General features: G+C 71.9%; 107 protein-coding genes (1 of these 107 cut by a window edge). 71 read left to right on the top strand and 36 right to left on the bottom strand.

The features are described from left to right. Positions 1-32 carry the 3' end of a GNAT family N-acetyltransferase gene (locus tag ACWD4O_RS11030; protein WP_451279485.1) on the top strand. Its footprint begins 544 nt before the window's first position, so the window shows 32 of its 576 coding nt (coding positions 545-576); the start codon falls outside the window, past its left edge; its stop codon occupies positions 30-32. Positions 33-35: 3 nt separating this feature from the next. Here the strand turns inward: ACWD4O_RS11030 and ACWD4O_RS11025 are convergent, their stop codons facing one another. Next, positions 36-755 (bottom strand): glycerophosphodiester phosphodiesterase, encoded by a 720-nt coding sequence (locus ACWD4O_RS11025; RefSeq protein WP_451279484.1) that lies wholly within the window; start codon positions 753-755, stop codon positions 36-38. A 262-nt stretch (positions 756-1017) separates the two neighbouring features. Here ACWD4O_RS11025 and ACWD4O_RS11020 point away from each other — a divergent pair, with 262 nt between their 5' ends. From ACWD4O_RS11020 to ACWD4O_RS11005, 4 genes are all read left to right on the top strand, one after another. Further along, the gene (locus tag ACWD4O_RS11020) at positions 1018-2415 is read left to right on the top strand and encodes a DUF6421 family protein (RefSeq protein WP_451279483.1); all 1398 of its coding nucleotides are present in this window, start codon (positions 1018-1020) and stop codon (positions 2413-2415) included. A gap of 56 nt (positions 2416-2471) precedes the next feature. After that, the gene (locus ACWD4O_RS11015) at positions 2472-3218 is read left to right on the top strand and encodes an SDR family oxidoreductase (RefSeq protein WP_351920562.1); all 747 of its coding nucleotides are present in this window, start codon (positions 2472-2474) and stop codon (positions 3216-3218) included. Continuing rightward, positions 3215-4285, top strand: a complete 1071-nt coding sequence (locus ACWD4O_RS11010; protein WP_451279482.1) for a threonine aldolase family protein — start codon at positions 3215-3217, stop codon at positions 4283-4285. Before ACWD4O_RS11015 ends, ACWD4O_RS11010 begins: the two co-directional genes overlap by 4 nt. 92 nt (positions 4286-4377) lie before the next feature. Then, positions 4378-4950, top strand: coding sequence for a transglutaminase-like domain-containing protein (locus ACWD4O_RS11005; protein ID WP_451279481.1), 573 nt, complete (start codon positions 4378-4380; stop codon positions 4948-4950). A 33-nt stretch (positions 4951-4983) separates the two neighbouring features. On the opposite strand, the gene ACWD4O_RS11000 is transcribed toward ACWD4O_RS11005, so the two are convergent. Together ACWD4O_RS11000 and ACWD4O_RS10995 are read right to left on the bottom strand one after the other, a co-directional pair. Further along, a complete protein-coding gene (locus ACWD4O_RS11000; protein WP_451279480.1) occupies positions 4984-5712 on the bottom strand; it encodes a lysophospholipid acyltransferase family protein in 729 nt (242 codons plus the stop codon). Between the two features lie 187 nt (positions 5713-5899). Next, positions 5900-6316, bottom strand: coding sequence for a DUF4395 domain-containing protein (locus tag ACWD4O_RS10995; protein ID WP_451279479.1), 417 nt, complete (start codon positions 6314-6316; stop codon positions 5900-5902). A gap of 75 nt (positions 6317-6391) precedes the next feature. On the opposite strand from ACWD4O_RS10995, the gene ACWD4O_RS10990 reads away from it, so the two are divergent. The 4 genes from ACWD4O_RS10990 to ACWD4O_RS10975 all read left to right on the top strand — a co-directional run bounded on the left by ACWD4O_RS10990 (position 6392) and on the right by ACWD4O_RS10975 (position 9556). After that, positions 6392-6805 carry a thioredoxin family protein gene (locus ACWD4O_RS10990; RefSeq protein WP_451279478.1) on the top strand — a complete coding sequence of 138 codons (414 nt, stop codon included), beginning with the start codon at positions 6392-6394 and terminating at the stop codon, positions 6803-6805. A 208-nt stretch (positions 6806-7013) separates the two neighbouring features. Then, positions 7014-7535 (top strand): flavin reductase family protein, encoded by a 522-nt coding sequence (locus ACWD4O_RS10985; protein ID WP_451279477.1) that lies wholly within the window; start codon positions 7014-7016, stop codon positions 7533-7535. 219 nt (positions 7536-7754) lie between these two features. Beyond that, positions 7755-8543 carry an electron transfer flavoprotein subunit beta/FixA family protein gene (locus tag ACWD4O_RS10980; protein ID WP_351920537.1) on the top strand — a complete coding sequence of 263 codons (789 nt, stop codon included), beginning with the start codon at positions 7755-7757 and terminating at the stop codon, positions 8541-8543. Positions 8544-8593: 50 nt separating this feature from the next. Next, a complete protein-coding gene (locus ACWD4O_RS10975; RefSeq protein ID WP_451279476.1) occupies positions 8594-9556 on the top strand; it encodes an electron transfer flavoprotein subunit alpha/FixB family protein in 963 nt (320 codons plus the stop codon). A 65-nt stretch (positions 9557-9621) separates the two neighbouring features. Here ACWD4O_RS10975 and ACWD4O_RS10970 read toward each other — a convergent pair whose 3' ends face one another. Beyond that, entirely contained in the window at positions 9622-10542 is a 921-nt protein-coding gene (locus tag ACWD4O_RS10970; protein WP_451279475.1) for an endonuclease/exonuclease/phosphatase family protein, read from the bottom strand. Positions 10543-10722: 180 nt separating this feature from the next. Between ACWD4O_RS10970 and ACWD4O_RS10965 the strand changes: the two genes are divergently transcribed. After that, complete coding sequence (locus ACWD4O_RS10965; RefSeq protein ID WP_451279474.1) at positions 10723-12027, top strand: DUF6986 family protein; 1305 nt, start codon at positions 10723-10725, stop codon at positions 12025-12027. Positions 12028-12082: 55 nt separating this feature from the next. Here ACWD4O_RS10965 and ACWD4O_RS10960 read toward each other — a convergent pair whose 3' ends face one another. From ACWD4O_RS10960 to ACWD4O_RS10950, 3 genes are all read right to left on the bottom strand, one after another. After that, positions 12083-12472 (bottom strand): VOC family protein, encoded by a 390-nt coding sequence (locus ACWD4O_RS10960; protein WP_451279473.1) that lies wholly within the window; start codon positions 12470-12472, stop codon positions 12083-12085. Positions 12473-12614: 142 nt separating this feature from the next. Beyond that, positions 12615-13352 carry a hypothetical protein gene (locus ACWD4O_RS10955; protein ID WP_451279472.1) on the bottom strand — a complete coding sequence of 246 codons (738 nt, stop codon included), beginning with the start codon at positions 13350-13352 and terminating at the stop codon, positions 12615-12617. A 7-nt stretch (positions 13353-13359) separates the two neighbouring features. Continuing rightward, positions 13360-14397: a LacI family DNA-binding transcriptional regulator gene (locus tag ACWD4O_RS10950; RefSeq protein ID WP_451279471.1), complete on the bottom strand. Its 1038-nt coding sequence runs from the start codon at positions 14395-14397 to the stop codon at positions 13360-13362. A gap of 235 nt (positions 14398-14632) precedes the next feature. Between ACWD4O_RS10950 and ACWD4O_RS10945 the strand changes: the two genes are divergently transcribed. Further along, positions 14633-15610, top strand: a complete 978-nt coding sequence (locus tag ACWD4O_RS10945; protein ID WP_451279470.1) for an ROK family protein — start codon at positions 14633-14635, stop codon at positions 15608-15610. Positions 15611-15713: 103 nt separating this feature from the next. Here ACWD4O_RS10945 and ACWD4O_RS10940 read toward each other — a convergent pair whose 3' ends face one another. Further along, complete coding sequence (locus tag ACWD4O_RS10940) at positions 15714-16661, bottom strand: ADP-ribosylglycohydrolase family protein (RefSeq protein WP_451279469.1); 948 nt, start codon at positions 16659-16661, stop codon at positions 15714-15716. 192 nt (positions 16662-16853) lie between these two features. Here ACWD4O_RS10940 and ACWD4O_RS10935 point away from each other — a divergent pair, with 192 nt between their 5' ends. After that, on the top strand, positions 16854-17048 hold the full coding sequence (locus ACWD4O_RS10935) for a hypothetical protein (protein WP_451279468.1): 195 nt from the start codon (positions 16854-16856) through the stop codon (positions 17046-17048). Positions 17049-17189: 141 nt separating this feature from the next. Then, positions 17190-18233, top strand: coding sequence for an NUDIX hydrolase (locus ACWD4O_RS10930; protein WP_451279467.1), 1044 nt, complete (start codon positions 17190-17192; stop codon positions 18231-18233). A 225-nt stretch (positions 18234-18458) separates the two neighbouring features. Here the strand turns inward: ACWD4O_RS10930 and ACWD4O_RS10925 are convergent, their stop codons facing one another. Next, the gene (locus ACWD4O_RS10925) at positions 18459-19814 is read right to left on the bottom strand and encodes a M20/M25/M40 family metallo-hydrolase (protein WP_451279466.1); all 1356 of its coding nucleotides are present in this window, start codon (positions 19812-19814) and stop codon (positions 18459-18461) included. Positions 19815-20018: 204 nt separating this feature from the next. Here ACWD4O_RS10925 and ACWD4O_RS10920 point away from each other — a divergent pair, with 204 nt between their 5' ends. Continuing rightward, positions 20019-21296, top strand: a complete 1278-nt coding sequence (locus ACWD4O_RS10920; RefSeq protein WP_451279465.1) for a geranylgeranyl reductase family protein — start codon at positions 20019-20021, stop codon at positions 21294-21296. A gap of 20 nt (positions 21297-21316) precedes the next feature. Here ACWD4O_RS10920 and ACWD4O_RS10915 read toward each other — a convergent pair whose 3' ends face one another. Next, positions 21317-21778, bottom strand: coding sequence for a nitroreductase family deazaflavin-dependent oxidoreductase (locus ACWD4O_RS10915; protein WP_450948998.1), 462 nt, complete (start codon positions 21776-21778; stop codon positions 21317-21319). A gap of 157 nt (positions 21779-21935) precedes the next feature. Here ACWD4O_RS10915 and ACWD4O_RS10910 point away from each other — a divergent pair, with 157 nt between their 5' ends. From ACWD4O_RS10910 to ACWD4O_RS10900, 3 genes are all read left to right on the top strand, one after another. Next, the gene (locus ACWD4O_RS10910; RefSeq protein ID WP_451279464.1) at positions 21936-22640 is read left to right on the top strand and encodes a TetR/AcrR family transcriptional regulator; all 705 of its coding nucleotides are present in this window, start codon (positions 21936-21938) and stop codon (positions 22638-22640) included. A 142-nt stretch (positions 22641-22782) separates the two neighbouring features. Continuing rightward, a complete protein-coding gene (locus ACWD4O_RS10905; protein WP_451279463.1) occupies positions 22783-24027 on the top strand; it encodes a sensor histidine kinase in 1245 nt (414 codons plus the stop codon). Continuing rightward, positions 24024-24689 (top strand): response regulator, encoded by a 666-nt coding sequence (locus ACWD4O_RS10900; protein ID WP_451279462.1) that lies wholly within the window; start codon positions 24024-24026, stop codon positions 24687-24689. Before ACWD4O_RS10905 ends, ACWD4O_RS10900 begins: the two co-directional genes overlap by 4 nt. Here ACWD4O_RS10900 and ACWD4O_RS10895 read toward each other — a convergent pair. Beyond that, a complete protein-coding gene (locus ACWD4O_RS10895) occupies positions 24650-24961 on the bottom strand; it encodes a DUF6332 family protein (protein ID WP_451279461.1) in 312 nt (103 codons plus the stop codon). The two genes, ACWD4O_RS10900 and ACWD4O_RS10895, sit on opposite strands and share 40 nt — an antisense overlap. A 73-nt stretch (positions 24962-25034) precedes the next feature. After that, the gene (locus ACWD4O_RS10890) at positions 25035-26537 is read right to left on the bottom strand and encodes an MFS transporter (protein WP_451279460.1); all 1503 of its coding nucleotides are present in this window, start codon (positions 26535-26537) and stop codon (positions 25035-25037) included. Positions 26538-26624: 87 nt separating this feature from the next. On the opposite strand from ACWD4O_RS10890, the gene ACWD4O_RS10885 reads away from it, so the two are divergent. Continuing rightward, the gene (locus ACWD4O_RS10885) at positions 26625-27035 is read left to right on the top strand and encodes a MarR family winged helix-turn-helix transcriptional regulator (RefSeq protein WP_451279459.1); all 411 of its coding nucleotides are present in this window, start codon (positions 26625-26627) and stop codon (positions 27033-27035) included. 16 nt (positions 27036-27051) lie between these two features. Here ACWD4O_RS10885 and ACWD4O_RS10880 read toward each other — a convergent pair whose 3' ends face one another. Both ACWD4O_RS10880 and ACWD4O_RS10875 read right to left on the bottom strand, forming a co-directional pair. Then, a complete protein-coding gene (locus ACWD4O_RS10880; RefSeq protein ID WP_451279458.1) occupies positions 27052-27795 on the bottom strand; it encodes a maleylpyruvate isomerase family mycothiol-dependent enzyme in 744 nt (247 codons plus the stop codon). Between the two features lie 49 nt (positions 27796-27844). Then, on the bottom strand, positions 27845-29059 hold the full coding sequence (locus tag ACWD4O_RS10875) for an MFS transporter (RefSeq protein ID WP_451279457.1): 1215 nt from the start codon (positions 29057-29059) through the stop codon (positions 27845-27847). A gap of 179 nt (positions 29060-29238) precedes the next feature. On the opposite strand from ACWD4O_RS10875, the gene ACWD4O_RS10870 reads away from it, so the two are divergent. The 7 genes from ACWD4O_RS10870 to ACWD4O_RS10840 all read left to right on the top strand — a co-directional run bounded on the left by ACWD4O_RS10870 (position 29239) and on the right by ACWD4O_RS10840 (position 36825). After that, entirely contained in the window at positions 29239-30138 is a 900-nt protein-coding gene (locus tag ACWD4O_RS10870) for an SCO3242 family prenyltransferase (RefSeq protein WP_451279456.1), read from the top strand. 137 nt (positions 30139-30275) lie between these two features. After that, on the top strand, positions 30276-31145 hold the full coding sequence (locus ACWD4O_RS10865; protein WP_451279455.1) for a sugar phosphate isomerase/epimerase family protein: 870 nt from the start codon (positions 30276-30278) through the stop codon (positions 31143-31145). A 94-nt stretch (positions 31146-31239) separates the two neighbouring features. Next, the gene (locus ACWD4O_RS10860) at positions 31240-31995 is read left to right on the top strand and encodes an EboA domain-containing protein (protein WP_451279454.1); all 756 of its coding nucleotides are present in this window, start codon (positions 31240-31242) and stop codon (positions 31993-31995) included. After that, positions 31995-32849, top strand: a complete 855-nt coding sequence (locus tag ACWD4O_RS10855; protein ID WP_451279657.1) for a TatD family hydrolase — start codon at positions 31995-31997, stop codon at positions 32847-32849. The genes ACWD4O_RS10860 and ACWD4O_RS10855 overlap by 1 nt, the downstream gene beginning before the upstream one ends. A 7-nt stretch (positions 32850-32856) precedes the next feature. Continuing rightward, the gene (gene eboE / locus ACWD4O_RS10850) at positions 32857-34176 is read left to right on the top strand and encodes a metabolite traffic protein EboE (protein WP_451279453.1); all 1320 of its coding nucleotides are present in this window, start codon (positions 32857-32859) and stop codon (positions 34174-34176) included. After that, positions 34173-35549 (top strand): alkaline phosphatase family protein, encoded by a 1377-nt coding sequence (locus ACWD4O_RS10845; protein ID WP_451279452.1) that lies wholly within the window; start codon positions 34173-34175, stop codon positions 35547-35549. The genes eboE and ACWD4O_RS10845 overlap by 4 nt, the downstream gene beginning before the upstream one ends. A gap of 85 nt (positions 35550-35634) precedes the next feature. Further along, positions 35635-36825 (top strand): cytochrome P450, encoded by a 1191-nt coding sequence (locus ACWD4O_RS10840; RefSeq protein WP_451279451.1) that lies wholly within the window; start codon positions 35635-35637, stop codon positions 36823-36825. A gap of 39 nt (positions 36826-36864) precedes the next feature. Here the strand turns inward: ACWD4O_RS10840 and ACWD4O_RS10835 are convergent, their stop codons facing one another. Continuing rightward, complete coding sequence (locus ACWD4O_RS10835) at positions 36865-38043, bottom strand: CdaR family transcriptional regulator (RefSeq protein ID WP_451279450.1); 1179 nt, start codon at positions 38041-38043, stop codon at positions 36865-36867. 295 nt (positions 38044-38338) lie between these two features. On the opposite strand from ACWD4O_RS10835, the gene ACWD4O_RS10830 reads away from it, so the two are divergent. From ACWD4O_RS10830 to ACWD4O_RS10780, 11 genes are all read left to right on the top strand, one after another. Then, positions 38339-39244, top strand: coding sequence for a substrate-binding periplasmic protein (locus ACWD4O_RS10830; protein ID WP_451279449.1), 906 nt, complete (start codon positions 38339-38341; stop codon positions 39242-39244). Between the two features lie 9 nt (positions 39245-39253). Beyond that, a complete protein-coding gene (locus ACWD4O_RS10825) occupies positions 39254-40021 on the top strand; it encodes an amino acid ABC transporter permease (RefSeq protein ID WP_451279448.1) in 768 nt (255 codons plus the stop codon). Beyond that, a complete protein-coding gene (locus tag ACWD4O_RS10820) occupies positions 40018-40812 on the top strand; it encodes an amino acid ABC transporter ATP-binding protein (RefSeq protein ID WP_451279447.1) in 795 nt (264 codons plus the stop codon). Before ACWD4O_RS10825 ends, ACWD4O_RS10820 begins: the two co-directional genes overlap by 4 nt. Next, on the top strand, positions 40809-42092 hold the full coding sequence (locus ACWD4O_RS10815) for an NAD(P)/FAD-dependent oxidoreductase (protein ID WP_451279446.1): 1284 nt from the start codon (positions 40809-40811) through the stop codon (positions 42090-42092). Before ACWD4O_RS10820 ends, ACWD4O_RS10815 begins: the two co-directional genes overlap by 4 nt. A gap of 83 nt (positions 42093-42175) precedes the next feature. Next, a complete protein-coding gene (locus tag ACWD4O_RS10810; protein ID WP_451279445.1) occupies positions 42176-42763 on the top strand; it encodes a hypothetical protein in 588 nt (195 codons plus the stop codon). Between the two features lie 90 nt (positions 42764-42853). Then, positions 42854-43714: a hypothetical protein gene (locus ACWD4O_RS10805; protein WP_451279444.1), complete on the top strand. Its 861-nt coding sequence runs from the start codon at positions 42854-42856 to the stop codon at positions 43712-43714. Between the two features lie 111 nt (positions 43715-43825). Continuing rightward, positions 43826-45760 carry a molecular chaperone HtpG gene (gene htpG / locus ACWD4O_RS10800; protein WP_451279443.1) on the top strand — a complete coding sequence of 645 codons (1935 nt, stop codon included), beginning with the start codon at positions 43826-43828 and terminating at the stop codon, positions 45758-45760. A 161-nt stretch (positions 45761-45921) separates the two neighbouring features. After that, positions 45922-48267, top strand: coding sequence for an MFS transporter (locus ACWD4O_RS10795; RefSeq protein ID WP_451279442.1), 2346 nt, complete (start codon positions 45922-45924; stop codon positions 48265-48267). Positions 48268-48306: 39 nt separating this feature from the next. Continuing rightward, positions 48307-48645, top strand: coding sequence for a DUF2218 domain-containing protein (locus tag ACWD4O_RS10790; protein ID WP_451279441.1), 339 nt, complete (start codon positions 48307-48309; stop codon positions 48643-48645). 10 nt (positions 48646-48655) lie between these two features. Then, positions 48656-49537, top strand: a complete 882-nt coding sequence (locus tag ACWD4O_RS10785) for an SIS domain-containing protein (protein WP_451279440.1) — start codon at positions 48656-48658, stop codon at positions 49535-49537. Between the two features lie 60 nt (positions 49538-49597). Continuing rightward, positions 49598-50440, top strand: a complete 843-nt coding sequence (locus ACWD4O_RS10780; protein ID WP_451279439.1) for a class II fructose-bisphosphate aldolase — start codon at positions 49598-49600, stop codon at positions 50438-50440. Here ACWD4O_RS10780 and ACWD4O_RS10775 read toward each other — a convergent pair. Beyond that, positions 50427-51566 (bottom strand): methyltransferase, encoded by a 1140-nt coding sequence (locus ACWD4O_RS10775; RefSeq protein ID WP_451279656.1) that lies wholly within the window; start codon positions 51564-51566, stop codon positions 50427-50429. The two genes, ACWD4O_RS10780 and ACWD4O_RS10775, sit on opposite strands and share 14 nt — an antisense overlap. Before the next feature lie 231 nt (positions 51567-51797). Between ACWD4O_RS10775 and ACWD4O_RS10770 the strand changes: the two genes are divergently transcribed. Continuing rightward, positions 51798-53042 (top strand): ROK family protein, encoded by a 1245-nt coding sequence (locus ACWD4O_RS10770; RefSeq protein ID WP_451279655.1) that lies wholly within the window; start codon positions 51798-51800, stop codon positions 53040-53042. A gap of 25 nt (positions 53043-53067) precedes the next feature. Here ACWD4O_RS10770 and ACWD4O_RS10765 read toward each other — a convergent pair whose 3' ends face one another. The 3 genes from ACWD4O_RS10765 to ACWD4O_RS10755 all read right to left on the bottom strand — a co-directional run bounded on the left by ACWD4O_RS10765 (position 53068) and on the right by ACWD4O_RS10755 (position 54213). Next, a complete protein-coding gene (locus ACWD4O_RS10765; protein ID WP_451279438.1) occupies positions 53068-53592 on the bottom strand; it encodes a hypothetical protein in 525 nt (174 codons plus the stop codon). A gap of 141 nt (positions 53593-53733) precedes the next feature. After that, positions 53734-53919 (bottom strand): LysR substrate-binding domain-containing protein, encoded by a 186-nt coding sequence (locus ACWD4O_RS10760; RefSeq protein WP_451279437.1) that lies wholly within the window; start codon positions 53917-53919, stop codon positions 53734-53736. A gap of 27 nt (positions 53920-53946) precedes the next feature. Then, positions 53947-54213, bottom strand: a complete 267-nt coding sequence (locus ACWD4O_RS10755; protein WP_451279436.1) for a LysR family transcriptional regulator — start codon at positions 54211-54213, stop codon at positions 53947-53949. Positions 54214-54381: 168 nt separating this feature from the next. Here ACWD4O_RS10755 and ACWD4O_RS10750 point away from each other — a divergent pair, with 168 nt between their 5' ends. From ACWD4O_RS10750 to ACWD4O_RS10740, 3 genes are read left to right on the top strand one after another with little or no spacing between them, the layout of a single operon-like run. Further along, on the top strand, positions 54382-54678 hold the full coding sequence (locus ACWD4O_RS10750; protein WP_451279435.1) for a hypothetical protein: 297 nt from the start codon (positions 54382-54384) through the stop codon (positions 54676-54678). Between the two features lie 33 nt (positions 54679-54711). After that, positions 54712-55596: an NAD(P)-dependent oxidoreductase gene (locus ACWD4O_RS10745; protein ID WP_451279434.1), complete on the top strand. Its 885-nt coding sequence runs from the start codon at positions 54712-54714 to the stop codon at positions 55594-55596. Positions 55597-55615: 19 nt separating this feature from the next. Then, on the top strand, positions 55616-56074 hold the full coding sequence (locus tag ACWD4O_RS10740; RefSeq protein ID WP_451279433.1) for a PPOX class F420-dependent oxidoreductase: 459 nt from the start codon (positions 55616-55618) through the stop codon (positions 56072-56074). Between the two features lie 95 nt (positions 56075-56169). Here ACWD4O_RS10740 and ACWD4O_RS10735 read toward each other — a convergent pair whose 3' ends face one another. Both ACWD4O_RS10735 and ACWD4O_RS10730 read right to left on the bottom strand, forming a co-directional pair. Further along, the gene (locus ACWD4O_RS10735) at positions 56170-56754 is read right to left on the bottom strand and encodes a DUF4865 family protein (protein WP_451279432.1); all 585 of its coding nucleotides are present in this window, start codon (positions 56752-56754) and stop codon (positions 56170-56172) included. 10 nt (positions 56755-56764) lie between these two features. After that, positions 56765-57373 carry a TetR/AcrR family transcriptional regulator gene (locus tag ACWD4O_RS10730; protein WP_451279431.1) on the bottom strand — a complete coding sequence of 203 codons (609 nt, stop codon included), beginning with the start codon at positions 57371-57373 and terminating at the stop codon, positions 56765-56767. Positions 57374-57548: 175 nt separating this feature from the next. Here ACWD4O_RS10730 and ACWD4O_RS10725 point away from each other — a divergent pair, with 175 nt between their 5' ends. Genes ACWD4O_RS10725 through ACWD4O_RS10715 form a run of 3 tightly spaced genes read left to right on the top strand, consistent with a single transcriptional unit; the run spans position 57549 to position 61149 of the window. Beyond that, positions 57549-57839, top strand: coding sequence for an SHOCT domain-containing protein (locus tag ACWD4O_RS10725; RefSeq protein ID WP_451279430.1), 291 nt, complete (start codon positions 57549-57551; stop codon positions 57837-57839). After that, entirely contained in the window at positions 57836-58591 is a 756-nt protein-coding gene (locus tag ACWD4O_RS10720) for an ABC transporter ATP-binding protein (RefSeq protein ID WP_451279429.1), read from the top strand. The genes ACWD4O_RS10725 and ACWD4O_RS10720 overlap by 4 nt, the downstream gene beginning before the upstream one ends. Beyond that, entirely contained in the window at positions 58588-61149 is a 2562-nt protein-coding gene (locus tag ACWD4O_RS10715) for an ABC transporter permease (protein WP_451279428.1), read from the top strand. Before ACWD4O_RS10720 ends, ACWD4O_RS10715 begins: the two co-directional genes overlap by 4 nt. Before the next feature lie 42 nt (positions 61150-61191). Here ACWD4O_RS10715 and ACWD4O_RS10710 read toward each other — a convergent pair whose 3' ends face one another. Further along, entirely contained in the window at positions 61192-61728 is a 537-nt protein-coding gene (locus ACWD4O_RS10710; RefSeq protein ID WP_451279427.1) for an ATP-binding protein, read from the bottom strand. 243 nt (positions 61729-61971) lie between these two features. After that, positions 61972-62295 (bottom strand): hypothetical protein, encoded by a 324-nt coding sequence (locus tag ACWD4O_RS10705; protein WP_351916999.1) that lies wholly within the window; start codon positions 62293-62295, stop codon positions 61972-61974. Positions 62296-62605: 310 nt separating this feature from the next. On the opposite strand from ACWD4O_RS10705, the gene ACWD4O_RS10700 reads away from it, so the two are divergent. Next, positions 62606-63730, top strand: a complete 1125-nt coding sequence (locus ACWD4O_RS10700; protein ID WP_451279426.1) for a PLP-dependent cysteine synthase family protein — start codon at positions 62606-62608, stop codon at positions 63728-63730. 15 nt (positions 63731-63745) lie between these two features. Here the strand turns inward: ACWD4O_RS10700 and ACWD4O_RS10695 are convergent, their stop codons facing one another. Both ACWD4O_RS10695 and ACWD4O_RS10690 read right to left on the bottom strand, forming a co-directional pair. Beyond that, entirely contained in the window at positions 63746-64216 is a 471-nt protein-coding gene (locus ACWD4O_RS10695) for an SRPBCC family protein (protein WP_451279425.1), read from the bottom strand. 52 nt (positions 64217-64268) lie between these two features. Next, on the bottom strand, positions 64269-65099 hold the full coding sequence (locus ACWD4O_RS10690; protein WP_351916993.1) for a DeoR/GlpR family DNA-binding transcription regulator: 831 nt from the start codon (positions 65097-65099) through the stop codon (positions 64269-64271). A 232-nt stretch (positions 65100-65331) separates the two neighbouring features. Between ACWD4O_RS10690 and ACWD4O_RS10685 the strand changes: the two genes are divergently transcribed. Then, positions 65332-67698 carry a hypothetical protein gene (locus ACWD4O_RS10685; protein ID WP_451279424.1) on the top strand — a complete coding sequence of 789 codons (2367 nt, stop codon included), beginning with the start codon at positions 65332-65334 and terminating at the stop codon, positions 67696-67698. A gap of 5 nt (positions 67699-67703) precedes the next feature. On the opposite strand, the gene ACWD4O_RS10680 is transcribed toward ACWD4O_RS10685, so the two are convergent. The 4 genes from ACWD4O_RS10680 to ACWD4O_RS10665 form a co-directional block, all read right to left on the bottom strand. Beyond that, positions 67704-70151 carry a right-handed parallel beta-helix repeat-containing protein gene (locus ACWD4O_RS10680; protein ID WP_451279423.1) on the bottom strand — a complete coding sequence of 816 codons (2448 nt, stop codon included), beginning with the start codon at positions 70149-70151 and terminating at the stop codon, positions 67704-67706. A gap of 107 nt (positions 70152-70258) precedes the next feature. Beyond that, the gene (locus ACWD4O_RS10675) at positions 70259-70864 is read right to left on the bottom strand and encodes an Rv1733c family protein (RefSeq protein WP_451279422.1); all 606 of its coding nucleotides are present in this window, start codon (positions 70862-70864) and stop codon (positions 70259-70261) included. 178 nt (positions 70865-71042) lie between these two features. Then, a complete protein-coding gene (locus ACWD4O_RS10670) occupies positions 71043-71867 on the bottom strand; it encodes an MOSC domain-containing protein (RefSeq protein WP_451279421.1) in 825 nt (274 codons plus the stop codon). Between the two features lie 42 nt (positions 71868-71909). Further along, positions 71910-72344, bottom strand: a complete 435-nt coding sequence (locus ACWD4O_RS10665) for a DUF6643 family protein (RefSeq protein WP_351916984.1) — start codon at positions 72342-72344, stop codon at positions 71910-71912. Positions 72345-72645: 301 nt separating this feature from the next. Between ACWD4O_RS10665 and ACWD4O_RS10660 the strand changes: the two genes are divergently transcribed. Next, the gene (locus ACWD4O_RS10660; protein WP_451279654.1) at positions 72646-73965 is read left to right on the top strand and encodes a TerD family protein; all 1320 of its coding nucleotides are present in this window, start codon (positions 72646-72648) and stop codon (positions 73963-73965) included. Positions 73966-73983: 18 nt separating this feature from the next. Here ACWD4O_RS10660 and ACWD4O_RS10655 read toward each other — a convergent pair whose 3' ends face one another. Beyond that, positions 73984-75159, bottom strand: a complete 1176-nt coding sequence (locus ACWD4O_RS10655; protein ID WP_451279420.1) for a glycosyltransferase — start codon at positions 75157-75159, stop codon at positions 73984-73986. 57 nt (positions 75160-75216) lie between these two features. Here ACWD4O_RS10655 and ACWD4O_RS10650 point away from each other — a divergent pair, with 57 nt between their 5' ends. Both ACWD4O_RS10650 and ACWD4O_RS10645 read left to right on the top strand, forming a co-directional pair. Next, a complete protein-coding gene (locus ACWD4O_RS10650; protein WP_451279419.1) occupies positions 75217-76005 on the top strand; it encodes a glutamate racemase in 789 nt (262 codons plus the stop codon). Positions 76006-76094: 89 nt separating this feature from the next. Then, complete coding sequence (locus tag ACWD4O_RS10645; RefSeq protein ID WP_451279418.1) at positions 76095-76670, top strand: hypothetical protein; 576 nt, start codon at positions 76095-76097, stop codon at positions 76668-76670. Positions 76671-76683: 13 nt separating this feature from the next. Here ACWD4O_RS10645 and ACWD4O_RS10640 read toward each other — a convergent pair whose 3' ends face one another. Further along, positions 76684-77709, bottom strand: coding sequence for an O-antigen ligase family protein (locus tag ACWD4O_RS10640; RefSeq protein WP_451279417.1), 1026 nt, complete (start codon positions 77707-77709; stop codon positions 76684-76686). Between the two features lie 313 nt (positions 77710-78022). Between ACWD4O_RS10640 and lnt the strand changes: the two genes are divergently transcribed. The 10 genes from lnt (at position 78023) to ACWD4O_RS10590 (ending at position 89171) form a co-directional block, all read left to right on the top strand. Beyond that, positions 78023-79633: an apolipoprotein N-acyltransferase gene (gene lnt, locus ACWD4O_RS10635; protein ID WP_451279415.1), complete on the top strand. Its 1611-nt coding sequence runs from the start codon at positions 78023-78025 to the stop codon at positions 79631-79633. Between the two features lie 27 nt (positions 79634-79660). After that, on the top strand, positions 79661-80140 hold the full coding sequence (locus ACWD4O_RS10630) for an NUDIX hydrolase (protein WP_451279413.1): 480 nt from the start codon (positions 79661-79663) through the stop codon (positions 80138-80140). Between the two features lie 54 nt (positions 80141-80194). Beyond that, a complete protein-coding gene (locus tag ACWD4O_RS10625) occupies positions 80195-81010 on the top strand; it encodes a 3-hydroxybutyrate dehydrogenase (RefSeq protein WP_451279411.1) in 816 nt (271 codons plus the stop codon). 76 nt (positions 81011-81086) lie between these two features. Then, positions 81087-83060: a helix-turn-helix domain-containing protein gene (locus tag ACWD4O_RS10620; RefSeq protein WP_451279409.1), complete on the top strand. Its 1974-nt coding sequence runs from the start codon at positions 81087-81089 to the stop codon at positions 83058-83060. A 308-nt stretch (positions 83061-83368) separates the two neighbouring features. Continuing rightward, positions 83369-84298, top strand: a complete 930-nt coding sequence (locus ACWD4O_RS10615; RefSeq protein WP_451279407.1) for a terpene synthase family protein — start codon at positions 83369-83371, stop codon at positions 84296-84298. Between the two features lie 170 nt (positions 84299-84468). Beyond that, positions 84469-85554: an S-(hydroxymethyl)mycothiol dehydrogenase gene (locus ACWD4O_RS10610; RefSeq protein ID WP_451279405.1), complete on the top strand. Its 1086-nt coding sequence runs from the start codon at positions 84469-84471 to the stop codon at positions 85552-85554. Beyond that, positions 85554-86186, top strand: a complete 633-nt coding sequence (locus ACWD4O_RS10605; protein WP_451279403.1) for an MBL fold metallo-hydrolase — start codon at positions 85554-85556, stop codon at positions 86184-86186. The genes ACWD4O_RS10610 and ACWD4O_RS10605 overlap by 1 nt, the downstream gene beginning before the upstream one ends. Before the next feature lie 226 nt (positions 86187-86412). Then, entirely contained in the window at positions 86413-86775 is a 363-nt protein-coding gene (locus ACWD4O_RS10600) for a bifunctional 3-phenylpropionate/cinnamic acid dioxygenase ferredoxin subunit (protein WP_351916962.1), read from the top strand. Beyond that, positions 86772-87932 (top strand): NAD(P)/FAD-dependent oxidoreductase, encoded by a 1161-nt coding sequence (locus tag ACWD4O_RS10595; RefSeq protein ID WP_451279401.1) that lies wholly within the window; start codon positions 86772-86774, stop codon positions 87930-87932. The genes ACWD4O_RS10600 and ACWD4O_RS10595 overlap by 4 nt, the downstream gene beginning before the upstream one ends. A gap of 108 nt (positions 87933-88040) precedes the next feature. Then, a complete protein-coding gene (locus tag ACWD4O_RS10590; RefSeq protein WP_451279399.1) occupies positions 88041-89171 on the top strand; it encodes an aromatic ring-hydroxylating oxygenase subunit alpha in 1131 nt (376 codons plus the stop codon). Position 89172: 1 nt separating this feature from the next. On the opposite strand, the gene ACWD4O_RS10585 is transcribed toward ACWD4O_RS10590, so the two are convergent. Next, positions 89173-89970: an IclR family transcriptional regulator gene (locus ACWD4O_RS10585; RefSeq protein ID WP_451279397.1), complete on the bottom strand. Its 798-nt coding sequence runs from the start codon at positions 89968-89970 to the stop codon at positions 89173-89175. Between the two features lie 151 nt (positions 89971-90121). On the opposite strand from ACWD4O_RS10585, the gene betA reads away from it, so the two are divergent. Next, entirely contained in the window at positions 90122-91798 is a 1677-nt protein-coding gene (betA, locus tag ACWD4O_RS10580; protein WP_451279395.1) for a choline dehydrogenase, read from the top strand. A 3-nt stretch (positions 91799-91801) separates the two neighbouring features. Further along, positions 91802-92638: a 5,10-methylenetetrahydrofolate reductase gene (locus tag ACWD4O_RS10575; protein ID WP_451279393.1), complete on the top strand. Its 837-nt coding sequence runs from the start codon at positions 91802-91804 to the stop codon at positions 92636-92638. Positions 92639-92756: 118 nt separating this feature from the next. Here the strand turns inward: ACWD4O_RS10575 and purU are convergent, their stop codons facing one another. Next, entirely contained in the window at positions 92757-93629 is an 873-nt protein-coding gene (gene purU, locus ACWD4O_RS10570) for a formyltetrahydrofolate deformylase (RefSeq protein ID WP_451279391.1), read from the bottom strand. Between the two features lie 228 nt (positions 93630-93857). On the opposite strand from purU, the gene ACWD4O_RS10565 reads away from it, so the two are divergent. The 11 genes from ACWD4O_RS10565 to ACWD4O_RS10515 all read left to right on the top strand — a co-directional run bounded on the left by ACWD4O_RS10565 (position 93858) and on the right by ACWD4O_RS10515 (position 109731). Next, positions 93858-95327, top strand: a complete 1470-nt coding sequence (locus ACWD4O_RS10565) for an aldehyde dehydrogenase family protein (protein ID WP_451279389.1) — start codon at positions 93858-93860, stop codon at positions 95325-95327. Between the two features lie 20 nt (positions 95328-95347). Then, entirely contained in the window at positions 95348-96436 is a 1089-nt protein-coding gene (locus ACWD4O_RS10560) for a quaternary amine ABC transporter ATP-binding protein (RefSeq protein ID WP_451279387.1), read from the top strand. After that, a complete protein-coding gene (locus tag ACWD4O_RS10555; protein WP_451279385.1) occupies positions 96436-98436 on the top strand; it encodes an ABC transporter permease in 2001 nt (666 codons plus the stop codon). The genes ACWD4O_RS10560 and ACWD4O_RS10555 overlap by 1 nt, the downstream gene beginning before the upstream one ends. A 13-nt stretch (positions 98437-98449) precedes the next feature. Next, the gene (locus ACWD4O_RS10550; protein WP_451279383.1) at positions 98450-99430 is read left to right on the top strand and encodes an ABC transporter substrate-binding protein; all 981 of its coding nucleotides are present in this window, start codon (positions 98450-98452) and stop codon (positions 99428-99430) included. Between the two features lie 193 nt (positions 99431-99623). Beyond that, complete coding sequence (locus ACWD4O_RS10545) at positions 99624-102062, top strand: GcvT family protein (protein ID WP_451279381.1); 2439 nt, start codon at positions 99624-99626, stop codon at positions 102060-102062. A 12-nt stretch (positions 102063-102074) separates the two neighbouring features. Beyond that, complete coding sequence (locus ACWD4O_RS10540; RefSeq protein ID WP_451279379.1) at positions 102075-102938, top strand: bifunctional methylenetetrahydrofolate dehydrogenase/methenyltetrahydrofolate cyclohydrolase; 864 nt, start codon at positions 102075-102077, stop codon at positions 102936-102938. A 31-nt stretch (positions 102939-102969) separates the two neighbouring features. Further along, positions 102970-104202 carry a sarcosine oxidase subunit beta family protein gene (locus ACWD4O_RS10535; protein WP_451279377.1) on the top strand — a complete coding sequence of 411 codons (1233 nt, stop codon included), beginning with the start codon at positions 102970-102972 and terminating at the stop codon, positions 104200-104202. A 19-nt stretch (positions 104203-104221) separates the two neighbouring features. Further along, positions 104222-107455 carry a sarcosine oxidase subunit alpha family protein gene (locus tag ACWD4O_RS10530; protein ID WP_451279375.1) on the top strand — a complete coding sequence of 1078 codons (3234 nt, stop codon included), beginning with the start codon at positions 104222-104224 and terminating at the stop codon, positions 107453-107455. Next, positions 107448-108050, top strand: coding sequence for a sarcosine oxidase subunit gamma (locus ACWD4O_RS10525; protein WP_451279373.1), 603 nt, complete (start codon positions 107448-107450; stop codon positions 108048-108050). Before ACWD4O_RS10530 ends, ACWD4O_RS10525 begins: the two co-directional genes overlap by 8 nt. Before the next feature lie 216 nt (positions 108051-108266). After that, on the top strand, positions 108267-108683 hold the full coding sequence (locus ACWD4O_RS10520; protein ID WP_451279371.1) for a hypothetical protein: 417 nt from the start codon (positions 108267-108269) through the stop codon (positions 108681-108683). Between the two features lie 118 nt (positions 108684-108801). After that, positions 108802-109731, top strand: a complete 930-nt coding sequence (locus ACWD4O_RS10515) for a M23 family metallopeptidase (protein WP_451279369.1) — start codon at positions 108802-108804, stop codon at positions 109729-109731. A 6-nt stretch (positions 109732-109737) separates the two neighbouring features. Here ACWD4O_RS10515 and ACWD4O_RS10510 read toward each other — a convergent pair whose 3' ends face one another. The 3 genes from ACWD4O_RS10510 to ACWD4O_RS10500 all read right to left on the bottom strand — a co-directional run. Next, a complete protein-coding gene (locus tag ACWD4O_RS10510; protein ID WP_451279367.1) occupies positions 109738-111285 on the bottom strand; it encodes a serine/threonine-protein kinase in 1548 nt (515 codons plus the stop codon). Continuing rightward, complete coding sequence (locus ACWD4O_RS10505) at positions 111282-112082, bottom strand: serine/threonine protein kinase (RefSeq protein ID WP_451279365.1); 801 nt, start codon at positions 112080-112082, stop codon at positions 111282-111284. Before ACWD4O_RS10505 ends, ACWD4O_RS10510 begins: the two co-directional genes overlap by 4 nt. Before the next feature lie 388 nt (positions 112083-112470). After that, a partial coding sequence (locus ACWD4O_RS10500) for an L-serine ammonia-lyase, iron-sulfur-dependent, subunit alpha (protein WP_451279363.1) occupies positions 112471-112843 on the bottom strand: 373 nt, incomplete at its 5' end.

Here is a 112843-nt window from a genome sequence, read left to right as displayed (position 1 = left end):
AGTTCGAGCTGCTGGTCAAGGAGCTCGCCTGACCGCTATGCCGTGAAGCGGCCCGTGCGTCTGATCTCCGGGTAGTCGGTGGTCGCGCCGTCCAGCTCCAGGGCGCGGACGAGCCGCAGCTGGTCCTGTGTGTTGACCACCCAGCCGATGATCCGCAGGTCCCGTTTCCGCGCCTCCTCGACGATCTCCAGGTTGAGCCGCCGCAGGTTGAGGCAGACCGTCGCGGCACCGGCGGCCACGGCTCGGTCCACGATGTCCAGGCCGACGGGGGTCCCCCCGCTCGAGTCCGGTCGAGAGTGGGGGAGGCTGCTGATGAGTGCAGTGCGCACCCCGGGCACCAGTCGGGCGATCTCCGCGACGGCCTCGTCGTGGAACGAGGACACCTCCACCCGGTCCACCAGGTCCCTCGCCTGCATCACCTCGGCGAGCGCCCGGGCCGCCTGAACGTCCTTGATCTCGGCCTGGAGCGGTGCTCGCACGGCGTCCAGCACCTCCTCGAAGACCGGGACGCGCTCCCCGCGGCCGGCGTCGAGGGTCCGCAGCTCCGCGAGCGTCTGCTCGGCGACGGGCCCGGTCCCGTCGGTCGTGCGGTCCACGTCGGGGTCGTGCATGACCACGAGCGCGCCGTCCCGGCTCAGGTGCAGATCGAGTTCGATGACGTCGAGGCCCGCCTGCTCGGCGGCGACGAAGGAGCGCAGGGTGTTCTCGGGCTCGACGCCCATGACTCCACGGTGACCGATGGTGAGGAAGTTCAAGACGCGACCCGCTTCCGTCGACGGTTGTGCCGGCTGGCCACCCAGCCCGGTCGTCGTCCGGCCGGCCGGAGCATGCGTGTGCGCACCAGACTCTTCCTACCCACCCCGCCACGGCGGAAGCAACCGCACCTCCGATGTCCGGCAGGAAAAAGTGCGGTGAAATTGCTGGGCCGCAGGATAATCTCCCGAAGGTCCACTTGCTGGAGGAAACCTCATATGCATACGGTGTCCTGACGCGAGGTTCTCCAGTGGAGGATGGGACATGACGGAAATTCTTGTGCAGGCGGCTACGGGGGAGCGAGTGCCTCCGGCGACCAGGGTGGTGGAGCACCCGGCGTGGCGCGTGCTCAAGGATGCCGTGGAGCGGATCCGGCCCTGGCAGGCGAAGGACGGATCGATCGACTTCACGGCCGAGGACGCACCACAGCGCACGGACGCCGAGCAGGCCGTCCGGCGTGTGATCGAGGCCGTCGAGGAGCTGTCGCCGCTGCTCCCGCACGACGCCGACTACCACCGCGCCCTGGCGCGGGATCTGCGGGTCTGGGCGGACGGCGGTTTCGCCGTGCCGGACTTCCTCGACTCCCTGCTGGCCTTCCAGCCGGCCGCGAACCGCCGCGACGGCCTCCAGCACCTGGTCGTCTTCCCGATGTACACGCAGAACGGCAACCCGGACCGCAACCTCGAGGCGGTCGTGCTGCGCATGGTCTGGCCGGACTGGCTGGCCGAGCTGGAGCGCACCCGCTACGACAACCCGCTGTTCTGCGGCATCACCTTCGAGGACTTCACGGCCGGCTACGACACCAACTCGGCCGTGCTGTTCCCGGAGACGATCGCGGTCCGCCAAGCGCCGGAACGTTTCTCCTGGGGTGGCATCTTCTGCGACCGCGAGGCCGCCCGCTTCCGCCGTGTCACCGACGCCGCCATCGAGGTCCTGGGTCTGGAGCTGCCCGAGGACATCGCCGCCATGGTCCACGACCAGAAGCGCTGCGAGGAGGCCTTCGTCCTGTGGGACATGGTCCACGACCGCACCCACAGCCACGGCGACCTGCCCTTCGACCCCTTCATGATCAAGCAGCGCCAGCCGTTCTGGATGTACGGCCTGGAGGAGCTGCGCTGCGACCTCACCGCCTTCAAGGAGGCCGTGAAACTGGAGTCCGACGGCGTCCCGCAGGCCCGTGACGTGCAGTACGCGGTCCTCTTCGACCGGATGTTCCGCTTCCCGGTCACCGGCGACCGGGTGCGCAACTACGACGGCCTCGGCGGCCAGCTGCTCTTCGCCTACCTGCACAAGCACGATGTAGTCCGCTGGACCGACAACAAGCTGCACATCGACTGGCGGCGCGCCCCGCAGGTCACCAACCAGCTCTGCGCGGACATCGAGCAGCTGTACCGCGACGGCATCGACCGGCCGAAGCTCGTGCACTGGTTCGCGGGCTACGAGCTGGTCTCCGCCTATCTCGCCCCGCACCCGGGCTCCAAGTGGGCCAAGGGCCCCGACGCCCTGGATCTGACCCAGCCGCCCCGCAAGCTGGTGGATGACGTGCTTCCGGACGAGTTTCCGCTGAGCATGTTCTATGAGGCACTGTCCAAGAAGCTGAAGAATGTGATCGCCTCCACCAAGGGCATCACGGCGGACGGCGCCGAGCGGATCGCCGCGTGAGCGACCTGCGCATCGAGGACACTGCTCTGCAGAACACTGCTCAGGAGGCGAAGACCATGGGGAACGGGGCTCTCAGCGGTGCGGTGATCGCGGTGGCCGGCGCGGGCGGACCCGCCGGCCGGGCGGCACTGCTCAGGCTTGCCCAGGAGGGCGCGACCGTCGTCGGCTCGGACAACGACCCGGAGCGGCTGGCCGAGGCCGTCGACCACGCGCGCTACGAGGCCGGCGGCGCCACCGTCACCGGCGACACCGTCGACCTGCTCGACCTGAACTCCACCCGCGAGTGGGCCACCCGCATCGAGAAGGACTTCGGCCGGGTCGACGGCCTGGTCCATCTCGTCGGGGGCTGGCGCGGCAGCGAGACGTTCATCAAGACCAGCCTCGACGACTGGGACTTCCTGGAACTGCTGCTGGTCAAGACCGTGCAGCACACCTCCCTCGCCTTCGGCGAGGCGCTCCAGGCCAGCGCGCGCGGCCGGTACGTCCTGATCAGCGCCGCGGCCGCCGGCAACCCTACCGCCGGCAACGCCGCCTACGCCGCGGCCAAGGCCGCGGCCGAGGCGTGGACGCTGGCCCTGGGCGACTACTTCCGCAAGGCCGGGGGCGCCGAGGGGCCCACCTCGGCGGCCACGATCCTGGTCGTGAAGGCACTGGTGCACGACGCGATGCGCGCCGAGCGGCCCAACGCGAAGTTCGCGGGCTTCACGGACGTCGAGGACCTGGCCGACGCCATCGCCGGTGTCTGGGAGAAGACCGCCCTCGAAGTGAACGGACAGCGTCTGTGGCTCACCGAGAAGCCGTGAACCCACCGAAGACCGACGCGCGTCGCCATCACGACCCCGAGGTCCGCGGTTTCGCCAGCGACAACTACGCCGGCGCCCACCCGGAGGTGCTGGCCGCCCTGGCCCTGGCCAACGGCGGCCACCAGGTCGCCTACGGCGAGGACGACTACACCGAGAACCTCCAGCGGATCGTCCGCAGCCACTTCGGGTCCACCGCGGAGGCCTTCCCGGTCTTCAACGGCACCGGCGCCAACGTCGTCGCGCTCCAGGCCGTCACCGACCGCTGGGGAGCGGTGATCTGCGCCGAGAGCGCCCATATCAACGTGGACGAGGGCGGCGCGCCCGAGCGCATGGGCGGTCTGAAGCTGCTCACCGTCGCGACGCCCGACGGCAAGCTCACCCCCGAGCTGATCGACCGGCAGGCCTGGGGCTGGGAGGACGAGCACCGCGCGATGCCGCAGGTCGTCTCGATCACCCAGAGCACGGAGCTCGGCACCCTCTACACGCCCGACGAGATCCGCGCGATCTGCGACCATGCCCACGCGCACGGCATGAAGGTCCACCTGGACGGCTCCCGGATAGCCAACGCGGCCGCCTCCCTGAACGTCCCGATGCGGACGTTCACCAACGCGGTCGGCGTCGACATCCTCTCCCTGGGCGGCACCAAGAACGGCGCGCTGTTCGGCGAGGCGGTCGTCGTGATCGACCAGGACGCCGTCAGCCACATGAAGCATCTGCGCAAGCTGTCCATGCAGCTCGCCTCCAAGATGCGCTTCGTGTCGGTGCAGTTGGAGGCCCTGCTGGCCAAGGACCTGTGGCTGCGCAACGCCCGCCACGGCAACGAGATGGCCCAGCGGCTGGCCGAGGGCGTGCGGGCCGTGCACGGCGTGGAGATCCTGTATCCCGTGCAGGCCAACGGCGTCTTCGCGAAGCTCCCGCACGACGTGAGCGAGCGGCTGCAGAAGCGGTTCCGGTTCTACTTCTGGGACGAGTCGGCGGGCGTCGTGCGCTGGATGTGCGCGTTCGACACGACCGAGGAGGACGTGGACGCGTTCGTGGCGGCGGTCAAGGAGGAGATGGCGCGCTGAGCGGGAGCACACCCGCTCGCATGTGTGCATAGATATGCGATCGCCTGGAAATTAATTGACGCCCGGGTGATCGCTTTCTATGCTCTGCGTCCATGGAGCTGATCCAGGAGAACCCCGACCTGTCCGCGTACCTGGCCGCTGACGAGGTCATCGACCACCATCACCCGCTCGTGAGGCAGACGGCCGCGCGTCTCGCCAAGGAAGCCACGGACTCGTATGTCTATGCACGCCTGGCGTTCGAGTTCGTCCGCGACACCATTCCCCACTCGCAGGACTCCGGCGACCCGCGCGTCACCTGGCGCGCCTCCGACGTGCTGGAGCAGGGCACGGGCATCTGCTACGCCAAGGCCCATGCGCTGACCGCGCTGCTGCGGGCCGAGGACATCCCGACGGCGCTGTGCTACCAGAAGCTCGACGCGGTGCACGGACTCGTCGCCGTCCGCTTCCACGGCGCCTGGCACCGCCAGGACCCGCGCGGCAACAAGCCCGGTGTGGACGCGCGGTTCTCCCTGGACGGCGAACGGCTCGCCTTCCTGCCCGACCCCGCGGCAGGGGAGCGGGACTACTCGGGCCTGTACGCCACTGCGCACCCGGCCGTCCTCGGCGCGCTCAAAGCCGCTGCGGACCGGCCCCACCTCTGGCAGACGCTCCCCGTCGCACTGTGAGCGCCCCCGTCGCGGGGGTGGCGGGGGCGGGCGTCAGCGCGCCTCGGCCTCGCGCACCTGCTCCGGGGTGGGCGCCGTGCCGCCCAGGTGGGCCGGCATCCACCAGGTGTCGCTCGCGTCCTTGGGACGGACCGGGTAGGCGCGCTGAGCGGCCTCCAGAAGCTCCTGGACCCGCTCGCGCAGCTGCCGGGTGATCGCGCCCGCGTACTTGTCGCGCGAGGCCTCGATGGCCTCGCCGACGCGGATGGTGATCGGGGTGTGGCTGCGCTTGAAGTTGCGCGGGTGCCCCTTCGTCCACAGCCGCTGGGTACCCCACACGGCCATCGGGATCAGCGGGACGCCGGCCTCCTGCGCCATCCGGGCGGCACCCGACTTGAAGGTCTTGAGGCAGAACGACTGCGAGATCGTCGCCTCGGGGAACACCCCGACGATCTCGCCGGAGCGCAGCGACTCCAGCGCGTGCGCGTAAGCCGCGTCGCCCTGGTTGCGGTCCACCGGGATGTGCTTCATGCCGCGCATCAGCGGGCCGGAGATCTTGTGGCGGAAGACCGCGTCCTTCGCCATGAAGCGAACGAGACGTTTCTGCGGGAGCGCGGCCAGACCGTCGAAGATGAAGTCGAGGTAGCTGATGTGATTGCTCACCAGCACGGCTCCGCCAGAGCGCGGGATGTTCTCCGACCCCTTGCAGTCGATCTTGAGGTCCCAGACCTTGAACAGCAGCTGGGCGAGGCCGACGGCGGGGCGGTAGACAATCTCTGCCATGGGCGGGGCGGACCCTTCCTTCTCCTTGCCGGGGAAGCCTCCGACGGCAAAGTTACGCAGCCGTAGGTTTACGGCATCTCGCAGATGGTGCCCCAAGAACGGCCGGGGAGCCAGTCCTGGCACCCGGGAACGGCGAGATCCTCGTCACTTCGGCCCCCTTGATCCACCTCAGGCTTTTAAGCCGCCTTTACTCCGTGCGTACCGAAACCCGGCGTACCAGCAGGTACATCTCGCACCCGAGGCAGTACCCGAAAGCGGCATTGAGGAAGGCGGCCGCGAGCGCCGCCCCGGTCGCCGCGAGACCCAGCCAGTCGGGCCCCAGCGTGAGTCCGACGAGACCGATCCCCGCGAACAGCAGTCCCACCGACTGCGCGAACCGCGGCGGTCGAGGCGACTCGAACTCCGTCGGCGGTCCGATCCGCGGCCGGACGACCCTGCGGAACACCCAGCCGTACGGCGAACGCCCCACCCCGCCCGCCGCGCCGAGCGCGAACGCCAGCGTCTGCCAGGCCAGCAGCCAGACGCTGCCCGTGATCAGCGCGACCGCGAGCACTACGGTCGTCACGGCGGCCCCGAAGCGCGGGCCCCTCACATCGATGTCCATGAATCAAGCATTCCGCAACGGAAACGATTCCTGGGCCCGGGAATCTTTGCAGTCATGTGAACGCTGGAGGGGCTGATGACCGGACTGGTGGTGTGCGTGGCGGTGCTCGCGGCGGCGAGCGCCTACGGAGTGCTGCAGCGGCGGCGGAGCGGGAGGGTGCGGGTGCGCGGGCGGGACGAGAGCACACGACTCGGAGCGGACCGGCTCGGCGGCGAACTCGGCGAGCGGGCCACGCTCGTGCAGTTCTCCAGCGCCTTCTGCGCCCCCTGCCGGGCGACCCGCCGGGTCCTCGGCGAGGTGGCCGACGTGGTTCCCGGAGTCACCCACATCGAGATCGACGCCGAGGCGCACCTGGACCTCGTCCGCGAACTCGACATCCTCAAGACCCCGACCGTCCTGGTCCTGGACGCCGACGGCCGCGTCGTGCGGCGCGCCACCGGTCAGCCCCGCAAGGCCGACGTCATCGCGGCCCTGGGGGAGGCGGTGTGACCCGTCCGCAGGGGGCGGTGAGCCATCTCCCAGATGCCGGAACGTACTTGACTGCGCCCGCCACCTATCGTCAGCCTGACCGTATGCCTGAGGAACTCCTTCTCCATGGACGGGTCCACGTCGACCTGGTCCGTACCGCGAGCGCGCGCTGTCCGGTCCGTTGAGCATCCACGGCCCGGCACGCCACCTCCGGCAGAAGGACAGTCTCATGACGGCCACGCCCGACCTCGGCGCCGCTCAGCTCGCCTCGCCCGATCTCCTGCGCTCCGTCTTCCGGCGGCACGCGGCGGGAGTCGCGGTGATCACCGCTTCCGGCGCGAGCGGCCCGGTGGGCTTCACCGCCACCTCGCTCAGCTCCGTCTCCGCCGAACCCCCGATGCTCTCCTTCGGCATCGGCACCGGCGCCTCCAGTTGGCCGGCCGTGTCCCGGGCCGAGCATGTCGGCGTCCACATACTCGGCGAGCATCAGCAGGCGCTGGCCGCCACCTTCGCCAGGAGCGGCGCCGACCGCTTCGGCGCGCCGACCCGCTGGCGCGAGGGCCCGGCGGGCGTTCCCGTCCTGGACGACGTGCTCGCGTGGCTGGTGTGCCGGGTCGTCGCGCGGGTGCCCGCGGGGGACCACCGCATCGTGCTGGCCGAAGTGGTCCAGGGCGATCCGGCCGGTGATCAGGCGGGCGCAGGCCGTCCGTTGTTGTACCACCAGGGGCGGTTCACCGCTCTGCGGGATTGATCACTGGCCCGCCCTCCTGCAAAGCCGTCGAGTTCCGATTACGCTGCGTTGCAAAGGTCACAGTTCAAAGCGCTTGCTTAGCGGGCGCGAACTGGGTCTACTGGCGAGTAATATTTCGGTCGGAGCGCGGGCCGCCCCAACCGGGATCGGCCGCTTGTGGCACCTATGCTGCCTGGAAGAAGGCAGCCGAAGAACTGACGATGCAGTAGGAGAGCCGGCGTGAGCTTGAGGATCGTTGTCACTGTGAAGTTTGTGCCCGACGCCACTGGCGACCGGCACTTCGCCGATGACCTGACCGTCGACCGGGACGACGTGGACGGTCTGCTCTCCGAGCTCGACGAGTACGCGGTCGAGCAGGCGCTGCAGATCTCCGAGAACTCCGACGACGACGTGGAGATCACCGTCCTGACGGTGGGCCCCGAGGACGCCAAGGACGCGCTCCGCAAGGCCCTGTCCATGGGCGCCGACAAGGCGATCCACGTCGAGGACGACGACCTGCACGGCACCGACGCCATCGGCACCTCCCTGGTGCTCGCCAAGGCCATCGAGAAGGCCGGCTACGACCTGGTCATCTCCGGCATGGCCTCCACCGACGGCACCGCCGGCATCGTCCCGGCCCTGCTCGCCGAGCGCCTGGGCGTCCCGCAGGTCACCCTGCTCTCCGAGGTCTCGGTCGAGGACGGCACCGTCAAGGGCCGCCGCGACGGCGACGCCGCGAGCGAGCAACTGGAGGCCTCCCTGCCGGCCGTCGTGTCGGTCACCGACCAGTCGGGCGAGGCGCGTTACCCGTCCTTCAAGGGCATCATGGCGGCCAAGAAGAAGCCGGTTCAGGCCTGGGACCTCTCCGACCTGGACCTGGAGGCCGACGAGGTCGGCCTCGAGGGCGCGTGGACCGCGGTCGACACCGCGACCGAGCGTCCCGCCCGCACCGCGGGCACGATCGTCAAGGACGAGGGCGAGGGCGGCAAGCAGCTCGCTGAGTTCCTCGCGGGCCAGAAGTTCATCTAAAGGCCCCTCGCAGACCGCCCCTCAACTTCGTTTCGCAGGAGAGCAATCCCATGGCTGAAGTCCTCGTCTACGTCGACCACGTGGACGGTGCCGTCCGCAAGCCCACCCTGGAGCTGCTGACGCTGGCCCGCCGCATCGGCGAGCCGGTCGCCGTCGCCCTCGGCTCGGGCGCCGAGAACACCGCCGCCGCGCTGGCCGAGCACGGCGCCGTCAAGGTGCTGACGCACGACGCGTCCGAATACGCCGACTACCTCGTCGTACCGAAGGTGGACGCGCTGCAGGCCGCCGTCGCCGCCGTCTCCCCGGCCGCCGTCCTGGTCCCGTCCTCCGCGGAGGGCAAGGAGATCGCCGCTCGCCTCGCGCTGCGCATCGGCTCCGGCATCATCACCGACGCGACCGACATCGAGGCCGGCGACGAAGGCCCGGTGGCCACCCAGTCGGTGTTCGCCGCCTCCTTCACCACCAAGTCCCGCGTCTCCAAGGGCACCCCGGTCATCACCGTCAAGCCCAACAGCGCCGCCGTCGAGGCCGCTCCGGCCGCGGGCGCCGTCGAGGCCCTGGCCGTCACCTTCTCGGCCCAGGCCACCGGCACCAAGGTCGCCGGCCGCACCCCGCGCGAGTCGACCGGCCGTCCGGAGCTGACCGAGGCCGCGATCGTCGTCTCAGGCGGCCGCGGCGTCAACGGCGCGGAGAACTTCGCGATCATCGAGGCCCTCGCCGACTCCCTCGGCGCGGCCGTCGGCGCCTCGCGTGCCGCGGTGGACGCCGGCTGGTACCCGCACACCAACCAGGTCGGCCAGACCGGCAAGTCGGTGTCCCCGCAGCTGTACATCGCCAACGGCATCTCCGGCGCCATCCAGCACCGCGCCGGCATGCAGACCTCGAAGACCATCGTGGCCGTCAACAAGGACGCCGAGGCCCCGATCTTCGACCTCGTCGACTACGGCGTCGTCGGCGACCTCTTCGACGTCGTCCCGCAGCTCACCGAGGAGATCAACACCCGCAAGGGCTGATCGTCCGACAGTCGCACGACTGAGCGAAGGCCCCCGTGACCCTGCAGGGTCACGGGGGCCTTCGCTCATCCCAGGGTCACGGAGGCCTGCACCGGCAGATGGTCGCTCGGATACCGGCCGTTCACGGTGAAAGGGTCGGTCCACTCCCGGTGGACCGTGACGCCCGGCGTCGCCAGGATCCAGTCGATGCGGTCCCCGCCCGGTATGAGCTCCCGGTACCCGTGGTACGTCCCGTACACCCCGCCACGCGCGCGTGCCGTGTCCCAGGTGTCCACCAGACCGGAGGCCAGCAGGGTGTCGTAGACCGGACTGGCATGGGCGATGGCGTTGAAGTCGCCGGTCACCAGCAGCGGCAGGGAGCGGTCGAACCCGGCGAGCCGGGCGGCGATCAGGTCGGCGGAGCGCATACGCGCGTTCTGGCTGCCGTTGTCGAGATGGGTGTTGAGGATGCAGAACTCCCGCCGCGCCCGCAGATCACGGAAGCGGACCCAGGTGACCATGCGGGGGTAGTTCCCGCCCCAGGTGTTGGAGCCGCGTATCTCGGGCGTGTCGGAGAGCCAGAAGTGCGCGTGCTCGACCGGGGCCAGCCGGCGGGTGTCGTAGAAGACGGCCACCGCCTCCGGGTCCTCCACGCTGCGGCCCTTGGCGATCCAGTCGTAGTGCGGCCCGAGGTCGGTCTCGATGTCGCGTAACTGGCCCGCCAGACCCTCCTGGGTGCCGATGACGTGCGGAGCCGCCCGGCGCAGCAGTTCGCGCATCACCGGACGGCGGATCGGCCAGGTGTTGGGATCCCTGGCGCCCGGGTAACGCAGGTTGAAGGTCATGACCTCCAGCGGCGCGTCGGACGCGGGCGCGAGCGTTGCGCGCACCCGGCTCTCCTGCTGCGGGGCCGAAGCCCCTGCCGTGCCGAGCAGAGGTACGGCCGCCAACGCGGCCACCACGCTCTTCAGCCCGGCCCGCCGGGACGGCCCTGTGGTGCCTGTCATGAATCCCCTCCCCTTGTGGAAAAGGATGCAGGGGAGAACGGTTGTGCGGAAGGGGGAATCGGTGTGGCGGTGAGCGCAGGGATCATGCCGTGGACAGGGTGTTGACCCGCCGGAAGAGGCATGGATAACTTCACTCTACGGATTATTGATTCCGTGCAGCGGAAAACTGGAGGGTGTGGAATGGGCCAGGGCCAGCAGGAGACGGTCACGACGAGCCTCGCGGGCGCCGTCAGCGAGGAGATCAGCGCCTCCCTCGCCCCCGTCGACGCCGAACTCGACCGCCGCTACCCCGGAGACCCCGGCACCCGCCAGCCCGTCCACACCGTCTACGTCCCCGGTGACGCCTTCGCCGCCGACACCGTCCGCTCCTGGGGCGACAAGGCCCTCGCCGCCCTCGACGAGCACGCCCCCGACGCGGCCTCCTTCGCCGCCTGCCTCGGCCTGGCCGACGAACTCGCCGAGCCCGTGTACGCGCGCGTACGGGCCAAACTGGAGCGCGAGCCCATCGAAGACCTGCGCGTCGACTTCGAGGACGGCTACGGCCCCCGCCCGGACGCGGAGGAGGACGAGACGGCCGCCCGGGCGGCCCGGCTGATCGCCGAGGCGTACGCCAAGGGCACCGCGGCCCCCTACATGGGCATCCGCATGAAGTGCATGGAGGCCGCGGTGCGCGACCGGGGCATCCGCACCCTCGACATCTTCCTCAGCGGCCTGATGGAGAACGGCGGCCTGCCCGACGGCCTGGTCCTCACCCTCCCGAAGGTGACGTACCCGGAGCAGGTCACGGCCATGGTCGCGCTCCTGGAGGCCTTCGAGAAAGCACGCGGACTGGACGCCGGGCGGCTCGGCTTCGAGATCCAGATCGAGACCAGCCAGGCCATCCTCGCCACCGACGGCACCGCGACCGTCGCCCGCATGATCCAGGCGGCCCAGGGCCGGGCCACCGGGCTGCACTACGGCACCTTCGACTACAGCGCCTGCCTCGGCGTGTCCGCCGCCCACCAGGCCAGCGACCACCCCGCCGCCGACCACGCCAAGGCGGTCATGCAGGTCGCGGCGGCCGGCACCGGCGTCCGCGTCTCGGACGGCTCCACGAACGTCCTGCCGGTCGGCCCGACCGAGCAGGTCCACGACGCCTGGCGACTGCACTACGGCCTCACCCGCCGCGCCCTCGCACGCGCCTACTACCAGGGCTGGGACATGCACCCGGGCCACATCCCCACCCGCTACGCCGCCGTCTTCGCCTTCTACCGTGAGGGCTTTGCCCAGGCCGCCGAACGCCTCTCCCGGTATGCCAACCGGGCCGGCGGCGACGTGATGGACGAGCCCGCCACCGCCAAGGCCCTCAGCGGCTACCTGCTGCGCGGCCTGGACTGCGGCGCCCTCGACCTCGCCGAGGTGACCGACGCGACCGGACTCTCCCGGACGGCCCTGGAGGGCTTCGCGGCACCTCGACGAGGCGATCTGACGGCTTCAGGCCACTGACTACCGACCACTGGCTACCGGCCACTGGCTACGGTCGGCGGCCGCCGACGACCGGCTACTGCTCGGGGAACTCGTACGGGCGCGTGATGATCTCCATCCCGTGCCCGGCCGGATCCATGAAGTACAGGCCCCGGCCGCCGTGGTGACGGTTGATCTCACCCGGCTGCCTGCCGTGCGGATCCGCGAAGTACGTGATCCCCGCCCGCCTGATCCGCTCGAAGGCGGCGTCGAACTCCTCGTCGGAGACGAGGAACGCGTAGTGCTGGACGACGATGGACTCCGCCGGGATGGTGGCGAAGTCCAGGGTGACCTTGTTGCTGGTGTCGACCGGAACGAACGGGCCCCATTCGGCCCCGACTTCGAGTCCCAGGATGTGGGCGAGGAACTCGGCGGACTCCCGGTTGTCACGGGAGTGGACGATCATGTGATTGAGCTCGACTGACATGTGTGGAATGCCTCCGTAAGGCAAACTCACGGGCACCTCCATGCCTCACCCGGTCGGTGACCGACACGCGATGCCGTTCGAACACCCTAACGGACGGCAATGGACGGCAACGGACGGCAACGGACGAAGGCGTCGGAGCAAACTAGCCGACGCGCAGATGCTCCAGGCCGGACGCGGTCACCCGCTTCTCCTCCGCGAACAGTCGAGTGCCTCGCTCGCACAGCCGTGCGTCGGCCCGGGCCCGGGCGCAGAACTCCTCCGGGGTCGCCCCGAACAGCCGCCTCAACGCCGGTGATACGGCGAGGAGTTCGGTGATCAGGGCGCGCTGGCCGGGATGGCTGCGCGGGGCGCCGGAGCCGTTGTGCAGCACACCGTGATGATTCACGTACGCGAACGCGTCGAGGAGTGCCTCGCCGTTCTCCAGCTCGACCCGGAAAGCCGGCGCCGGCAGCAGCACCCGGTCGTAGTTCGGCTCGGTCGCATCCACCACGGCGAGCTGCTCCGCGTCCAGCCAGACGACGAACAACTCCGTGGTGACACCGGGCGAGCAGACCGGGGAAGCGGACACATAGCCGAGCCGGCTGATGTGCGCCGACACGCCCACATCGACGCCCGTCACGCGGACCCTCACCATCGGGACGGGTGAGCTGATCCCGGACTCGGCCATCTTGTGCCGCAGTTGGGCGGGGCTGGCGTTGGAGCCGACGGCCACCACCGGGGTCCGGCCGGGGTGCGTCAGCCGGTCCAGCGGCAGCAGTTCGTCCCCGTCGAGCAGCCCGGAGCCGGCCGGCCAGGCGCCGGGATAGCTCAGCGGACGGTCGCGCGGCGCGTCGGCCAGGCCCAGCGCCTCCAGCGTGCGGTGCTCGTCGCGGGCGTCCATGGGCGCCTCAGTCCGCCGGCGGCAGCTCGCCCGAGCCGCGGGTGACGAGCCGGGTCGGCAGTTCGATGTGCTCGGGAACGATCAACGAGCCGTCCAGCTGCCGGAACAGCCGCTCGGCGGCCGTACGGCCGAGGGCGGCGGCGTCCTGGGCGACCACGGTGACCGCCGGCTGGAGCAGATCGGCGAGCTCCAGGTCGTCGAAGGCCACCAGGGCGACCCGGCGGGTCCGCTCGGCGAGCACCCGGATCACGGTGACCGTCACCCGGTTGTTGCCGGAGAAGATCGCCGTGACCGGATCGGGCCCCGACAGCATCTCCTCGGCGGCCCGGCGCACCCGCAGGGGATCGGTGGCACCCAGGGACATCCAGGCGTCCTCCACGGGTATGCCGGCGTCCTCCATCGCCGCGCGGTAGCCGCGCAGCCGCTCCGCGGCGGTGTGGATGCGCGGCATGTCGCCGATGAAGCCGATCCGGCGGTGCCCGTGCGCGACGAGATGGGCCACGCCCTCGCGGGCGCCGCCGAAGTTGTCCGAGACGACGCAGTCGGCTTCGATCCGACCGGCCGGGCGGTCCACGAAGACCGTGGCGACGCCCGCCTTGATCTCGGGCTCCAGGTAGCGGTGGTCGTCGCCGGCCGGGATCACCACGAGACCGTCCACCCGCCGCGCGCACAGCGCCAGCGCCAGTTCCTGCTCACGGTCCGGGTCCTCGGCGCTGGAGCCGTTGATGAGCAGCGCGCCGTGGGCGCGGGCGACCTCCTCCACCGCGCGGCTGAGAGGACCGTAGAACGGGTCGGCGAGGTCCTCCAGGACCAGGCCGATGCTGGCCGTGCGGCCCTTGCGCAGCACCCGGGCGCTGTCGTTGCGGCGAAAGCCCAGCGCGTCGATGGCCTCCTGGACCCGGCGTTCCGTCTCGGGCGTCACCCCCGGCTCGCCGTTCACCACCCGCGACACCGTCTTGAGGCCGACTCCGGCCCGAGCGGCGACGTCCTTCATGGTGGGACGGTTGCCGTAACGGCTCTCGGGTCGGCGCTGCGTCTCGGGCACGATGCGGTGTCCTGTCCTGTCGTCCCCGGGACGCCGTCAGGCGCGCCGTCCACAAAATGTTGCGCACGGGGGTGTGTGGGCCCCAGGGTTTGTATGAGGATGTGGCGTCGAGCATAGAGCCTGGACAACGTTGTCAGATGCGGGAGACACTGTCCACCGCAATCTCCGGCCCGCGTCCCCCAACCGCTGGACCGGCCAGCCCTTTCTTCATGGTGGACCGGGAGTACCCAGACTGATGCACACCGACCTCGTGGCCGCGCTGGACATCGGCGGCACCAAGATCGCCGGAGCGCTGGTGGACGGCGACGGCACGATCCTGGCCCGCGCGCAGCGCCCCACGCCCGCACAGGAGAACGGCGACACCGTGATGCGGGCCGTCGAGGAGGTGTCGGGGGAGCTGACCGGGTCACCGCTGTGGGAGCGCGTGCACGCCGTCGGCATCGGCAGCGCCGGCCCCGTGGACGCCTCCACGGGCACGGTCAGCCCGGTGAACGTGCCCGGCTGGCGGGACTTTCCGCTGGTCGACCGGGTCCGGGCGGTGACCGGGAACCTCCCGGTCGAGCTGATCGGCGACGGCGTGGCGATCACGGCGGCCGAACACTGGCAGGGCGCCGCCCGCGGCCACGACAACGCGCTGTGCATGGTGGTCTCCACCGGCGTCGGCGGCGGCCTGGTCCTCGGCGGCCGACTGCACCCCGGTCCCACCGGCAACGCGGGCCACATCGGCCACATCAGCGTCGAACTCGACGGCGATCCGTGCCCGTGCGGCGGGCGCGGCTGCGTGGAACGCATCGCCAGCGGTCCCAACATCGCCCGCCGGGCCCTGGAGAACGGCTGGCGGCCCGGCCCCGACGGCGACGTCTCCGCGGCCGCGGTCGCCGCCGCCGCCCGCGCGGGCGACCCGGTCGCCGTGGCCTCCTTCGAACGGGCCGCCCAGGCTCTGGCGGCCGGCATCGCGGCCACCGCGACCCTCGTCGAGATCGACATCGCGGTGATCGGCGGGGGCGTGGGCAAGGCGGGCGAGGTCCTCTTCGCCCCCCTGCGCCGGGCCCTCCTCGACTACGCGACCCTCTCCTTCGTCCGGCGCCTGACGGTGACGCCCGCCCAGATGGGCACGGACGCGGGGCTGGTGGGGGCGGCCGCAGCGGCCCTGACGGCAGGCGGCGGGCGCACCGGGCGGACGGAGGCGGGAGCCGCCGCCGCGGGGGTCTGAGGGCCCGCCACGGGTTCCTGAGTTCGTGAGGTTCCGGAGGTTCTGGCGGTTCTGGCGGTTCCTCAGGTTCCTGAGGTTCCTGAGGGAACGTTCCGCCGCAGGGCTACCGAGGATCGAGGGGACGGGTCCCGGCGGCCGCCGCGAGGGCGTCCCAGCCGCTTCCGGCGGGGATGTCCTCGCGGGCCTGGAGCCAGACGGCCGGGAGGCCGGCCGTGCCGGTGCGGGCCGCGACGACGCCTCCCACGATGGCGCAGGTCGTGTCGCGGTCGCCCCACCCGCCCACGGTCTGCCACAGCGCCCCCGGCAGGTCGTCCAGGCGCCCCGCGGCGGACCAGAGGGCGAACGGCACCGTGTCGGCAGCGGAGATCAGCGTCCCCGAGCCCAGCACGGACGCCGCGTGGCGCACCGAGGCGCGCTCCGGGAGACTCGCCGCCACCAGCAGCCCGGAGCGGACGTCGCCGTCCGCCAGATGACCCGCCACCTCCCGCAGGAACGCGGCACGCGGCGGGACGTCCCGACCCTCGCCGGCGGCTGCCAGCGCGGCGGCGACCGCCACGGCCACCGCGCCCGCGACCGCCTCCGGATGGGCGTGCGTGGCGAGCGCGGACAGCCGGGCCTGCTCGCGGGCCGCGACCAGGTCGCGGTGGAACCAGGCCCCCAGCGGAGCGACCCGCATCGCCGCGCCGTTGCCGTAGGAGCCCTGTCCGCCGAACTGTCCCGTCGTCACCGCCCGCCAGTCCTCGCCCTCGGCGACACGCCGCAGCACGCCGTGCATGGAGGGGCCGTACTTGCGGGCCGGGTCGCGGCGGTACTCGGCGGCGAACTCCCGGGCGAGGTCGCCGGGACGGACCTCCCCGTGCGCCCCCAGATGGGCGAACAGCACGAACGCCATCGCCGAATCGTCCGTCCACGGCCATGGCGCGGGACGCGGTTCCCGCGCCGCCAGAAGCTCCTCGGCGGGCTCGTCGGAGCGCAGGAACCAGCTGTCGCCGAACGCGTCGCCCGTCACGAGCCCGTCCAGACTGGCGTGGGCCTGCTGCGGACCGCTCATGGCGAACTCTCCCTCCGAAACCGGGGACCTCCGAAACCGGGGACCTCGGAAACCCGGGACCTCGGAAACCTGGCGCCCCGGAATCTTGAAACCATCGGTGACCACGGCATTCTCGCCGCGAACGGGTCGATCGTGCGAGCGGATTGACGGCCGACGCGTGACCCGGGGCCCGTTCGTGCCGTTGATCCACGCATGAAGAAGCGCAGCATGCTCGCCATCGCCTCCCTGGCCACCGGTTTCGTCGTCGCGGCGATCACCCCCTCGCACGGCCTGGGCGGTGACGACCTCGGCGGACTGAACGTGGGCGACACCCTCAGCACCCTCGACCACACCATCGCCAGCGACAGCCTTGCCGTCGAGGACGACGCCCTGGGGCAGAACGGCTGACGTACCGGGCCCGAGGCCGTGGCGCCGGCACCCCGCCGAGGGGTGCCGGTGCCACGGCGTCTCTGCGCCCTCAACGGGAACTGGTTTCCGTGGCAGGGTGGAGCGGGCAAGCCTCAGGGGGCCAACAGAAGAGGGGGAACTGTGACCGTCGTCTGGATCAACGGCGCGTTCGGTGCGGGGAAGACCACCACCGCACGGGAATTGATCGACCTGATCCCGAACAGCACGCTCTTCGACCCCGAGGTCATCGGCGGAGCGCTCCCGTACCTGCTGCCGGCCAAGCGCCTGGCCGAGGTCGGCGACTTCCAGGATCTGCCGATCTGGCGCCGGCTCGTGATCGACACGGCGGCCGCGCTCCTCGCCGAGCTGGGCGGCACCCTCGTCGTCCCCATGACCCTGCTGCGCCAGGAGTACCGCGACGAGATCTTCGGCGGTCTCGCCGCCCGCCGGATCGCCGTCCGGCATGTCCTCCTGGCTCCGGCGGAAACGATCCTGCGCGAGCGAATAGCCAACCGGGAGATCCCCCCGGACCTCCCCGACGGCGAGATACGGATCCGCCAGTGGTCGTACGACCACATCGAGCCGTACCACGCAGCCCTCGCCTCCTGGCTCACCGCCGACGCCCACCCCGTCGACAACGGGTTCCTCACCCCGCAGGAGACGGCCGCCCGGATCGCCGCGGCCGTCGGCAGCGGGGCCGTCGCCGCATGCGACATCGTGCAGACCCCCGAACCCACCGCGGAGACGGTCGCCGCCGGGGTGCTGCTCTTCGACGAGCAGGACCGGGTGCTGCTCGTCGACCCGACGTACAAGCCCGGCTGGGAGTTCCCGGGCGGCGTGGTGGAGCCCGGCGAGGCGCCCGCGCGCGCGGGGATGCGCGAGGTGGAGGAGGAGACCGGCATCCGGCTCGCGGACGTGCCCCGGCTCCTGGTCGTGGACTGGGAGCGCCCGGTGCCTCCCGCCTACGGCGGACTGCGGCTGCTCTTCGACGGCGGCCGGCTCGACTCCGCGGCCGTGGCGGGACTGCTGCTGCCCGGACCCGAACTGCGCGCCTGGCGCTTCGTCACGGAGGAGGAGGCGGCCGATCTGCTGCCGCCGGTCCGCTACGAGCGACTGCGCCGGGCGCTGCGGGCCCGCGAGCGCGGGGCCGCGCTCTACCTGGAAGCGGGCATCCCGCGCGGGTGAGCGCCGCCATGAGCGCCGCGGCTACGAAGGGAGGAGGCGGCGCACTGTCTCCGCCGGGAAGGGCGTCGACCGGCTCTCCTCCCGGAACCGTCGCTCGAACTCCTCCATCACGACGCCGACCGGGGCATGACGGCCGACGAACGCGGCGACTCCGTCCGGGACGCCCTCGGGACGCAGGCGGTGCGGCGCTCGGTCACGGTCACCGTCCGAGGCGGGCGGCGTGGGTCAGTTCGCCGCGTAGTTGCGCAGGAACAGCGCCTCCGCCACCGACAGCCGCTCCAGCTCCTGCGGGGACACGCTCTCGTCGACCGCGTGGATCTGCGCCTCCGGCTCGCTCAGACCGATGAGGAGGATCTCCGCGCGCGGATAGAGCGCGGCCAGCGTGTTGCACAGCGGGATGGAGCCGCCCTGGCCCGCGTACTGCATCTCCTGGCCGGGGTAGGCGACCGCCATCGCCTCGGCCATCGCCGCGTACGCCGGGCTGGTGGTGTCGGCGCTGAACGGCTGGCCCTGGCCGATCTGTTCGGTCCGCACGCGCGCGCCCCACGGCGTGTGCGCCTCCAGGTGGGCCTGGAGCAGCTTCGTGGCCTCGGCCGCGTCCACGCCCGGCGGCACCCGGAGGCTGATCAGCGCGCGGGCGCTCGCCTGCACCGACGGCGTGGCGCCGACGACCGGCGGGCAGTCGATACCGAGGACGGTCACGGCCGGGCGCGCCCAGATGCGGTCGGCGACCGTGCCCGAGCCGATCAGGCCGACGCCGTCCAGCACCTTCGCGTCCTGGCGGAACTGCGCCTCGTCGTACGTCAGACCCTCCCAGCGGGAGTCGTCGGTGAGGCCGTCGACGGTCGTGGAGCCGTCCTTGGCGCGCAGCGAGTCCAGGACCCGGATCAGCGCGCCCAGCGCGTCGGGCGCGGCCCCGCCGAACTGGCCGGAGTGCAGATTGCCCTCGAGGGTGTCGATCTGCACCCGCAGCATGGTCATGCCACGCAGGGTGGAGGTGACCGTCGGCAGCCCGACCCGGAAGTTGCCCGCGTCGCCGATGACGATCGTGTCGGCCGTGAGCAGCTCGGGGTGTTCCTCCGCGTACCGCTCCAGACCGCCCGTGCCCTGCTCCTCGGAGCCCTCGGCGATCACCTTGACGTTGACCGGGACGCCGCCGTTCGCCTTCAGGGCGCGCAGCGCGAGCAGGTGCATGATGACGCCGCCCTTGCAGTCGGCGCTCCCGCGGCCGTACCAGCGGCCGTCGCGCTCGGTCAGCTCGAAGGGCGGGGTGGTCCAGGAGGCCTCGTCCAGCGGCGGCTGCACGTCGTAGTGGGCGTACAGCAGGACCGTCCTCGCGCCGGCCGGGCCGGGCAGATAGCCGTACACCGACTGGGTGCCGTCGGGCGTGTCGAGCAGGGCCACGTCCTCGAAGCCCTCGGCGCGCAGCGCGTCGGCGACCCAGTTCGCGGCCGCCTCGCTCTCGCTCCTGGGGAACTGGTCGAAGTCCGCCACCGACTTGAACGCCACCAGCTCGGCGAGTTCCGCCCGGGCCCTGGGCATCAGGGAGGCGACGGTCTCGGCGACCGGATTCGACGACATGGGCACGCTCCTTGTGGGTGCGACGTTGTACGGGGTGGAACTGGTCCGTTCGGGGGACCGTGCGAGCGTACGCGCTGCCGGGATGGGGTCGCGCGCACGCCGCCGATCCTCCCACAGCGGACTGTCATCGGACCGTGACGATCTCCGCCGTAGGATGCGGGGGACAGGTGCGGCAAGCGGCTTGATCGGGAGCAGTAGACCATCGTGAGCAGCGAGAACTCTTCGGCGGACGACGTGCAGCAGGTGTGGGATGTCGTCGTGGTGGGCGCGGGACCCGCGGGGGCCTCGGCCGCCTACGCGGCAGCGGTCACAGGGCGGCGCGTGCTGCTGCTCGAGAAGGCGGAGCTGCCCCGCTACAAGACGTGCGGCGGCGGCATCATCGGACCCTCGCGCGACGCGCTGCCGCCCGGCTTCGAACTGCCGTTCCGCGACCGGGTGCACGCCATAACGTTCTCCAACAACGGACGCTTCACCCGCACCCGCCGGTCCCGACAGATGCTGTTCGGGCTGATCAACCGGCCCGAGTTCGACCAGCAGCTCGTCGAGCACGCCCAGAAGGCGGGCGCCGAGCTGCGCACGGGCGTCACCGTGCAGCGGGTCGAGCAGCACGGCTCGGCGGTGCCGGACCGGCGCACGGTCGCGGTCGTCCTCCAGGGCGGCGAGACGGTGCTCGCGCGGGCGGTGGTCGGCTCCGACGGCAGTGCGAGCCGGATAGGGGCGCATGTCGGGGTGAAGCTCGACCAGGTGGATCTCGGCCTGGAGGCGGAGATCCCGGTGCCGGAGACGGTCGCCGAGGACTGGAAGGGGCGCGTCCTCATCGACTGGGGACCGATGCCCGGCAGTTACGGCTGGGTCTTCCCCAAGGGAGACACGCTGACCGTCGGCGTGATCTCCGCGCGCGGCGAAGGCGCGGCCACCAAGCGGTACCTGGAGGACTTCATCGGGCGGCTCGGCCTCGCCGGGTTCGAACCGAGCATCTCCTCCGGCCATCTGACCCGCTGCCGCGCCGACGACTCACCGCTCTCGCGCGGACGGGTCCTGGTCTGCGGGGACGCGGCGGGCCTGCTGGAGCCGTGGACCCGCGAGGGCATCTCCTTCGCGCTGCGCTCGGGCCGGCTCGCGGGTGAATGGGCGGTCCGGATCGCCGAGGCGCACGACGCGGTGGACACCCGCCGCCAGGCGCTGAACTACGCCTTCGCGATCAAGGCGGGCCTCGGGGTGGAGATGAGCGTCGGCAAGCGGCTGCTCGCCGTCTTCGAGCGCCGGCCCGGGCTCTTCCACGCGGCCCTCACCGGTTTCCGCCCGGCCTGGCGGGCCTTCACCGACATCACGCGCGGCCGGACGACCCTGGGCGAGCTCGTGCGCACCCATCCGATGGCCCAGCGGGCGCTCACCGCGATGGACCGACGGCAGGCCGCCCAAGAGCCGGCGCAGGCGCCCGCGCCGGCAGCTGCGGCGGAGGCCGAGGAGAGCGGCTCCTGACCGAAGGGGCGTGCCCGTGATCACCGTCGGTCGGTGACGGTGATCCGGAACACCGGGTGGTCAGGGGCGATACGGCGCATCTCGGCGTCGGGGGAGTCGGGGCCGACCCCGTTGAAGAAGACGCCGACTTCGGCCTTCCAGCGCTTGAGGTAGGCGCGCAGCAACGGCGTCTTGTCGTCGTCCGCGACCTCGGTCGCCGTGAACTCCTCCACATGCTTGCCGAGGTGGAGTTCGCCGCCGCCCGCCGCGCGCATGTTGTGCGTCCACTGGACGTGACCGCGCGGCGCGATCAGGTACTGCTGCCCGTCCACGGTCAGCAGGTTCACGGGGGTGGTGCGCCACTCGCCGCTCTTGCGGCCACGCACCGCCAGGACCCGGGACCCCCACACGCTGAGCCCGCGTCGGGTCAGCCAGGCCACGGCACGGTTGAAGACGTTGACGGTGAACCAGCCGGGCTTCTGTACGTGGGCGTGGGTGGACATGGGTACTGCCTCCTGCTTCCTGGACGAAAGTGTGAGCACTGCTCTCGCTCGAGTCGAGTGTGCCCGAGGGGGTATTCGAAAGCAAGAGCGGTGCTCTCTATTTAGTTCGACGCTCTCGATTGTGTGCACTGCTCCCGTTCCGTGGGACACTGACCCCATGAGCAGCACTGTTCGTGGGGCACGCGCCCGAGCCAGGATCGAAGTCACCACCGCCATCAAGGAGGAGGCCCGCAGACAGCTCGCCTCCGAGGGCGCCGCCAAACTCTCGCTGCGGGCCGTGGCCCGTGAGCTCGGCATGGTCTCCTCCGCGCTGTACCGGTACTTCCCGAGCCGTGACGACCTGCTCACCGCACTCATCATCGACGCCTACGACTCGCTCGGCGAGAGCGCGGAGGCCGCGCACACGGCCGCCGCCGGTGCCGCTCCCGTCGACCGCTGGGTCGCGGTCGGCGAGGCGGTGCGCGGCTGGGCACTGGCGCATCCGCACGAGTACGCGCTGATCTACGGCTCGCCGGTGCCCGGTTACAGCGCCCCCGCGACGACCGTTCCGGCCGCCGCCCGTGTCGGCCTCCTGCTCATCGGCATCGTGCGCGACGCACACCGGGCGCACGCGCTGGAAGTGCCGCTCCTGACGGACGAACTGGTCCCCGAAGCGGTGCGGATGGCGGCGGATCTCGCGCCCGACCTCCCACCGGGTGCGGTCGCCCCGCTCATCGCTGCCTGGGCCCAGCTGTACGGACTGGTCGGGTTCGAGGTGTTCGGACAGTTCCACCGGGTCGTGGAGGACCGCGAGCCGTTCTTCCGGTACGCGGTCACTCGGCTCGCCCACGGGGTGGGTCTGCGCCAGAGCCCGCCCGACTAGGGAGACCCCCTGGTCGGGGGCCGCCGCGCGGTGGTGGAGGCGATGGACGCGCGCGAGTGCGGCGCGTACTTCCGGGGGAGTACCGCCGAGCACCTCGTCCGGCGGACGTCCGGCGTGGGCGGTGGCGTCTAGCGTGGCGGACATGGACGAAGAGCAGGTGCGCGGGCGCGGTGGCCCGGGGCAGTGGTGGCGGCACGGGCCGCCGCCGCGGCTGCGCCGCTGGGAGCGGGCGGAGCCGGACACGGCGCGGTGGCCCTGGGCTTCCACCGTGCTGATCACCGTGTTCGTGCTCGTCGGCTCGACCCTCGCGACCCACGCGCAGGAGGGCGAGCGGGCCTCGCTCGACGCCTTCGCGCGCGTGCTGCTGGTCGTCGCCTCCGGTCTGCTGCTCTGGCGGCGACGGCAACCGGTGGCCGTGGTGTTCGGCACCGCGGCCGCCGCCGCGATCTACCTCGGAGCCGGCTACGCCTACGGGCCGGTCTTCCTGACCGTGGCGGTCGCCTGCTTCGCCGCCGTCGTCGCCGGGCACCGCCGGGCCGCCTGGACGGCCCTGGGGATGCTGTGGGCCGTGCATCTGCTGGTCGCGCACTGGCTGTACCGGTGGCTGCCGCCCGCGGGGGACGACCCCGCGCCGTTCGGGCAGGAGATCGTCGTCGCCGGATGGGTCCTGGCGATCGTGGCGATCGCGGAGCTGGCCCGGAGCCGGCACGAGCAGTGGGCCCGTGAGCGGGCCGAACGCGCCCAGGCCGCCCGGCGGCGGGCCGACGAGGAGCGGCTGCGCATCGCCCGCGAACTGCACGACGTCCTCGCCCACAGCCTCTCGGTCATCAATGTGCAGGCGGGCGTCGGCCTGGCGCTGCTCGACGCCGACCCGGAGCAGGCGCGCACCGCGCTCACCACCATCAAGTCCGCCAGCAAGGAAGCGCTCGGCGAGGTGCGCCAGGTGCTCGACACCCTGCGCACGCCGGGTGACGTGCCGCGCGCTCCGGCGCCCGGCCTGGACCGGCTGCCCGAGCTGGTGGAGCAGGCGGCGCGCGCGGGTCTCACGGTAGAGGTGACCGGCTCGCCGCCCGGGTTGGCGCCCCACACGGACCTCGCCGCCTTCCGCATCGTCCAGGAGGCCCTCACCAACGTCGTACGCCACTCGGGCTCGCGCCACGCGCGCGTGCGGCTCGAAGGGCGCGGCGCGGCGCTACGGCTGCGTATCGACGACGACGGACCGGCGACCGGCGCCGAAGCGGGCGGCAGCGGCAACGGTCTCGCCGGAATGCGGGAGCGGGCCGCGGCCCTGGGTGGCACGATCGAGGCGGGACCGCGGCCCGAAGGCGGCTTCCGGGTGCTCGCCGTACTCCCGGTGAAGGACAGGGCCAAGGAGGACGACCGGTGATCCGTGTACTGCTCGCCGACGACCAGTCGTTGGTCCGCGCGGGGTTCAGGGCGCTGCTCGACGCGCAGCCGGACATCGAGGTGGCCGGGGAGGCCGCCGACGGGCAGGAAGCAGTGCTCGCGGTGCGTGAACTGCGGCCGGACGTCGTCCTGATGGACATCCGGATGCCCCTCCTCGACGGCCTCGCCGCCACCCGCCGGATCACCGAGGACGAGGCGCTCTCGCAGGTCAGGGTGGTCATGCTCACCACCTTCGAACTCGACGAGTACGTCTTCGAGGCGATCCGCTCGGGTGCTTCCGGCTTTCTGGTCAAGGACACCGAGCCGGACGAACTCCTGCGCGCCGTACGGGCGGTGGTCGCCGGTGACGCGCTCCTCTCGCCGGGAGTGACGCGTCGGCTCATCGCCGAGTTCGCGGCCCGCTCCAAGCAGCCCGCGACGGACGACGCGTTGGGTCGGCTCACGGAGCGGGAGCGGGAGGTGATGGCGCTGGTCGGGATCGGCCTGTCCAACCAGGAGATCGCCCGCCGACTGGTGGTCAGCCCGCTCACCGCCAAGACCCACGTCAGCCGCACGATGGTCAAGCTGGGCGTGCGGGACCGGGCCCAACTGGTCGTGCTGGCCTATGAGTCGGGGCTGGTCCGGCCGGGCTGGCTGGGCTGAGCCTCCGAACGGAGGCGGGTGTCGGCACGGAAGCGGAGCAGTACGGAGACCACCCGGGCCAGGAACACCACCGGAGCGAGCGCGAGCCCCGAGCGCAGCGACAACTTCTCGGCCGTGTCCGGCAGTTCGAACAGCAGCGCCGGTCCGGCGAGCGCCCCGAACAGCACCGCCGCCGCGAACACCGCGCTGAACAACGCGTATCCGATCTCGACGGTGATCGCGTCCCGGTCGGCCTGTGTGCGCCGTCCCCCGTAACCGTTGTGGCTGCTCATACGGCAAGTCTCACAGGCGTGCGCCCGGCGGGGCAATCGCCCCCGCCGGACGCACACTTCCCGCGGACACTGCCTAGTCGCGGACCCCGACAGGCTCCACGTGCGCCTCCGTGTTCTCCTGCGCCGCGGGGGACTTGGCGACGAGGACCGAGCCCTGGGCGCGTCGGGTGCGCAGGCCGGGGAGGGTGATGAGCAGGCCCGCGGCGGCGATGAACGTCACCACCGTCAGCCCGGGGCGGTAGCTGTCGAGGACGGCCTGCGGGGTGGGGTCGGCGGGGGCGCCCGCGGTCACCACCGCGGTGACCACGGCCAGGAAGATCGCGCCGCCCACCTGCACCGAGGTGTTGAGCAGGCCCGAGACCATGCCCTGCTCGTGGTCCGCCACGCCGTTGGTGGCCTGGATGTTGAGCGAGGGGAAGACCAGCGCGCAGGCCGCGCCGATCAGCAGCATCGACGGCAGGATGACGGCGGCGTAGACCGGGTCGAGGTCGACGCGCAGGAACAGCGCGTATCCGGCGACCATGAACGCGAAGCCCGCCGCGATCAGGCGCGGGGTGCCGAACCGGTCCACGATCGAGCCCACCTTGGTCGAGGACACCGCCACCAGCGCGCCGGCCGGGAGGAAGGCGAGTGCGGTGTGCAGCGCCGACCAGCCGAGCAGCGTCTGCATGTACAGGGTGGCCAGGAACTGGAAGCCGACGTACGAGCCGAAGAAGGCCATGGCGCCGAGCTGGGCGCGGATCTGGCTGCCGGAGCGCAGCACGCCGAGCCGGATCAGCGGGCCCGCGGAGCGGCGCTCGACGAGGACGAAGACGGTGAGCAGGACGACGACCGCCAGGAAGGAGAGCAGGGTGCGGGCGGAGGTCCAGCCCGCCTCCGGGGCCTCCACCACCGTGAAGACCAGCAGCAGCATCGACGCGGTGCCGAGGACGGCGCCGGGGACGTCGTAGCCGTTGTGGTCCTTCTCCCGTTCGCTGCGCGGCAGCAGCTTCAGGCCCGCTGCCAGTGCGATCAGGGCGATCGGCGCGGGCAGCAGCATGGTGAGACGCCAACTGGCCTCCGTGAGCAGGCCGGAGAGGACCAGGCCCATCGAGAAGCCGGTCGCGGCGCAGGTGGTGTAGATGGCCAGCGCGCGGTTGCGCAGCGGGCCCTCCGGGAACGTCGTCGTGATGATGGACAGGCCGGCCGGGGCCGTGAAGGCCGCGCTGAGGCCCTTGATGAACCGGCTCGCGATCAGCAGCGGACCCGAGTCGACGAGACCGCCGAGCAGGGACGCGAGGGCGAAGACGCCGAGGGCGATCAGGAAGACCTGGCGGCGGCCCAGCAGGTCGGCCGCACGACCGCCCAGGAGGAGCAGGCCGCCGTAGCCCAGGATGTAGCCGCTGACCACCCATTGCAGGGTCGAGGTGGAAAGGCCGAGGTCGGAGCCTATGGACGGCAGGGCGACGCCGACCATGGACACGTCCAGTGCGTCCAGGAACATCGCGGCGCACAGCACCAGCAGGGTGCCCCACAGCCGGGACGTCCAGCGGCCCTCCGTGGGAGGGGACGCGGGGGAGGGGAGCGGAGAGGTCATGTCGCAGAACAGTACATGCACGCGCATCGAATGCAAGTGCATTTAATTCTGATGCAACAATTTCCCTGCTCTGCTACGGTGCGCCCCATGGCGGCGAAGACGGGCGGGACAGAGGCCGAGGGCGAGCAGGCGCTCGTCGAGCAGTGGCGGGACATGCTGGCGCTGCACGCGCGCACCCAGTGCGAACTCGACCGCGCACTGCATCAACACGGCTTGTGCGGCAGTGACTTCGAGGTGCTCGACGTCCTCGCCGAATCGGGTGCGCCGAACGGCTCGTGCAGTTACCGCGTCCAGGAGATCGCCGAGCGCGTCCACCTCAGCCAGAGCGCGCTGTCCCGGCTCATCGCCCGTCTGGAGAAGGACGGTCTCGTCGAGCGCGGCCTCTGCACGGAGGACCGCCGGGGCGTGCGGGTGGCGCTGACGCGGAAAGGGCGCGCGCTGCACGGCGACGTACGGCCGGTGCAGCGCGCGGTGTTGACCCGGATGCTGACGGACTGACCCCGGGGGCGGTCGGTCAGACGGAGGACGTCTCCCGCCACAGCGTCGCCAGCGAGGCGTCCCCGGTCACGGTGGGAAGCGGCAGCCGGTTCCACAACGAGAGGTAGAGCTGCGCCGCCGGTCCGGACACCTCACAGTCGGCGTCCCCTTCGCCGGTCCGCTCCGTCACGGGCGGTTCCGGCGACAGACGTACGGTCCAGACGGCGTCGGCGGTGTCCGTCGCCCGTACCCTCAGGACCCGGTGCTCCTCGGTGCGCACCCTGCTCCTGTCGCGCGCGTGGAAGCCGCGCAGCAGCTCGTCGACGCCGTCCGCCGCGAAGTCGACGGAGAGGTCCCGGGCGATCTCCTGGGGCCCTCGGCCACGGGCCGACTCGGCGTCCACACGGTGCACGGCCGTCTCGTGCGCCTGTCGCCTGGCCCAGAACGCGAGCGGCGACGGCGCGGGCAGGAAATGCCAGCACCGTAGGTCGGCCGAGGCGGCGGACAGGGTGTCGACGAGCCGGCCGTGTCCCTCGCGGAACCAGTCGAGGAGCGGATCGCCGTCAAGGTCCGGCGGCTCGGCCGGGGGGTGGAACGAAAGGTCTCCCTCGGCCACGAACGACGTCGCCCAGCGGTGCACCGCGCCCGTGTGCCGCAGCAGGTCTCCGACCTGCCAGCCCGGGCAGGTCGGCACCTTCGCGTCGGGGCCCGCCACCGCCGCTGCGGCGGCCAGTGCGCGGCCTTCCCGGTCCAGGACGCTGATGAACTCGGCAGTCTCCATAGGGGGAGTCTGCCGGATGGAGTGCGGTCGAGGGGAGCGGTGAGGCGACTCAGTCGGCCGTCGCCCGACGCGTCGTGAGGCCGATCAGCGCGGCGGCCGCGGCCAGGACCGCCACGCTGGTGAGGGCGGCGGGCAGGGAGAGCCAGTCGGCCATGAAGCCGATGGCGGGCGGGCCCAGGAGCATGCCCCCGTAGCCGAGCGTCGAGGCGATGGCGACTCCGCTCGGGCCGGCCAGCGCCCCGGCGCGTTCGACGGCGACCGGGAAGAGGTTGGCCAGGCCCAGTCCGGCGACGGAGTAGCCGACCAGCGCTGCCCAGAGGGTGGGGGCGAGGGAGCCGAGCAGCATCCCGGCCGCGGCGACCGCGCCGCCGGCCACCACCGTGCGGGTGCGGCCGAGCCGTTCGAGGAGAGTGGTGCCGGTGAGCCGGCCGACCGTCATGGCGAGGGCGAAGCAGGAGTACCCGGCCGCGGCGATCCCGGCGGAGGCGCCCAGGTCCTGCTCAAGATGCAGGGCGCCCCAGTCGGCGAGGGCTCCCTCGCCGTAGGCGGTGCACAGGGCGATGAGACCGAAGACGACGACGAGCCGGCGGGTGCGGGTGGTGGGGGCACGCCTGGTCGGGCGGTGCGGGTCCCCCTTCGCGGGCGACGGATCCTCGTCCTCGGGCCGGGTGCCGACGCCGCGTTCGGGCGGCCGGGCCGGCTCGTGCCGGAGCAGCGTGGGTCCCGTGAGCGCGGTGACCAGCAGGCCGATGATCCCGAGGCCCAGCAGATGCCGGGTCGGGGACAGGGAACCCGCGACCAGCCCGCCCAGACCGGCGCCGACCATGCCGCCCAGGCTGAAGGCCGCGTGGAAGGTGGGCATGATCGGCCTGCGCAGCGCCGCGACCAGATCGACGGCGGCGCTGTTGAACGCCACGTTGATGGAGCCGTAGGCCGCCCCGAACAGCAGGAGGACGGCCCCGAGCGCGGCGACGGAGTGGGTGAGCGGGGGGAGGGTGACCGTGAGGGAGAGCAGGACCGCGCAGACCACGGTGACCGGATGGCTGCCGTAGCGGCGGCAGAGGCGTCCCGTGAACATCATCGTGATCACCGCGCCCGCGGAGACGCCGAGGAGTGCGAGTCCGAGTGTGCTGGGGGAGGCGCCGGTCTGCTGCTTGATGGCCGGGATGCGCACGACCCATCCGGCGAAGATGAAGCCGTCGAGGGCGAAGAACGTGGTCAGAGCGATACGTAGGCGGGTCAGGTCCTTGCCGTCGCCCGGCACGGCGTTGTGCGTTCGGGTTTTGTTTATTTGCGGCACAAAGTCAGGCTAGGCGGCCGGCGTCGGCTGAACAAGGGGGCCTGAGGTGTGTGGATGTTCGATATGACGCACGCACGGTTTCTTCACAGAAATGATCGGGGGGAGGTATATGAGAGTTAAAATGTTAGAAGTAGGGTCTGATCATGCATGGCTCGAACGACTTCCGTTCTCCCCCACGCCTTGCCGATCTGGCGCAGCTGATCCGCATGCCCGCAGCCCTGAGCGTGCCCGGTGACGTCCTCGCCGGCGCCGTCGCGAGCGCCGGGACGCCCCGGCCCCGCATCGTCGCCACGATGGCTTCCTCCGTCGCCCTCTACTGGGCCGGAATGGCGCTCAACGACTATGCGGACGCCACCGTCGACGCGGTGGAGCGTCCCCAACGACCCATACCCTCCGGGCGAGTTGCCCGCCGCACCGCGCTCGCCACCGCGTGCGGGCTCACCGCGGCGGGCCTCGGCCTCGCCGCTCTGGGCGGAGGGCGGCGCGCGCTCGGCGTGGCGCTTCCGCTGACCGGGCTGGTCTGGGCGTACGACCTGCGTCTGAAGTCCACTTCGGCCGGGCCCGCCGCCATGGCGGGAGCGCGGGCGCTGAACGTGCTGGCCGGAGCGGACCCGGGCCGTCGGGCCGCCGCGCTGCCGGCGGCGCTGCTGGTCGGCGCGCACACCTACACCGTCACGGCGCTGAGCCGTCACGAGGTGTCGGGAGCACCGCGCGCCGTGCCCGTCGCCACGCTGGCCGGCAGTGCCGCAACGGCCTTGGCCGCCGCGGCACTTCCCACCTGGAGACGGCGCGATCCGGCCGCACGGATCGGGGCCGCCGCCGGTGCGCTCGGCTACCTCGCCACCTACGGGACGGCGCAGGCGCGGGCGGCGCGAGAGCCCTCCGCGGAGAACGTCCGCGGGGCCGTCGGCACCGGGATCCTGTCGCTGATGCCCCTTCAGGCGTCGCTCACCGCCGGCGGCGGGGGCGCGGCCCTGGCCGGAATCCTGGCCGTGGCCCACCCACTGGCACGCCGCCTCGCCCGGAAGGTGTCGCCCACATGAGCACGGGCTCGGGCGGTGCGAACGCCGGTGAGGTGAGCCCCGGTGAGGTAAGTCCCGGTGAGGCGAGCCTCGTTGGGGTGGGTCCCGGTGAGGTGGGCCTTGTCGGCGTGGGTCCCGGTGGGGCGAGTCTCGTTGGGGTGGGTCCGGGTGAGGTGGGCCCCGGTCCCGCCGGTGGGCTTCGGTTCGGGTTCGGGACCAACGGGTTCACCAACCACCGGCTCGACGATGTGCTGACCGTGCTCGCCGACCTCGGGTACGACTCGGTCGGGCTCACCCTCGACCACGGTCACCTCGACCCCTTCGCCCCGGACCTGCCGCGCCGAGTCACCGCTCTCGCGAAGAGGTTGGAGCAACTGGGGCTGGCAGTCGTGATCGAGACCGGTGCGCCCTACCTGCTGGACCCGTGGCACAAGCACCTCCCCACGCTGATGTCGGCCCCCGGAGCCGATCGGCGCGTCGACCTGCTGGCCCTCGCCGTGCGCATCGCGGCCGACCTGGGCTCCCCGGCCGTCCACCTGTGCAGCGGCCCGGCCCCGGAGGGCGTCTCGGCGGACGAGGCCTGGAAACGGCTCACCGCGGGCTGCGAAGAGGTCCTGGACATCGCCCGCGCACACGGCGTGGCCCTCGGCTTCGAGCCCGAGCCGTACATGTTCGTCGACACCGTGGAACGCGTCCTGGAACTGCGCGGACGGCTCGGCGACCCCGAAGGGTTCGGCGTCACGCTCGACATCGGCCACGCCCACTGCGTCGACGACCTCCCGCTGCTCGACTGCGTCGCACTGGCGGCCCCGCACCTGGTGAACGTGCAGATCGAGGACATGCGGCGAGGCGTGCACCAGCACCTCGAACTCGGCACGGGCGAGATCGACTTCCCGCCCGTCCTGGCCGCCCTCAAGGCTTCCGGCTACCGAGGGCCGGTCTCGGTGGAGATCCAGGGCGCGGCCCTGGACGCCCCCGAAGTCGCCCGCCGTTCCCTGGAGTTCCTCAAGGCGGCCGAGCCGTTCTGACGCAGCGGTGATCCGTCGCTGCGTCCAGCACCACCACCCCCCCCACCCCCGTACGGCTGTTGTCGTACGCGCAGCCGAACAGGAGGTATGCGCGGTGGATCCACACATCGCCGGAGCCCTCGACCGACAGCTCACCGCCGACGCGCAACGCTGGCTGACCGAGGCCGTCACCCGCGTCGGCCGGGACCCGGCCGCGCTGCGCAGCGTCTTCCCGGCCGTCGGCAGACGCTGCGGACGCGGACCGCTCGTCGATGCCTGGACGGTGGCCGACGCCGCCCGCGCCAGGCTGCTCGCCACCCTGCCCCTGCGCGGAGCGCCGCTCGCCGAGGAGATCGCCGCTCTCCACCGGTACGGGGACGCCGCCGAGCAACGCGCGGTGCTGCGGGCGCTGCCCCTCCTGGCGGAGGCGGACGCCTCGTTCGCCGACCGAGGCCTGCCCCTCGTCCGCGAGGCGCTCCGCGGCAACGACACGGACCTGATCGAGGCTGCCCTCGGCCCGTACGCCGCACGCCACCTTGACCAGGACGGCTATCGGCACGCCGTGCTGAAGTGCGTCTTCTGCGACATCCCCCTCGACCGGGTCGCGGGTCTCACGGAACGGGCGGACCGCGAACTCGCCCGGATGCTCGCCGACTTCGCCCATGAACGGGTCGCCGCCGGGCGGGACGTCCCCCTCGACGTCTGGCCGATCCTGCGCGCCCACCCCGGCACGCTGGAGGCGGCCGGGCTGCCCGCGGAAGCCCACTCACCCGTCGCCGACCGCCGCGCCGCCGCCGTCCGCGCCCTCACCGCCTACGCCGCCACCGCCACTGCCACAGCCACCGCTGCCGCGCCCGCAGGAGCCGCATGATGCGTATCTTCGACCCCCACATCCACATGACCTCCCGCACCACGGACGACTACGAGGCCATGTACGCGGCCGGCGTACGGGCGGTCGTGGAGCCCTCGTTCTGGCTCGGCCAGCCACGCACCTCGGTGGACAGCTTCACCGACTACTTCGACGCGCTGCTCGGCTGGGAGCCGTTCCGCGCCGCGCAGTTCGGCATACAGCACCGCTGCACCGTCGCCCTCAACCCCAAGGAGGCCAACGACCCCCGCTGCACAGGGGTGTTGGACGTCCTGCCGCGCTATCTGGCCAAGGACAGGGTGGTGGCGGTAGGTGAGATCGGCTATGACTCCATGACCCCCGAGGAGGACGAGGCGCTGGCCCGGCAGCTCGAACTCGCCGTCGAGCACGACCTGCCGGTCCTCGTCCACACCCCGCACCGCGACAAGGCCGTCGGCACCCGACGCACCCTCGATGTGGTCCGCGAGTCCGGCATCCCGCCCGAGCGCGTCCTCGTCGACCACCTCAACGAACTCACCGTGGCCATGGTCGCCGACAGCGGCTGCTGGACGGGCTTCTCGATCTACCCCGACACCAAGATGAGCGAGGACCGCATGGTGCGCATCCTCCAGGAGCACGGGACCGGGCGGATGCTCGTCAACTCCGCCGCCGACTGGGGGCGCAGCGACCCGCTCAAGACCCGGAAGACCGCCGACGCGATGCTCGCCGCCGACTTCGACGACGACACCGTCGATGAGGTCATGTGGCGCAACCCCGTGGCCTTCTACGGCCAGAGCGGCCGACTCGATCTCGAGGAGGTCAAGCCCGACGACACGGGCCTGTTCGAGGGGAACTCCATCAAACGCGGCGGAGAGTGAGCCCGCGGTGCGCTTCCGACACCCCGACGGCCAGACCGTCCATCTCGCCTACTGCAGCAACGTCCATCAGGCCGAGGACCTCGACGGAGTGGTGGACCAGCTCGCCGCGTACGCCGAGCCCGTACGGGAGGCCCTCGGCGTCGACCTGCTCGGCATCGGCCTCTGGCTGGCCCATGACGTCGTGGCCGAGCTGACCGCCCGGCCCGACGCCGTACGCCGACTGCGCGCCGAACTGGCCGCCCGCGGGCTGGAGACCGTCACCCTCAACGCCTTCCCCTACGGCGGTTTCCACCGCGAGGTCGTCAAGAAGGACGTCTACCGCCCCGACTGGACCGACCCCGCCCGCCTGCGCTACACCGTCGACTGCGCCCGGGTGCTCGCGGCACTGCTCCCCGAGGACGCCCGGCGTGGCAGCGTCTCGACCCTGCCCCTGGCCTGGCGCACCCCGTGGCCGACGGCCGCCCGTGACACGGCCCGCCGTGCCCTGGACGAACTGGCGGGAGAGCTCGCCGAGTTGGAGCGGGAGACCGGCCGCACGATCCGGGTCGGCTTCGAGCCCGAACCCGGATGCGTGGTGGAGAACACCGTCCAGGCGGCCCGGGAACTCGGCGGGCTGGACCCGGAGCGGCTCGGCGTCTGCCTGGACACCTGCCATCTCGCCGTCCAGTTCGAGGAACCGGCCCAGGCGCTGCGCCGCCTCGCCGACGCCGGGCTGCCGGTCGTGAAGGTCCAGGCGTCCAGCGCGCTCCAGGCCGACGACCCCGCGGACCCCGAGGCGCGGGCGGCGCTGGCCCGGTTCGCCGAACCCCGCTTCCTGCACCAGACCCGCACCGCCCCGCAGGGCGTCGTCACCGGCGTCGACGACCTGCCGGAAGCCCTCGCCGGAGGCCTGGACCCCTCCTCTGCCTGGCGGGTGCACTTCCACGCCCCGCTGCATGCCGAGCCCGAACCGCCGTTGCGCACCACGGCACCCGAACTGACCACCGCGCTAAGGGAGTTGTTGGGCGGTCCGGATGCGGTGTGCGATCACATCGAGGTCGAGACCTACACCTGGTCGGTCCTGCCCGAACAGGTGCGGCCGCACGACCGGGAGGGGCTCGTCGCGGGCCTGGCCGCCGAACTGGCCTGGACCCGCGACCGGTTCGAGGAACTCGGCCTGACCCGAGCGCCCACCGCACGCGCAGCGCCCACCACACGCACCGCACCCACCCTGCCCACTGCACGCACCGCACCCACCGCATCCCCCACGCGCACTGCACTCACCGCACCTCCCGCACGCACCACACCCCCGAGCACCGAACCTCCGCGAAAGGAGCCTGTCTCGTGACGAGACTGGTCGTCCTCGACATCGTCGGCCTCACCCCCCGCATGCTGCGCCACATGCCCGCCGTCTCGGCCGTCGCCGCACAGGGCTTCCAGGCCCGGCTCAACCCCGTGCTGCCCGCCGTCACCTGCTCGGTGCAGTCCACCCTCCTCACCGGCGTGCCGCCCACCGAGCACGGCATCGTCGGCAACGGCTGGTACTTCCGTGACCTGGGGGAAGTCCTGCTGTGGCGGCAGCACAACGCGCTGGTCGGCGGGGAGAAGCTGTGGGACACGGCGCGCCGGACCGACCCCGACTACAAGGTCGCCAACGTCTGCTGGTGGTACGCCATGGGAGCCGACGTCGACCTCACCGTCACCCCGCGCCCGGTCTACTACTCCGACGGCCGCAAGGAACCCGACTGCTACACCTGGCCGCCCGCCCTGCACGACGAACTCACGGACAGGCTCGGCCCGTTCCCGCTGTTCACCTACTGGGGCCCCAACGCGGGGATGCCCTCCAGCCAGTGGATCCTGGCCGCCGCCCGCCAGATCTTCGACGAGCACAGCCCCGACCTGACCCTGGTCTACGTACCGCACCTGGACTACGAACCTCAGCGTTCCGGCCCGGACTCGGCACAGTCCGCCCGTGAGGCGAAGCGGCTCGACGACGCCCTGCGCCCGCTGCTCGACCACTTCCGCAGCGAGGACGCCACGGTCGTGATCCTCAGCGAGTACGGCATCGCGCCCGCCTCCCGGCCGGTCGACGTCAACCGTGCGCTGCGCCGGGCCGGGCTGCTCGAAGTCCACACCCAGGACGGCATGGAGTATCTCGACCCCTGGACGTCCCGCGCCTTCGCCGTCGCCGACCACCAGGTCGCCCATGTGTACGTACGGGACCCGGCGGACCTCGAGCGGGTCGCGAAGATCGTGGCCGAACTGGACGGCGTGGACGAGGTGTTGGACGCCAAGGGCAAGGCCGCCCACGGCCTGGACCACGAACGCTCGGGGGAACTGGTCGCCGTCGCGGAGTCGGACGCCTGGTTCACCTACTACTACTGGCTCGACGACGACCGCGCCCCGGACTTCGCCCGCCAGGTCGAGATCCACCGCAAGCCCGGCTACGACCCGGCCGAACTCCTCTACGACCCCACCGTGCCCGGTGTGAAGGCCCGCGCCATCGGCCAGGTCGCCCGCAAGAAGGCCGGTCTGCGCTACCGCATCAGAACGGTCCCCCTGGATCCCTCCGGGGTGCGCGGCAGCCACGGCCGACTGCCGCAGGATCCGCATGACAGCCCCGTCCTGCTGTGCTCGCGGCCCGACCTGGCGCGGGGCGAGATCGACGCCACGGAGGTCAAGGACCTCCTCCTCGCCCTGGCCGGCCTCAGCTCCCCGTGACCGCCGGAGCCCCCTGACCACCGGAGTCCCTGAGCACCGGAGCCCACTGACCGCCGGTCCCCCTCACCACCGGAGCCCCCCCACCATGAACTCGACGGACACCCCGCCGCCCCTGCCCCAGCACCGCCCCCTCCTCGATCCCGCCGCCGAGTACGGGCGTTGGGTCAGGGAACGGCCGCTGACCCGGATCAGCCTCTGGGGCGACCTCCACCCCTGGCTGGTCACCCGCAATGAGGACGCCCGGGCCGTCCTCAGCGACGCGCGCTTCAGCTCGGAGAACATCCGGCCGGGGTTCCCCGGGCTGCAGCCGACCCCGCCGCCGCGCACCCCCGGCCAGCTGTTCGCCATGGACCCGCCGGACCACACCCGGCTGCGCCGCATGCTCATCCCCGAGTTCACCTTCCGCAGGGTCGAGCAACTGCGCCCGGCCATCCGGAAGATCACCGACGAACTCCTCGACGGCCTCGTCAAACAGCAGCAACCCGCCGACCTCGTCGAGCACTTCACCCTGCCGCTGCCCCTCCTCGTCATCTGTGAACTGCTCGGAGTGCCGTACGCGGACCGGGACTTCATCCACCGGCAGGCCGCCGCCTTCGCCACCGTCTCGGCCGGACCGGAGGCGATGCGGGCCGGCTGGGGGGCGCTCTTCGGCTACCTCCAGGAACTGCTGGCCGCCAAGGCGGGCGAGCCGGGCGACGACCTGATGAGCAAGCTCGCCACGGAACGCGTCGCCACCGGTGAGGCCACCCCGGCGGAAGCGGCCGGCATGCTCGTCCAACTGCTCATCGCCGGGCACGAGACGACCGCGAGCATGCTCTCCCTGGGCGTGGTCGCGCTGCTGCGGCACCCGGACCAACTGGCCGCGCTGCGCGCCGACGACGGCCTTGTGCCGGGCGCGGTGGAGGAGCTGCTGCGGTATCTGACCGTCGTCCACATCGGGATGCGCCGGATCGCCACCGAGGACGTCGAGGTCGGCGGCGTCACCGTCCGGGCCGGTGAAGGCGTGGTCGTCGCGCTCCAGGCGGCCAACCGGGATCCCGCGGTCTTCGCGGACCCGGACACGCTCGACATCACCCGGGACGCCGGACAGCACCTCGCTTTCGGCCACGGTCTGCACCACTGCCTCGGCCAGTCGCTGGCCCGGGCCGAGCTCCAGATCGCGCTGCCGACGCTGTTCCGACGGCTGCCCGAGCTACGGGCGACCGGCCCGGCCGAGGAGTTCGCGTTCGAGGGGCGCGCGGTGCACGGAGTGCGGGAGCTGCCGGTGGCCTGGTGAGGGACCGGCGGTGGGTGCGCCGCGCGCCACGAGCGCGGCTCACCCACCGCCCGACCGGTCGGCCAGACAGGCGAGGTAGAGCGCCATGGTGGCCCGGTGGTCGCGCAGCGGGCGGCCGGTGATCTGCTCGATCTTGTGCATCCGGTAGACGACCGTGTTGCGGTGGATGTGCAGGGCGGCGGAGGCCCGTACGAGGTTGAAGCCGCTCTCGCACCAGGCGGTGATCGTGTCGCGCAGCGCCGGCCAGTCCGGCTGGGCGCGCAGGTCCGCGGTGGTGCGGTCGAGCAGTCGGGTGCGGGCGGACTGGCTCACCGTGGCCAGGACCTGATGCACCCTCAGGTCGGCGATGAGATGGACGGGGGAGCCGTCCGAGGGGCGGCCGCCCAGCCGGAGGGCGTCGCACGCGTCCTGGTAGGAGTCGTGCAGACCGCCCACGGAGGTGGCCGGCTCGCCGATGCCCGCGCGGGCCGAGAGACCGTCCTGCGCGGCGATGACGTCGACCACCCGCCGGCAGTCGGCCGCCAGGGACCCGGTCGGACGTCGGGCGGGCAGCCGGTGCAGGACGCCGATCCAGCCGGGGGCCGTGCCGGCCACGATGTCCTGGGGGTCGGCGAACACCTCGCGGACGGTGCGCAGCAGTTCCGAGCGGATCAGCGCCATGTCCTGGGTGGGCGCGCCCCGGCCCCGGGCCGCCGTGTCGGGCACGGTCACCTCGAAGGCCACCGCGACCCTCGGCAACCGTAGGTCGAAGCCGAGTTCGGCGGCCCGGAACACCAGGAAGTCGCCCTCGACGACCTGGGGATCGTAGGCGGCGATGTCGGCGAGGAGTTTCTCGGCCGCCCGCTCCGCGAGCAGCCGGGAGCGCAGCATCACGGACTCCCTGAGCAGGATCTCCGTCTGGCGCTTCACCAGCAGTCCGAACCGGCGCACCTGGGCGGGGGTGCCGGTGATCCCGACGGTCCCCACCGCCCGGCCGCCGCTGACCAGCGGCAGGGTCATCCCCGGGCGCACCCCGCGCAGCCGCTGGGCCTGCGAGGCGCTGTGGGTGGCCGGTTCCTGCGTGCGGACGACGTCGACCGAGGCCTCGTGGAAGGTGCCGACCCGGCTGCTGTCGCCGCTGCCGATGACCATGCCCTCCGCATCGGTGATCAGCACGTTGAAGCCGATGACGGCCGAGGTGTCCCCGGCGATCTCCTGTGCGAGTGACGGGCTCAGCATCGGCGCTCCTCCCGACGCGACCGGGGCCGTGACGGCGGCCTGGCAGGGGCTGTGGTGGGGGCTGTGGTGGGGCTGTGGCTGGACGCACCGTACAGGGGAGCGAGCGATATCAGCCATAACTTCGTACGAAGTGAACGGTGACTCGTGGCAGACGGATCTCTAGCGTATGGCCCCATCACTTCCCCGCCGGGGGTCACATCGCGGTGAACGGCGGGTCCCTTCAGCGCCCTACGGAAGGCCCAGGCCGATGACCCGTATGCGTTCCCTGCGTTCCCCGCGTTCCCTCGTATCCGTATTGTCCGCACTCCTCCTGTTCTCCTCGGTCGCCGCCTGCGGCTCCGACGACGGCGACGACGCTCCGAAGAACGTCTCCGCGAAGACCGCCGCCCTGGGCACGCTCACGCCCGGCGTCATCAAGGTGGCCGTGCAGCCGTACGCCCCGTACACCACCGTCGAGGGCGGCAAGATCGTCGGACTGGACGGCGACATCCTCACCTATGTGGCCAAGAAGCTGGGCCTGACGGTGAAACCGCAGGTCACCGACTTCGCCGGGATGCTCGCCGGAGTGCAGTCCCGCCGGGTGGACATCACCGTCGGCGGTGTCGCCTGGTCCGCCGACCGGCAGAAACAGGGGCTGTTCACCGACCCGCCCTACTACTCGCCGCCGGCGATGGCCGTCCGCAGCGGTAAGACCTACAAGACCGTGGACGACCTCCGGGGCCTCGACCTCGGCACCGTCGAGGGCTATGTCTGGGTCAAGTCCATCCAGTCCGTCCCCGGGGCCGAGCTGCACGCCTACCCCGACGCCACCGGCGTCTTCGACGACCTCGGCGCGGGCCGGATCGACGTCGGCTTCCTCGACCCGCTGATCATCATCGCGGCGCAGAAGCAGCGCCCCGAGCTGAAGATCAGCACCGAGTATCTGACCCCGCCGACCGCCCTCGAGGTCAAGGCGAAGCCCGCTTACGCCTACTTCCAGCCGTACCAGACCGGCTTCTACCTCCCCAAGCAGGCCACGAAGCTGGAGCAGGCGATCTCCGCGCAGATCGACGCCATGTACACCGACGGCGAGATGGCCAGGCTCGTCGCGAAGTACGGCGGCGACCCCGAGCAGTTCCTCAAGCCGGGCCCCGACGTCGCCACCGCGCGCCGCGGAGTGGACCGGCCCGGCAGCTGGACGCCGCCGTCCATCGGACAGTGAGGGGATGACATGTCCGGCCTCTTCCAAGTCCCCTGGTCCGACTACCGGCCCGAGCTGGTCGACGCACTGGGCCGCACCGTCTCCTACACGGTGGTCAGCTTCGTCGGAGCGGTCCTTCTCGGTCTGGTCGTGGCCCTGCTCCGGCTGAGCAGGACATGGCCCGCGCGGGCCGTCGCCGCCGTCTACACCGAGATCTTCAAGAACGTCCCGCTGCTGGCCATCATCTTCCTGACCTATTTCGGCCTCGCCTCGGCCGGGATCCGGCTGGACGTGTTCACGGCAGGCTGCCTCAGCCTCGTCGTCTTCTACGCCGCCTATCTGTCTGAGATCTTCCGCTCCGCCATCAGCGGGGTGCACGCCGGACAGACCGAGGCGGGGGAGGCGCTCGGCATGGCCCGGGTGGGCATCTTCGTCCATGTCGTCCTGCCCCAGGCCGTCCGGCAGGCGCTGCCCGGCACCAACACCATGCTGGTCGACCTGCTCAAGTCCACCTCGCTGCTCGTCACCGTCTCCGCCGCGGAGCTGATGTCGGAGGGCCGGCTCATCACGTCGACGACGTTCCGGGCGCTGGAGGTCTACCTGGTCATCTCCGCCCTCTACTTCGCCCTGTGCTACCCGCTCTCCCAGCTCCTGTTGCTGCTGGAGCGGAAGGTCCGGGCGGGCGTCCCGCTGTCCCCGTGGCGACGCCGGCGCGTACGGACGGCGAGGGAACTCCTCGCCGCCGACGTCGGCGCGGACCTCGAACGGGCGGCGCACCGGAAGGAGGCAGGGGTATGACCGAGCCCGTCACCACCACCCCGACCGTCACCCCCGCACCCTCTGACGCCGTCGTGCGCATCGAGGGGCTCAGCAAGTCCTTCGACGGCCGCCCGGTGCTCGACCAGGTGAACCTGGAGGTCGGCCGCGGGCGCATCGTGAGCGTCATAGGGCAGAGCGGCGGCGGCAAGACCACCCTGATGCGCTGCGTCAACCTGCTGGAGCGGCCGGACCGGGGCACGGTCGAGGTCGCCGGCGAAGTCGTGCACCAGGGCGGTCGGACGCTCTGCCGCGACCTGCCCCGGCTGCGCCGTACCGTCGGCATGGTCTTCCAGCGGTTCCATCTCTTCCCGCACCTCACCGCCGTGGAGAACGTCTTCCTGGCGCAGCGCAAGGCGGGCGTCCCGGAACGCGAGGCGCTGGAACGGGCCGTCACGCTGCTGCGCCGGGTCGGCGTCGCCCACCGCGGCCTCGCCCGGCCCGAGCAGCTCTCCGGCGGGGAACAGCAGCGGGTCGCCATCGCCCGCGCGCTCGCGCTCAGACCGGAGGTGCTGCTCTTCGACGAACCCACCTCCTCCCTCGACCCGGAGGCGACCCGGGAGGTCCTGGCCGTGATGCGGGAACTGGCCGCGGACGGCATGACGATGCTGCTGGTCACCCATGAACTGTCCTTCGCCCGCGAGGTGTCCGACCACGTCGTCTTCGTCGACGGCGGCCGGATCGTCGAGGAGGGCCGACCGCAGGACGTCCTCGACCGCCCCGCCGAGGCCCGCACCCGGGAGTTCCTCGCCTCGTACGGGCCCGCGTCATGACCGCCGCACTGGACGGCGGCAGCCCGGTCGTGGTGGTCGGCGGCGGGGTCGTGGGCCTGTGCACCGCCTACTACCTGGCCCGCGCGGGCCTCGCCGTGGAGGTCGTCGAACGCGGCGGCCTGGGCTCCGGGGCCTCCCGCGGCAACGCCGGCTGGGTCTGCCTCAGCCACTCGACGCCGGTCCCCGCGCCCGGCGTCGTACGGTACGCGCTGCGCTCACTGGGCCGTCCGGACTCGCCCCTCTACCTACGGCCCCTGCCCGACCCGGCGTTCGTACGGTGGTTGTGGCGGTTCTGGCGCAGCAGTACCCCGGCCGCCTTCCGGCGCGGCTACGCGGCGATCGCCGAGCTGAACCGCACCACGTTCGACCTCTTCGACGGCCTGCGCGAGGCCGGCGTCGAGACGACCCTGACCCGTCCGGGCATGGTGCACGCGTTCCTGTCACCGGCCGAGGCCCGCCACCATCTCGCCGTGCAGCGGGAGATGGCCGACGGCCGCTACCCGCTGCCCGACGAGGTCGTCACCGGCGACGAGGCCCGGCTGCTGGACGACGCCCTGTCGGGAGGGGTGCGCGCGTCGTACCTCGTCGAGGGGGAGGGCGTGGTGGACCCGGAGGCGTTCGCCCGCGGCCTCGGCGGGACTCTCGCCGCCTCGGGGGTGAAGGTCCACGAACACGTCGAGGCCCTGGGGTTCCGCGTCTTGGGCGGGCGGGTGACCGCGCTGCGCACCGCCCAGGGCGAGATTCCCTGCGCGGCCGTCGTCGTCGCGGCCGGCATGCGCTCCGCCCGGCTGCTCGGCACGCTGGGCATCCGGCTGCCGTTGCAGGCGGGCAAGGGCTACAGCTTCTCGGTGGAGCTGGACCCCGCGCCCCGGCACACCCTGTACTTCGGCGAACGCAGGGCCGTCGCCTCGCCGATCGGCGGCACCACCCGGATCGGCGGGACGATGGAGTTGAGCGGCAACAACAACCGCCTCGACTGGCGTCGGGTCGTCGCCGTGGCCCTCGCGAGCCGGCACTACCTGGGCCGCTGGTTCGACGACCCGGACGATCTGGTCGGTCTGATCCGTGACCCCTGGGTCGGCGGCCGGCCCTTCCTCCCCGACGGGCTCCCGGTCGTCGACCGGCTTCCGGGCCACGTCAACGCGTTCGCGGCCACCGGACACGGCATGCTCGGGGTCACGCTCGGCCCCGCCACCGGCCACGAGCTCACCGAGTACGTCCTGACCGGCCGCCGCCCCGCATCCCTCGCCCCCTTCCGCTTCGACCGACTCCGCAGCTGAGCGGGCGGGGCACTCACACCCGTCACCGCGCAAACGGTGTGACCATGATGTGCGGTCCGGCGGGGGAACATGGGGGAATGCGCATGAGTGGAGATCGGCTGCGGGCCCTGGCCGGGGCGGCGTTGGCGGTGGGCGTCGCGGTGGCCTGCGGCGGACCGGCGGGCGGCGGCGGGACGGCCGCCCCCACCGCGACCGGCGTCACGTCGGGCACACCGGCGGCGGCCCCTCGCTTCGACGAGGAGATCGAGCTGTCCGACGGTCGGCGTGTGGGCATGGCGTACGTCGCCGGACGCGGGCTCGTCGAGCGGCACCGGGACGCGGACTCGACGGCGTGGAGCGCGCCGAACGTCGTGTACGCGACGGCGACGGACCGGTGCCAGAGCCTCACCCTCGAGGAGTTCGACGGCACCGTCGCCGTCATCGCGGACTGGGGCGTCTACTGCTACGACGGCGAACCGCCGACGGAGTCGATCGCGGCGGTCGGCACGACCGACCTCGCCCGCTGGGACACGAACCTCACCAGGAGCTTCGACGGCTGGACGAAGGTCACCGCCGAGGGCGGCGGCGACTCGCGACGCCTGCTCTTCACCAGGGGCTCCACCGAGTCGCTGACCCGGCTCGGCTGGACCCGAACCGGAGGCTTCGCGGAGGTGGAGGAGATTCCGCGCTGATTTCCGCGCATCTCCGACATACGCCGATCGGACCACTAGGCTCCGCGTCGCATCGTCGGATCAGCCGCGACTCGGGGGAGCCGAAATTCCATGAATGCCTGGAACCAGCAGGGCGGTCGGCCGCCGCACGACCCGTACCACCCCTACGGTCCCTACAGCCCGCATCCGGCTCCGCCGCCCATGCCGCCGCCCGTGCCGCACACGGGACCGGTCCGCAGTCTGTGGCGCATCGTCAACCCCGTCGCGGTCGGGCGCAAGGTGTTCCGGCCGTCACGGCCCGGCCGGGTCGACGATCCCGTGGTCGCCCGAATGCAGCGGATCCGCACCCTCGTCGGACTGGGCGCGGTGGTGTGGGTGATGGTCTCCTACAGACTCGTCGACTCCGTGGGGGACTTCGCCGACGACCGCGCCGACCAGTCCTGGATCAACGTCCTCGTGCTCTCGGTGACCTTCCCGGTGGTCGTCGGCGTGCTGATCGGCGTGGCCCGGCCTCCCGCCAGGCAGGAGTTGCTGCGGCGGGCGGCCAAGCCGTTCGGCTCGATCGTGGCGATCATCGCCGGCGTCGCGGTGTTCCCGGCGTCCGTGCTCACCGGCTTCGCCGAGGGGCGGTTCGCCACGAACCCCGTGATGTCGACGGTCACCGTCGTCGGCACGCTGTTCACGCTCTGCTGGGTCCTGCCGTTCGTCGTCTACGGAGTCGGCATGTCCCTGGCGCACGTCTTCCGCACGGCGGACATCCACGAGACGGTCCCGCCGTTGCTCGCACTGGTGCTCGTCTGGGAGATGGCGCTGATCGACCTGCTCACCGGGGCGTACGAGGGCGTGCCGGGCCCGCTGCGGATCGCGCTGACGCTCGGCGCGCCCCTCTCGGTCAGCGCGGTGGCCCTGTGGGAACTGCGTCGGCTGCGCGTCGGATACGGCCTGACCGTGCGCGGCGCGCTGCTGCGCTGACGCCCGCCGACGCCGCGGGCTCGAACAGCGAGCGGTGCGGGCTGACTTGGTGTCTTACAGTGGCTGTCGCCAGTCCAGGAGACTCCGGAACCTGTGAGGGATACGCGCATCATGTCGACCGAAACGTTTGAGTTCCAGGTAGAGGCCCGTCAGCTGTTGCAGCTGATGATCCATTCGGTCTACTCGAACAAGGACGTCTTTCTCCGCGAGCTCGTCTCCAACGCGTCCGACGCGCTGGACAAGTTGCGCCTCGCCGCGCTGCGGGACGACGCACCCGACGCGGACGTGTCCGACCTGCACATCGAGATCGAGACCGACCTCGAGGCCCGCACCCTGATCGTGCGGGACAACGGCATCGGGATGTCGTACGACGAGGTCGGCCGGCTCATCGGCACGATCGCCAACTCGGGCACGGCGAAGTTCGCGCAGGAGCTGCGCGAGGCCCAGGAGGAGGGTGGGGCCGAGGGGCTCATCGGGCAGTTCGGCGTCGGCTTCTACTCCGGCTTCATGGTCGCCGACGAGATGACCCTGGTGACCCGGCGGGCCGGCGAGAGCAAGGGCACCCGATGGTCGTCGCGCGGGGAGGGCACGTACACCCTGGAGACCGTCGAGGACGCGCCCCAGGGGACTTCCGTCACGCTGCACCTCAAGCCGGCGGACGACGAGGACAAGCTGCAGGACTACACCTCGCCGTGGACGATCAAGGAGATCGTCAAGCGGTACTCGGACTTCATCACCTGGCCGATCAGGACCGTCCCGAAGAAGGCCGGGAAGAAGGCCGACGCGGACGGCTCCGACGACGCCGACGACACGCCCGCGCCCGAGCCCGAGACGCTGAACTCGATGAAGGCGCTGTGGGCGCGCTCGCGCGACGAGGTGTCCGACGACGAGTACCACGAGCTGTACAAGCACATCAGCCACGACTGGCGCGAACCGCTGGAGACCGTCCGGCTCCAGGCGGAGGGCACCTTCGAGTACCAGGCGCTGCTGTTCGTGCCCTCGCACGCCCCGCACGACCTGTACAACCAGGGCTACAAGCGCGGTGTCCAGCTGTATGTGAAGCGCGTCTTCATCATGGACGACTGCGAGGCGCTGCTGCCGTCGTACCTCCGCTTCGTCAAGGGCGTGGTCGACGCGGCGGATCTCTCGCTGAACGTCTCCCGGGAGATCCTCCAGCAGGACCGGCACATCCGGATGATGCAGCGCCGGCTCACCAAGAAGGTCGTCTCGACGGTCAAGGACATGATGACCGCGGCCCCCGACCGCTACGCCACGTTCTGGCGGGAGTTCGGCGCGGTCCTGAAGGAAGGGCTGCTCAGCGACTCCGACAACCGCGACGCCCTCCTCGCGGTCTCCTCGTTCGCGACCACGCACAGCGAGGACGAGCCGACGACGCTGAAGAGCTATGTCGAGCGGCTGAAGGACGGACAGGACGCCGTCTACTACCTCACCGGAGAGTCCCGGCAGGCGATCGAGAACTCCCCGCACATGGAGGCGTTCCGCGCCAAGGGCGTCGAGGTCCTGCTGCTCACCGACCCGGTCGACGAGGTGTGGGTCGACGCGGTGGGCGAGTTCGAGGGCAGGCCGCTGCGGTCCGTCGCCAAGGGCGAGGTCGACCTCGGCGGGGAGGACGGCGAGAAGACCGAGGGCGAGCGGGAGAAGCAGGGCGAGGAGTACGCCGCTCTGCTCGGCTGGATGAAGGAGAACCTGGGCGAGGAGGTGAAGGAGGTGCGGCTGTCCTCCCGTCTCACCGTGTCCCCGGCCTGCATCGTCTCCGACGCGAACGACCTCACCCCGGCGCTGGAGAACATGTACCGGGCGATGGGGCAGGAGGTGCCGCCCGCCCGGCGGATCCTCGAACTGAACCCCGAGCATGTGCTGGTGAAGGGCTTGAACCAGGCCTACAAGGAGCGTGAGGACCGGGCGGGGCTCGCCGAGACCGCCGAGCTGCTGCACGGTCTGGCGGTCCTCGCCGAGGGCGGGCGGCCGAAGGAGCCCGGCCGGTTCGTGAAGCTGGTGGCGGACCACCTGGAGCGCGCGCTGTAGCAAGGGCGACGCGGTCATCGCCGTGGGGGACCGGGCAGGAGCCGTCTGCCCGGTTTCTTCACGCGCCGCACACCGAAAGTACTAGTTGCTTGAGTAAATCAAGCGCGCATACGATGTCGGGCAGTCGTGCAGGACCGCATCCCCCCACGGAGGCCCGACCCATGTCCCACGCACACCCCAGGTCAGCGGAGCCGGGGGAGAGGTCCGTCGCGCCGCGGGCCGACCTCGTCGTGGCGGTGCTGGCCTTCGGCGGCATCGTCGTCTCGCTGATGCAGACCCTGGTGATCCCGATCGTCCCGGAGCTGCCGAAACTGCTGGACGCCCCGGCCTCGGACACCGCCTGGGCGATCACCGCCACCCTGCTCGCGGCCGCCGTCGCCACCCCCGTCACGGGACGGCTCGGCGACATGTACGGCAAGCGCCGCATGCTGCTGGTCAGCCTCCTGGTGCTGATCGCCGGATCGGTCACGGCCGCCCTCAGCGACGAGCTCACCCCGATGATCGTCGGCCGGGCCCTGCAAGGACTCGCCTCCGGGGTCATCCCGCTCGGCATCAGCATCATGCGCGACGAACTGCCCGCCGAGCGGCTCGGCTCGGCCACCGCCCTGATGAGCGCCTCCCTCGGCGTCGGCGGCGCCCTCGGCCTGCCCGCCGCCGCGCTCATCGTGGACCACTTCGACTGGCACATGCTGTTCTGGACGTCGGCCGCCCTCGGCGCGGTCGCTCTCGTGCTCGTCCCGCTGTTCGTGCCGGAGTCTCAGGTGCGCACCGGCGGGCGCTTCGACCTGGCCGGCGCCCTCGGCATGGCGACCGGGCTGATCTGTCTGCTGCTCGCGATCTCCAAGGGGGCCGACTGGGGCTGGGGCAGCGCCACCACCCTCGGGCTCTTCGCCGCCGCGGTCGTCGTGCTGCTCCTGTGGGGTCTGTTCGAACTGCGCGTCAAGGAACCCCTGGTGGACCTGCGGACCACCGCCCGCCGCCAGGTGCTGGTGACCAACCTCGCCTCGCTGGCCTTCGGCTTCTCGATGTTCGCGATGTCCCTGGTCCTCCCTCAGCTCCTGCAGTTGCCTGAGGCGACGGGCTACGGTCTGGGCAAGTCGCTGCTGACCGCCGGTCTGGTCATGGCCCCCACGGGCCTGGTGATGATGGCCACCGCGCCCCTCTCCGCGCTGGTCTCGAAGGCGCGGGGCCCGAAGGTCACCCTGATGCTCGGCGCGGTCGTCGTCGCCGCCGGGTACGGCCTCAACATCGTGCTGATGGACGAGGTGTGGCAGCTCGTCCTGGTGTCCTGCGTCATCGGCGCCGGCGTCGGCTTCGCCTACGGGGCCATGCCCGCGCTCATCATGGCCGCCGTGGACCCCGCCGAGACGGCCGCCGCCAACAGCCTCAACACCCTGATGCGATCCATCGGCACCTCCACCGCCAGCGCCGTCGCCGGCGTGATCCTGGCCCAGATGACGACCGCTTTCGGGACGGCCGCCCTGCCCTCGGAGAACGGCTTCAAGGTGGTCATGGCCGTCGGCTCCGGCGCGGCGGTCCTCGCCCTCGTCGTCGCCGCGTTCATCCCACGGCAGCCGACGGCGGGCACGGACGCCGTGACCGTCGCGGAACCGGTCACCGCCGGGCCGGTCGTCGCGGCACCGGACGGAGGGGCCGTGGGCGCGGCGGTCGCCGTGCCGCTGGCCCGCGCCGTCGCGGAGCTCGTCGCGACCGTCCCGGGCCTCACCGACGACGGTCCGGCCGGCGGCGGGCACCCGGTGCGCGGGCAGGTCCGGGGCGCCGAGGGCGCACCGGTGGGCGGCGCCGCCGTCACGCTGATCTCCCTGGGCGGACGACAGTTGAGCCGCGCGGCCGCCGAGACCGACGGCTCCTACGCCGTCGAAGCGCCCGGTGAGGGCACCTACGTGCTCATCGCCTCCGCCGACAGCCACCAGCCGCAGGCGACGACCGTCGTGGTCGGGGCGACGCCGCTGACCCACGACGTGCTGCTCAGCTGCGCCGGCGGGCTCGTCGGCGCGGTGCGGTCCGCGGACGGCGGCGCGCCGGTGGCCGGGGCGGTGGTCATCCTCACGGACGTCCGCGGCGATGTGCTGGCCACCACCCAGACCGACGGCACAGGCGAGTTCTCCGTCGCCGACCTGGTGCCGGGCCCCATGACCCTCGCGGTCAGCTCGCCCAAGCACCGGCCGCTGGCCCTGCCCGTGAAGATCGGCGCCACCGGCGTCACCCGGGTCGACGTCGAGCTGCGGCCCGGCGCACAGGTGCGCGGCACGGTACGCGGCGCGGGCGCTCCGCTGGGCGACGCCCGGGTCACCCTGGTGGACGCCGCCGGTAACGTGGTGGCGACCACCACGACCGGGAGCGACGGGGCCTACGCCTTCTCCGACCTGGACACCGGCCCGTACACGGTCATCGCCACCGGCTACCCGCCCCGGGCGGCCGGCATCAGCCTCGGCGGCGGCGACCTGGACGACCACGACATCGAGCTCGCCCACCTGGCCGAGTAGTTCACCCGCTGCACCCGCGCGCACCGAGGAGACCGTCCGATGGCCCTTTCCGAAGCCCGCGTCGCCACCGACCGCCCACACCGCTACGCCAAGCAGCTCGCCGCCCACCTCGGCCGCCGCGCCGAGGCGGTCTGGGACGAGGAGAAGGGGGTCGGCCGGATCGCCTTCGCACAGGGCGCCGGCACCCTCACCGCCGTCGACGGCGCCCTCCTGCTCGCCCTGGAGACCGACACCGAACACCTGGACCGCCTCGAGGACGTGATCGGCCGCCATCTGGTCCGCTTCGGCACCCGCGACGAACTCGTCGTGCAATGGCGGCGGGACGACGGCGAGCCCGGCAGCACCCAGCGCGGCGGCGGCGAACAAGCGACGTCGTGAGAGGCGGGACATGACCCACATCGAGGACGAACTGACAGCCCAGCCCGAGTGCTGGACCCGCGCCGCGGCCGAAGCCGTGCGGCACGCCGGGGAGTTGCCGACGCCGGGGGAGCGGGTCGCGCTGGTCGGCTGCGGCACCTCCTGGTTCATGGCCCAGGCCGCGGCGGCCCTGCGCGAGGGCGCGGGGCACGGCGAGACGGACGCCTTCGCCGCCTCGGAGTTCCCGCACGGCCGCCGCTACGACCGGGTCGTCGCCCTGACCCGCTCCGGCACCACCACCGAGATCCTCGACCTGCTCGGCCGGCTGCGCGGACACACCCGCACGACCGCGATCACCGCCGACCCGCACACCCCGGTCATGCAGGCCGCCGACCATGTCGTCGTCCTGGACCACGCCGACGAACGCTCCGTCGTGCAGACCCGGTTCGCGACCACCGCGTTCACCCTGCTCCGCGCGCACCTGGGACTGCACACCGACGCCGTCGTCGCCGACGCCCGCATCGCGCTCGCCGAGCCGCTGCCCGAAGGGCTCGTGGACTGCGGACAGTTCACGTTCCTGGGAGACGGCTGGAGCGTCGGCCTGGCGAACGAGGCCGCGCTGAAGATGCGCGAGGCATCGCTGTCCTGGACCGAGGCCTATCCCGCGATGGAGTACCGGCACGGCCCCATCAGCATCAGCACCGCAGGCACGGCGACCTGGATGTTCGGCGACGCGCCCGAAGGCCTGGCTCGACAGGTGCGCGCCACCGGCGCGTTGTGGGTCCCGGGCCGACTGGACCCGCTCGCCGAACTGGTCCGCGCCCAGCGCCTCGCCGTGGCCGTGGCGGCAGCACGCGGCCTCGATCCGGACCGGCCGCGCCACCTCACCCGCTCGGTGATCCTCGCGCCCTGAACTCCTGACGAGCCGAAGACCTCACGAGCCGAAGACCTCACGAGCCGAAGAGGAGTGGCCGTGCCTCTCACCACGACCGGCGAGCTGGTCACCCGAGCCCACGCGGCCCGTACCGCCGTCGCCGCCTTCAACATCATCACGCTGGAGCACGTCGAGGCCGTCATCGCGGGGGCCGAGTCCGCCGGCGCGTCCGTCGTCCTCCAGGTCAGCGAGAACGCCGTCAAGTTCCGGCAGGGTCGTCTGCTGCCGCTCGCCCGTGCCGCCACCGCGGCCGCCGAACGGGCCGCCGTGCCGGTCGCGTTGCACCTCGACCATGTGCAGAGCGCCGCCCTGCTCGGTCAGGCGGCCGACGCCGGGTTCAGTTCGGTCATGTACGACGCCTCCCGGCTGCCGTACGCCGAGAACCTCGCCGCGACCCGCACCGCCGTCGACCGGGCGCACGCCCAAGGGCTGTGGATCGAGGCCGAGTTGGGGGAGATCGGCGGCAAGGGCCCGCACGCGCCCGGGGCCCGCACCGACCCGGCCGAGGCCCGCGCGTTCGTCGCGGAGTCGGGCGTGGACGCCCTGGCCGTGGCCATCGGCAGCGTCCACGCGATGACCGCCCGCACCGCCGCACTCGACCACGCCCTGCTCGAACGGCTCAGCACCGCCCTGGACGTGCCCCTCGTCCTGCACGGCTCCTCCGGAGTCCCCGACGGCGAACTGACGGCCGCCGTCGCCGGCGGCATCACCAAGGTCAACATCGGCACCGCGCTCAACCAGGCCATGACCGGCGCGATCCGCGACCACTTCGACAGGCATCCGGACGCCGTCGACGCACGCAGCTATCTGAGCGCCGGACGGGAGGCCATGGCGCGAACGGTCGAGCGGATCGTCACCGGCGTGGGGCTCACTCTTGTCTGACCGCCTTCAGCACCACGAACTTCGGGTCGCCGGCGACCAGTTCACAGTTGCCGAACAGTCGCTTCAGCTTCACGTGATAGCTCAGGTGCCGGTTGCCCACCACCCACAGCTCGCCGCCCGGCCGCAGCGCCCGCCGGGCCCCGGTGAACATCCGCCAGGCCGTCGCGTCGGTGGTGGCCTGGTGCGAGTGGAACGGCGGGTTGTTCAGCACGAGGTCCACACTGTCGTCCGCCACCCCCGCCAACCCGTCCCCGACCCGGAACTCGGCCTGCCCCGGCACCCCGTTCGCCTTGTACGTGGCCTCCGCCGACGCCACCGCCTGGAACGACTCGTCCGTGAACAGCACCTCCGCCTCCGGATTGGCCAGCGCCACCGCCGTACCGACGATCCCGTTGCCGCAGCCCAGGTCGACGACCCGCTGCGGGCCGCCGGTCCTCGGCAGCCGCCCGAGGAAGAACCGGGTGCCGATGTCCAGCCGCTCGGCGCAGAACACGCCCGCGTGGTTGACGACGGGACGGCCCGGGAGCGTGCCCCCGAGGTCGGCGGGGAGGTCGTAGACATGCGGCCACGGATTGGTGGGGGGCTTCAGCGCCGGATCCGGGGTGCACAGGATCAGCCGGGCCTTCTGCTCGGCCAGCGAGGTCCGGGTCGGCCCCAGGATCCGCTCGAACAGTCTCAGCGTCGAGGTGTGGATCTCCTTCACCATGCCCGCGCCGACGACCACCGTCTCCGCGTGCACGGCGGGCGCCAGCCGCAGCAGCTGGTCCTCCAGGAGCGCGAGGCTCTTGGGCACCCTGATCAGCAGCACGTCGATCCGCTCCGGGACCGGGTCCTGGGTGGTGAGCAGCCGGACGGAGCCGGTCTCGACACCGGCCCGCGCCAGGTTCGTCCGGGTCGCCTCCTGCCCCAGCCAGGAGTCGGTGATCTGCGTCGGGCGGTGCGCCGCGAGCGCCGTGACCAGCGCGCCCCAGCGGTCGCCGAGCACCACCACCGTGCCGGTCAGCGGCGTGTCCTGGGCGGCGAGGTGTCTGAGCAGGTACGCGTCGGAGGCGTCCCAGGCACGCAGTCTGTCGCGCGGATCCTCGGGGTGGCGGGCCAGCGAGACCTCGCCCCACGGCGTCGTCAAAGGGTCGTTCATCGTGAGTCAAGGCTAGCCGAACCGCAGCTCAGGCCCAGTGTCCGAGTCATCGAGGGGGACGGGCGCAGGGACACCGGGCGGTTTCCCCGGGACCGTGCGCAGGTGGCGCCGGGCACGGTGGCGGCCGGGCCGGGCCTCGCGGGGCGGCTGAACGTCACCCTGCGGGCCAGTGGCTTCCCCGCCGTCGCCCGAGGAAGGGATCATGGGAGACTCGCCCTCATGAGCGGCAAGGCGGACCCCCGGTCGGCGGGGGAAGGAACCACCTCGAGGGCGCGGCTGGACCGGGGGCGCGGTGCGCTCGGGCCCGCGTTGGAGCTCGTGCACACCGGGCGGGCGCCCACCCGTGCGGTGCTCACCGCCGAACTCGGCGTCACCCGTGCGACAGCCGGCGCGGTCGCCGCGGAGCTGGAGGCGCTCGGGCTCATCCGGGTCGACGCACGGCCCGGCGCGGCCGCCGGTTCGCAGGGCCGCCCCTCTCATCGGCTCGAAGTCGCGCAGGACGGCCCGGTGGCGCTCGCCGCCCAGGTCCACGCCGATGGATTCAGGGCCGCGCTGGTCGGCCTCGGCGGCCGGATCATCGCCACCACGCCCAGTTGTGAGGCCGTCGACGCCGACCCCGCCAAGGTCCTCGGCGCGACCGTCGACGCCGGTGCGGAGCTGCTGCGGCAGACCGGCCGGCGCTGCGTGGGCGCCGGACTCGCCGTACCGTCCGCGGTCACCGAGCCCGAGGGGCTGGCGCTCAACCCCCTGCACCTGGCCTGGCCGGTGGGCGCGCCCGTGCGGGAGATCTTCGCCGAGCGGATCCGTGCCGCCGGCATCGCCGGCCCCGCGTTCGCGGCCAACGACGTCAACCTCGCCGCCCTCGCCGAACACCGGCACGGCGCCGGACGCGGCGCCCGCGATCTGCTGTGCGTGGCCACCGGGCACCGGGGCGTCGGCGGCGCGCTGGTGCTGGACGGCCGTCTGCACACCGGCAGTTCGGGCCTAGCCCTCGAAGTCGGCCATCTCACCGTCAACCCCGAGGGCCGCCCCTGCCACTGCGGCAGCCGTGGCTGTCTCGACGTCGAGGCCGACCCGCTCGCCCTGCTCACCACCGCCGGCCGTGAGCCCGGGCCCGAGGGCTCCCTGCTCCAGCAGGCCGACCAGCTGCTCCTCGAGGAGTACGGCGACCCGGTCGTGCGCACGGCCGCCGAAGCGCTGATCGACCGGCTCGGCCTGGGCCTCGCCGGTCTGGTGAACCTCCTCAACCCCGACCGCATCATCCTCGGCGGCCTGCACCGCACCCTCCTCGACGCCGACCCCGACCGGCTCCGCGCGGTCGTCACCGACCGCAGCCTGTGGGGCCGCAGCGGCGGCGTCCCGATCCTCGCCTGCTCGCTCGACCACAACAGCCTCGTCGGAGCCGCGGAGTTGGCGTGGCAGCCGGTGCTGGACGATCCGCTGGGGGCGCTGAGCCTCGTATGAGGCCCGGCGCACGCGGCGCACGCGCTCAGGCGTCGTCGCACGCGGCGGTGCGGAACTCCGCGACCGACGCGGCGGTCCGGTTGCCGTCGGCGTCGGCGCCCTTCACATCGTCGCCCGCGAAGTAGCGCACCTGGCCCGGTGTCAGCCCGGCCAGCCGGGTGAGGTCGAAGGACACATGGGCCGTCGACCAGGAGTTGTCCTCGGTCCAGCCGTACAGGGTGTACGTGCGCTGCCGTTCGAGGGCGGCCGGCATCGCCCTGTCGACGCTCCAGCCCTCGCCGGCGGCGTCCATCGGCCAGCTGACGAATCCGGTGACGGGCTCGGCGCGGCTCCACGTCGCCACGTCCTCCGTGTCGTCCCCAGGGCCGTCGGCGTACAACGTGGCCCCGTCGATGTGGTCGTGACAGACCATCAGCACGCCGACCGGTCGGCCGTCCGCCGTCACCGTGACGCCCGTGACGCCCGCCCCGGGGGGCCCGCAGCCGGTCAACGAGGCCAGCACCGTGGCACCGGCGCAGGCTGCGGCGGCATACCGAATCCGAACACCCATGAGCGCACCCCCTTCGGTCAGGGCTCCATCCTGGACTCCGGTACGAGCGCCGAACATGTCGCGGGCATAACAACCCGGGCGCAGGACGATACGTCGGCTACCAGCCCCGCGCCGCCGTCCGCAGCCGGTCGCGGACCCGGTTCACGTCGGGGTTGGCGTCGGAGCCGGGGCGCTGGACGAGGAACAGGGTGTTGAGCGGGGCTCCTCGGGCGCGAGGAGGAGGGCCAGGCGTCCCGCGTCCAGGTACTCCTGGCACAGGGAGTGCGGCAGGACGCTGTAGCCGGCGCCCGCGCTGACCGCCGACAGCACCGCGTACAGATTCGGCACCGTGACCGCCGCCCGCGCGGTGAGCTGTTAAGCGGCCAGGGCGTCCAGCGGCGCGGCGACCTGCTCCGCGAGCTCGTGCGCCGGCGGCGTCGGCTCCACGCCCCGGGGCAGCCGGGTGAACAGCTCGCGCCCGGACTGCTGCTCCAGGGTGCGGATCTGGGCGGTCACGGTGGGCTGCGACAGCCCCAGCTGTGGGGCGGCCGCCGTGAACGAGCCGGAGCGGTACACGGCCAGGAAGGTGCGCAGCAGATTGAGGTCGGCGTGCGTCGGGAGCTGCCTGCCGCCGCCCGCCACGGCCTCGGCGATGTCGAGCGTCCGGTTCTTCCCGATGGGCGTGGGCCCTACCGTCGAGGACGTCGCCCGGCGGCGGCGCGCATCACCGCACCTACCGCACCTGCTCCAACCACTCCACCCACTCTCCAACCACTCCACCACTCCACCACTCCACGGAGGGACCTTCCGATGACCGCGCAGAACGCGATCGACTGGCCCGAGAAGTACCTGCCCGGCACCGGCGACAACTTCGTCTCCAACGAGATGATCGTCAAGGGCCTCACCGCCGCGCAGTTCAGTTTCGGCACCTTCGGCTTCCCGCCCCTGGCCGCCCACGTGGTGGAGTTCGAGGCACCCGGCGACGGCGTTCCCGGCCGGCTGTCGGGGACGGCGAAGCAGGACGGCACGCCGCAGGAGCGGCCGAATCCCATGCTCAACGGCCACCAGGCGTGGCTGGACGGCCTGATCGGCGCCGCGTCCAAGTAGTCTCGTACCGCGACTGATCAGGGAGTTGACGTCATGACCGACAAGCTCACCGTGAGCGTCCTGGGCACCGGCATCATGGGCGCCGCGATGGCCCGCAACGTGGCCCGGGCCGGCCACACCGTACGCGCCTGGAACCGCAGCCGGGCCAAGGCCGAGCCGCTCACCGCCGACGGCGCGCACGTCGTCGACACCCCTGCCCAGGCGGTCGAGGGCGCGGACGTCGTCCTGACCATGCTCTACGACGGCCCCGCCACCCTGGACGTCATGCGCGAGGCCGCTCCGGCCCTGCGGGCCGGCACGGCCTGGCTGCAGTCCACGACCGCCGGGATCGAATCCGTCGGCGACCTGGCCGCCTTCGCCCGCGCACACGGCCTCGTCTTCTTCGACGCGCCGGTCCTCGGCACCCGTCAGCCCGCCGAGGCCGGTCAGCTGACCGTGCTGGCGGCGGGCCCGACGGCGAGCCGGGACGCGGTGGCGCCCGTCCTGGACGCGGTCGGCGCGCGCACGGTGTGGACCGACGAGGACGGCGGCGCGGGCAGCGCCACCCGGCTGAAGCTGGTGGCCAACAGCTGGGTCATCGCGGCCACCGCCGCGGCGGGCGAGGTCCTCGCCCTGTCCCAGTCCCTCGACGTCGACCCGGACGCGTTCTTCGAGCTGATCGCGGGCGGTCCGCTCGACATGGGGTACCTGAAGGCGAAGACCGGCCTGATCCTCGACGGGCGGCTCTCGCCCGCCCAGTTCGCGGTGACGACGGCCGCGAAGGACGCGCGGCTGATCGTCGAGGCCGGGGCCCGTGGCGGCGTCCGGCTCGATGTGGCGGCCGCGAGCGCCGAGCGTCTGGAGCGGGCCGCCGCTCAGGGCCACGGCGACGAGGACATGGCGGCCGCCTATTTCGCCAGCTTCGACGACAAGGCCTGAACCCGACAGGAGAGAGCACATGTCCAAGCCGCCGCTTCCGCCCGAGGCCGTCGAGCTGCTGAGCCGCCCCAACCCCTGCGTGATGGCGACCCTGCGCTCCGACGGAACCCCCGTCTCCGCCCCCACCTGGTACGTCTGGGAGGACGGCCGCGTCCTGATCAGCCTGGACGAGGGCCGGGTCCGGCTGAAGCACCTGCGGCGCGACCCGCGCGTGACCCTGACCGTCCTCGACGGCGGCGACTGGTACACCCATGTGACCCTCATCGGCCGGGTGGTCGAGATGCACGAGGACGAGGGCCTGGCCGACATCGACCGCCTCTCCACCCTCCCCCAGCCTCGGCTTCGCTCGGCCGGGGGGACCCCCACCATCGGCAAGCCCTACCCCGACCGGGTCCGCTCCCGGTTCAGCGCCTGGATCGAGGTCGACCGCTGGCACGGCTGGGGCGCGATGAAGGACAGCGACCAGTCGTCCACCTGAGTCCGCCGCGGCCGCGAAGTCACACCGCCCCGGCCCGGTCCGGCCGGACAGGTCCTAGCCTCCGCAGGCGTCGCCGACCACCTTCCGCCCGGTGCTCACCACTGCCGGCCCCCGGGCAGGGCGGCCCGCCCCGGCGCGGACAGGTGCAGTACCTGGAACAGGTCACCGTCGGCGTTCGGCGTGTCGTGTTCCCAGAGCGAGAAGTGCACGGTCTCCCAACGGCTCGTGTCCACGGCCGCCGCCGCGAGCACCGCCCCGTCCTCCCGCGCCAGCCGCCCGGCCTCCTCCACCGCTTCCCGCGCCATGTCCGCCGGCGCCACACCGTCGGGAACCGGCCGGCGTCGCCGTAGGGCGAACGGGGCAGGCACTGCGCCCGAGACGCCCTCCTCGTAGGCCAGGCCCGTCCACTGACGGACCGTCGGACGTCCGAAGTCGTCGCTCAGCCCCTGGAAGCCGCCGCCCCACAGGAAGGCGTTCATGCCCTCCACGGTGTTCCAGAGGTAGAACGGCGCGTACTGACTGACCGGCGAGCCGTGCCTCCCGCGCTCGCGCAGCAGGTAGGCCTTCAGGCCGAGGCCCTCCCAGTCGTCGAGCAGATGCCCGACGCGGGCCACGCGCGCGTGGATGATGCCCGGGTCGTAGTCGGCGGGCAGGGTGAGCTCGTACTGCATGGCGTGCATCGGGTCCTCCTCAGGGCCTGTCGGCCGAACGCGGTGCGAGCAGGGAGAGCAGTCCGCGGACGGCGGCGTCGAAGGCGGTCGGCGACCCGGCCGCGCGGGCCAGGACGTATCCGCCCTGCACGGTCGCCACGACCGTGGCGGCGATCGCCTCGCCGTCCAGCTCGGGCCCGAACTCGCCCTGCTCCTTGCCCTCTTCGACGAGATGGGCGAGCTGCTCGCGGATCCGGTCGATCGTGTCGTCGACGGGCTCGCGCAGCTCGTCGCTCGCGATCACCTCCGGATCCATCGTGAGCCGCCCGACGGGACAGCCGCGCAGCACGTCACGCTCGCGCGTGAGATACGCCCTGATCCGCTCGTAGGGCGTGCCCGGCCCGTTCAGCACTTCCTCGGCGGTGGTCCGCATCTCGTCGGCCGTCCGCCGGATCGCCGCCAGGGCGAGATCGGGCTTGCCCTTGAAGTGGTGGTACATGCTGCCCTGCCCGGCGCCCGCTCGCTCCAGGATCGCCTTGGGACTGGTCCCCACGTAACCGCGCTCCCAGAGCAGCTCCCGGGTGGACTCGATCAGCCGCTCCGACGTGCTCCGCGAACCGTTCTCCGAGGTGCTCTCCGAGGTGCTCATGTCTCCACTGTACATACTAGTAGGTACAGAAATCGAGATCGCCGGGAGCAGCGCACCCGCCCCCGTCTACTCCCCGGGAGGTACGTGCAGTGCCGCTGGCCGTACGACGACCGGGACCCTCCCCGGCGGGAGTCTCGAGACATCACCGGAACACCCACCTGGGAGATGACTCGAGATGCAGACACTGGCGAACTGGGACGGCGGCCCCGGCCCGTGGATCCTCTTCTTCCCGCTGATCTGGGCGGCCGTCGTGATCGGCATGGTTACCCTCCTGCGCCGCACCGGGTGGCGCGGCCGCGGCGGCCCGTGGCGCGGCGTGCAGGACGGCCGCCCCACCGGCGACGCGCCCCTGGCCGTCCTCGGCCGTCGCTTCGCCTCCGGCGAGATCGACGAGGACGAGTACTGGCGTCGGCTGTCCGTCCTGGACGAGCAGTTCGGCCCGACGGGCAAGGGCGGTGCGGCATGACCGCCGCGACCGCCACCACCACGCGCAACGCCGCGCGGGTCGTCGACGCCGTGAAGGTCTACGGCGTCGGCGACACCGCAGTACGCGCCCTGGACGGGGTGAGCGTCGACTTCCCGGCCGGCCGCTTCACCGCGATCATGGGCCCCTCGGGCTCCGGCAAGTCCACCCTGATGCACTGCGCGGCCGGCCTGGACGACCTCACCTCGGGCACCGCGTACGTCGGCGACACCGACCTCGGCACGCTCGACGACCGACGCCTCACGCTGCTGCGCCGCGACCGGGTCGGCTTCGTCTTCCAGGCCTTCAACCTGGTGCCGACCCTGACCGTCGAGGAGAACATCCGGCTGCCGCTGGACCTGGCCGGCGAGCGCGGCGAGACGGAGTGGATCGACGCCCTCGTCGATGTCGTCGGCCTGCGCGACCGCCTCCGCCACCGGCCCTCCGAGCTCTCCGGGGGCCAGCAGCAACGCGTCGCCGTGGCCCGGGCGTTCGCCGGCCGGCCGGACGTCGTCTTCGCCGACGAGCCCACCGGCAACCTCGACTCCCGGGCCGGGGGAGAGGTGCTCGGGCTGCTCGCCGGCACCGTGCGCCGGACCGGGCGCACGGTCGTCATGGTCACCCACGACCCGGTCGCGGCCGCCCACGCCGACGAGGTCGTCTTCCTCGCCGACGGCCGTCTCGTCGACCGGATGGAGTCCCCGACCGCCGACCGCGTCCTGGACCGGCTGAAAGCCTTCGAGGTGCCGTCATGAACGCCTCCTTCCGACTGAGCCTGTCGTCCCTGCGCGCCCACCGGCGCCGTTTCGCCGGGACCTTCCTCGCCGTCTTCCTCGGCGTGGCCTTCCTGGCCGGAACGCTCGTCATGGGCGACACCCTGCGCGCGAGCTTCGACTCGATGTTCGGCGACGCGACGGCCGGCACCGACGCGGTCGTGCGCGGCGCCGACACCATCACGACCCCCGGCGAGAGCCAGGGCGTGCGCCGGCCCGTCGACACCGACCTGGTCCGGACGGTCGAGGCCGTCCCCGGCGTCGCGGCAGCCGCCCCCGACATCCAGGGCGCGGGCCAACTCCTCGGCAGCGACGGCGACCCGATCGGCGGCCAGGGACCGCCCACGATCGCCGGCAACTGGATCACCGACCCGAAGCTCAACCCCTACCGGCTCGCCGAGGGCCGCGCCCCGGCCCGGTCCGGCGAGGTCGTCGTCAACCGCGGAGCCGCCGACCGGGGCGGCCTGAAGATCGGCGACACCACCACGCTGCGCACACCCGACCCCGTGCGCGTCACGATCGTCGGCCTCGCGACCTTCGGCGGCGAGGACGGCATGGCCCAGGTGACCTTCACCGGCATGACCCGCGCCGACGCCGAGCAGCACCTCACCGCCCGGCCCGGCCAAGCGGCGGGCATCGTCGTGCGGGCCGACCCCGGGGTGAGTCAGTCGGAGCTGGTCGACCGGCTGACTCCCGCGCTTCCCAAGGGCGTCGAGGCCATCACCGGGCAGGAGGCGGCGCAGGAGAACACCGACATGATCGCCAGCCAGTTCCTGACGATCTTCACCACGTTCCTGCTGGTGTTCTCCGGGGTGGCGCTGCTGGTCGCGACCTTCTCCATCCACAACACGTTCGCGATCGTCGTCGCCCAACGCACCCGTGAGAACGCCCTGTTGCGGGCGCTGGGCGCCTCCCGCCGCCAGGTCGCCGCGGCCACCCTCGTCGAGGCGAGCGCCGTCGCCGTGACCGCCTCGGCGGCCGGACTCGCGGGCGGCATCGGCATCGCGGCCGGTCTGCAGGCGCTGTTCCCGGCCATCGGATTCCCCTTCCCCGAGGGCGACCTGGTGATCAGCGCCCTGTCGCTGGCCCTCCCCCTCGCGGTCGGCGTCCTGGTCTGTCTGGGTTCCGCGCTGCTGCCCGCCGTACGGGCCGGCCGCACCGCTCCGCTGGCCGCGCTGCGCGAGACGGCCGTGGACGCGTCCGGCGCGTCCCGCCCGCGCGCGGTCGCCGGCCTGGGGCTGCTCGTCCTGGCCGTCGCCGTGACCCTCACCGGCGTCCTCGGCTACCCGTCCCTGTGGGCAGCCGGCGGCGGAGCCGTGCTGGCCCTGGTCGCCTTCGTGGTGCTCGGGCCGGTCGCCTCCAGCACGGCCGTACGCGTCCTCGGCGGCCCGCTGGACCGGCTGCGCGGCGTCACCGGGGGCCTCGCCCGCCGCAACGCGCTGCGCAGCCCGAAGCGGACGGCGGCCACCGCGAGCGCCCTGATGATCGGGGTCGCCGTGGTCTCCCTCTTCACCGTGTTCGGAGCCTCGCTCAAGGCGACCATGGACCAGACCGTCTCCCGCTCCTTCGCGGGCGACGTCGCCGTCAGTACTCCCTCCTTCGGCGCGGGCGGCAGCGGCCTGAGCCCGAAGCTAGCCCCGGCGATCGACGAGCTGGACGAGGTGGACACGGCCGTCGGCCTCGGCCGGGGCGTCGCCGAAGTCGACGGCAGGGGACGGGTGTTGACCGTCACCGACCCGGCGGCACTGCGGCGCACCTTCGACCTCGGCGCCGTCCGGGGCGACCTGGACACACTGGGCGCCGACGGCATCGCGATCACCCGTCAGGAGGCCGACCGTCAACGGCTGACCACCGGCGACACCGCCCGGCTCGTCTTCGCCGACGGCGCGGAGCGGACCTTCACCGTCCGCGCGGTCTACGGCCGCTCCGAACTCGCCGGCGACTACGTCATCACCCGTGCCGCCTGGGCCCCGCACCGCACCCAGGACGCCGACACCCTGATCGCGGTCTCCTTCAAGGACGGCGTGAGCGCGGACGCCGGCAAGGCGGCGGTCGAGAAGGTCGCCGCGCGGTACGGCGACCCCGAGGTGCAGACCCGCGACGAGTACGTGCAGTCCTCGGCCGGCGGCATCGACATGATGCTGACCCTCGTCTACGCCCTGCTCGCCCTCGCCGTCCTCATCGCGCTCCTCGGCATCGCCAACACGCTCACCCTCGCCGTCCACGAGCGCACCCGCGAGCTCGGCCTGCTGCGGGCCGTCGGTCAGACCCGGTCCCAGCTGCGGGCCATGGTCCGCTGGGAGTCGGTGCTGGTCGCCGCGTTCGGCACGGCGGGCGGACTGCTCCTCGGCGCCTTCCTCGGCTGGGTGCTCGTGCGGGCCTCCGACGGGGCGAGCGACAGCGCCTTCGCCTTTGCGGCGCCACCTGTCCAACTCGTCGTGGTGGCCCTGGTGGGCGTCGCCGCCGGAGCCCTCGCGGGCCTGCGCCCGGCCCGGCGCGCCGCTCGCCTGGACGTCCTGCGGGCCATCGCCGCGGAGTGACCCGAGCGATCCGGGTGACCGGAAAGCGAGGTCACCGCCCGGTCAGCCGACGACGGCGGACCGGGCGGGAGCGTGTGCGGGCCGCAGATCGTCGACGGAGACGACCTCCGTGAACCGGGGCGGTGCCTGCTCCCGGGGCATGCGACGGGGCGGACGCGCCGACAGCTCGCGCGCGGTGACGGGCGCGGGCAGCGTGAACCAGACGACCTTGCCGGACTCGCCGTCCGGCCGGGCTCCCCAGCTCTCGCTCACCGCGGCCACCATGGCGAGGCCGCGCCCGCAGGTGGCGAGGGCCTCGTCGTCGACCGTCCGCACGACCGGCAGCCGCGGATCGTGGTCGCGCACGGAGACGGTGAGCCGGTCGAGCAGCAGTTCCATCTCCACGACGCACGTCTTGTCGGGCTGCGCGTGCAGGTGGACGTTGGTCAACAGCTCCGTCACACCGAGCGCCGCCCGGTCTATGAGCGGGTCCATATGCCAGTAGCGCAACTGCGCCGATACGATTCTGCGGACCTGGCCGATCCGCGACGGCAGAGCCTGAAGCTCCACCATGCAGTGCCTGTTCGGGTTGGTGATCACGGCTGCGACTCCCCGACTGAGGTCCGGAAGAACACGGAGTTCGGATCGAGCAGAGCGTCTGCGCAAGGCGGCCGCCTGCTGTCGTGGCCGGCGGGGCTGGTTCGCAGCGTTATCGCCGGTAAACCCAGAGTGACGTGAGATCAGAGTGACGCAGCCTTGACGGCACCGCAACTCGCGGTGCTCCAGTCGGCGGGCGGGGATCTTCCGTGCCCGCCGCGGGCATGGGTCTGCGTCCGCGCCGGCTCAGCCGCCGCGCCCCGCCGCCCTGCGCACGGCTTCGATGAAGCGGCGCGCCGCGGGTGGTCCCGGCTCGCCCGGCGCCGGGTCGTGGTCGCCGAGGGTCAGCAGGTACCGCTTGCCGTTGAGGTCGGCCAGCGCCCGGTCCTCCGGTGCGAACCACGGCCTGGAGGCGCGAACCGCCTGCACGGGCGCGCTGTCGATCTCGCTGCCGTAGCTGGTCAGCAACTCCAGCCTGCCGCCGCTGATCCGGACCTGCCCGGCCCGGGTGAGCGAACGCAGCCGCTTCCCTATACGCACGCCCGTAGCCGTGAACTCCGGCTCCGCCATGCCGTCCCGCCCCCTTGTGATCGAACGCGTTTCCCGTGACCCAGTGTGCGCCCCCGTCCGGGACCTTCGCCCCGCCCGGTGCAGTCTGCCCGCGCCCGGCGTCGAGCACCAGTGCGCACGACCCCGCGGGCGTGCCTGTCCGGAGCACTCGCGCGAATGCGCCCCCCACGTGCCCGCACCCGGCCCCCAGGGTCGCCTTTGGGGCGCTCAAAGGTGTGTTTATGCAGGTGAGAAGCGTGCTGAAGGTGCTTATGATCGAGGTGTCGGCCGCGCGGACCACCGTCGGCGCGCAGCCCGAAGGAGCCCCGCCGTGACCACCTCCCAGCCCCCCAGGACCGGCTCCACCCTCGACGTCGACCACAGCGACACCACCTACCGTGACTGGCTGAAAGAAGCCGTCCGCAAGGTCCAGGCGGACGCCAACCGCTCGGCCGACACACACCTGCTGCGCTTCCCCCTCCCGGACAAGTGGGGCATCGACCTCTATCTCAAGGACGAGTCGACCCACCCCACCGGCAGCCTCAAACACCGCCTCGCCCGCTCCCTCTTCCTCTACGGGCTGTGCAATGGCTGGATCCGGCCGGGCCGCCCGGTGATCGAGGCGTCCAGCGGTTCGACGGCCGTTTCCGAGGCGTACTTCGCGAAGCTGATCGGCGTGCCCTTCATCGCCGTCATGCCGCGCACGACGAGCGCCGAGAAGATCCGCCTGATCGAGTTCCACGGCGGCCGATGTCACTTCGTCGACGACCCACGCACGATGTACGAGGAGTCGGCCCGTCTCGCGGCGGAGAGCGGGGGCCACTACATGGACCAGTTCACCTACGCGGAACGGGCCACGGACTGGCGTGGGAACAACAACATCGCCGAATCCATCTTCCGCCAGCTGGAGTGGGAACGGTTCCCGGAGCCCGCGTGGATCGTGGCCACGGCCGGCACCGGCGGCACCTCCGCGACCCTCGCGCGCTATGTCCACTACACGCGGCGCAACACCCGCATCTGCGTCGCCGACCCGGAGAACTCGTGCTTCTTCGAGGGCTGGACCACCGGCGATCCGGACGTCACCTGTGACTGCGGTTCGCGCATCGAGGGCATCGGGCGGCCGCGCATGGAGCCCAGCTTCGTGCCCGGCGCGATCGACCGGATGATGAAGGTGCCCGACGCGGCCAGCGTCGCCGCCGTACGCGCGCTCGAACGGGCCATCGGCCGCAAGGCGGGCGGCTCGACCGGCACCGGACTGTGGAGCGCGCTCAAGATCGTCGCCGAGATGGTGGCCGACGGCCGGCAGGGCAGCGTGGTCACCCTGCTGTGCGACCCGGGCGACCGCTACCTGGACAAGTACTACTCCGACGCCTGGCTCGCCGACCAGGGCCTGGACATCGCCCCGTACACCGCGGCGATCGACTCCCTGCTGGCCACGGGCGTGTGGCAGGAGTGACGGCCGAGATCTGCCCTACGCGGCGAGCCTTCGGTCCAGTGCGGTGACCGCGCCCCGGAAGGAGCGTCCCAGGCCCGGCCCGGCCAGCCGGGCCATGCCCCGGAACACGCTCGTCCCGTCCGTCGCGAAGGTCCATCGCACCTGCGTTCCGGTGCCGGCGGGCGTCAGCCGCCACTCCTCGACCAGGGCCCGGACCCCCGGCACATTGGCGACGTCCACGCGATACGCGTACACCTCCGGCGCCTTCGCCACGAGGACCGTCTCCCGGAAGCGCGCGCCGCCCCGCAGCCGTACGTCACGTCCCGCGCCGCCGTCGAGCGGCTGGACGGCGGCCACGGCCGCGAACCACTCGGCCCAGCCCGCGGCGTCGTCGGCCAGCGCGTGGAAGACCCGCTCCGGGGGAGCGGAGAGCTCCCGGGTGAAGACCATGCGTACGGGAGCGGTATCGACGAACTCGAGCCCTTCGGAACGCAGACGACGGGCCATGAAGACACGAACCCCCTAGGTCGACGGGGGCGTCACCCTAGCCGCAGCCCCGTCAGATGTCTGCACCCTCGGCGGGCTCGCCCGCGACCACCAGCAGCCGCAGCTGCTCGGAGATCTCCGAACGCGCCTCGGCGGGCAGCCCCCCGTCCGTCACCAGCGTGTCGACCTGCTCCAGCGCCGCGAACGAACTCAGCCCCACCACACCCCACTTGGTGTGGTCCGCGACCACCACGACCCGGCGCGCCGACTGCACCAGCCGCCGGTTGGTCTCGGCCTCCGCGAGGTTCGGCGTCGACAGGCCCGCCTCGGCCGATATGCCGTGCACACCGAGGAACAGCACGTCGAAGTGGAGCGCCGCGATGGCCTGGTCGGCGACCGGGCCCACCAGCGAGTCCGACGGAGTGCGCACCCCGCCGGTCAGCACGACCGTGGCCGCGCCCTGCCGCGGGCCCGAGGTGCGCTGCGCCATGTGGAAGACGTCGGCCACGCGCACCGAGTTGGTCACCACAGTCAGATCCGGCACGTCCACCAGGTGATGCGCCAGCGCGTACGTGGTCGTACCGCCCGACAGCGCGATCGCGCTGCCCGGGACGACGAGCTCCGCCGCGGCCTTCGCGATGTCCTCCTTGGCGGTCAGCTCCAGGCCCGACTTCGCCTCGAAGCCCGGCTCGTGCGTGCTCGCCTCCACGACCGGCACCGCCCCGCCGTGCACCTTCTCCAGGACACCCTGCCGCGCCAGCGCGTCGAGATCGCGCCGCACCGTCATGTCCGACACGCCGAGCTTGCGGGTCAGCTCATTGACCCGGACACCGCCACGACGCCGTACCTCGTCAAGGATCAGGGCGCGACGCTGCTCCGCGAGGAGGTTCTGATTCTCACTCACGTACGCTCCGGTCCTTTCCCTCACACCGTCCGACAGGCCCGCTCACCTGCTCCGACAAGGAAATTTCTCCCGACGCCGGTGTGCGGGTGCCCCATCCTCGCACGGCTCGCTCACAGCTGTGCCACCACCCCGACGCGTGCATGCCACTCGTGGGAACGCGCGCGTGTCCCTCGCACGCTCCGGGGAGATTCCGTGACGAGAGGTGTATCAGGGCCGCCGAGCGGCGATCCTTATGCCCGCACGGGCACATACGGACACCTGTCGAAGGCGTGTCACGGGGGAAGTGCGAACAGTGAAACCTACCGCTCCGGGCGGAGCCGCCCTGGAACTCCTGGTCCACGGTGTGGGTGGCGCCACGCCCGAGAAGATGCTGAACGATCCGCGCACGGTACGGATCACCGGTGACGAGACGGCGGCCGTCTTCCGACGCGCCGGGGACGTCGCCGCCGACTCCGCCCCCGACCCCGGCGACGACCGCGGCCGCGCGACCCCGGTCCCCGAGGCCTACGTCTGGTCCAACCTCACCTCCGGCAACGGCACCCGCGCCCTGTGGCTGTTGCTGCTGCCGTTCATGGTCGTCAACCTCGCCCACTGGATGCGCCCCGCCGCCGCCCGCGAACGCACCCGCGCGGTGCGGTTCTACGGGCTGCTGGTGCGGCTCGCCGCGCTGAGCCTGACGGTGCTGCTCGTCGCCGCGGCCTGCGAGGTCGCCCTCGACCTGACGGCCTGGCAGTGCGCGGGCACGCACGCGTGCGCAGAGCGTCACTCCTGGCTGGGCTTCCTCTCGCCGACGCTCTCCGACGGCGGCTGGTGGAGCCTGCCCGGCCGCCGGCTGGCCCTCGCGGCGCTCGTGCCGACCGCTCTCGTCGGCCTCCTGTGGTACCTCTCCCACCGCACCTGGCGGGCGTACGAGTCCCAGGAACCCCTCGACCGCACGCCCGAACCCGAGAACGGCCCAGGGCACACCGCGCTCGGCCGGCCCGGTTTCTGGTACGGGCGCCGCCTGGTGGCCCGTCTGCGCGCCGCCCACACCGCGGCCGGCCTGCTCACGGTGGCTGCGGCGATCGGCACCGCGGCCGCCCGCCAGGACCGCCGACCCGGCGGCCCGGCCCTCCTCGACGTGCTCGGCCGGCTGCTGGAGGCGTCCCTGGTCACGGGCGCGCTGGTCACGGCGTGGGTGGTGTGCCGCCGGGGCCGCAGCGAACGCCGCCTCGACCGTCGCCTCGACGCCCACCTCGTGCACCGTCTGCCGCTGGCCGCCCTCGTCCTGCTCGCCCTCACGCTCGTGTACGCCGGCTGGGACCGCCCCGGCTGGACCTCCGAGGGCCGCCTCCCGGGCGACGCGACCTTCGGCGGCCTCGCCATCGCCCAGGGAGCCCTGGTGATCGCCCTCGCGATCGTCGCCCGCACCCTGCACCACTGCCCGCAGAACACGGCCACGCCCGGGGAACGCTGTGCCCTGCACGGGCTCGGCGGGCCCGCGGTCGCGATGCTGGCCTGCGCCCTGGGCGGCGTGATGTCCGGCGGTGTCTCGCAGCGGGTGTCGGACTGGCTCGACGGCACCGGAACCTTCCTCGACGGACCGCCGGTCCTGCTGACCTGGCAGGCGTCCGTGATCCCCGTACTCCTCGTCGTCCTGCTGGTGCTGTGCGCGGTGCTCGCCCGCCGGACCCTGCTGCTGACACGGGCCGAGCAGGACAAGGTGATCAGCGAGTACGGAGTGGCGCCCGGCGACCCGGCCCGCACCCGGCGCATCGCCCGCGCCCGCGCCATGGCCACGCTCACCGACCGCGCCCCGCTCCTCGTCGCCGTCACCTCCACCGCGACGCTGCTGCTGGGCGCGGGCGCGCTCGTCGGCGCCTTCGGCACCGGGAAGACACCGGTCCGGGCCGGGGAGACGGCTCAGCCCTTCGTGCACGGCGCGGCCCAGACCGTGCAGGCACTGGGCTCCTGGCTCATCGGACTCGGCTTCATACTGTTCGTCACCTGGGGCAGGCGCGCCTACAAGGACGCCTCCGCGCGCCGCACCATCGGCATCCTCTGGGACGTCGGCACCTTCTGGCCGAGAGCCGCGCACCCCTTCGCCCCGCCCTGCTACGCCGAGCGCGCGGTACCCGACCTGACCTGGCGGATGGCCTCCTGGACACGGGCCACCGGCGGACGACTGGTCATCTCCGGCCACTCCCAGGGCAGCGTCCTCGCGGCCGCCGCGGCCTGGCAGCTGAAGCCCTCCGACCGCAAACGGGTCGCCCTGCTCACCTACGGCTCCCCGATCGAGCGCCTCTACGGCCGCTGGTTCCCGGCCCACTTCGGACCCGAAGCGCTCGACGCGCTGCACCAGGACATCGACTGCTGGCGCAACCTCTACCGGCCGACCGACCCCATCGGCGGTCCGGTGCGGCTGTCCGGCGACGACTGCGGCCCCCAGGTGGACCGCGAACCCCTCGCCGACCCCCTGTCGTACGGGCGCACCGAGGCGCACCCGCTGCCCACGCCCGTCCTGGGCCACTCCGACTACCAGGCCGACCCGGCGTTCGCGGAAGAACGCGAGCTGCTGCTGGCCCGGCTGCGACCCGAGGTTCCCGTGCAGCGCACCTGACCGGGTCAGGGCAGCTCGGGCAGGTCCTCCGCGTACAGCAACGTCAGATCGTCCTTGCTGGGCTCCGCCACCTGCGCGACGCGGCTCGCGTGCCGCTCCACCATCGCCTCGAACGTCTGGCGTGCGGTACGCCCGTTGCCGAACGCGGGGCCCTTCGGGAGTTCCGTGAAGTACTTCAGCAGGGCCTCCGAGGTGGCCGGGCCCAGCTGGTACTCATGCTCCTCGGCCTGCTGCTCCACGATCCGCAGCAGCTCCTCGGGGCCGTAGTCGCCGAAGGTGATGGTCCGCGAGAAACGGGACGCCACCCCGGGGTTGACCGAGAGGAACCGCTCCATCTCCGCCGTGTAGCCCGCCACGATCACGACCACGGAGTCCCGGTGGTCCTCCATCAGCTTCACGAGGGTGTCGATGGCCTCCTTGCCGAAGTCGCGGCCCGCGTCCTCCGGCGACAGCGCGTACGCCTCGTCGATGAACAGCACACCGCCGTGCGCCCGTTGGAAGGCCTCCTGGGTGCGGATCGCCGTCGAGCCGATGTGCTCGCCGACCAGATCGACCCGGGACACCTCGACGAGATGGCCCTTCTCCAGGACGTGGAGCGAGGCGAGGATCTCGCCGTAGAGGCGCGCGACCGTCGTCTTGCCGGTGCCGGGGGAGCCGGTGAAGACCAGATGGCGCTTGACGGACGCCGCCTTGAGGCCCGCCTGCTGACGGCGCCGGCCGACCTCGATCATGTCGATGAGGGCCCGCACCTCGCGCTTGACGCTGTCCAGGCCCACCAGGGTGTCCAGCTCACCGAGCACGTCCTTGGAGGACCGTACCGAGATCTCCGGGTCGGCGGCGGACGGCTGCGCCTCGGGCACGGTGGCGCGCTGTTCGGGGATCGCACCGAGCAGGCCCGGTGACTGGGCGGTCGTCTGCACGGCCGGTTCCGGGGCCGCCGAAGCGCCCGGAGTCCGCACCCCCGCGCTCTCGTCGCTGGTGCAGTCCTCGACCACGGGGCCGGAACCGGACGTGGCGTCGCCCCCGGCGTCCGCGAACTCGTAGCCGCCCCGCGCACAGCGCTCCGTACGGCACTTCCGCAGCGTCGTACGGCTGCCGTCTATCACATGGAAGCCGTAGCCGCCGCTGTTGGTCACCCGGCAGTTCAGGAAGCTGCCGCGACCGCCGGCCGACACATAGAACCCGGCCTCGGCGGGGGAGTCCACCGTGCAGCGCTCGACGGTGGGGTCGGCGCCCTTGGTGACGATCACGCCGGTCTGCGTGCCGTCCACGGTGCAGTTGTTGAGGGTGCCGCCGCTGCCGTGGTCGCGGAACCAGGCACCGGTCGCCGCGTCCCGGATCCGGCAGTCGTCGAGCTGGGCCGTCGCGCCGTCGCTCACCGACACGGCCGTGTTGCGGACCTGGGAGAGGTCGCTGTCGACGACGTCCGCGCGGGAGCCGCGGTCGAGGACGAACAGCGCGTCCGGCACGTCGTGCACCCGGCAGGAGTCGAGGACCGCGGTGGCGCCGTCGCTGACCCAGACGGCCGGGTAGTCGCCGGTGCTGTCGAAGATCTCGCACTGGTTGGCGTCCACGCGCGTGCCCGGGTCCCACACCGACAGCCCGTTGCGACCGAACTGACGCACCGTCGTACGGGTCAGGGTCAGCACCGAGCGGGAGCGCAGATCGACCGCGTTCTCCGGGATGTCGTGGATCCGGCAGTCCGCCAGCGTGAGCACCGCGTCCGTGTCGAGGGTGACGCCGTCGGCGGTGGTGCGGTGCACATCGCAGTCGGTGAGGTGCGCGGCGGCCCGGGCGGTGATCTGGACGCCGCTGCCCCGGACCTCGTAGACCTCGCAACCCACCGCCTCCAGGGCGGAGTTGTCGCCGGTCGCGCTCAGGCCCGCGCCCGAGGTGTGGTGCACCCGGCAGCGCTCCAGCCGGGGGTGGCCGCCCCCGCGCACCGAGACGCCCGCCTGACCTGCGGCGACGACCTCGCACTCCTCGAAGACACCGCCGCCGCCGTCGACCACGGCGATGCCGATGCCCGCCGGGTTGTCGACCGTGCACCGCCGGACCGTCGGGCGGGCGCTGCCGCGCACCTCGATGCCCGCCGCGGACCGCGTGACGATCCGCAGGTCCAGCAGCTCGGGCGTGCCCTCCTCGACGAGCACCGCGGGCGCGGCCGCGTCCTGGCCCTCCACATGCAGGTCCTGCACCACGGCCGAGGCGCGCACCGTCAGCGGCACCCCGTCCAGCGGCGCCAGGCGCACGGAACCGGGGGAGCCCTCGGGGCCGCGCAGGGTCACCGACCGCTCCACGACGAGGTTCTCCCGGTAGGTGCCGGGAGCGATGGTGAGGACGTCCCCCTCGGCCGCGGCCTCCAGGGCGGCGGCGAGCGATGCGTACTCACCCGTGCGGCGCCGCCACCTCGATGTGCCGGTGTGCGTCACCTGGACCGTGCCCTGTGCCATGGCGTTGCTGTGCCCCCACCTCGTGGTACGCGGGTTGATGCCGAATGGTTCGGCCGGACCACCGTAGCGTGCGCGCGGGTGGTGGGTTGACCAGAGACGAAAGGCCGTCAGCTGCCGGTGCCGGTGCGGCCCCAGTCCGGGCCCGCCCGGTCCCATGCCTGGTCCCAACGGGCGTACCGGCGGCGGACCATGCGCCAGACGATCAGCCGACGGGCGGCCTCGACGGCGCCCGCGGTGAGCAGGGCCGCGCCGAAGCCGGCGAGCACGGCGTGCGTCGTCGCCGTGGCGGAGTCCAGCGGGCGGGCCGTCGGGCGGCCGTGGCCGTCCGTCCATATCTCGAAGTGGTCGCCGCTGTGCGGGGTCTGGAGGCCCGCCAGGACCGTGCCGTGCTGCGCGGTGCCGTCCGGCGCCGTCCAGTCCGCGACGACCCGGGTACGGGCCTCCCGGCCGGTGGCGGTCTCGGGATCCACCTCCAGCGGCGAACCGTCCGCCTTCCGCACCACGGTGGCCGTGACCTCGTGGCGCGACTCGCGCTGCTCGCGGACCGATCGCTGCAGGACGTCCTGCGCGACGCCGCCCACGAGGGAGCCCACCGCCGGCGCGACGAGGAGGATCAGGAGCAGGGCCGACAGGGCCACCCACGCCTCGACCAGATCCGTCCTACGGCGCAGCGGGTTGTGTCGCCAGCGCCAGATTCCGTCGATCGCTCGCACCGTCCGCACCCCCTTCCCCGCTCCGTGATAACCCCCGGCGGAGCCGTTCACGCGCGAGCCCGGTGAAAGAGAGAGCGAAATCACCAGGGCTCGGGACGTCTCATGAACTTCTCACGCAATCCCAACGCTTCGGGACCGGGCGGGGGTTCCCACGGATCGGCCGGCTCGCCACCAGGCGCTAGCCGACGACGCGCACCGGATCGCCGACGGTGATCGTGCCGCGGGAGAGGGGCACCAGGTTCTGTCCGAAGACCAGCTTGCCGCCGAGGCGCCGGTGCCGGCCCAGGGTGTGCAGGGGTTCCCTGCCGCGCTCCGCGGTGCCCTGGTCGGTGGTGGTCACGACACACCGGCCGCACGGCTTGGCGACCCGGAACTCGACCTCGCCGACCGCGAGGCGCGACCAGCCGTCCTCCGCCCAGGGGTCGGTGCCCGCCACGACCAGGTTCGGCCGGAACCGGTTCATCGGCAGCGGTCCCTCCTCGGCGTGCTCGCCCCGGGCGATCAGGGAGTTGAGGGCGTCGAGGGAGGCGGTGGCGGCGGCCAGCAGCGGAAATCCGTCGGCGAAGGCGACGGTCTCGCCGGGCAGCGCGTACGCGGGGTCCACCGCCCTGCGCGTCGCGGGGTCGTCCATGTGCACCAGCCGGACGTCGGCGCCCACGTGGGCGCTGCACCAGGCGTGCGCGGCGTCGTCGGCGAGGACCCCCTCCACCTTGTCGCGGAAGATCTGCAACGAGACCGTGCCCACCGGCTCGGGCACCGCCACGGTCAGCGGCTCCAGACCGGGCGCGGACAGACGCACGCCGCCGCCGGGCAGAAGCTCGGCGGCGGCCAGTGCGAGGCGCGGCTGCTGACGTTGTGTGACGACCTTTCCCCCGTCGTCGATCAGCGCCCAGCGTCGGTCTCCGGCCAGCCCCCAGGGCTCCACTACGGCCGTACGGGGCTCCTGGCCCCGGAACGCCTTGACCGGATGGACGTGAATCGACAGCAGGTGCGCGGTGCCCATGAGGTCATCCTGCCAGGCGGCGCCGACGACCTCGGACGGCTTTTAGTAGCCGCGGTACTGCTGGTTGTTGTACGGGTCCTGGTACTGCGGCGCGGCGGGCCGGGGAGCGGCGGGGCGCATCGCCTCGTAGCCCGTGCCGGGACCCGCCGGGCGCTGCTGCTGCGCCTGGGGACCGGGGTAGCCGCGCGGCGGGCCGGCCTGCGGCGGGATGTACGCCGCCGGGGCCTGCTGCAGCGGCGAGGGCTGCTGCGCCTGCGGGTAGCCGTAGGGCTGCTGGGACGGACCCGCCGGGAGCGCGGGCAGCGCCGACGGCAACGCGGGCAGGTTGCTGCCGCCCATGCCCATGTCGTACGCGGCGGGGACCCGGATCGGGGCGATCTGCGGGGTCCCCCGCTCGGCCACGAGCGAGTCGTAGATCGGAGTGTCCGGGAAGGAGGCGTAGTAGCCGCCGCCATAGGTGGAGCGGGGGGAGGTCATGGCACATAAGTTAAGCCCACGATGTGCTGGTTGGGGAGACCGATAAGAGGGTTGTTTTCCGTGTCGGCAGTGACCTTGGAGCCCCAATGCGAGCGAACTTGGGAAAAAAGGACGGCAATCACGTTGTAGATCGTGTAAAGGCCGAGTTCCCGGCGGGTTACCAAGGGTTGGCCAGGGCTGTTCCTGTGCTCCTCATGGGCCTTCGCCGCCCTGCGCAATAGGTTGGCCGGGTAGACAAACCGGAGGGGTGCCGGGGCGGATGCTGCCCCGACACCGACACGCGATGGGGGCGTACATGTCAATGTCGAAGGGTTCCAATGCTCCGGTGCCGACCACGGCACTGCGGGTGGAATTGGGCTGGCGCTCGGGACCGGGCGTTCCGGACGCGGACGCCTCGGCGCTGCTGCTCGTGGGCGGAAAGGTCCGCTCCGACGCCGATTTCGTCTTCTACAACCAGCCGGCCCATTCCTCCGGAGCAGTCCGCCACGAAGGCAAACGCGACGCCGGAGGCCGGGTGACCGACACCCTTCTGGTCGATCTCGCGCGCGTGGAGCCCGCGATCGAGACCGTCGTCCTGGCCGCCTCGACGGACGGCGGCGCGTTCGGCCGGGTCCCGGACCTCTACATCGAGGTACGGGACGCGGCACAGAGCACGGTCGTGGCACGGTTCGACAGCGCGGGCGCCACGGTCGAGACGGCCTTCGTGCTGGGCGAGTTCTACCGCCGCCAGGGCGCCTGGAAGTTCCGGGCCGTCGGCCAGGGCTACGGCAGCGGTCTCGAAGGGCTGGCCACGGACTTCGGGATCACCGTGGACGAGCCGCAGCACGCGGCCGCCCCCGCTCCGACGACGCCCCGGACACCGCCGGCGCCTCCTCAGTCACCGCCTCCTCCGCCGGCGATGGTGCCCGCCTTCCCGGTCACCGTGCCCCCACCCGTTCGCCAGGGCCCGCCGTCTGCGCCGCCGGCCCCGCCCGTCGCACCGGTCCGGCTGACCAAGGTGACGCTCACCAAGGCCGCACCCTCGGTGTCCCTGAGCAAGCAGGGCGGCACCTCGGGCGCCCTGCGGGTGAACCTCAACTGGGAGGTGCGCAAGCAGTTCTCCGGGTGGGGCAGCAAGCGCGGGCGCGCGATGGCCCTGCACAACGACCTCGACCTCGACCTGTGCGCCCTGTTCGAGCTCGCCGACGGCCGCAAGGGCGTGGTCCAGGCTCTCGGCAACTCCTTCGGCGCCCTGAACCAACCGCCCTACATCCACCTCGACGGCGACGACCGCACCGGCGCGGTGGCGAGCGGCGAGAACCTCACCGTCAACCTCGACCACAGGAGCGACTTCCGGCGCATCCTCGTCTTCGTGACCATCTACGAGGGCGCGCGCTCCTTCGCCGACCTGCACGCCACGGTCACTCTGCAACCCCAGTACGGCGCACCGATCGACTTCTCGCTGGACGAGTGCACGGTCCCCTCGACCGTCTGCGCACTCGCGCTGATCACCAACCACGGCGGCGACCTCGTCGTCCAGCGCGAGGCCCGCTACCTGGTGCCCGACCGCGGGGTGAGCCCGCAGCGGACCGTCGACCACGCCTACGGGTGGGGCATGAACTGGACGCCGGGCCGTAAGTAAAGGGGTCTCCCGACGGACTCAGCCCTCGTCGGCGACGGCGTCCGGACGTGCGTAGGTGCGGCCCTTCCAGGCCGCACCGCGCCCCCGGTAGTGCTGGACCGCGGAATCGACCGTCATCAGGAGGTAGAGGAACGCGGTGAACGGCAGCAGAGGGGCGAGCCACAGCGGCTGCCGGCAGTAGCGGAGCATCGGCAGATAGGTCCCCGTCATCACCAGCCACGCCAGGCCGCCGAACACCGCGGCGGCCGTGCTGCCGACGGCGAGCCCGCCGAGCAGCGCGAGCGGCGGCGCCAGGTACACCAGGGCGAGGCCGAGCACCGTGCCGACGAGCAGCAGCGGGTTGTGCCGCAGCTGCGCGTAGGCGCTGCGCGACACCATCCGCCACAGGTCGTGCAGCCTCGGGTACGGGCGCACGCTGTCGACGCGGTCCGCCAGTCCCAGCCAGATATGGCCGCCCCCGGACTTCACGGCCCGCGCGAGCGCCACGTCGTCGATGACGGCCTGCCGGATGGCGTCCGGGATCCGCGCCCGCTCGGCCGCCTCGGTGCGCAGCAGGACGCAGCCCCCCGCAGCGGCCGCCGTCCGCGCCCCGCGCCGGCCGATCCGGCGGAAGGGATAGAGCTGCGCGAAGAAGTAGACGAAGGCCGGGACCACCAGCCGCTCCCACCGGCTCTCCACCCGCAGCCGGGCCATCTGCGAGACGACGTCGAACCCCCCGGTGCGCGCCGCCGCCACCAGTTCCCGCAGGCTGTCGGGGGCGTGCGCGATGTCGGCGTCCGTCAGGAGGAGGTACTCGGGCTCACGCGCGCGTGCCAGGCCGACCCCATGGCGTACCGCCCACAGCTTCCCGGTCCAGCCCGCGGGCGGTTCGCCCGGCGAGTCCACGGTCAGCGGGAGCCCGCCGTGCCGCCGGGCGAGCGTGCGCGCCAGCGCGCCGGTGCCGTCGCGGCTGCCGTCGTCGACGAGGAAGATCTCCGCCCGCCCCGGATAGTCCTGCGCGAGCAGTGAGGGCAGGCTCTCGGGCAGCACCGCCGCCTCGTCGCGCGCGGGGACCACGACACAGACCGACGGCCACTCCTGCGGATCCCTGCGGGCGGGGAGCCTGACGTCCGTGCGCCAGAAGAAACCCTGACAGAGCAGCAGCCACAGCCAGGCGAGCAGGGACAGGGCGGCGATCCATACGATGGCGCTCACGCGCGCAGTCTGCCCCACCCGGCCCGGCCGCAAGAGCACATCGTCTATCGTGGCCGGGTGAAGATCGCGCTCATGGACTCCGGAATCGGTCTGCTGGCGGCCACCGCCGCGGTACGGCGCCTGCGACCCGACGCCGATCTCGTGCTCTCCCTCGACCCCGACGGCATGCCCTGGGGTGCGCGCACCACGCAGGATCTCACCGAGCGGGCCGTGGCCGTCGCCGAGGCCGCGGCCGGCTACCGGCCCGAGGCCCTGATCGTCGGCTGCAACACGGCGACCGTGCACGCGCTGTCGGCCCTGCGGGCCCTTCTGGAACCCGCCGTCCCGGTGATCGGCACCGTCCCGGCGATCAAGCCGGCCGCGGCCGGCGGCGGCCCCGTCGCGATCTGGGCCACGCCCGCCACCACCGGCAGCCCCTACCAGCGGGGCCTGATCGAGGACTTCGCCGGCGGCGTCACGGTCGCCGAGGTGCCCTGCCGGGGGCTGGCCGAGGCCGTGGAGCACGCGGACGAGTCGGCGATCGACGCGGCGGTCGCCGCGGCCGCCGCCCTCACCCCCGACGATGTGACGACCGTGGTCCTGGGCTGCACCCACTACGAGCTGGTCGCCGACCGCATCCGCGCGGCCGTGCAGCGTCCCGGGCGGCCGCCGCTCGTCCTGCACGGCTCGGCGGGCGCCGTGGCCGCGCAGGCACTGCGCCGGATCGGCGCGCGTCCCGAGCCCGAGACGTCCGCCCTCGGCGCAGTGACGGTTCTGCTCAGCGGCCGGGTGGGCGCTCTCCCGGCGCCCGCGCTGGCCTACCCGGAAGGCCGACTGCTCCAGGCGGCCGTCAGCCCGGCCCCCTGATCTGCGGCTGCCGACCGCTCTCCCCGGGCGGAGCAGTCACCCTGCGCAACGTGCTACCGGCGCAGCGAAACCTGAGTAACCTCATGTGTATGAGGGACCACGCCCACGACGAGAGCACCCCGCTTCCGGACGTCCCGCATCACGACGCCTCCCATCCCGATGTGTGGACCGGCCGCGCGACGAACCGGTTCCAGTGGCTGCTCGCGCTCGTCGGCGCCGCCTGCATGGCGCTCGGCGTCGAGCTCGCCGTCGACTCCGCGTGGACGTCCGGCATCGCCCCGCTCGCGATGGCCGTCGTCGGCTGCATCGCCGCCGGGCTGCTGGTCCTCTTCGGCACCCTCGCCTTCGTCCATGTCGATCTGAAGCTCGACAAGGAGTGCGTCGAAGTGCGCTGCGGCCACATCGGCGTGCCGCGCCGCCGCATCCCGCTGTCCCATGTCGCCGGAGCCGACTTCGAACCGCTTGTCACCCCGCGTCACTGGGGCGGCTGGGGTTATCGCTGGCGGCCGGAGATGGGCACCGCGGTCGTCGTGCGCCGGGGCGAGGGCGTGGTGCTGCGGCTCTGGGACGGGCACACCTTCACGATCACCGTGGACGACGCGGAGTCGGCCGTCCGCGCCATCAGGGACCGGCTGCGGACGGGCATGCCGGGCTCCGCGCACTGACCTGCCCCGTCCGTCAGGCGGCCGGACGGTCGCCGTGGTGCACGTCCCTCTCGACGAACTCCGACGCCGCTTCGGGCATCGCGGGCTGCTCCTCGGCGAGCGGTCGGGCCGTTGCCAGGCCGGCCAGCAGCCCCGCACCCACCGAGACCGTGGTGAAACTCAGCGCGTTGCCGATCGCGGCGACGGCGGCGAGAGCCGTGAGCGTGGCGCCCGCGCTGAGGACCACCGGCGTGGGGCGCGGCGCGCGCCAGAGCGCGAACAGCACCCAGCAGAAGACCGCGGCGAGCAGCAGACTTCCGACGACGCCCTGCTCCGCCGCCAGCTGCAGCGGCGCCGAGTGCGGCTTGCCGTCGGACAGCGACGCCTCGGCCGCCGTCGGGCTCAGCTCTGCGAAGCGTCCGGGGCCCACGCCCAGGCCGGCCTCGCGGCGGGCCATGCCCAGGGCGTCGTGCCACAGATCGATCCGGCGCTGCGTGAGCCGGCCCGTCAGGGCGCCGGTGAGGCCGGCCGGCAGCGCTTTCGCGGCGACCGCCCAGGTCAGGCCCGTCACCAGGGCGGTGGCGACGGCCAGCGTCGCGAGCGCCGGACCCCGGTGTCGGATCCGGCCGGCGGCCAGGGAGCACAGCAGCACGACACAACAGGTCACCACGGCCGTGGTCGAGCCCAGGAGCGCCCCGGCGACCGCGCCGCCCGCGGCGAGCAGCCACAGCGCGAGCCGTAGCAGCGGCACGCGCGTGGCCCACGCGGCACAGCACGCGGCGCCGGCCGACAGAGTCAGCACGGCGGCGGTGGCGCCGGCGTGGCCCAGCGGCGCGACGGTCTCGGGTCCCGGGGCGAGCCGGGGCAGCGTCACCGTCAGCGTGAGGCCCGCCACCGCCCCGGCGCAGGGTGCGGCGACCGGCAGCAGCGCTCCGGAGATCCGCCCCGCCGCGTATCCGGCGGACAGCGCCAGCACCGCGAGCAGGACGCCCTCGGGGCGTCCGCCGTGCACGGCGGCGGTGACCAGGGACCAGACGGCGCAGGCCCCGAGCACGGCCACGCCCGCCGCGTCAGAAACGTTTCGTCTTTCTCCGGTCTCTCCGGCTTCTCCGTTGTCGCCGTCCGCGCCCGTTCCGGCCGCAGACGTCATCCCCGTGGAACCCACCCGTCCCCCCGAACCCGGTCGCCCCCGCGACCGTGACGGCCCTGAACCGTGACGGACCCCGACCGCCCGCGCGACCGGAGCTCTGGCACACGGTAACGGCTGATGGGCGGTTTGTGGATGAGTTGCGCCGGGGTCGTGCGCCGGGGTGGTGCGCCCGCCCCACGGACTGCGCTGTCGGCCAAAAGGTCACGCGCCGTACACTCCCGGAGTGACCGTCACCGCAACTTCCGTGGGCCAGTCGGACGAGCTGGAGCCCCGCACCGCGCCGACCGCGCGCGGCGCCCGGCTCCTGCGCCTCGTCCCGGCCGCCGCAGCGGCGCTCTCCGGAGTGCTGCTCTACGTCAGCTTCCCGCCGCGCACGCTGTGGTGGCTGGCGCTGCCGGCCTTCGCGATCTTCGGCTGGGTGCTGCGCGGACGCAGCTGGAAGGCGGCCCTCGGCCTCGGTTACCTCTTCGGCCTCGGCTTCCTGCTGCCGCTGCTGGTGTGGACCGGTGTGGAGGTCGGCCCCGGACCGTGGCTCGCCCTGGTGGCCATCGAGGCGGTCTTCGTCGCGCTGGTCGGCGTCGGCGTCGCCGCGGTGTCGAAGCTGCCGGCCTGGCCGGTGTGGGCGGCCGCGCTCTGGATCGCCGGCGAGGCGGCACGCGCGCGTGTGCCCTTCCGCGGCTTCCCCTGGGGCAAGATCGCCTTCGGCCAGGCGGACGGCGTGTTCCTGCCCCTCGCCGCGCTCGGCGGCACCCCCGTGCTCGGCTTCGCGGTCGTCCTGTGCGGCTTCGGCCTGTACGACGTCGTGCGACTCGTCCTGGAGCGGCGGCGCTCGGGCGAGGTGCGGCGGTCGGCGGCCGCCGTGGCCCTGCTCAGCATGGCCGTCCCGGTCGTGGCCGCCCTGGCCTCCCGGGCGCTCGTGAGCGACAAGGCGGAGGACGGCACCGCGACGGTCGCCGTCATCCAGGGCAACGTGCCCCGCCTCGGCCTGGAGTTCAACGCCCAGCGCCGGGCCGTGCTCGACTACCACGTGCGGGAGACGGAGCGGCTGGCCGCCGAGGTCAAGGCGGGCAAGGTCGCCCAGCCCGACTTCGTGCTGTGGCCCGAGAACTCCTCCGACATCGACCCCTTCGCCTATGCGGACGCCGCCGCCGTCATCGACAAGGCGGCCAAGGCGATCGGCGCGCCGATCTCGGTCGGCGGGGTCGTCGAGCGGGACGGCAAGCTCTACAACGAGCAGATCCTGTGGGACCCGGTCGAGGGCCCGACCCAGACGTACGACAAGCGGCAGGTCCAGCCGTTCGGGGAGTACCTCCCGCTGCGCTCGTTCATCGGCGCCATCAACGAGACCTGGACCTCCATGGTCCACCAGGACTTCAGCCGGGGCAGCAAGCCGGGCGTCTTCGACATGGACGGCGCCAAGGTCGGCCTCGCCACCTGCTACGAGGCGGCCTTCGACTGGGCCGTACGGGACACGGTCACCCACGGAGCGCAGATGATCTCCGTGCCCAGCAACAACGCCACCTTCGACCGCAGCGAGATGACCTACCAGCAGCTCGCCATGTCCCGCGTCCGCGCGGTCGAGCACAGCCGGACCGTGACGGTGCCCGTGACCAGCGGCGTCAGCGCGATCATCATGCCGGACGGGAAGATCACCCAGAAGACCGGCATGTTCGTCGCGGACTCCCTGGTGCAGAAGGTGCCCCTGCGCTCCTCGGAGACCCCGGCCACGAAGCTGGGCATCCTGCCCGAGATCGCCCTGCTGCTCGTCGCCGTCGGCGGCCTGGGCTGGGCGATCGGCTCCGGGCTGCGGACCCGGCGCAGCGCGACGGACTGACCAGGCCGCTTGGATAGGGTCGGTCGTATGCCGACTCCTGAGTTCATCACCGAGATCCGGGCCTCTGCGGGCCACCAACTGCTCTGGCTTCCCGGCGTCAGCGCCGTCGTCCTCGACGACGAGGGCCGGGTGCTGCTGGGACAGCGGGCGGACAACCACGAGTGGTGCGTGATCTCGGGCATCCCGGACCCGGGCGAGCAGCCCGCGGACTGCGCCGTGCGGGAGGTGTACGAGGAGGCGGGCGTGAGGTGCGTCCCCGAGCGGGTCGTCCTGGTCCGCGCCGGACGGCGGGTGGAGTATCCGAACGGCGACAAGTGCCAGTTCATGGACGTCACCTTCCGCTGCCGGGCCGTCGGCGGCGAGGCCCGGGTCAACGACGACGAGTCGATCGCGGTGGGCTGGTTCGCGGTGGACGCCCTGCCGCCGATGGGGGAGCGACAGCTGTTCCGGATCAAGCAGGCGCTCTCCGACGAACCCACATGGTTCGACACCACTACTTCGGAGTGAAGTATGGGCGGTGACCACATGGGGCGAGGGCGTGGCCCTGCCTAGGGTCGAGGCATGACTTCGCCCCGGGCCGCCTCCCCTGCCGCCGCCTCCGGACCCGTCGCCCCCGCGCTCGACCTCGCAGGCCGCACCGCCCTCGTCACCGGCGCCGCCGGCGGCATCGGACGCGCCTGCGTTCTGCGGCTCGCGGCCGCCGGGGCCGAGGTCCGGGCCGTCGACCGGGACGCGGCCGGCCTGGAGCGGCTCGCCGAGAACGCGGCCGGGCTGCCCGGCTCGGTCGCGCCCCAGGTCCTGGACCTCACCGACCTGGACGCCGCCGAACGCGCCGCCGCCGGAACCGACGTGCTGGTCAACAACGCCGGCCTGCAACGGGTGGCCCCCCTGGAGGAGTTCCCGCCGGACGTCTTCCACACGATGCTCACCGTGATGCTGGAGGCGCCGTTCCGGCTCGTCCGCGGCGCCCTGCCCCATATGTACGAGCAGGGGTGGGGCCGCGTCGTCAACGTGTCCTCCGTCCACGGACTGCGCGCCTCCGCCTACAAGTCGGCGTACGTCGCCGCGAAACACGGGCTCGAAGGCCTGTCCAAGACCGTCGCCCTCGAAGGCGCGGCCCACGGCGTGACGTCCAACTGCGTCAACCCCGGCTATGTGCGCACCCCGCTCGTGCAGCGGCAGCTCGCCGACCAGGCGCGCACGCACGGCATCCCCGAGGAACGCGTGCTGACCGAGATCCTGCTGCAGAGCAGCGCCGTCAAACGGCTCGTCGAACCGGCGGAGGTCGCCGAGGCCGTCGCCTATCTGTGCGCCCCGCAGGCGTCCTTCGTGACGGGGACATCGCTGGTCCTCGACGGCGGCTGGACCGCGCACTGAGCCCGTGGCCGCCCGGCCCGGACGGAGTTTTCCACAGGGCCGACGGGGCGGCCCGGCGATGAGGAATCCTGAGGGCATGTCCCGCGATCACGTGAAGGGCGCCGTCGCAGCCCCCGCCCCCGCCGACGACGCCGACGCGCCGTTCCTCGAACTGCTCGCCCGGGGTGCGGCCGCCGAGGCGTACGACCGGCCCGTGCTGCTGGCCCGCGCCGAGGGGGTCTCCGGCGAGCGGATCGCGGCACTCGAACACGCCAGGCTGCTCGCGCTACGGGTGCGCACGGAGCTGGAGGGCCGACGGCGCCGGGAGGCCGAGCTCTCGGCGCTCTTCGAGACGGCCCACGACCTCGCGGGCCTGCGTGACGCGGACGCGGTCCTGCGGGCCATCGTGCAACGGGCCCGCTCGCTGCTCGGCACCGACGTCGCCTACCTCAGCCTGAACGACCCGGCCAGGGGCGACACCTACATGCGGGTCACCGAAGGCTCCGTCGCGGCCCGCTTCCAGCAGCTGCGCCTGGGCATGGGGGAGGGCCTCGGCGGGCTGGTCGCCCAGACGGCGCGTCCGTACGTCACCGACGACTACTTCCGGGACGACCGTTTCCGGCACACGGCGACCATCGACGCGGGCGTGCGGGACGAGGGGCTGGTGGCGATCCTCGGGGTTCCGCTGACGCTGGGGCCGAACGTCATCGGGGTGCTGTTCGCCGCCGACCGGCGGGCCCGGGTCTTCGAACGCGAGCAGATCGCCCTGCTCGGATCCTTCGCCGCGCTCGCCGCGGCCGCCATCGACACGGCCGACCTGCTCACCGAGACCCGCTCGGCCCTGGCCGGTCTGGAGCGCGCCAACGAGATCATCCGGGACCGCAGCGCGGTCATCGAGCGCGCCTCGGACGTCCATGACCGGCTGACCGAACTGGTCCTGCGCGGCGGCGGGGTCCACGACGTGGCCGCCGCGGTGTCCCAAGTGCTGGGCAGCGCCGTGGAGTTCACGGAGCGCGCACCGGCCGCCGCGGTGGAGGCGTCCCGCGCGCAGGGCCATGCCGTACGGCACGAGGAGGACTGGATCGCGGCGGTGGCGGCGGGCGGGGAACTGCTCGGCGCCCTGGTGCTGCGCGGCCGTCCAGGACTCGACCCGGTCGACCAACTCACCCTGGAGCGGGCCGCGACGGTGACGTCCCTGCTGCTCCTGGCGCGACGCTCGGCGGCCGAGGCGGAGCAGCGCGTCCGCGGCGAGCTCCTGGACGACCTGCTGGAGGCCCGCGACCGCGACCCGCGACTGCTGCGCGAGCGCGCCGCCCGGCTGCACGCCGACCTCGACGCGCCGCATGTCGTGCTCGCGGCCCGCCTCGACACCGCCACGCCCGAGAGCGCCGGGCCCGAGACCGCCGGGCCCGCGAGAGCCGTGCCGGACGCCGACCAGGAGGCGGCCGCCCGCCGCCGGCTGTGGTCCGCCGCCTCCCACCTCGCCGCCACCCGGCACGGCCTGGCCGCGGCCCGCGACGGCGGAACCGTCCTGCTGCTGCCCCTGGAACCCGGCGACACCGCCACGGAGTTGGCCCGCCGCACCGCGCTGCAACTGGGCGCCGCCGTCCGTGAGACGGTCACCGTCGGCGCGTCCGCCCCGGTGCACGGCCTCACCGCCGGCCCGGACGCGGTGGTCGCCGGGTACGAGGAGGGCCGCCGCTGTCTGGACGCCCTGAGGCTGCTGGGCCGGTCCGGCGACGGGGCGGCGGCCGAGGACTTCGGCTTCCTGGGGCTGCTCCTCGCGGGAGAGCGGGACGTGGCCGGTTTCGTCGACCGCACCATAGGCCGGGTCGTCGCCTACGACGAACAGCGCGGCACCGATCTGTTGCGCACGCTCGACGCGTACTTCGCCTCAGGCATGAGTCCCGCCCGCACCAAGGATGAACTCCACGTCCACGTCAACACGGTGGCCCAGCGTCTGGAGCGCGTCGGCCGGCTTCTGGGCGACGACTGGCAGCGTCCGGACCGCGCACTGGAGGTACAACTCGCTTTGAGATTGCACCGGTTGACGCTTCCGGCCCGGAACTGACCGTCGTACGGAGGCAGGGAGGCAGGTCGATCGGCGGTTGAACAGACGGCTTTCGGAACTATTTCGGTTGTGGCCGGAAACATGCGTCCTCAAGACGGCATATTCGCCGCATTATGATAGCTATGAGTAGCGAAACTTTCGTTCGGGAACTGCTCGTGCCGAGTGTCCTGTGTCCTTTCCCCGTCGCCCGCGACGAGAGGGCGGCGCGCAGGGCAGACGAAGAAATCGTTGCTTGGGCACAGGGCCTCGGTCTCTTTCCGGGGCAGCGGGCCGAGTTGAGCGGGTACCGGTTCGGCACCTTCGCGGCGTTGACGCACCCTGACGCGGTCGACGACGATCACCTGTTGCTCGCGGCCCGCAACATGACCGCTCTCTTCGCTGCGGACGACCACTACTGCGACGAGGGAGTCGAAGGCGTCCGGCTGGCCCTGAGCGCCTCGAAGCTCGCGGGGACGTTGACCGCGTTGGAGAGCTGCTCACCGATGCCCGACTGTCCCTCGGTCGAGGACTTCGTCGGCGGCGACCCGGTGACGCATGCGCTCCGCGAGACCGCGGGCCACTTGGCACGCCTGGGCACGCCGACGCAAGTAGGCCGTTTGCGCCACGAGACGATTGCCACATTCCTGGCCATGGCGGCCGAGAACTCCTGGCGTATCGCCGGGCATGTCCCCGATCCCGCGGAGTACCTGGCGCATCGCAAGTACAACGGCGCCATGGCCTGTCTGGCGCTGATCGACGTCGTCGGCGGCTACGAACTGTCCGCCCGGGACTGGGAAGACCCCGGCGTACGGTCGCTGTCGCTCGCCGCCTCGCTGATGATCATGCTGGTGAACGACCTGTACTCGGTCGCCAAGGAGAGTGCGGACGTCGGCAGTCACAGCCTGCCCACGGTGCTGTCCGCACGCCACGGCTGGTGTCTCGAGCAGAGCATGGACGCGACCGGCGAGCTCCACGACCGCCTCATGCGCGCCTATCTGCGTCTGGAGCCCGAGGTCGCGCGCGGCGCCTCGCCCGAACTCGGCCGCTACCTCGGCGGACTGCGGCACTGGATGCGCGGAAACCTCGAATGGCACACCCTCACCGGACGGCACAACCATCGCGAGGGGCGCCCCACCCCCAGGACGGGGCCGCAGGGGCCCACCCATGATCGGCTGGAGGGCGATGCGCAGTCCTGGCCCGCCGCCGGTCTCTGCCCGCACTGCGGGGACCGCCACGAGGCGGCGACGGCGGTCGCGTAGACCCGCGGTCGCCTGAACCTGCGGTCGCGTGATCACGGTCGCGTGGACCGCCCCCACGCGTCGAATCCTTGACCCCCGGTCGGTGCTCCACGATGCTTGTTGCGGCTCATGAGAAGTGTGCCGTAATGAGCAACATCAGACTCAGGTCTCGCACCAACCGAGGAGTGGCCATGACTCATCAGGTCCGTGCTGTCGTCGCGCGCGGCAAGGGCGCCCCCGTCAGCCTGGAGACGATCATCGTGCCCGACCCGGGCCCGGGCGAGGCGCTGGTGAAGATCGAGGCCTGCGGGGTCTGCCACACCGATCTGCACTATCGCGAGGGCGGCATCAACGACGACTTCCCCTTCCTGCTGGGCCACGAGGCCGCGGGTGTGGTGGAGTCGGTGGGGCAGGGCGTCACCGACGTCGCCCCGGGTGATTTCGTCATCCTCAACTGGCGTGCCGTCTGTGGGCAGTGCCGGGCCTGTCTGCGCGGACGCCCGCAGTACTGCTTCGACACCCACAACGCGAAGCAGAAGATGACCCTGCTCGACGGCACCGAGCTGTCGCCGGCCCTGGGCATCGGCGCCTTCGCGGAGAAGACGCTGGTGGCCGCGGGGCAGTGCACCAAGGTCGACCGGGCGGCCTCGGCGGCCGCCGTCGGCCTGCTGGGCTGTGGCGTGATGGCGGGCATCGGCGCGGCCATCAACACCGGCCAGGTCGGACGCGGTGACAGCGTGGCTGTCATCGGCTGCGGCGGCGTCGGGGACGCCGCCGTCGTCGGAGCGCACCTGGCGGGCGCGGCGAAGATCATCGCCGTGGACATCGACGACAACAAGCTGGCCACCGCCCAGAAGCTGGGCGCGACCCACGCGGTCAACTCCCAGAACACCGACGCGGTCGAGGCGATCCGGGAGCTGACCGGCGGCTTCGGCGCCGATGTCGTCATCGAGGCGGTGGGCCGCCCGGAGACGTACAAGCAGGCGTTCTACGCCCGTGACCTGGCCGGCACGGTCGTCCTCGTCGGGGTGCCGACCCCGGAGATGAAGCTGGAGCTGCCGCTGCTGGACGTCTTCGGTCGGGGCGGCGCGCTGAAGTCCTCCTGGTACGGCGACTGCCTGCCGAGCCGGGACTTCCCCATGCTTGTCGACCTCTATCTGCAGGGCCGGCTGGACCTGGACGCGTTCGTCACCGAGACCATGGCGCTGGACGACGTCGAGAAGGCCTTCGAGCGGATGCACGGCGGCGACGTGCTGCGCTCGGTGGTGGTCTTCTGATGGCCGGCGCCCGTGTCGAGCATCTCGTCACCTCGGGGACGTTCTCCCTGGACGGCGGCACCTGGGACGTCGACAACAACGTGTGGATCGTCGGCGACGACAGCGAGGCGATCGTCGTCGACGCCGCGCACGACGCCGAGGCGATCGAGGCGGCCCTCGGCGGGCGCACCCTGCGCGCCATCGTGTGCACCCACGCCCACAACGACCACATCGACGCCGCGCCCGAACTCGCGGCGCGCACCGGCGCCCCGATCCTGCTGCACGGCGACGACCTGCCGCTGTGGAAGCAGACCCACCCCGACCGGATGCCCGACGGCGAACTCGCCGACGGCCAGGTCCTCGACGTGGCCGGCGTCGAGCTGACCGTGCTGCACACCCCGGGCCATGCCCCCGGCGCGGTGTGTCTGTACGCGCCGGGCCTGGCGGCCCTGTTCAGCGGAGACACGCTGTTCGCGGGCGGACCGGGGGCGACGGGACGGTCGTACAGCGACTTCCCGACGATCGTGGACTCCATCCGGCACCGGCTGCTGACGCTGGAGGGCGACACCGTCGTGCACACCGGTCACGGGGACACGACCACGATCGCGGCCGAGGCCCCGCACCTTCAGGAGTGGATCGACCGGGGCTTCTGACCGTCGTCCCCGCACTGTGCACGCCCCCTCCCCGACCTGCGGTCCGGCGAGGTGGGCGTGCATTTATTGTCCCCGCTCGCGTTTCGTATGACGCAGAAGGTTGTGTGATGAGAAACAGCAAGAGGCCGCTTCGCGGGCCTTCTGGATGCCTTGACAAGGGTTCGGGGCGACCTCAGACTGATGTTGCGCTTACCGCAATCCGTTTCGCTATACGCACCGAGGTGTCATGATGATTCCCGCGTGCCGACTCGCGGATCTCCCGCGAGGTGAGGCCTTCCGGCTCGACATCGATCCGCCGGTCTCGGTGTTCCACACCGACGACGGCGAGATCTTCGCCATCGACGACACCTGCACCCACCAGGACGCCTCGCTCGCCGACGGCTGGCTGGAGGGCTGCGAGGTGGAATGCCCGCTGCATGCTTCGAAGTTCGACCTGAGGACCGGCGCGGTCGACTCCCCGCCGGCCAAGCTGCCCGTCCGCACCCATGAGGTCGTGGTCGAGGACGGCATGATCCACGTCCGGTTGTCCACGGACGCCCCCAACCTGCCGCCGTGCATCTCGGCCCGGCTGGCCGGGGGTCCCGCGTGAGGACCGTCGCCGTGGTGGGAGCCTCGCTCGCCGGGCTCTCCGCGGCGCGCTCACTGCGCAAGCAAGGGTACGACGGTCGTCTGGTCGTCATCGGGGACGAGTTCCACCGCCCCTACGACCGACCGCCCCTGTCCAAGGAGTTCCTGGCCGGCACCCTCGGTGAGGCGGACCTCGCGCTGGAGACGGACGACGAGGAACTGGCGGCGGAGTGGCTGCTCGGCGTGCGCGCCACCGGACTCGACCACGCCGAGCGCGCCGTCCGGCTCGCCGACGGCCGGACGCTGCGCGCCGACGGCATCGTCATCGCGACCGGCGCCGCCGCGCGCACCCTGCCCGGCTCCGAGGGCCTGGCCGGGGTGCACACCCTGCGCACCCTGGACGACGCCCGCGCCCTGCGGGACGAACTGGGCCGCGGCGGGCGGCTGGTGGTGATCGGCGGCGGCTTCATCGGCGCCGAGGTCGCCTCCACCGCCTACGCCCTCGGGGTCGACGTCACCGTGATCGAGGCCGCCCCGACGCCGCTGGCCGGACCGCTCGGCGAGACCATGGGCGCCGTCGTCTCCGCCCTCCACGCGGACCACGGCGTGCGGCTGTTGTGCGGGGTCGGCGTCAAGGGGCTGAGCGGGGAGAGCCGCGTCGACGCGGTGCTGCTCGAGGACGGCCGCAGCGTTCCCGCGGACATCGTCGTCGTCGGCGTGGGCGCCCGGCCGTGCGTCGAGTGGCTGGAGGGATCCGGTGTGGCCCTCGACAACGGCGTCAAGTGCGGTGCGGACGGTCGCACCAGCCTGGCCGGCGTGGTCGCGGTCGGCGACTGCGCCAACTGGTACGACCCCCGCGCGGGCTCGCATCGTCGCGTCGAGCACTGGACCGGTGCGCTGGAGCGTCCCGCCGCGGCCGTCGCGACGCTGCTGGCGGGGGGCGCGGTGGAGCCGGGTGTGCCCCGGCCGCCCTACTTCTGGTCCGACCAGTACGGCGTGAAGATCCAGTTCGCCGGCTCTGCGGTGGGCGCGGACAGTGTGACGGTCGAGGAGGGCGCTCCCGGCGACCGCAATGTCCTGGCCGTCTACCGGCGGGCCGACCGGCCGGTCGCCGTGCTCGGGATGAACCAGCCGAGGCTGTTCACCCGCTGGCGCAAGCAGTTGAACGCTGCGCTGTGAGCGCCGGATCGAGCTGTCGTTTTTCTGCGGCGCCGCTGTGGCTGGTCGCGCAGTTCCTCGCGCCCCCAGGGGCGCGCTCCTACCACCACGTTTCCTGAGGAGTGCACCGTGACCTCGACCAGTCTGCCGGACAGCCTGATCGCCACCCTCCCCGGCTCCTCCTACACGGATCCGGCGATCTTCGCCCAGGAGCAGGAGCGCATATTCGAGACCATGTGGTTCTGCGTCGCGCGCTCCTCCGAGCTCGCGAAACCCGGCGCCTTCCGGACCGTCGACGTGGGCCGCGAGAGCATCCTGGTCACCCGGGCGCGTGACAACTCCGTCCGCGCCTACTTCAACGTCTGCCGGCATCGCGGCGCCAAGCTGTGCACGGAGGAGAGCGGCGAGGTCAAACGCGCCTTCCAGTGCCCGTACCACGCCTGGACGTACGACCTGAACGGCAAGCTCGTCGCGGCGCCCAACCTCACCAAGATGCCCGACGTCGGTCGCACCGAGTACGGCCTGGTGAGCGTGGCGGTCCGCGAATGGCTCGGCTATGTCTGGGTCTGCCTGGCGGAGAACCCGCCCTCCTTCGAGGAGGACGTCATCGGAGAGGTCATCGGCCGCCTCGGCGACGTCGAGTCGATCGAGCGCTACGACATCGACAACCTCTCGGTGGGCAAGCGGATCGTCTACGACGTCAAGGCGAACTGGAAGCTGATCATCGAGAACTTCATGGAGTGCTACCACTGCGCCACCATCCACCCCGAACTCACCGAGGTGCTCCCCGAGTTCGCGGACGGTTACGCGGCCCAGTACTACGTCGGGCACGGCGCGGAGTTCGGTGAGGAGATCCAGGGGTTCACCGTGGACGGCTCCGAGGGTCTGGACCGCATACCCGGCGTCGCCGAGGACCAGGACCGCCGGTACTACGCGATCACCGTCCGGCCGCAGGTCTTCATCAACCTCGTCCCGGACCATGTGATCTTCCACCGGATGTACCCGGTGGCCGCCGACCGCACGATCGTCGAGTGCGACTGGCTCTACCTCCCGCACGTCGTCGAGACCGGCAAGGACGTCAGCAGGTCCGTGGAGCTGTTCCACCGCGTCAATGTGCAGGACTTCGACGCCTGTGAGCGCACCCAGCCCGGGATGAGCTCCCGGCTGTACGCCAAGGGAGGAGTGCTGGTGCCCAGCGAGCACCACATCGGCGCCTTCCACGACTGGGTGAACGAGCGCCTCGGTACTTCCCAGGGGTGACTCAGCCCAGGTAGCCCATCCGGTGGCTGATCTCGTCCGCGCCCTTGATCAGCACCGGAGCCAGCTCGTGCAGACGCTCCTCGGTGAAGCGGTACGAGGGGCCGGAGGCGCTGAGTGCGGCGATGACCTCGCCGTCCCGGTTGCGGACCGGCGCGGCCATGGCGTGCAGGCCGATCTCCAGCTCCTCCAGGGTCCAGGCGTAGCCGCGCTCCTTCGCCTCGGCGAGGTTCTTCTCGAGCTTCGTCTTCGCGGTGATCGTCTGCGGGGTGGACTTCTTCAGCCCGGCCTCGGCGAGCAGTGCGGCCCGCTCCTTGGCCGGGAGGTGGGCCAGCAGGATCTTGCCGCTCGACGTGGCGTGCAGGGGGGTCAGCTCGCCCACCCAGTTGTGCGCGGTGACGGCGCCCGGGCCGCGCACCTCGTAGAGGTTGATCGCGTACTGCTCCTGCATGACCGCGATGTTGACGGTCTCGCCGATCTCCTCGGCGAGCCGCTCACAGACCGGGCGGCCCTGCTGCGTGATGTCGATGCGTCCCGTGACGGCGCCGGCCAGGCGTACGATGCCGAACCCGAGGCGGTACTTGCCACGCTCGCCCGCCTGCTCCACCAGACCGCGCGCCTCGAGGGCGCCGAGAAGCCGGAAGGCGGTGGACTTGTGAACGTCGATCTCGGCCGCGACCTCACTGACGCCCGCTTCGCCGCGCTGCGCGAGGATCTCCAGGACGCTGATGGCGCGGTCCACCGACTGGACTCCGCCGGCCTGTGAATTCGACGATTCTGGGTCAGTGCTGTAGTTGCTCACAGTGAAACTATACGCGTAGTAAACAACACACTTGCAAGTAACGGGACGGAAATCAAGGCTCACTAAGTTGCGTGGTTCGCAACCTGGTGCATATAGCGCTACCGGTACTAGCATGCCTCGCGTATCTACGGCGCGAGCGAGACGAGGCATCATGGCTCCCTTGCAGTACGACTTCGTCATCGTCGGCGGCGGATCGGCCGGCAGCGCACTGGCGAACAGGCTCTCCGCGGACCCGGCGAACCGGGTACTGGTACTGGAGGCCGGCCGGTCCGACTTCCCGTGGGATGTCTTCATCCAGATGCCCGCGGCGCTGACCTACCCCATCGGCAGCCGGTTCTACGACTGGAAATACGAGTCCGAGCCCGAACCGCACATGGGCGGCCGTCGCGTCTACCATGCGCGCGGCAAGGTGCTGGGCGGCTCCAGCAGCATCAACGGCATGATCTTCCAGCGCGGCAACCCCCTGGACTACGAGCGCTGGGCGGCCGACCCGGGCATGGAGACCTGGGACTACGCGCACTGTCTGCCCTACTTCCGGCGGATGGAGAACTGCCTCGCGGCCGACCCCGACGACGAGTTCCGCGGCCATGACGGCCCCCTCGTCCTCGAACGCGGCCCGGCCACGAACCCGCTCTTCGGCGCCTTCCTCAAGGCCACCGAGGAGGCGGGACACGCCCCCACGGACGACGTCAACGGCTACCGGCAGGAAGGTTTCGCCAAGTTCGACCGCAACGTCCACCGCGGACGCCGGCTGTCGGCCTCGAAGGCGTACCTCAAGCCCGTGAAGAAGCGCCCCAACCTCACGGTCAAGACCCGCGCCCTGGTCACCCGGGTCCTCTTCGAGGGCAAGCGCGCCGTCGGCGTCGAGTACCAGCGGGGCAAGGGCGCGCTCCAGCAGGTCCGCGCCAAGGAGGTCATCCTCTGCGGCGGCGCGATCAACTCCCCGCAGCTGCTCCAGCTCTCCGGCGTCGGCAACGCCGAGGAACTGAGCGCCCTCGGCATCGACGTCGTCCACGACCTCCCGGGCGTCGGCGAGAACATGCAGGACCACCTGGAGGTGTACGTCCAGTACGCCTGCAAGCAGCCGGTCTCCATGCAGCCGTACATGGCGAAGTGGCGCGCCCCCTTCATCGGCCTGCAGTGGCTGTTCCGCAAGGGGCCGGCCGCCACGAACCACTTCGAGGCCGGCGGGTTCGCCCGCAGCAACGAGGACGTCGAGTACCCCAACCTGATGTTCCACTTCCTGCCCATCGCGGTCCGCTACGACGGCTCCTCGCCGGCCGGCGGCCACGGCTACCAGGTCCACGTGGGACCGATGTACTCGGACGCCATCGGCTCGGTGAAGATCAAGAGCAAGGACCCGCGCGAACACCCGGCGCTGCGCTTCAACTACCTCTCCACCGAGCAGGACCGCCGTGAGTGGGTCGAGGCGATCCGGGTGGCCCGCAATCTGCTCAACCAGCCCGCGATGGCCCCCTACAACGACGGGGAGGTCTCGCCCGGCCCGCAGGTCGAGTCGGACGAGGAGATCCTCGCCTGGGTCGCCAAGGAGGGCGAGACGGCCCTGCACCCGTCCTGCACCTGCAAGATGGGCCCCGCCGCCGACGAGACGGCCGTCGTCGACCCGACCAGCATGCGGGTGCACGGCGTGGAGGGCCTGCGCGTGGTGGACGCGTCCGTCATGCCCTACGTCACCAACGGCAACATCTACGCGCCGGTGATGATGGTCGCCGAGAAGGCCGCCGACCTGATCCTCGGCAAGGAGCCGCTCGCGCCGTCGAAGGCCGCGTACTACCGCCACCGCGACGCCCAGAAGCAGGCCGGGTAGACCTTGGCCGGCCACGGGCTGAGGGCGCTGCTGGAGAGCGTGCGCTACGAGGTGCTGCCGGCCGGGGCGACCGAGGACAAGGTCCTCGCCCATGTCCCGCGCGATGTCGTCGTCACCGTGACGGCGTCGCCGGTCAAGGGCCTGGAACCGACCCTCGACCTCGCCGGCCGGCTCGCGGCGCACGGCTACCGCGTCGTCCCGCACGTGCCCGCACGGCTGCTGCGGGACGACGCGCATCTGAAGGAGGTCGCGGGCCGGCTCCGCGCGGCGGGCGTGGACGACGTCTTCGTCCCGGCGGGCGACGCGGACCCGCCCGCCGGGGCCTACGACGGGGCGCTGCCGGTGCTGCGCCGGCTGAGCGAGCTGGGCAGGCCCTTCGCGCACGTCGGCGTCACCGGCTATCCCGAGAGCCATCCCCGCATCCATGACGACGTCACGATCCAGGCGATGTGGGACAAGCGTGCGCACGCCACGAACATCGTGAGCAATCTGTGCTTCGACCCGCGCGTGCTGGGGGAGTGGATCGCCCGTATACGACAGCGGGACGTCACCCTGCCCCTGTACGTGGGCGTCGCCGGGCCCGTGCAGCGGGCGAAGCTGCTGTCGATGGCGACGAAGATCGGCGTCGGGGAGTCGACGCGCTTCCTCACGAAGCACCCGTCGTGGTTCCTGCGTTTCGCCACGCCCGGCGGGTATGCGCCGGAGCGGCTGCTGGCGCGTGCCGAGGGGGCCCTCACCGCGCCCTCGGCCGGGGTGGCGGGGCTGCACCTGTTCACGTTCAACCAGATCGCCGAGACGGAGGCGTGGCGGCGGGCCGTGCTGGAGCGGCTGACCGGCTGAGCATGGCTGGGGGCTGTGCCCCCAGACCCCCCTTCGGCCCTGAAGGGGCCTTGTCCTCAAACGCCGGACGGGCTGTGATACCCGTCCGGCGTTTGTATGCAGAACCGCTCGGAACCGCTCAGCGGAAGACCACCGTGCGGTTGCCCTCCACCATCACGCGGCTCTCGCTGTGCCACTTCACCGCGTGCGCGAGCACCTGGGCCTCGACGTCACGGCCGACCGTGACCAGCTCGCCGGGGTCGAGGGAGTGGTCCACCCGGACCACGTCCTGCTCGATGATCTGGCCCTCGTCGAGGTCCGAGGTCACATAGTGCGCGGTCGCGCCGACGAGCTTGACTCCGCGGTCGTAGGCCTGGTCGTAGGGCTTCGCGCCCTTGAAGCTGGGGAGGAAGGAGTGATGGATGTTGATGGCGTGACCCTCGAGCTGTTTGCACAGGTCGTCGGAGAGGATCTGCATGTAGCGGGCCAGCACCACCAGGTCGACGTCCAGCTCGCGCACCAGCTCCAGCAGCCGCGCCTCCGCCTCGGCCTTGGTGTCCCTGGTGACCGGGACGTGGTGGAAGGGGACGCCGTAGGTGTCGGCCAGCGCCTCGAAGTCCCGGTGATTGGAGACGATCGCCGGGATCTCGATGTTGAGGGAGCCGGTGCGCTGGCGGAAGAGCAGGTCGTTCAGGCAGTGCCCGAACCTGGACACCATGATGAGCGTCCGGGTCGGGGTCGAGGCGTCCCGGAGGGTCCAGGAGATGCCATAGGCCTGCGCGACGGGTCCGAATCGGTAACGCAGATTTTCCAGATCGACGTTTGGATCGGAAACGTCGAAGTGGACCCTCATGAAGAAGCGGCCCTGGAGTCGATCATCGAACTGCTGGCTCTCCAGGATGTTGCCGGAGTTTCTGACGAGAAAGCCACTCACGGCGTGGACCAGCCCGGCGCTGTCGGGGCAGGAGAGAGTGAGGACGAACTCACGGCCGGGTTGCGGTCGAGGGGACATGCAGGCCTCCGCTGGTGCGTATTGCACAACATGGTGAGCGATACGCAACATGGTCGGCTCGGTGCCGTCTGAGGTCAAGGGCGGCAGGGCAAGTGCCCGCAAAGCCGAATCGTCACCGGTGAACCTCTTGACGCCGGTCGGGACATTCGCCAGGGTGTTCCACCACAAGCAATTGATTGCATGATGCGCAACGCATTTACGGTTCAAGGGCTTTGAAGGGCTAGGCGCGTGGCAGACCTGTATGTAGACGGGAAATGGCGGGAGCCGGTGGCCGGCGGGCGCCGGGAAATTCGATGTCCCGCCGACGGAACGCTCTCGGCCACCGTGTCCGAAGGGACCCGCGTCGACGCCGAGGCCGCGATCGCCGCGGCCCGCCGCGCCTTCGACGAAGGTGTCTGGCCGCGCACCCCCGAGCGGGAGCGGGGCGCGCTGCTGCTGCGCACCGCCGACATCCTCGAGCGCGACGCCAAGGAATTCGCCCGCGCCGAATCGCTGGACACCGGCAAGCGCCTGGTGGAGAGCGAGTACGACATCGCCGATGTCGTCTCCTGCTTCCGCTACTACGGCGGCATCGCGGGCACCGACGCCGGCCGGGTGATCGACACCGGCCGGGACGACGCCGTGAGCCGTGTCGTGTACGAGCCGATCGGCGTGTGCGGCCTGATCACCCCCTGGAACTACCCGCTGCTCCAGGCGTCCTGGAAGGTCGCGCCCGCCCTCCTGGCGGGCAACACGATCGTCCTCAAGCCCAGTGAGCTGACCCCCTCCACCTCGATCCTGCTGATGCGGGCGCTGGAGGAGGCCGGGCTCCCGGCGGGCGCCGCCAACCTGGTCCTGGGCGCCGGGCCCGAGGTGGGCGCGCCGCTGTCCGAGGACCCGGCAGTCGACATGGTCTCCTTCACCGGGGGCCTGGAGACGGGCAAACGCATCATGGCCACCGCCGCGGCGGGCGTGAAGAAGGTGGCTCTGGAACTCGGCGGCAAGAACCCCAACGTCGTGTTCGCCGACGCCGACTTCGAGACGGCCGTGGACTTCGCTCTCACGGCCGTCTTCCTGCACTCCGGGCAGGTCTGCTCGGCCGGCGCCCGGCTGATCGTCGAGGACTCGCTGCACGACCGCTTCGTCGACGAGGTCGTCCGCCGGGCACGGCAGATCCGCCTGGGCGGGCCCTTCGACGCCGAAGCCGAGACCGGCGCGCTGATCTCCGCGGCGCACCGGGACAAGGTCGAGGCGTATGTGGCCGCCGGGCTCGCCGAGGGCGCCGTACTGCGCTGCGGCGGTGCGCGACCCGACGACCCGGCCCTGGCCGGCGGCCACTACTACCCGCCGACCGTCCTCGACGAGTGCCGCCAGGACATGCGGGTGGTCCACGAGGAGTCCTTCGGGCCCGTGCTCACCGTGGAGCGCTTCACCGACGAGGACGACGCCGTACGCATCGCCAACGACACCGAGTACGGACTTGCCGGAGCCGTCTGGACGCAGGACGCCGGCAAGGCCCAGCGGGTCGCCGGGAGGCTGCGCCACGGCACGGTGTGGATCAACGACTACCACCCCTATGTGCCGCAAGCGGAATGGGGTGGCTTCGGGCACTCGGGCGTGGGCCGGGAGCTGGGACCGACCGGCCTGGCCGAGTACCGAGAGCCCAAACACATCTGGCAGAACATCCAACCCCGGCCGCAGCGCTGGTTCCGCGGCTGAACGCCGAAAAGAGGTCGATCGTGACCCCAACACAGACCGAGGTCCCCCGGCGGCGCGGTACGCCACAGGACTCGGACTCCACCCCGGTCATCTCCGTGCGCAACCTGTGGAAGGTGTTCGGGCCGAAGGCCGACCGGGTACCGGACTCCGAGGAGCTGTGCGGTCTCACCCGCCGCGAGCTCATGGACCGCACCGGATGCACCGCCGCCGTACGCGATGTGAACTTCGAGGTCGCGCCGGGCGAGGTCTTCGTCGTCATGGGCCTGTCCGGCTCGGGCAAGTCCACGCTGGTGCGATGTCTGACCCGGCTGATCGAGCCGACCTCCGGCGAGGTCGTCTTCGAGGGCAAGGACATCCTCGACGCCGACGACAAGCGTCTGCGCGACCTGCGGCGCCGCAAGTTCTCCATGGTCTTCCAGCACTTCGGTCTGCTGCCCCACCGCCGCGTCGTCGACAACGTGGCGTTCGGTCTGGAGATCCGGGGCATGGGCAAGGGCGAGCGCGTCCGGCGGGCCCAGGAGGTCGTCGAACTGGTCGGCCTCGCCGGCTACGAGAACTCCTACCCCGACCAGCTCTCCGGCGGCATGCAGCAGCGCGTGGGCCTCGCCCGGGCGCTGGCCGGCGACCCGGACGTGCTCTTCTTCGACGAGCCGTTCTCGGCGCTCGACCCGCTCATCCGCCGTGACATGCAGAACGAGGTCATCCGGCTGCACCACGAGGTCGGCAAGACGATGGTGTTCATCACCCACGACCTCTCCGAGGCGCTCAAGCTCGGCGACCGCATCCTCATCATGCGCGACGGCAAGATGGTCCAGTGCGGCACCGGCGACGAGCTGGTCGGCGCCCCGGCGGACGACTACGTGCGCGAGTTCGTCAAGGACGTGCCGCGCGGCGATGTGCTGACCCTGCGCTGGATCATGCGCCCGGTGGAGGACGGCGACACCCTCGACGGCCCGGAGCTGGGTCCGGACGTCGTGGTGCGGGAGGCCACCCGGGCGGTGCTCGCGGCCGACCGGCCGGTCAAGGTCGTCGAGAACGGCAAGCTGCTCGGCATCGTCGGCGACGAGGAGATCCTCGCGGTCGTCGCCGGGCAGGAAGGCGACATGTGATGACCGTCGTCATGGAGAAACCGGAGAAGACGGAGCCGGTGGCGAAAGCCGCTCCCGTCGCGGGCGCACGCAGGATCAGCCGCTCCATGGTGGTGGGCGCGATCCTGCTCGGCTGGCTGCTGCTGTTCGCCGTGCTGCGCGGCAAGCAGACCCTGACCCTGGCGGCGGCGGACCTGACCGATCTGCACCGGTGGTTCAACGACGTCAACGACTCGATCGGCGCGAACCGCAACTCCAACCCGCTCTTCCTCTACTTCTTCAACGAGATCCGCCTGGTCATCGACAACCTGGTGACCTTCGTCCAGGGGCTGATCTCGCAGCCGACCGGCGACCGTCCGCTCCCGCAGATCGGCTGGCTCGGCGTCGTCGGCATCGCCGGCTACGTCTCCTGGGCCGTGGGCAACTGGCGGGTCGCGCTGCTCGCGGTGGCCGGCTTCACCTTCTTCGGGCTGCAGGGCCTGTGGCAGGAGAGCATGGACACCCTCGCGCTCACCCTGTCCGCGGTCTTCGTGGCGCTGCTGTTCGCGATCCCGCTGGGCGTGTGGGCGGGGCTGTCCGACCGGTTCAACCGGGTCATGACGCCGTTCCTGGACTTCATGCAGACGATGCCCACCTTCGTCTATCTGGCGCCGCTGACCCTGTTCTTCCTCATCGGCGGGGCCTCCGCGACGATCGCCACGGTCATCTACGCGGCGCCCCCGGCGATCCGCATCACCGCGCACGCCATCCGCTCGGTGCCGGAGACCACCGTCGAGGCGGCCGACTCGCTGGGCGCGACCCGCTGGCAGGGACTGCTGAAGGTCCTGCTGCCGATGTCCAAGCGGACCGTCGTGATGGGCGTGAACCAGTCGATCATGGCCGCCCTGGCCATGGTGACCATCGCGGCCCTGATCGACGCGCCCGGCCTCGGCAAGACCGTCGTGCAGGCGCTGCAGTCGCTGGACGTCGGCACCGCCTTCAACGCGGGCCTGTCCATCGTCGTCATGGCCATCGTGCTCGACCGGGTCACGACCGCGGCCAGCGTACGGGCGGAGGCGGCCCGTAACTCGAAGAACCGGTTCCTCGCCTGGCGGCGGCCGCTGCTCGGCGCGGGCGCGGTGGTCACCCTGGTCCTGATCTATCTGTCGAACACCTACCTGTGGGCGGCGGAGTTCCCCGGCGAGGGCGGCGTCGGCAGCTCCATCGCGAGCGCGGCCGACTCCACCACGACCTGGGTGCAGGACAACCTCTCGGGTCTGACCAACGCCGTCCGCGACGCCGTCACCAACGGTCTGCTCAACCCGTTCCAGTCGTTGCTCACCGACTCCCCGTGGTGGCTGGTCGGCGCGGTGCTGATCGGGCTGGGCGCGGTGCTGGGCGGCTGGCGCGCCGGCGTCACCACGGCCGTGTGCGTGGGCCTGCTGGTCGGCACCGGAGTGTGGTCGGACGCCATGACGACGATGGCGTCGACCCTGGTCGCCACGGTCATCGTGATGCTGTTCGGCATGGCGTTCGGCGTGTGGATGGGACGCAGCGCGCTGGTGGACCGGCTGCTTCGGCCCACCCTGGACGCGGCACAGGTCATGCCGCCGTTCGTCTATCTCGTGCCGTTCCTCGCGCTGTTCGGTGCGACCCGCTTCACGGCGATCGTCGCCGCGGTCGTCTATGCGGCTCCCGTCGCGATAAAGATCATCGCGGACGGGGTGCGCAACGTGCCCGCGACCACCGTGGAGGCGGCCACCTCCGCCGGGTGCAACACCTGGCAGATCATCACCAAGGTTCAGCTGCCGATGGCACGCAGCGCCCTGACTCTCGCGACCAACCAGGGCCTGATCTATGTGCTGTCGATGGTTGTGGTGGGCGGCCTGGTAGGCGCAGGCGCCCTCGGCTACGACGTCGTGGCCGGCTTCTCGCAGGGGCAGCTGTACGGGAAGGGGCTCGCCGCGGGGCTGGCCATCGTCCTTCTCGGAGTCATGTTCGACCGGATCACTCAGGCAGCGGCGCGGCGTACCAGCGCGTAAGGAGCTACGGACCATGGCAAGGCAAGCAAAACAGTGGAGAGTCGGCGCGGCAGGCATGGCCGTTCTGGGGCTCACCCTGACCGCCTGCGGCGGTGCGAAGGTCGGGGACAGCGGTTCCTCGGGGTCCGACAGCTCGGGCAGCTCCGCCAAGTGCGGCGCCTTCAACCTCGCGGTCAACCCGTGGGTGGGCTACGAGGCGGACGCGGCGGTCGTCGCGTACGTCGCGGAGAACGACCTCGGCTGCAAGGTCACCAAGAAGGACCTCAAGGAGGAGATCGCCTGGCAGGGCTTCGGGACGGGCGAGGTGGACGCCGTCCTGGAGAACTGGGGCCACGACGATCTGAAGAAGAAGTACGTCGAGGGGCAGAAGACGGCCGTGGAGGCCGGCTCGACCGGCAACAAAGGCATCATCGGCTGGTACGTGCCGCCGTGGCTGGCGAAGGCGTACCCCGACATCACCGACTGGAAGAACCTCAACAAGTACGCCTCGAAGTTCAAGACCTCGGAGTCGGGCGGCAAGGGCCAGCTGCTCGACGGTGACCCGTCGTACGTCACCAACGACGAAGCCCTGGTGAAGAACCTGAAGCTGGACTTCAAGGTGGTGTACGCGGGCAGCGAGACCGCGCTCATCCAGGCCTACCGCAAGGCCGAGAAGAACAAGGAATGGGTGATCGGCTACTTCTACGAGCCGCAGTGGTTCCTCTCCGAGGTGCCTTTGGTGAAGGTGAACCTGCCCGCGTACACGGCCGGCTGCGACGCCGACGCCGAGAAGATCGCGTGCGACTACCCCGTGTACGACCTGGACAAGATCGTCAGCGCGAAGTTCGCCAAGTCGGGCAGCCCGGCCTATGACCTGGTGAAGAACTTCAACTGGACGAACGACGACCAGAACGTCGTGGCGAAGTACATCGCCGTGGACAAGATGACGCCCGAGGCGGCGGCGAAGAAGTGGGTCGACGCCAACCGCGCCAAGGTGGACGCCTGGATCAAGTAGGCCGGTCGCGGATGCCCGGTGGGCGGTGTGCCTCGTGCGCGCCGCCCACCGGGCATCGCCGTTTTCTGGGCCGCTTTTCGAGGCCGTCCTCCTGCGTCACGGGCCCTCTTGACACCCACCTGCACGACAGGCACATTGAGTTGCGCAACCTGAATCACGTTGCGTAGAGAGCAACTGAACCGGAGGTGCGGCGATGGCGGGACCCCGAGTGGTCATCATCGGAGCGGGCGTCGTTGGAGCGGCACTCGCGGACGAGATCTCCGCACGAGGCTGGACCGATGTGACCGTGGTCGACCAGGGCCCGCTGCCGGCCACCGGGGGCTCCAGCTCGCACGCTCCCGGCCTGGTCTTCCAGACGAACTCCTCCAAGACCATGACCGAGCTGGCCCGCTACACCGTCGAGAAGTTCTGCTCCCTCGACGTCGACGGCAAGCCCTGCTTCCTCCAGGTCGGCGGCCTCGAAGTGGCGACCACCCCCGAGCGCCTGACCGAGATCCAGCGGCGCCACGGCTGGATCACCGCCTGGGGCATCGAAGCCCGTCTGCTGACCGCCGAGGAATGCGTCGAGCAGCACCCGCTGGTCAACCCGGACCGGGTCCTCGGCGGCCTCCTGGTGCCCACCGACGGCCTCGCCAAGGCGGTCCTCGCCGTCGAGGCGCAGATCCGCCGGGCCACCGGGCGCGGCGTGCGCTTCCTGGCCCGCCACGAGGTCCTCGACGTGACCCGCGCCGACGGCGAGGTGACCGGCGTCCGCACCGACCAGGGCGAGATCCCCGCCGACATCGTCGTGTGCTGCGCCGGCATCTGGGGCCAGAAGATCGCCCGCATGGTCGGCATGAACCTGCCGCTCACACCGCTCGCCCATCAGCTCGCCTGGACCGGCCCGGTACCGGCGCTCGCCGGACAGACGGAAGAAGCGGTGCGCCCGATCCTGCGCCACCAGGACGCCGACCTCTACTACCGCGACCGCTTCGACGGCATCGGCATCGGCTACTACGGCCACCGCCCGATGCCCGTCTCCGTCGACGACATCCTCTCCGTGGACGAGGCCGAGACGATGCCGTCGGTCCTGAAGTTCACCGAGGAGGACTTCGAGGACGCCTGGACCGAGACGCGGTCCCTGCTCCCCGCGACACAGGAGGCCAAGGTCGAGGAGGGCATCAACGGCCTGTTCTCCTTCACCACGGACAACTTCCCGCTCCTCGGCGAGTCCCCGGACGTCAAGGGCTTCTGGGTCGCCGAGGCCGTCTGGGTCACCCACTCCGCGGGCGTCGGACGGGCCATGGCCGAATGGCTGGTCGACGGCCACTGCTCCTCCTTCGACCTGCACGAATGCGACGTCAACCGCTTCGAGCCGCACCAGCTGTCCCCGGAGTACGTCCTGGCCCGCGACTGCCGCAACTTCGAGGAGGTCTACGACATCCTCCACCCGCTCCAGCCGTCCGGTGACCCGCGCCCGATCCGCACCAGCCCCTTCCACGCCCGCCAGCAGGAGCTGGGCGCCTTCTTCCTGGAGGCCAATGGCTGGGAGCGCCCGCAGTGGTACGAGGCCAACGCGGGGCTGGTCGAGGGCCGCAGCATCCCGACCCCCGACGACTGGGCGGCGCAGTACTGGTCGCCGATCGTCGGCGCCGAGGCGCAGGCCACCCGCGAGACCGTCGCGATGTACGACATGACGGCCCTCAAGCGCATCGAGGTCGCCGGCCCCGGCGCAGGCGCCCTTCTGGACCGGCTGTGCACCGGCAAGATCACCAAGTCGGTCGGCTCGGTGACGTACACCCTGCTCCTGGACCACGACGGCGGCATCCGCAGCGACGTCACCATCGCCCGGCTGGCCCCCGACCGCTACCAGGTCGGCGCCAACGGCAACCTCGACCTCGACTGGATCACCCGCCACCTCCCGGCCGACGGCCGCGTCCAGGTCCGCGACATCACCCCGGGCACGTGCTGCATCGGCCTGTGGGGCCCGCTGGCCCGCAAGGTCCTCCAGCCCCTGACGGACGAGGACTTCTCGAACGACGGCCTCAAGTATTTCCGCGCCAAGCGCGCCTACATCGGCAGCGTGCCCGTCACCGCGATGCGCCTGTCGTACGTCGGCGAACTCGGCTGGGAGCTGTACACGACCGCCGACCAGGGCCAGAAACTCTGGGACACCCTCTGGCAGGCGGCGCAGCCCCTCGGCGGCGTCATCGCCGGCCGCGGCGCCTTCAACAGCCTCCGTCTGGAGAAGGGCTACCGCTCCTTCGGCACCGACATGACCTACGAGCACGACCCCTACGAGGCCGGCGTCGGCTTCGCCGTCAAGGCCGACAAGGACGACTTCATCGGCAAGGCCGCGCTGGAGCGCCGCAAGGCGGACGTACGGCGCAGGCTGACCTGCCTCACCATCGACGACCCGCGGTCGGTCGTCATGGGCAAGGAGCCGGTCTACGACGGCGAGCGCGCCGTCGGCTACGTCACCAGCGCCGCCTACGGCTACACGATCGGCAAGGGCATCGCCTACGCGTGGCTGCCGGCGGAACTCAGCGTCCCGGGGACGACCGTGCACATCGGCTACTTCGACCGGCGGGTCGAGGCGGTCGTCGCCGAGGAGCCCCTGTTCGACCCGACGATGTCCCGTCTCCGTGGCTGAGGAGTATCGCAAGTGACGGCACAAATCCTCGACGGCAAGGCGACCGCCGCCGTGATCCGTCGTGAACTCGCCGATCGCGTGGCCAAGTTGACGGCCGACGGCGGTCGCCCGCCGGGCCTCGGCACGGTGCTGGTCGGCGACGACCCGGGCAGCCGCGCCTACGTCGCCGGCAAACACCGCGACTGCGCCCAGGCAGGCATCGCCTCCATCCGCCGGGACCTGCCCGCCGACGCCACCCAGCAGCAGGTCGAGGACATCGTCGACGAACTCAACGCCGACCCCGCCTGCACCGGATACATCGTCCAGCTCCCGCTTCCGCGCCACCTGGACGCGGGCGCCGTGCTGGAGCGCATGGACCCGGCCAAGGACGCCGACGGTCTGCACCCCGTCAGCCTCGGCCGGCTCGTCCTCGGCGTCGAGGCCCCGCTGCCGTGCACACCGCGCGGCATCGTCGAACTGCTCCGCCGCCACGACGTCCCGCTCGCCGGCGCACGGGTGTGCGTGATCGGCCGGGGCATCACGGTCGGACGGCCGATCGGACTCCTGCTCACCCGCCGCTCCGAGAACGCCACCGTGACCCTGTGCCACACCGGCACCAAGGGCCTGGCCTGGCATGTACGGGAGGCGGACATCGTCATCGCCGCCGCCGGCTCGGCCGGGCTGATCACCAAGGACATGCTGCGCCCCGGCGCGGCGGTCCTGGACGTCGGCATCACCCGCGACGACCGGGGCGGCCTGGTCGGCGATGTGCACCCGGACGCCGCCCAGGTCGCCGGCTGGATCGCGCCGATGCCCGGAGGCGTGGGACCCATGACGCGGGCCATGCTGCTCGCCAACGTCGTCGAGGCCGCCGAGAGGAACGCGAACACCGTATGAACCTGCCCCTCGCGAAGGACGGAGACGTCCGATGAGCCCCCGCACCCCCGGTGCCGAGCTCCCCGAGCACCCCGACTGGCTGTGGCGCACGCCCGAGCCGAAGCGCAGCTACGACGTCATCGTCGTGGGCGGCGGCGGCCACGGCCTGGCCACCGCCCACTACCTCGCCAAGAACCACGGCATCACCAGTGTCGCGGTGCTGGAGAAGGGCTGGCTCGCGGGCGGCAACATGGCCCGCAACACCACGATCATCCGCTCCAACTACCTGTGGGACGAGAGCGCCGGCATCTACGAGCACTCGCTCAAGCTGTGGGAGGGACTGGCGGAGGAGCTCGACTACCCGATCCTCTTCTCCCAGCGCGGCGTCCTCAACCTGGCCCACAGCCTCCAGGACGTCCGTGACAGCGTGCGCCGCGTGGAGGCGAACCGCCTCAACGGCGTCGACGCGGAATGGCTGGACGCCGAGCAGGTCGAAGAGGTCTGCCCGATCGTCAACATCTCACCCGATGTGCGCTACCCGGTCCTGGGCGGCACCTACCAGCCCCGCGCCGGCATCGCCAAGCACGACCACGTGGCATGGGGCCTGGCCCGCTCCGCAGACGCCGCCGGCGTCGACATCATCCAGAACTGCGAGGTCACCGGCCTCGACATCGTCGGCGGGCGGGTGGTCGGCGTGCAGACCACGCTGGGCCCCATCGCGGCGGGCAAGGTCGCACTCTGCTCGGCCGGTCACACCTCGGTCCTCGCCGCCATGGCCGGCATCGAACTCCCGCTGCAGAGCCACCCGTTGCAGGCCCTGGTCTCCGAACTGCTGGAGCCCGTGCACCCGACGGTCGTCATGTCCAACGCCGTCCATGTGTACGTCAGCCAGGCGCACAAGGGCGAGCTGGTGATGGGCGCGGGCATCGACTCGTACAACTCGTACACCCAGCGAGGCGCCTTCCACATCATCGAGGAACAGATGTCGGCGGCCCTGGAACTGTTCCCGGTCTTCGCGCGCGCCCATGTGCTGCGCACCTGGGGCGGCATCGTCGACGTCAGCCCCGACGCCTCGCCCATCGTCGGCCTCTCGCCGGTCGACAACCTCTACCTCAACTGCGGCTGGGGCACGGGCGGGTTCAAGGCCACCCCGGGCGTCGGCTGGGTCTACGCCCACACCATCGCCCACGACACGCCTCACCACCTCAACGCCCCCTTCTCGCTCGACCGTTTCACCACCGGCGCGCTCGTCGACGAGCACGGCGCGGCCGCGGTGGCCCACTAGTCCACCAGGGAGTCGGACCATGCTGCTCATCCCCTGCCCCTGGTGCGGGCCCCGCGACGAGGCCGAGTTCCACTACGGCGGCCAGGCGCACGTGCCCTATCCGCAGGACCCGGCGTCCCTCACCGACGAGGAGTGGGCCCGGTACCTGTTCTTCCGCGACAACCCGAAGGGCCCGTTCGCCGAGCGCTGGACCCACGCGGCGGGCTGCCGCCGCTGGTTCAACGCGGTACGGGACACGTCGACGAACGAGATCCTGACGGTGTATCGGGCGGGAGAGTCGCGCCCTGCGACGGTGGAGCCCCGACCGGCGACTCTTCAGCCCGGCCCGGCTGTCGCAGCCCGTCTGGGGGTACCCCCTCTGGGGGAGCTTGAGGACGAGGCCCCGTCAGGGCCGATCGGCGGCCTGCGGGCGGAGCCCCCCGCACGGCTCGACAGCCAACCGAACCGCCTGGCCACGGGTGGCCGAGTCGACCGCACCGACCAGCTGACGTTCACCTTCGACGGCACCGAGTACCAGGGCTACCGAGGCGACACCCTCGCCTCCGCCCTGCTCGCCCATGGCGTCGTCCAGGCCGGCACCAGCATCAAGCTCGGCCGCCCGCGAGGCATCTTCTCGGCCGGCGTCGAAGAGCCCAACGCGGTCGTCCAGATCGAGGCCCCCTTCCCCGAGCCGATGCTCCCCGCGACCACGGTCGAGCTGTACGACGGCCTGGTCGCGAGCAGCCTCCCCGGTCAGGGCCGACTCGCCACCGAACCCGACCCAGCCCGCTACGACGCCGTCCACGCCCACTGCGACCTGCTGATCGTCGGCGCGGGCCCGGCCGGCCTCGCGGCCGCCGCGGCGGCCGTGCGAAGCGGCGCCCGCGTCATCCTCACCGACGACCAGCCGGAGCCCGGCGGCAGCCTCCTCGGCACCGCCGAGCACCTCGACTGGGTGGGGCAGGTCACCGGGCAGCTCGACGCGGCCCCCGAGGTACGGGTCCTGCGCCGCACGACCGTGTTCGGCTACTACGACGACAACCACCTCCTCGCCGTCGAACGCCGTACCAACCACCTCGGCGCGGCGGCCCCCGAGAACGTCTCCCGCGAACGCGTCTGGCGCATCCGCGCCCGACGGGTGGTCCTCGCCACCGGCGCCCACGAACGCTCGCTCGCCTTCGCGGACAACGACCGCCCCGGCGTGATGCTGGCCGCCTCGGCCCGCACCTACGTCAACCGCCACGGCGTCCTGCCCGGCCGTCGTGCGGTCGTCTTCACCACCAACGACAGCGCCTACGCGGCCGCGCTCGACCTCGACGCGGCAGGCGTGGACGTCACGGCGATCGTCGACACCCGCGCCGAGGCCGGCGAGTGGACGGAGCGCGCCCGGCAGGCGGGCATCGAGGTGCTGACCGGGCATGCCGTCACCGGCACGCAGGGCGAGTCGCGCCTCACCGCCGTGACCGTCGCCCCGTTCGGGGAGTCCACCGGGCAGCGGGAGTTCACCGCCGACCTGCTGCTGGTCTCCGGCGGCTGGAACCCGGTGGCGCACCTGTTCAGCCAGGCGGGCGGCAAACTGCGCCACGACGAGACGCTGGGCTCCTTCGTGCCCGACACCTGCCGTCAGGCGGTCGAGGTCGCGGGCGGCGCGAACGGCGTCCTCGACCTGCCCACCGCCCTCGCCCAGGGCGCCGCCGCCGGCGCCCGCGCCGTCGAGGCCGAGGGCTACCCGGCCGCCGCGCCCCGTCTCCCCGCCACACAAGCCCAGCCGCGGGCGACGGCGCCCATGCACGTGTACGTCGTCCCCGGCGCCCCGGGCGCGCCCCGCTTCGTCGACCTCCAACGGGACGTCGTCGTCGACGACCTGGTCCGGGCGACCGGCGCCGGGATGCGCTCGGTCGAGCACACCAAGCGGTACACCACCGCCGGCACCGCCAACGACCAGGGCAAGACCTCCGGCGTCCTGGCCAGTGGCGTCGTCGCCGAACTGCTCGGCGTGGACGTCTCGGCGCTCGGCACGACCACCTTCCGCCCGCCCTACACGCCGGTCTCCTTCGCGACGCTCGCCGGCCGGGACCGCGGCGCGCTGCACGACCCGATCCGCACGACCGCCGTCCACGAGTGGCATGTCGCGCACGGCGCGCTGTTCGAGAACGTCGGCCAGTGGAAGCGGCCCTGGTACTACCCGCGAGGCGGCGAGGACATGGAGACCGCCGTGCTGCGCGAGTGCGCCGCCGCCCGTGAGAGCGTCGCCTTCATGGACGCCTCCACCCTCGGCAAGATCGACGTCCAGGGCCCCGACGCCGCCGTCTTCCTCGACCTGCTCTACACCAACATGATGAGCACCCTGAAGGTCGGCATGATCCGCTACGGCGTCATGAGCCGCCTGGACGGCATGATCTTCGACGACGGCACGGTCATCCGCCTCGCCCAGGACCGCTTCCTGGTCACCACGACCACGGGCAACGCGGCGGCCGTGCTGGACTGGATGGAGGAGTGGCTGCAGACCGAGTGGCCCGAACTCCGCGTCCACTGCACCTCCGTGACCGAGCAGTGGGCCACCGTGGCGCTGGTCGGTCCGAAGTCCCGCGCGGTCCTCGGCGCGCTCGCGCCCGAACTGGCCGTCGACAACGACGACTTCCCGTTCATGGCCTGGCGGGAGACGACCGTGGCCGGCATCGACGCGCGCGTCTGCCGGATCAGCTTCTCCGGCGAACTCGCCTACGAGATCAATGTGTCGCCGTGGCAGGCCCTCGCCCTGTGGGAGGCGCTGTACGAGGCGGGCGCCCCGTACGGCATCACCCCGTACGGGACGGAGACCATGCACGTCCTGCGCGCCGAGAAGGGCTACCCGATCATCGGCCAGGACACGGACGGCACGGTGACTCCGCAGGATCTCGGCATGGGCTGGGCGGTCTCGAAGAAGAAGCCCGACTTCATCGGCAAGCGCTCCTACGCCCGCGCCGACGCCGTCCGCCCCGACCGCAAGCACCTGGTCGGCCTGCTCCCCGAGGATCCGAGCACCTTCCTCCCCGAGGGCACCCACCTGGTCGCCGACAGCGTGCTGCCCGCGCCGCCCGTCCCGATGCTCGGCCATGTCACCTCCAGCTACCGCAGCGCCGCCCTCGGCCGGACCTTCGCGCTCGCCCTGATCAAGGGCGGCCGGGACCGCATCGGCGAGCGGCTGTACGCCCCCGTGGGCGACCGGCTGGTTCCGGTGACGGTCGCAAGCCCCGTCCTCTACGACCCCGAGGGAGCCCGCCGCGATGGCTGACACCGCACTCACCGCCCCGCCCCGCAGCCCCCTGTCGCACGCCGCGGGCCGCCTGGCCGCCGCCACCCGCACCTCCGGGGGCGCGATCCGGCTGGCCGAACTCCCCTTCCTGGCCCAGCTCGACGTGCGACTCGACGCCAAGGGGGCGGCGGCGGACGCCGTCGCCCTCGCACTGGACCTCCCTCTGCCCCTCGAACCCAACACCGTGGTCCACGCGGGGGAGTCGGCCGTGCTGTGGCTCGGCCCGGACGAATGGCTGCTGCTGGGCCGGCCGGGGACCCAACGGGGGCTGGAGAGCCGGATCCGGGAGGCCGCCGGGGACGAACCGGTGTCCGTCACCGACGTCTCCGCCCAGCGCACCACACTGCTCGTCACCGGCCCCCGCGCCCGCGACCTGCTGGCCCACGGCTGCCCGCTGGACCTGCACCCGCGCGCCTTCGGAGCCGGCCGCTGCGCCCAGACGACGCTGGGCCGCACCCAGGTCGTCCTGGTCGCCCGGGACGAACCCCGGGCCGGTTTCTGGGTACTGGTCCGTTCGTCCTTCGCCGGCTATCTGACGGACTGGCTGCTCGACGCGGCGACGGAATACGTCTGACACCTCGTCGAAGCTGACGGCTTGTCACCGGAGGCGTGTCACCCCGGAATCTTCCGGATGCCGCTTCCTGTGTTGTCGCGGATACCTTCCACGCACCGGTCCAGCCACAGTGGCGAGGACCCGGTGACGGCGATCTCATGGCGCGCGAACGCGGCCGGAACCTGTCCGGCCACAGCCCTGCCTCGGAAGGCGCCCGTAGACGACGAAGGGGAAATCATGATCGTGAAACACATCAAGGCGACCGCGGCAGCTGTCACGGTGGCCGCCGCGCTGGCCGGAATCCTGGCCGCTCCCTCGGCGCAGGCCGCGACGTCGGCACCAGCGGCAGCAGCGGCGGCCGAGTGCGGCGTGCGTGCTCACGACAATCGGCTGTGGTGCGGGAACAGCGGATCGGCGCCGACCCGGGTGGAGCCGTTCCACGAGAGTCCCATCACCGGCCTGCTGCAGTCGACGTTCAGCTACTTCACCTGCTGGTCGCCGGGCGGACTGCACGGCGGCGGCAACACGACCTGGTACCGCACGGTGCCCGACTGGAGCAGCGACGGGCGGGAGGGCTATGTGCCGGCCGACTGGGTGTTCACTCCCAGCTGGTTCGACGCCGACCCCAGCAGGTACGGCCTGCGGCGCTGCTGACACGGCGGGGGCGTCACCCAGCAGTGCTGACGCTCCCCGTCCGGGCCGCCCGGCCCGCCCCGGAGCCACCGTACGAAACGACCGCCCGGCACGGAGCCGCGCGGCCAGGAGGGATTCCATGCGCACACCCCGCAGCAGACGCGCCTTAGGGTTGCCGCTGCCCAAGCCGTACGTCCTCGTCGTCGCCGCCGTCCTCGCGGTGTTCGGGTTGTGGGCGGCTTCCGCGGCGGCCCCGGCGGCCGCCACGCCGACGCAGGCGACCGCGGGCGCCCGGCCGGACTTCCGGCTGCCCTTCGCCTGCGGCGAGACCTGGCAGTTGCAGACGTACCAGGGACACGCTCCCGACGACAAGAAACTCGACATGTACCGCGTCGGGGGGCAGACCCTCGGAGCTTCGGTCGTCGCCTCGGCCGCCGGCACGGTCACCGAGCTCTTCGAACCCGGAGGCCTGGAGATCAACCACGGAGGCGGCTGGTTCTCGGTGTACCTGCATATGGACCGCATCGACGTGCGTCTGGGGCAGCAGGTTTCCTCGGGTGCGCCGCTCGGCAGGCTCGGACTGGTGGGGACCACTTCGGCGCACCTGCACTACGAGCAGCTGTACGACACCAACGGCGACAACGACGGCGAGACGGACGAGATGGTGCACCCGGTGCTCCAGGGCACCGAGTACCGGCTCTCCCCCTCCGGGCCGTTCCCCCAGGTCACCAGCACCAACGCCTGCGGCGGCAACCCCGCTCCGGAGCGGTTCTGGGTGGACACCTTCGCCGACGCCCCCGGCTACGCGGCCGTCGACTGCGTCGGCGACACCAGCCCCCGTTGTGCGGTGCAGGGCAAGCTGCTCAAGGGCACCAACTATGTCCTGTGCAAGAAGCCGGGCGACGAGGTGCGCGTGGGGACTTCCTACAACCACTGGTGGCTGCTCACCGACCTCGACCAGGTGGTGCCGGGCGGCTCGGGCCGCGCGTACGTCTCCGCGTACTACCTCCAGCGCTGGGGCAATGACGAGGCGAAGGACAACGAGGGGCGTGACATCCGGCTGTGCTGACCGACGTCAGCCCGGAGAGGGCCGGGCCGGGCACTCCGCCAGTGCCGGACGATCCTTCGTCCGCACCGACGGCAGCCAGGCCGTGGTCCGGCCCTTCTCCGCCGTGAGGCGCACCCTGTACCACCGCACCGAGCGTGAGCCCGCCTCGTCGGCGACCGGCGTCCCTTGGCGGAGCTGGCAGTCGGCGGTCAGGACGTCACCGTCCCACACCCTGGTCAGCACGACGTTGTCGACGTCGTACGGCAGCAGGGGGTCGATCGCGAGTCCGAGGCTGCACAGGTTGTCCCGCTCGCCGGGCCGGTGACACGACCGCTCGGCGTTGTACACCTTGATGAGCGCGTTCGGCACGATGCTCACGGTCGCACCGCCTCGCCCGGCCCCGGAGCCGCTGTCCGGTGACCGCCGGCCGTCGTCGTACTGGAGCCATCCGACGGAGCCCACGCCGCCCGCCGCCACGATCAGCACGGCGGCTGCCAGGATCGTGTGCCTGTTCCGGGACGCCGGCGGCGCTGCGGACCGCTCCTGCTCGGCGCGGATACGGCCCAGCAGGCTCTCGACGGTGTGCGCGGCACGGTCGGTGTGTGCCGGACTGAGGCAGTCGGCCGCCAGATCGCGCCAGAAGGGCGGCACGCGCAGGTCCATGCGCAGCGGTGCGCGTCCGTCGGCGTACTCCTGGGCGGCGGCTCCGCGGGCCGCGGGCGTCGCCCCGGGGAACGGCGAGGCGCCTCCGGTGAAGACCTGGTGGATCATCACGCCCAGCGCCCAGATGTCGGTGCTCTGCCGCACCTGTACGCCCCGTTCGCCCAGCGACGCCTGCCAGCGTTCCGGCGGCAGATAGTCGGGGGTGCCCAGGGGCGGGATGTAGGCGTGGGTGCCGGTCAGCTCCACCGAGAGGCCGAAATCCGCCAGCCGTGCGGATCCGTCCGCCATGATCAGGACGTTGTCGGGCTTGAGGTCCCCGTGCACCCAGCCCAGTTCGTGCAGGTGCGCCAGCCCTTCGCAGACCTCGGTGAGCAGCCGCGCTCCCTCTCGCGCCGACAGCGGCACTTCGCCGGACGGGGCGGAGGATCGGGCAGGGGGCGACGAGGGGCCGCCCCGACCGGAGGGAGACGAAGCCTCCAGCCGTTCACGCAGGCTTCGCTCGGCCCGCTCCATGACGAGCACCACGGCCCCGTCGAAGGCCGAACCGGCGGACTCGCCGAGCGTGATGGAGTCGAACAGCCGGATCAGCCGGGGATGCCTGGTGCGCCGGCTGAGCTCGGTCTCGCGCCGGGCGGTCTCCACCAGCCCGCGCGCCTGTCGCGGCGCGAGCCCGGCCGTGGGCAGGAACTTGAGGGCGACCTCCGCCGGGGCCGTCTCCCCGTGCGCGGCCGCCCCGCCCGCGTTCCCGTCGCCGCCGTGCCCGCCGTCACCGCCGTCACCGCCGTCGTCCGGATCGCCGGCGCGCCTGGCCGCGTACACCGTCCCCCATCCACCGGCTCCGATCAGGCCGGTGACCTCCCACTCACCGACCCGGTAGCCGCGTGGAACCACCTCCACGGAGCCGCTGCTCATCCTCCCGTCACCACCGTCCGGTGGAGCGACGATCTCCTCGACGGCAGGAGCACCAAGTGCTCCTCGCGCACCAGCCCGAAACGCAGGGCGAGTCCCGCCACCGCCTCCCGTTTGCCGTTGCGCCGCACGCCCTGAGCCGGTCCGGTCGTCGCCGGGGCGGTGATCCGCAGTTTTTCGTCCGCCAGATAGTCGATGTGAGAGCTGACCGCCCGGTTGGTCAGCCGCTCGCAGCCCGGCTGGTTCCGCAGCCGCTCCACGATCTGGGGCGTGGTCGCCACCGCCACGGTGGACTCGTCGCGCAGCCGCGGCTCACACAGCGCGACCAGGACGAGGAAGTACGTGGAGGTCTCGTCCAGCGAGAAGCCGGCGAGCGTCCCGGTGCCCGTCAAGCCCTCCATGCCGCTCTTGGAGAGGTACACATGGTCGGGGGCGAACACCTGGAAAGTCACGACGGATCCCCGGGTGGGCAGGAGGACACGTGCGAACTCGAAGGGCACGGGGGCTCCGGCCCTGCGGGGCGGGACCCTGAAATACTCCCCCGCCCCTTCGGGGTTCTCCACCAGATAGGTCTGGTTCGTGCTGAGGTTGCTCAACTGCCAGTGGTCCTCCGTCACCCGGATCTCTCCGGCGAGCCGGGACACTGCTGGATTCGCCATCCGTAGATCGACGGGGACGGACGCGGAGCCGCGCCCGAAGCGGGCGACGTCCCCCGGACCGAGCCGAAGGCTCACCGGCTCCGACACGGTCGTGGCCTCCACCCTTCCGTCCGCCGGCAGGTGAACCAGTACGCCGCTCATGGTCTCCTTCTCCTCCTCGAAGTCCTGTCGCCCACCGGCCCCGTCCGGACGGTGCTCACGGGCTGTGGGGTTCGGCCCGGCCGGCGCGGGGCTCGGGTGCGAGCTCGGAGTCGCCTGGTCGAAGTTCCGGGACGGGCCGAAGGCGCTCAGCCCGCTCCGCCTCTAAGAGGCGATGGCGGCTGTACCGGTTCCCGGCCTCGGGTGCTCTCGGCGGAGTCGGGCTCGAAGGGTGAACCCGCCGCGGCCGAGGGGCTGTTGGGGAGCGCGTGCCGTCGGCGCGTCCCGCGGGCAGGCGGGGGCGCGCCGCATCGGCCCGGCGGACGGCAGTCCGGTCCGGCCGGGCGTCGGGCACTCACAGGGACGAGCACGCTGGTCAGGGCATATCTCCCTAACACTCGATGATGTTCACCGCCAGCCCGCCCCGGGCCGTCTCCTTGTACTTGACGCTCATGTCGGCGCCGGTCTCCTTCATGGTCTTGATGACCTTGTCCAGGGAGACCATGTGGTTCCCGTCGCCGCGCAGGGCCATACGGGCCGCGGTGATCGCCTTCACGGCGGCCATGCCGTTGCGTTCGATGCAGGGGATCTGGACGAGGCCGCCGACGGGGTCGCAGGTGAGGCCGAGGTTGTGTTCCATGCCGATCTCGGCGGCGTTCTCGACCTGTCCGGGGGAGCCGCCGAGGACTTCGGCGAGGGCGCCGGCGGCCATGGAGCAGGCGGAGCCGACCTCGCCCTGGCAGCCGACCTCGGCGCCGGAGATG

It is taken from the genome of Streptomyces sp. NPDC002623 (genome assembly GCF_053592635.1).
This window is presented reverse-complemented; position numbering and strand designations above follow the sequence as displayed.

Coding starts and splice junctions, on each gene's coding strand:
- ACWD4O_RS10535 (WP_451279377.1), top strand. CDS start 102,970: ATGAGCCCCCGCACCCCCGGTGCCGAGCTCCCCGAGCACCCCGACTGG.
- ACWD4O_RS10815 (WP_451279446.1), top strand. CDS start 40,809: ATGACCGCCGCACTGGACGGCGGCAGCCCGGTCGTGGTGGTCGGCGGC.
- ACWD4O_RS10910 (WP_451279464.1), top strand. CDS start 21,936: ATGAGCAGCACTGTTCGTGGGGCACGCGCCCGAGCCAGGATCGAAGTC.
- ACWD4O_RS10725 (WP_451279430.1), top strand. CDS start 57,549: ATGCAGACACTGGCGAACTGGGACGGCGGCCCCGGCCCGTGGATCCTC.
- ACWD4O_RS10820 (WP_451279447.1), top strand. CDS start 40,018: ATGACCGAGCCCGTCACCACCACCCCGACCGTCACCCCCGCACCCTCT.
- ACWD4O_RS10705 (WP_351916999.1), bottom strand. CDS start 62,295: ATGGCGGAGCCGGAGTTCACGGCTACGGGCGTGCGTATAGGGAAGCGG.
- ACWD4O_RS10715 (WP_451279428.1), top strand. CDS start 58,588: ATGAACGCCTCCTTCCGACTGAGCCTGTCGTCCCTGCGCGCCCACCGG.
- ACWD4O_RS10870 (WP_451279456.1), top strand. CDS start 29,239: ATGCATGGCTCGAACGACTTCCGTTCTCCCCCACGCCTTGCCGATCTG.
- ACWD4O_RS10810 (WP_451279445.1), top strand. CDS start 42,176: ATGAGTGGAGATCGGCTGCGGGCCCTGGCCGGGGCGGCGTTGGCGGTG.
- ACWD4O_RS10605 (WP_451279403.1), top strand. CDS start 85,554: ATGGCCGGCGCCCGTGTCGAGCATCTCGTCACCTCGGGGACGTTCTCC.
- ACWD4O_RS10730 (WP_451279431.1), bottom strand. CDS start 57,373: ATGAGCACCTCGGAGAGCACCTCGGAGAACGGTTCGCGGAGCACGTCG.
- ACWD4O_RS10520 (WP_451279371.1), top strand. CDS start 108,267: ATGATCGTGAAACACATCAAGGCGACCGCGGCAGCTGTCACGGTGGCC.
- ACWD4O_RS10770 (WP_451279655.1), top strand. CDS start 51,798: ATGAGCGGCAAGGCGGACCCCCGGTCGGCGGGGGAAGGAACCACCTCG.
- ACWD4O_RS10985 (WP_451279477.1), top strand. CDS start 7,014: ATGACGGCCACGCCCGACCTCGGCGCCGCTCAGCTCGCCTCGCCCGAT.
- ACWD4O_RS10695 (WP_451279425.1), bottom strand. CDS start 64,216: ATGGCCCGTCGTCTGCGTTCCGAAGGGCTCGAGTTCGTCGATACCGCT.
- ACWD4O_RS10630 (WP_451279413.1), top strand. CDS start 79,661: ATGCCGACTCCTGAGTTCATCACCGAGATCCGGGCCTCTGCGGGCCAC.
- ACWD4O_RS10735 (WP_451279432.1), bottom strand. CDS start 56,754: ATGCACGCCATGCAGTACGAGCTCACCCTGCCCGCCGACTACGACCCG.
- ACWD4O_RS10785 (WP_451279440.1), top strand. CDS start 48,656: ATGACCCACATCGAGGACGAACTGACAGCCCAGCCCGAGTGCTGGACC.
- ACWD4O_RS10545 (WP_451279381.1), top strand. CDS start 99,624: ATGGCGGGACCCCGAGTGGTCATCATCGGAGCGGGCGTCGTTGGAGCG.
- ACWD4O_RS11000 (WP_451279480.1), bottom strand. CDS start 5,712: ATGGCAGAGATTGTCTACCGCCCCGCCGTCGGCCTCGCCCAGCTGCTG.
- ACWD4O_RS10625 (WP_451279411.1), top strand. CDS start 80,195: ATGACTTCGCCCCGGGCCGCCTCCCCTGCCGCCGCCTCCGGACCCGTC.
- purU (WP_451279391.1), bottom strand. CDS start 93,629: ATGTCCCCTCGACCGCAACCCGGCCGTGAGTTCGTCCTCACTCTCTCC.
- htpG (WP_451279443.1), top strand. CDS start 43,826: ATGTCGACCGAAACGTTTGAGTTCCAGGTAGAGGCCCGTCAGCTGTTG.
- ACWD4O_RS10510 (WP_451279367.1), bottom strand. CDS start 111,285: ATGAGCAGCGGCTCCGTGGAGGTGGTTCCACGCGGCTACCGGGTCGGT.
- ACWD4O_RS10840 (WP_451279451.1), top strand. CDS start 35,635: ATGAACTCGACGGACACCCCGCCGCCCCTGCCCCAGCACCGCCCCCTC.
- ACWD4O_RS10620 (WP_451279409.1), top strand. CDS start 81,087: ATGTCCCGCGATCACGTGAAGGGCGCCGTCGCAGCCCCCGCCCCCGCC.
- ACWD4O_RS10995 (WP_451279479.1), bottom strand. CDS start 6,316: ATGGACATCGATGTGAGGGGCCCGCGCTTCGGGGCCGCCGTGACGACC.
- ACWD4O_RS10970 (WP_451279475.1), bottom strand. CDS start 10,542: ATGACAGGCACCACAGGGCCGTCCCGGCGGGCCGGGCTGAAGAGCGTG.
- ACWD4O_RS10825 (WP_451279448.1), top strand. CDS start 39,254: ATGTCCGGCCTCTTCCAAGTCCCCTGGTCCGACTACCGGCCCGAGCTG.
- ACWD4O_RS10940 (WP_451279469.1), bottom strand. CDS start 16,661: ATGAGCGGTCCGCAGCAGGCCCACGCCAGTCTGGACGGGCTCGTGACG.
- ACWD4O_RS10745 (WP_451279434.1), top strand. CDS start 54,712: ATGACCGACAAGCTCACCGTGAGCGTCCTGGGCACCGGCATCATGGGC.
- ACWD4O_RS10955 (WP_451279472.1), bottom strand. CDS start 13,352: ATGGACGCCCGCGACGAGCACCGCACGCTGGAGGCGCTGGGCCTGGCC.
- ACWD4O_RS10895 (WP_451279461.1), bottom strand. CDS start 24,961: ATGAGCAGCCACAACGGTTACGGGGGACGGCGCACACAGGCCGACCGG.
- ACWD4O_RS10765 (WP_451279438.1), bottom strand. CDS start 53,592: ATGGGTGTTCGGATTCGGTATGCCGCCGCAGCCTGCGCCGGTGCCACG.
- ACWD4O_RS10880 (WP_451279458.1), bottom strand. CDS start 27,795: ATGGAGACTGCCGAGTTCATCAGCGTCCTGGACCGGGAAGGCCGCGCA.
- ACWD4O_RS10555 (WP_451279385.1), top strand. CDS start 96,436: ATGACCGTCGTCATGGAGAAACCGGAGAAGACGGAGCCGGTGGCGAAA.
- ACWD4O_RS10805 (WP_451279444.1), top strand. CDS start 42,854: ATGAATGCCTGGAACCAGCAGGGCGGTCGGCCGCCGCACGACCCGTAC.
- ACWD4O_RS10750 (WP_451279435.1), top strand. CDS start 54,382: ATGACCGCGCAGAACGCGATCGACTGGCCCGAGAAGTACCTGCCCGGC.
- ACWD4O_RS10610 (WP_451279405.1), top strand. CDS start 84,469: ATGACTCATCAGGTCCGTGCTGTCGTCGCGCGCGGCAAGGGCGCCCCC.
- ACWD4O_RS10670 (WP_451279421.1), bottom strand. CDS start 71,867: ATGGGCACCGCGCACCTGCTGTCGATTCACGTCCATCCGGTCAAGGCG.
- ACWD4O_RS10935 (WP_451279468.1), top strand. CDS start 16,854: ATGAAGAAGCGCAGCATGCTCGCCATCGCCTCCCTGGCCACCGGTTTC.
- ACWD4O_RS10795 (WP_451279442.1), top strand. CDS start 45,922: ATGTCCCACGCACACCCCAGGTCAGCGGAGCCGGGGGAGAGGTCCGTC.
- ACWD4O_RS11005 (WP_451279481.1), top strand. CDS start 4,378: ATGGAGCTGATCCAGGAGAACCCCGACCTGTCCGCGTACCTGGCCGCT.
- ACWD4O_RS10960 (WP_451279473.1), bottom strand. CDS start 12,472: ATGTCAGTCGAGCTCAATCACATGATCGTCCACTCCCGTGACAACCGG.
- ACWD4O_RS10835 (WP_451279450.1), bottom strand. CDS start 38,043: ATGCTGAGCCCGTCACTCGCACAGGAGATCGCCGGGGACACCTCGGCC.
- ACWD4O_RS10915 (WP_450948998.1), bottom strand. CDS start 21,778: ATGTCCACCCACGCCCACGTACAGAAGCCCGGCTGGTTCACCGTCAAC.
- ACWD4O_RS10600 (WP_351916962.1), top strand. CDS start 86,413: ATGATGATTCCCGCGTGCCGACTCGCGGATCTCCCGCGAGGTGAGGCC.
- ACWD4O_RS10890 (WP_451279460.1), bottom strand. CDS start 26,537: ATGACCTCTCCGCTCCCCTCCCCCGCGTCCCCTCCCACGGAGGGCCGC.
- ACWD4O_RS10660 (WP_451279654.1), top strand. CDS start 72,646: ATGTCGAAGGGTTCCAATGCTCCGGTGCCGACCACGGCACTGCGGGTG.
- ACWD4O_RS10525 (WP_451279373.1), top strand. CDS start 107,448: ATGGCTGACACCGCACTCACCGCCCCGCCCCGCAGCCCCCTGTCGCAC.
- ACWD4O_RS10905 (WP_451279463.1), top strand. CDS start 22,783: ATGGACGAAGAGCAGGTGCGCGGGCGCGGTGGCCCGGGGCAGTGGTGG.
- ACWD4O_RS10720 (WP_451279429.1), top strand. CDS start 57,836: ATGACCGCCGCGACCGCCACCACCACGCGCAACGCCGCGCGGGTCGTC.
- ACWD4O_RS10505 (WP_451279365.1), bottom strand. CDS start 112,082: ATGAGCGGCGTACTGGTTCACCTGCCGGCGGACGGAAGGGTGGAGGCC.
- ACWD4O_RS10885 (WP_451279459.1), top strand. CDS start 26,625: ATGGCGGCGAAGACGGGCGGGACAGAGGCCGAGGGCGAGCAGGCGCTC.
- ACWD4O_RS10665 (WP_351916984.1), bottom strand. CDS start 72,344: ATGACCTCCCCCCGCTCCACCTATGGCGGCGGCTACTACGCCTCCTTC.
- betA (WP_451279395.1), top strand. CDS start 90,122: ATGGCTCCCTTGCAGTACGACTTCGTCATCGTCGGCGGCGGATCGGCC.
- ACWD4O_RS10855 (WP_451279657.1), top strand. CDS start 31,995: ATGCGTATCTTCGACCCCCACATCCACATGACCTCCCGCACCACGGAC.
- ACWD4O_RS10990 (WP_451279478.1), top strand. CDS start 6,392: ATGACCGGACTGGTGGTGTGCGTGGCGGTGCTCGCGGCGGCGAGCGCC.
- ACWD4O_RS10945 (WP_451279470.1), top strand. CDS start 14,633: ATGCACACCGACCTCGTGGCCGCGCTGGACATCGGCGGCACCAAGATC.
- ACWD4O_RS10925 (WP_451279466.1), bottom strand. CDS start 19,814: ATGTCGTCGAATCCGGTCGCCGAGACCGTCGCCTCCCTGATGCCCAGG.
- ACWD4O_RS11020 (WP_451279483.1), top strand. CDS start 1,018: ATGACGGAAATTCTTGTGCAGGCGGCTACGGGGGAGCGAGTGCCTCCG.
- ACWD4O_RS10530 (WP_451279375.1), top strand. CDS start 104,222: ATGCTGCTCATCCCCTGCCCCTGGTGCGGGCCCCGCGACGAGGCCGAG.
- ACWD4O_RS10685 (WP_451279424.1), top strand. CDS start 65,332: ATGCCCGCACGGGCACATACGGACACCTGTCGAAGGCGTGTCACGGGG.
- ACWD4O_RS10790 (WP_451279441.1), top strand. CDS start 48,307: ATGGCCCTTTCCGAAGCCCGCGTCGCCACCGACCGCCCACACCGCTAC.
- ACWD4O_RS11015 (WP_351920562.1), top strand. CDS start 2,472: ATGGGGAACGGGGCTCTCAGCGGTGCGGTGATCGCGGTGGCCGGCGCG.
- ACWD4O_RS10975 (WP_451279476.1), top strand. CDS start 8,594: ATGGCTGAAGTCCTCGTCTACGTCGACCACGTGGACGGTGCCGTCCGC.
- ACWD4O_RS10740 (WP_451279433.1), top strand. CDS start 55,616: ATGTCCAAGCCGCCGCTTCCGCCCGAGGCCGTCGAGCTGCTGAGCCGC.
- ACWD4O_RS10515 (WP_451279369.1), top strand. CDS start 108,802: ATGCGCACACCCCGCAGCAGACGCGCCTTAGGGTTGCCGCTGCCCAAG.
- ACWD4O_RS10965 (WP_451279474.1), top strand. CDS start 10,723: ATGGGCCAGGGCCAGCAGGAGACGGTCACGACGAGCCTCGCGGGCGCC.
- ACWD4O_RS10550 (WP_451279383.1), top strand. CDS start 98,450: ATGGCAAGGCAAGCAAAACAGTGGAGAGTCGGCGCGGCAGGCATGGCC.
- ACWD4O_RS10645 (WP_451279418.1), top strand. CDS start 76,095: ATGAGGGACCACGCCCACGACGAGAGCACCCCGCTTCCGGACGTCCCG.
- ACWD4O_RS10680 (WP_451279423.1), bottom strand. CDS start 70,151: ATGGCACAGGGCACGGTCCAGGTGACGCACACCGGCACATCGAGGTGG.